This window comes from Pseudomonas sp. TWI628, from assembly GCF_039673865.1.
Lineage (GTDB): Bacteria > Pseudomonadota > Gammaproteobacteria > Pseudomonadales > Pseudomonadaceae > Aquipseudomonas.
The window spans coordinates 57672-169171 of sequence record NZ_JBDJMM010000010.1; the positions used below are offsets into that span (position 1 = coordinate 57672).

95 protein-coding genes and 11 tRNA genes (1 of these 106 only partly in view) are annotated in these 111500 nt (G+C 64.1%); 27 read left to right on the forward strand and 79 right to left on the reverse strand.

Annotation, left to right across the window (positions count from 1 at the left end):
• The 3 genes in view from ABE528_RS09725 to ABE528_RS09735 are tightly spaced (each overlapping or abutting the next) and all read left to right on the forward strand, a layout consistent with a single transcriptional unit that may run on beyond the window.
• Positions 1 to 1145: the 3' portion of an exonuclease SbcCD subunit D C-terminal domain-containing protein gene (locus ABE528_RS09725; RefSeq protein ID WP_152955788.1), read on the forward strand. The gene continues 94 nt to the left of window position 1, outside the view; 1145 of the gene's 1239 nt are visible here — the last part of the coding sequence; its start codon lies off the left edge, out of view; its stop codon occupies positions 1143 to 1145.
• Positions 1142 to 4786, forward strand: coding sequence for an AAA family ATPase (locus tag ABE528_RS09730; protein ID WP_346652803.1), 3645 nt, complete (start codon positions 1142 to 1144; stop codon positions 4784 to 4786). Before ABE528_RS09725 ends, ABE528_RS09730 begins: the two co-directional genes overlap by 4 nt.
• On the forward strand, positions 4783 to 5376 hold the full coding sequence (locus ABE528_RS09735) for a glutathione S-transferase (RefSeq protein ID WP_346652804.1): 594 nt from the start codon (positions 4783 to 4785) through the stop codon (positions 5374 to 5376). The genes ABE528_RS09730 and ABE528_RS09735 overlap by 4 nt, the downstream gene beginning before the upstream one ends.
• Positions 5377 to 5395: 19 nt before the next feature.
• Here ABE528_RS09735 and ABE528_RS09740 read toward each other — a convergent pair whose 3' ends face one another.
• The 11 genes from ABE528_RS09740 to ABE528_RS09790 form a co-directional block, all read right to left on the reverse strand.
• Positions 5396 to 5572 carry a hypothetical protein gene (locus tag ABE528_RS09740; protein WP_178120052.1) on the reverse strand — a complete coding sequence of 59 codons (177 nt, stop codon included), beginning with the start codon at positions 5570 to 5572 and terminating at the stop codon, positions 5396 to 5398.
• 138 nt (positions 5573 to 5710) lie between these two features.
• A complete protein-coding gene (locus tag ABE528_RS09745) occupies positions 5711 to 6841 on the reverse strand; it encodes a lactonase family protein (RefSeq protein WP_346652845.1) in 1131 nt (376 codons plus the stop codon).
• Positions 6807 to 7097, reverse strand: coding sequence for a DUF5629 family protein (locus ABE528_RS09750; protein ID WP_152955785.1), 291 nt, complete (start codon positions 7095 to 7097; stop codon positions 6807 to 6809). Before ABE528_RS09750 ends, ABE528_RS09745 begins: the two co-directional genes overlap by 35 nt.
• A gap of 67 nt (positions 7098 to 7164) precedes the next feature.
• Positions 7165 to 9540, reverse strand: coding sequence for an RND family transporter (locus ABE528_RS09755; protein ID WP_152955832.1), 2376 nt, complete (start codon positions 9538 to 9540; stop codon positions 7165 to 7167).
• Positions 9541 to 9560: 20 nt separating this feature from the next.
• Positions 9561 to 10601: a YCF48-related protein gene (locus ABE528_RS09760; RefSeq protein WP_346652805.1), complete on the reverse strand. Its 1041-nt coding sequence runs from the start codon at positions 10599 to 10601 to the stop codon at positions 9561 to 9563.
• A gap of 204 nt (positions 10602 to 10805) precedes the next feature.
• Positions 10806 to 13463, reverse strand: coding sequence for an aminopeptidase N (gene pepN / locus ABE528_RS09765; RefSeq protein ID WP_346652806.1), 2658 nt, complete (start codon positions 13461 to 13463; stop codon positions 10806 to 10808).
• A 13-nt stretch (positions 13464 to 13476) separates the two neighbouring features.
• The gene (locus ABE528_RS09770; protein ID WP_346652807.1) at positions 13477 to 14307 is read right to left on the reverse strand and encodes a DUF2797 domain-containing protein; all 831 of its coding nucleotides are present in this window, start codon (positions 14305 to 14307) and stop codon (positions 13477 to 13479) included.
• Positions 14304 to 14564, reverse strand: a complete 261-nt coding sequence (locus tag ABE528_RS09775) for a DUF1315 family protein (protein ID WP_054885767.1) — start codon at positions 14562 to 14564, stop codon at positions 14304 to 14306. The genes ABE528_RS09770 and ABE528_RS09775 overlap by 4 nt, the downstream gene beginning before the upstream one ends.
• 13 nt (positions 14565 to 14577) lie before the next feature.
• Positions 14578 to 15444, reverse strand: coding sequence for a rhomboid family intramembrane serine protease (locus ABE528_RS09780; RefSeq protein WP_346652808.1), 867 nt, complete (start codon positions 15442 to 15444; stop codon positions 14578 to 14580).
• Positions 15441 to 16412, reverse strand: coding sequence for a metallophosphoesterase (locus ABE528_RS09785; RefSeq protein WP_152955780.1), 972 nt, complete (start codon positions 16410 to 16412; stop codon positions 15441 to 15443). Before ABE528_RS09785 ends, ABE528_RS09780 begins: the two co-directional genes overlap by 4 nt.
• On the reverse strand, positions 16412 to 17302 hold the full coding sequence (locus ABE528_RS09790) for an NAD(+) kinase (RefSeq protein WP_027919132.1): 891 nt from the start codon (positions 17300 to 17302) through the stop codon (positions 16412 to 16414). Before ABE528_RS09790 ends, ABE528_RS09785 begins: the two co-directional genes overlap by 1 nt.
• A gap of 89 nt (positions 17303 to 17391) precedes the next feature.
• Between ABE528_RS09790 and ABE528_RS09795 the strand changes: the two genes are divergently transcribed.
• Both ABE528_RS09795 and cybB read left to right on the forward strand, forming a co-directional pair.
• Positions 17392 to 18372, forward strand: a complete 981-nt coding sequence (locus ABE528_RS09795) for a DUF1853 family protein (RefSeq protein ID WP_346652809.1) — start codon at positions 17392 to 17394, stop codon at positions 18370 to 18372.
• A 56-nt stretch (positions 18373 to 18428) separates the two neighbouring features.
• Positions 18429 to 18974, forward strand: a complete 546-nt coding sequence (gene cybB, locus ABE528_RS09800; RefSeq protein ID WP_152955778.1) for a cytochrome b561 — start codon at positions 18429 to 18431, stop codon at positions 18972 to 18974.
• Here the strand turns inward: cybB and ABE528_RS09805 are convergent.
• The 3 genes from ABE528_RS09805 to ABE528_RS09815 all read right to left on the reverse strand — a co-directional run bounded on the left by ABE528_RS09805 (position 18965) and on the right by ABE528_RS09815 (position 22500).
• Positions 18965 to 19864, reverse strand: coding sequence for a pyridoxal-phosphate dependent enzyme (locus tag ABE528_RS09805; protein ID WP_346652810.1), 900 nt, complete (start codon positions 19862 to 19864; stop codon positions 18965 to 18967). The two genes, cybB and ABE528_RS09805, sit on opposite strands and share 10 nt — an antisense overlap.
• Before the next feature lie 71 nt (positions 19865 to 19935).
• The gene (locus ABE528_RS09810) at positions 19936 to 21972 is read right to left on the reverse strand and encodes an NADPH-dependent 2,4-dienoyl-CoA reductase (RefSeq protein WP_346652811.1); all 2037 of its coding nucleotides are present in this window, start codon (positions 21970 to 21972) and stop codon (positions 19936 to 19938) included.
• 183 nt (positions 21973 to 22155) lie between these two features.
• Positions 22156 to 22500, reverse strand: a complete 345-nt coding sequence (locus tag ABE528_RS09815; protein ID WP_346652812.1) for a hypothetical protein — start codon at positions 22498 to 22500, stop codon at positions 22156 to 22158.
• Between the two features lie 197 nt (positions 22501 to 22697).
• Between ABE528_RS09815 and ABE528_RS09820 the strand changes: the two genes are divergently transcribed.
• The 11 genes from ABE528_RS09820 to ABE528_RS09870 all read left to right on the forward strand — a co-directional run bounded on the left by ABE528_RS09820 (position 22698) and on the right by ABE528_RS09870 (position 38992).
• On the forward strand, positions 22698 to 23402 hold the full coding sequence (locus ABE528_RS09820) for a molecular chaperone (protein WP_346652813.1): 705 nt from the start codon (positions 22698 to 22700) through the stop codon (positions 23400 to 23402).
• Between the two features lie 26 nt (positions 23403 to 23428).
• Positions 23429 to 24418 (forward strand): fimbrial protein, encoded by a 990-nt coding sequence (locus ABE528_RS09825; RefSeq protein ID WP_152955773.1) that lies wholly within the window; start codon positions 23429 to 23431, stop codon positions 24416 to 24418.
• A gap of 69 nt (positions 24419 to 24487) precedes the next feature.
• On the forward strand, positions 24488 to 27307 hold the full coding sequence (locus ABE528_RS09830; protein ID WP_346652846.1) for an ATP-binding protein: 2820 nt from the start codon (positions 24488 to 24490) through the stop codon (positions 27305 to 27307).
• Positions 27294 to 28487, forward strand: coding sequence for an EAL domain-containing protein (locus ABE528_RS09835; protein ID WP_152955772.1), 1194 nt, complete (start codon positions 27294 to 27296; stop codon positions 28485 to 28487). The genes ABE528_RS09830 and ABE528_RS09835 overlap by 14 nt, the downstream gene beginning before the upstream one ends.
• An 85-nt stretch (positions 28488 to 28572) precedes the next feature.
• The gene (locus ABE528_RS09840; protein WP_346652814.1) at positions 28573 to 31785 is read left to right on the forward strand and encodes a response regulator; all 3213 of its coding nucleotides are present in this window, start codon (positions 28573 to 28575) and stop codon (positions 31783 to 31785) included.
• Positions 31786 to 31855: 70 nt separating this feature from the next.
• On the forward strand, positions 31856 to 32503 hold the full coding sequence (locus ABE528_RS09845; protein ID WP_152955830.1) for a response regulator: 648 nt from the start codon (positions 31856 to 31858) through the stop codon (positions 32501 to 32503).
• Positions 32504 to 32617: 114 nt separating this feature from the next.
• Positions 32618 to 33217: a fimbrial protein gene (locus ABE528_RS09850; RefSeq protein ID WP_152955770.1), complete on the forward strand. Its 600-nt coding sequence runs from the start codon at positions 32618 to 32620 to the stop codon at positions 33215 to 33217.
• A 72-nt stretch (positions 33218 to 33289) separates the two neighbouring features.
• Positions 33290 to 34036: a molecular chaperone gene (locus tag ABE528_RS09855; RefSeq protein ID WP_346652815.1), complete on the forward strand. Its 747-nt coding sequence runs from the start codon at positions 33290 to 33292 to the stop codon at positions 34034 to 34036.
• Positions 34037 to 34121: 85 nt separating this feature from the next.
• Positions 34122 to 36677, forward strand: coding sequence for a fimbria/pilus outer membrane usher protein (locus ABE528_RS09860; RefSeq protein WP_346652816.1), 2556 nt, complete (start codon positions 34122 to 34124; stop codon positions 36675 to 36677).
• Positions 36678 to 36828: 151 nt separating this feature from the next.
• Positions 36829 to 37947, forward strand: a complete 1119-nt coding sequence (locus ABE528_RS09865) for a nitrilase-related carbon-nitrogen hydrolase (protein WP_152955767.1) — start codon at positions 36829 to 36831, stop codon at positions 37945 to 37947.
• Positions 37948 to 37951: 4 nt separating this feature from the next.
• Entirely contained in the window at positions 37952 to 38992 is a 1041-nt protein-coding gene (locus ABE528_RS09870; RefSeq protein ID WP_152955766.1) for an AraC family transcriptional regulator, read from the forward strand.
• A gap of 224 nt (positions 38993 to 39216) precedes the next feature.
• Here the strand turns inward: ABE528_RS09870 and ABE528_RS09875 are convergent, their stop codons facing one another.
• The 21 genes from ABE528_RS09875 to leuC form a co-directional block, all read right to left on the reverse strand.
• Complete coding sequence (locus ABE528_RS09875; RefSeq protein ID WP_152955765.1) at positions 39217 to 40035, reverse strand: DUF2242 domain-containing protein; 819 nt, start codon at positions 40033 to 40035, stop codon at positions 39217 to 39219.
• Between the two features lie 189 nt (positions 40036 to 40224).
• Positions 40225 to 40301: transfer RNA gene (locus ABE528_RS09880), tRNA-Asp, on the reverse strand.
• A 140-nt stretch (positions 40302 to 40441) separates the two neighbouring features.
• Positions 40442 to 40518: transfer RNA gene (locus ABE528_RS09885), tRNA-Asp, on the reverse strand.
• A gap of 99 nt (positions 40519 to 40617) precedes the next feature.
• A tRNA-Asp gene (locus tag ABE528_RS09890) sits at positions 40618 to 40694 on the reverse strand.
• 67 nt (positions 40695 to 40761) lie between these two features.
• Positions 40762 to 40837 (reverse strand) — tRNA-Val (locus ABE528_RS09895).
• A 223-nt stretch (positions 40838 to 41060) separates the two neighbouring features.
• A complete protein-coding gene (locus ABE528_RS09900; protein ID WP_346652817.1) occupies positions 41061 to 41831 on the reverse strand; it encodes an SDR family oxidoreductase in 771 nt (256 codons plus the stop codon).
• The gene (locus tag ABE528_RS09905; protein ID WP_152958744.1) at positions 41831 to 43042 is read right to left on the reverse strand and encodes an O-succinylhomoserine sulfhydrylase; all 1212 of its coding nucleotides are present in this window, start codon (positions 43040 to 43042) and stop codon (positions 41831 to 41833) included. The genes ABE528_RS09900 and ABE528_RS09905 overlap by 1 nt, the downstream gene beginning before the upstream one ends.
• Before the next feature lie 15 nt (positions 43043 to 43057).
• On the reverse strand, positions 43058 to 44563 hold the full coding sequence (gene purF, locus ABE528_RS09910) for an amidophosphoribosyltransferase (protein WP_152958743.1): 1506 nt from the start codon (positions 44561 to 44563) through the stop codon (positions 43058 to 43060).
• A gap of 42 nt (positions 44564 to 44605) precedes the next feature.
• The gene (locus ABE528_RS09915; RefSeq protein ID WP_346652818.1) at positions 44606 to 45163 is read right to left on the reverse strand and encodes a CvpA family protein; all 558 of its coding nucleotides are present in this window, start codon (positions 45161 to 45163) and stop codon (positions 44606 to 44608) included.
• Positions 45164 to 45293: 130 nt separating this feature from the next.
• Positions 45294 to 45965 (reverse strand): SPOR domain-containing protein, encoded by a 672-nt coding sequence (locus tag ABE528_RS09920; RefSeq protein ID WP_346652819.1) that lies wholly within the window; start codon positions 45963 to 45965, stop codon positions 45294 to 45296.
• A 4-nt stretch (positions 45966 to 45969) separates the two neighbouring features.
• Complete coding sequence (folC, locus tag ABE528_RS09925; RefSeq protein WP_346652820.1) at positions 45970 to 47256, reverse strand: bifunctional tetrahydrofolate synthase/dihydrofolate synthase; 1287 nt, start codon at positions 47254 to 47256, stop codon at positions 45970 to 45972.
• On the reverse strand, positions 47256 to 48149 hold the full coding sequence (gene accD / locus ABE528_RS09930) for an acetyl-CoA carboxylase, carboxyltransferase subunit beta (RefSeq protein WP_054885750.1): 894 nt from the start codon (positions 48147 to 48149) through the stop codon (positions 47256 to 47258). Before accD ends, folC begins: the two co-directional genes overlap by 1 nt.
• Before the next feature lie 221 nt (positions 48150 to 48370).
• The gene (locus ABE528_RS09935) at positions 48371 to 48991 is read right to left on the reverse strand and encodes a phosphoribosylanthranilate isomerase (RefSeq protein WP_110638360.1); all 621 of its coding nucleotides are present in this window, start codon (positions 48989 to 48991) and stop codon (positions 48371 to 48373) included.
• Between the two features lie 60 nt (positions 48992 to 49051).
• On the reverse strand, positions 49052 to 49906 hold the full coding sequence (gene truA / locus ABE528_RS09940; RefSeq protein WP_346652821.1) for a tRNA pseudouridine(38-40) synthase TruA: 855 nt from the start codon (positions 49904 to 49906) through the stop codon (positions 49052 to 49054).
• 98 nt (positions 49907 to 50004) lie between these two features.
• On the reverse strand, positions 50005 to 52740 hold the full coding sequence (locus ABE528_RS09945; RefSeq protein ID WP_346652822.1) for a FimV/HubP family polar landmark protein: 2736 nt from the start codon (positions 52738 to 52740) through the stop codon (positions 50005 to 50007).
• Positions 52741 to 52813: 73 nt separating this feature from the next.
• Positions 52814 to 53818 (reverse strand): aspartate-semialdehyde dehydrogenase, encoded by a 1005-nt coding sequence (locus tag ABE528_RS09950; RefSeq protein WP_346652823.1) that lies wholly within the window; start codon positions 53816 to 53818, stop codon positions 52814 to 52816.
• Positions 53819 to 54043: 225 nt separating this feature from the next.
• Positions 54044 to 55156, reverse strand: a complete 1113-nt coding sequence (gene asd, locus ABE528_RS09955) for an aspartate-semialdehyde dehydrogenase (RefSeq protein ID WP_079227077.1) — start codon at positions 55154 to 55156, stop codon at positions 54044 to 54046.
• 63 nt (positions 55157 to 55219) lie between these two features.
• Complete coding sequence (gene leuB, locus ABE528_RS09960) at positions 55220 to 56302, reverse strand: 3-isopropylmalate dehydrogenase (protein ID WP_346652824.1); 1083 nt, start codon at positions 56300 to 56302, stop codon at positions 55220 to 55222.
• 54 nt (positions 56303 to 56356) lie between these two features.
• Positions 56357 to 57121 (reverse strand): class I SAM-dependent methyltransferase, encoded by a 765-nt coding sequence (locus ABE528_RS09965; RefSeq protein ID WP_152958736.1) that lies wholly within the window; start codon positions 57119 to 57121, stop codon positions 56357 to 56359.
• A gap of 91 nt (positions 57122 to 57212) precedes the next feature.
• Complete coding sequence (gene leuD, locus ABE528_RS09970; RefSeq protein WP_152958735.1) at positions 57213 to 57857, reverse strand: 3-isopropylmalate dehydratase small subunit; 645 nt, start codon at positions 57855 to 57857, stop codon at positions 57213 to 57215.
• Positions 57854 to 59287: a 3-isopropylmalate dehydratase large subunit gene (leuC, locus tag ABE528_RS09975; protein WP_103449728.1), complete on the reverse strand. Its 1434-nt coding sequence runs from the start codon at positions 59285 to 59287 to the stop codon at positions 57854 to 57856. The genes leuD and leuC overlap by 4 nt, the downstream gene beginning before the upstream one ends.
• A 131-nt stretch (positions 59288 to 59418) precedes the next feature.
• Here leuC and ABE528_RS09980 point away from each other — a divergent pair, with 131 nt between their 5' ends.
• A complete protein-coding gene (locus ABE528_RS09980) occupies positions 59419 to 60297 on the forward strand; it encodes a LysR family transcriptional regulator (RefSeq protein ID WP_346652825.1) in 879 nt (292 codons plus the stop codon).
• Between the two features lie 61 nt (positions 60298 to 60358).
• Complete coding sequence (locus tag ABE528_RS09985; RefSeq protein ID WP_152958733.1) at positions 60359 to 63655, forward strand: PAS domain S-box protein; 3297 nt, start codon at positions 60359 to 60361, stop codon at positions 63653 to 63655.
• A gap of 49 nt (positions 63656 to 63704) precedes the next feature.
• Here the strand turns inward: ABE528_RS09985 and ABE528_RS09990 are convergent, their stop codons facing one another.
• The 12 genes from ABE528_RS09990 to gltX all read right to left on the reverse strand — a co-directional run bounded on the left by ABE528_RS09990 (position 63705) and on the right by gltX (position 69825).
• Positions 63705 to 64148, reverse strand: coding sequence for an Hsp20 family protein (locus tag ABE528_RS09990; RefSeq protein WP_152958732.1), 444 nt, complete (start codon positions 64146 to 64148; stop codon positions 63705 to 63707).
• Between the two features lie 172 nt (positions 64149 to 64320).
• Positions 64321 to 65292 (reverse strand): tRNA-dihydrouridine synthase, encoded by a 972-nt coding sequence (locus ABE528_RS09995; RefSeq protein ID WP_346652826.1) that lies wholly within the window; start codon positions 65290 to 65292, stop codon positions 64321 to 64323.
• Between the two features lie 50 nt (positions 65293 to 65342).
• Positions 65343 to 65777 carry a thioesterase family protein gene (locus ABE528_RS10000; RefSeq protein ID WP_085675562.1) on the reverse strand — a complete coding sequence of 145 codons (435 nt, stop codon included), beginning with the start codon at positions 65775 to 65777 and terminating at the stop codon, positions 65343 to 65345.
• Between the two features lie 43 nt (positions 65778 to 65820).
• On the reverse strand, positions 65821 to 66648 hold the full coding sequence (locus ABE528_RS10005; RefSeq protein ID WP_152958729.1) for an alpha/beta fold hydrolase: 828 nt from the start codon (positions 66646 to 66648) through the stop codon (positions 65821 to 65823).
• 24 nt (positions 66649 to 66672) lie between these two features.
• Positions 66673 to 67212 (reverse strand): TetR/AcrR family transcriptional regulator, encoded by a 540-nt coding sequence (locus ABE528_RS10010; RefSeq protein ID WP_152958728.1) that lies wholly within the window; start codon positions 67210 to 67212, stop codon positions 66673 to 66675.
• A 172-nt stretch (positions 67213 to 67384) separates the two neighbouring features.
• Positions 67385 to 67460: transfer RNA gene (locus tag ABE528_RS10015), tRNA-Glu, on the reverse strand.
• 42 nt (positions 67461 to 67502) lie between these two features.
• Positions 67503 to 67578 (reverse strand) — tRNA-Ala (locus ABE528_RS10020).
• Positions 67579 to 67640: 62 nt separating this feature from the next.
• Positions 67641 to 67716: transfer RNA gene (locus ABE528_RS10025), tRNA-Glu, on the reverse strand.
• Between the two features lie 41 nt (positions 67717 to 67757).
• Positions 67758 to 67833, reverse strand: a tRNA-Ala gene (locus ABE528_RS10030).
• Positions 67834 to 67886: 53 nt separating this feature from the next.
• A tRNA-Glu gene (locus tag ABE528_RS10035) sits at positions 67887 to 67962 on the reverse strand.
• A 72-nt stretch (positions 67963 to 68034) separates the two neighbouring features.
• A tRNA-Ala gene (locus ABE528_RS10040) sits at positions 68035 to 68110 on the reverse strand.
• Positions 68111 to 68343: 233 nt separating this feature from the next.
• Positions 68344 to 69825 (reverse strand): glutamate--tRNA ligase, encoded by a 1482-nt coding sequence (gene gltX / locus ABE528_RS10045; protein WP_152959157.1) that lies wholly within the window; start codon positions 69823 to 69825, stop codon positions 68344 to 68346.
• A 142-nt stretch (positions 69826 to 69967) separates the two neighbouring features.
• Here gltX and ABE528_RS10050 point away from each other — a divergent pair, with 142 nt between their 5' ends.
• Positions 69968 to 71023 carry an HlyD family secretion protein gene (locus ABE528_RS10050; RefSeq protein WP_346652827.1) on the forward strand — a complete coding sequence of 352 codons (1056 nt, stop codon included), beginning with the start codon at positions 69968 to 69970 and terminating at the stop codon, positions 71021 to 71023.
• The gene (locus tag ABE528_RS10055; protein WP_152959155.1) at positions 71013 to 72563 is read left to right on the forward strand and encodes an MDR family MFS transporter; all 1551 of its coding nucleotides are present in this window, start codon (positions 71013 to 71015) and stop codon (positions 72561 to 72563) included. Before ABE528_RS10050 ends, ABE528_RS10055 begins: the two co-directional genes overlap by 11 nt.
• Before the next feature lie 57 nt (positions 72564 to 72620).
• Here ABE528_RS10055 and uvrB read toward each other — a convergent pair whose 3' ends face one another.
• Positions 72621 to 74636 carry an excinuclease ABC subunit UvrB gene (gene uvrB, locus ABE528_RS10060; RefSeq protein WP_152959154.1) on the reverse strand — a complete coding sequence of 672 codons (2016 nt, stop codon included), beginning with the start codon at positions 74634 to 74636 and terminating at the stop codon, positions 72621 to 72623.
• A 287-nt stretch (positions 74637 to 74923) separates the two neighbouring features.
• On the opposite strand from uvrB, the gene ABE528_RS10065 reads away from it, so the two are divergent.
• Positions 74924 to 76120 (forward strand): amino acid aminotransferase, encoded by a 1197-nt coding sequence (locus ABE528_RS10065; RefSeq protein ID WP_152959153.1) that lies wholly within the window; start codon positions 74924 to 74926, stop codon positions 76118 to 76120.
• A 62-nt stretch (positions 76121 to 76182) separates the two neighbouring features.
• Positions 76183 to 76258: transfer RNA gene (locus ABE528_RS10070), tRNA-Asn, on the forward strand.
• Positions 76259 to 76340: 82 nt separating this feature from the next.
• Here ABE528_RS10070 and ABE528_RS10075 read toward each other — a convergent pair.
• From ABE528_RS10075 to ABE528_RS10095, 5 genes are all read right to left on the reverse strand, one after another.
• A complete protein-coding gene (locus ABE528_RS10075) occupies positions 76341 to 76757 on the reverse strand; it encodes a cupin domain-containing protein (protein ID WP_346652828.1) in 417 nt (138 codons plus the stop codon).
• Between the two features lie 101 nt (positions 76758 to 76858).
• On the reverse strand, positions 76859 to 77419 hold the full coding sequence (locus tag ABE528_RS10080) for a DUF1285 domain-containing protein (protein ID WP_346652829.1): 561 nt from the start codon (positions 77417 to 77419) through the stop codon (positions 76859 to 76861).
• Positions 77420 to 77429: 10 nt separating this feature from the next.
• The gene (locus tag ABE528_RS10085; protein ID WP_152959151.1) at positions 77430 to 78035 is read right to left on the reverse strand and encodes a DUF4823 domain-containing protein; all 606 of its coding nucleotides are present in this window, start codon (positions 78033 to 78035) and stop codon (positions 77430 to 77432) included.
• 66 nt (positions 78036 to 78101) lie between these two features.
• Complete coding sequence (locus ABE528_RS10090; RefSeq protein WP_152959150.1) at positions 78102 to 79070, reverse strand: radical SAM protein; 969 nt, start codon at positions 79068 to 79070, stop codon at positions 78102 to 78104.
• A gap of 108 nt (positions 79071 to 79178) precedes the next feature.
• Positions 79179 to 79814 carry a TetR/AcrR family transcriptional regulator gene (locus tag ABE528_RS10095; protein WP_152959149.1) on the reverse strand — a complete coding sequence of 212 codons (636 nt, stop codon included), beginning with the start codon at positions 79812 to 79814 and terminating at the stop codon, positions 79179 to 79181.
• A gap of 71 nt (positions 79815 to 79885) precedes the next feature.
• Between ABE528_RS10095 and ABE528_RS10100 the strand changes: the two genes are divergently transcribed.
• Complete coding sequence (locus ABE528_RS10100; RefSeq protein ID WP_346652830.1) at positions 79886 to 81019, forward strand: aminotransferase class V-fold PLP-dependent enzyme; 1134 nt, start codon at positions 79886 to 79888, stop codon at positions 81017 to 81019.
• Between the two features lie 281 nt (positions 81020 to 81300).
• Here the strand turns inward: ABE528_RS10100 and ABE528_RS10105 are convergent, their stop codons facing one another.
• From ABE528_RS10105 to ABE528_RS10160, 12 genes are all read right to left on the reverse strand, one after another.
• Entirely contained in the window at positions 81301 to 82083 is a 783-nt protein-coding gene (locus ABE528_RS10105) for a TatD family hydrolase (protein ID WP_152959147.1), read from the reverse strand.
• Positions 82084 to 82113: 30 nt separating this feature from the next.
• Positions 82114 to 83100, reverse strand: a complete 987-nt coding sequence (locus ABE528_RS10110) for a DNA polymerase III subunit delta' (RefSeq protein WP_346652847.1) — start codon at positions 83098 to 83100, stop codon at positions 82114 to 82116.
• A complete protein-coding gene (gene tmk / locus ABE528_RS10115; protein ID WP_346652831.1) occupies positions 83093 to 83725 on the reverse strand; it encodes a dTMP kinase in 633 nt (210 codons plus the stop codon). Before tmk ends, ABE528_RS10110 begins: the two co-directional genes overlap by 8 nt.
• A gap of 9 nt (positions 83726 to 83734) precedes the next feature.
• A complete protein-coding gene (mltG, locus tag ABE528_RS10120) occupies positions 83735 to 84862 on the reverse strand; it encodes an endolytic transglycosylase MltG (RefSeq protein ID WP_346652832.1) in 1128 nt (375 codons plus the stop codon).
• A gap of 4 nt (positions 84863 to 84866) precedes the next feature.
• Positions 84867 to 85682 carry an aminodeoxychorismate lyase gene (pabC, locus tag ABE528_RS10125; RefSeq protein ID WP_346652833.1) on the reverse strand — a complete coding sequence of 272 codons (816 nt, stop codon included), beginning with the start codon at positions 85680 to 85682 and terminating at the stop codon, positions 84867 to 84869.
• Positions 85682 to 86926, reverse strand: a complete 1245-nt coding sequence (gene fabF, locus ABE528_RS10130; RefSeq protein WP_346652834.1) for a beta-ketoacyl-ACP synthase II — start codon at positions 86924 to 86926, stop codon at positions 85682 to 85684. Before fabF ends, pabC begins: the two co-directional genes overlap by 1 nt.
• A gap of 173 nt (positions 86927 to 87099) precedes the next feature.
• On the reverse strand, positions 87100 to 87336 hold the full coding sequence (gene acpP, locus ABE528_RS10135; RefSeq protein WP_060513099.1) for an acyl carrier protein: 237 nt from the start codon (positions 87334 to 87336) through the stop codon (positions 87100 to 87102).
• 203 nt (positions 87337 to 87539) lie between these two features.
• The gene (fabG, locus tag ABE528_RS10140; RefSeq protein WP_054883751.1) at positions 87540 to 88280 is read right to left on the reverse strand and encodes a 3-oxoacyl-ACP reductase FabG; all 741 of its coding nucleotides are present in this window, start codon (positions 88278 to 88280) and stop codon (positions 87540 to 87542) included.
• A gap of 15 nt (positions 88281 to 88295) precedes the next feature.
• The gene (fabD, locus tag ABE528_RS10145; protein ID WP_152959143.1) at positions 88296 to 89234 is read right to left on the reverse strand and encodes an ACP S-malonyltransferase; all 939 of its coding nucleotides are present in this window, start codon (positions 89232 to 89234) and stop codon (positions 88296 to 88298) included.
• 127 nt (positions 89235 to 89361) lie between these two features.
• Complete coding sequence (gene plsX / locus ABE528_RS10150; protein ID WP_152959142.1) at positions 89362 to 90372, reverse strand: phosphate acyltransferase PlsX; 1011 nt, start codon at positions 90370 to 90372, stop codon at positions 89362 to 89364.
• A 3-nt stretch (positions 90373 to 90375) separates the two neighbouring features.
• Positions 90376 to 90558, reverse strand: a complete 183-nt coding sequence (gene rpmF, locus ABE528_RS10155; protein WP_010223221.1) for a 50S ribosomal protein L32 — start codon at positions 90556 to 90558, stop codon at positions 90376 to 90378.
• 13 nt (positions 90559 to 90571) lie between these two features.
• Positions 90572 to 91099, reverse strand: coding sequence for a YceD family protein (locus tag ABE528_RS10160; protein ID WP_152959141.1), 528 nt, complete (start codon positions 91097 to 91099; stop codon positions 90572 to 90574).
• 96 nt (positions 91100 to 91195) lie between these two features.
• On the opposite strand from ABE528_RS10160, the gene ABE528_RS10165 reads away from it, so the two are divergent.
• Positions 91196 to 91774 carry a nucleoside triphosphate pyrophosphatase gene (locus tag ABE528_RS10165; RefSeq protein WP_346652835.1) on the forward strand — a complete coding sequence of 193 codons (579 nt, stop codon included), beginning with the start codon at positions 91196 to 91198 and terminating at the stop codon, positions 91772 to 91774.
• A gap of 308 nt (positions 91775 to 92082) precedes the next feature.
• On the opposite strand, the gene ABE528_RS10170 is transcribed toward ABE528_RS10165, so the two are convergent.
• From ABE528_RS10170 to rluC, 3 genes are read right to left on the reverse strand one after another with little or no spacing between them, the layout of a single operon-like run.
• On the reverse strand, positions 92083 to 93117 hold the full coding sequence (locus ABE528_RS10170; RefSeq protein WP_152959139.1) for a S49 family peptidase: 1035 nt from the start codon (positions 93115 to 93117) through the stop codon (positions 92083 to 92085).
• A gap of 2 nt (positions 93118 to 93119) precedes the next feature.
• Positions 93120 to 93800: an HAD family hydrolase gene (locus ABE528_RS10175; protein WP_346652836.1), complete on the reverse strand. Its 681-nt coding sequence runs from the start codon at positions 93798 to 93800 to the stop codon at positions 93120 to 93122.
• A complete protein-coding gene (gene rluC, locus ABE528_RS10180) occupies positions 93790 to 94746 on the reverse strand; it encodes a 23S rRNA pseudouridine(955/2504/2580) synthase RluC (protein WP_152959138.1) in 957 nt (318 codons plus the stop codon). The genes ABE528_RS10175 and rluC overlap by 11 nt, the downstream gene beginning before the upstream one ends.
• 803 nt (positions 94747 to 95549) lie before the next feature.
• On the opposite strand from rluC, the gene rne reads away from it, so the two are divergent.
• Complete coding sequence (gene rne / locus ABE528_RS10185; protein ID WP_346652837.1) at positions 95550 to 98747, forward strand: ribonuclease E; 3198 nt, start codon at positions 95550 to 95552, stop codon at positions 98745 to 98747.
• Between the two features lie 98 nt (positions 98748 to 98845).
• Here rne and murB read toward each other — a convergent pair whose 3' ends face one another.
• The 8 genes from murB to ABE528_RS10225 all read right to left on the reverse strand — a co-directional run bounded on the left by murB (position 98846) and on the right by ABE528_RS10225 (position 105677).
• Entirely contained in the window at positions 98846 to 99865 is a 1020-nt protein-coding gene (gene murB, locus ABE528_RS10190; RefSeq protein WP_346652838.1) for a UDP-N-acetylmuramate dehydrogenase, read from the reverse strand.
• Entirely contained in the window at positions 99862 to 100326 is a 465-nt protein-coding gene (locus ABE528_RS10195) for a low molecular weight protein-tyrosine-phosphatase (protein WP_346652839.1), read from the reverse strand. The genes murB and ABE528_RS10195 overlap by 4 nt, the downstream gene beginning before the upstream one ends.
• Positions 100326 to 101090: a 3-deoxy-manno-octulosonate cytidylyltransferase gene (gene kdsB, locus ABE528_RS10200; protein WP_152959134.1), complete on the reverse strand. Its 765-nt coding sequence runs from the start codon at positions 101088 to 101090 to the stop codon at positions 100326 to 100328. The genes ABE528_RS10195 and kdsB overlap by 1 nt, the downstream gene beginning before the upstream one ends.
• Positions 101087 to 101272, reverse strand: coding sequence for a Trm112 family protein (locus ABE528_RS10205; protein WP_003247142.1), 186 nt, complete (start codon positions 101270 to 101272; stop codon positions 101087 to 101089). Before ABE528_RS10205 ends, kdsB begins: the two co-directional genes overlap by 4 nt.
• 43 nt (positions 101273 to 101315) lie before the next feature.
• Positions 101316 to 102317, reverse strand: a complete 1002-nt coding sequence (lpxK, locus tag ABE528_RS10210) for a tetraacyldisaccharide 4'-kinase (protein ID WP_346652840.1) — start codon at positions 102315 to 102317, stop codon at positions 101316 to 101318.
• Entirely contained in the window at positions 102317 to 102751 is a 435-nt protein-coding gene (locus tag ABE528_RS10215; RefSeq protein WP_085675533.1) for a biopolymer transporter ExbD, read from the reverse strand. The genes lpxK and ABE528_RS10215 overlap by 1 nt, the downstream gene beginning before the upstream one ends.
• A complete protein-coding gene (locus tag ABE528_RS10220; RefSeq protein ID WP_346652841.1) occupies positions 102748 to 103383 on the reverse strand; it encodes a MotA/TolQ/ExbB proton channel family protein in 636 nt (211 codons plus the stop codon). The genes ABE528_RS10215 and ABE528_RS10220 overlap by 4 nt, the downstream gene beginning before the upstream one ends.
• A 77-nt stretch (positions 103384 to 103460) precedes the next feature.
• On the reverse strand, positions 103461 to 105677 hold the full coding sequence (locus tag ABE528_RS10225) for a DNA internalization-related competence protein ComEC/Rec2 (RefSeq protein ID WP_346652842.1): 2217 nt from the start codon (positions 105675 to 105677) through the stop codon (positions 103461 to 103463).
• A gap of 142 nt (positions 105678 to 105819) precedes the next feature.
• Here ABE528_RS10225 and ABE528_RS10230 point away from each other — a divergent pair, with 142 nt between their 5' ends.
• Positions 105820 to 106446, forward strand: a complete 627-nt coding sequence (locus tag ABE528_RS10230; protein WP_346652843.1) for a DUF2062 domain-containing protein — start codon at positions 105820 to 105822, stop codon at positions 106444 to 106446.
• Here ABE528_RS10230 and ABE528_RS10235 read toward each other — a convergent pair.
• The 3 genes from ABE528_RS10235 to ABE528_RS10245 all read right to left on the reverse strand — a co-directional run bounded on the left by ABE528_RS10235 (position 106330) and on the right by ABE528_RS10245 (position 108806).
• Positions 106330 to 107109, reverse strand: a complete 780-nt coding sequence (locus tag ABE528_RS10235; protein ID WP_110638318.1) for an ABC transporter permease — start codon at positions 107107 to 107109, stop codon at positions 106330 to 106332. The genes ABE528_RS10230 and ABE528_RS10235 overlap by 117 nt on opposite strands.
• Positions 107106 to 108038 carry an ABC transporter ATP-binding protein gene (locus ABE528_RS10240; protein ID WP_152959129.1) on the reverse strand — a complete coding sequence of 311 codons (933 nt, stop codon included), beginning with the start codon at positions 108036 to 108038 and terminating at the stop codon, positions 107106 to 107108. Before ABE528_RS10240 ends, ABE528_RS10235 begins: the two co-directional genes overlap by 4 nt.
• A gap of 144 nt (positions 108039 to 108182) precedes the next feature.
• Positions 108183 to 108806, reverse strand: a complete 624-nt coding sequence (locus ABE528_RS10245) for a glutathione S-transferase (RefSeq protein WP_152959128.1) — start codon at positions 108804 to 108806, stop codon at positions 108183 to 108185.
• A 169-nt stretch (positions 108807 to 108975) separates the two neighbouring features.
• On the opposite strand from ABE528_RS10245, the gene ABE528_RS10250 reads away from it, so the two are divergent.
• A complete protein-coding gene (locus ABE528_RS10250; RefSeq protein ID WP_346652844.1) occupies positions 108976 to 111423 on the forward strand; it encodes an acyl-CoA dehydrogenase in 2448 nt (815 codons plus the stop codon).
• The last annotated feature ends 77 nt before the right edge of the window (positions 111424 to 111500 follow it).

A 111500-nucleotide genomic window follows, 5' to 3' on the forward strand; every position in this document is an offset into this window, starting at 1 on the left:
TCGGCCAGCTGCGCCTGCGCCAGCCGGACGCGCTGCTGATCGCCGGTGACATCTTCGACACGGTCAACCCGCCGGTCAAAGCCCAGGAACGGCTCTACGACTTCATCGTCCAGGCCCACGAGCAACAGCCGAAGCTGGACATCGTGATGATCGCCGGCAACCACGACTCCGGCTCGCGCATCGAGCTGCCCGCCGCGCTGATGCGCCGCCTGCGCACCCACGCGCTGGGCCGGGTGCACTGGCTCGACGAGGGCCAGCTGGATGCCGAGCGCCTGCTGATCCCGCTGACCAACGGCCGTGGCAAGGTTGCCGCCTGGTGCCTGGCCCTGCCCTTCCTGCGCCCGGCCGAAGTGACCGGCCCGCAGCTGGGCGACGACTACCTGCAAGGCATCACCCAGGTGCACCAGCAACTGATTGGCGCGGCGCAGAAGAAGCGCAAGAAGGACCAGGCACTGATCGCCATCAGCCATGCACACATGGCCGGTGGCGCGGTGTCCGAAGACTCCGAGCGCAGCCTGATCATCGGCAACGCCGAGGCCCTGCCGGCCAAGCTGTTCGACACGTCGATCAGCTACGTGGCGCTCGGCCACCTGCACAAGCCGCAGAAGGTCAACCGCGAAAGCCGCATCCGCTACAGCGGCTCGCCGATTCCGCTGTCGTTCGCCGAAATCAACTACCCGCACCAAGTGCTGGAGGTCGAGCTGGAAGGCAGCCAACTGGTCAGCGTCGAGCCGCGCCCGGTACCGCGTGCGGTGGCCTTGCAACGGGTCGGCCCGGCGCCATTGGGCGAACTGCTTGCGCAACTGGCCGAGCTGCCGGTAATCGACCTGCTCGAAGACCCCAATCGCCAGCCCTGGCTGGAGGTGCGGGTAGTGCTGGATGAGCCGCAACCCGACCTGCGCCAGCAGATCGAAACCGCGCTTGAAGGCAAGGCCGTGCGGTTGATCCGTATCAGCGCCGAATACGCCGGCCGCAACAACAGCGAAGACGATGACCTGCAATTCGTCGAGCTGGCGCAAATGACCCCACAGGACCTGTTCAGCCGCGCCTGGGAGCAAGCCTACGGCAACCCCGTCGACGAGCAGGCCCTGGCCGATTTCGCCCTGCTGCTGCAGGACGTCCAGCTGGAAGAGGAACAGCCATGAAGATTCTTGCTATCCGCCTGAAGAACCTGGCATCCCTGGCCGGCCCGGTCGACATCGACTTCACTGCCGAGCCCCTGGCCAGCGCCGGCCTGTTCGCCATCACCGGGCCGACCGGCGCCGGCAAGAGCACCTTGCTCGATGCCCTGTGCCTGGCCCTGTTCGGCACCGTGCCGCGGCTGAACGACATCGGCCGCGAAGCCAAGGTGCCGGACGCCGACGGCGAAATCCCCACGTCGGACCCGCGCAACCTGCTGCGCCGTGGCACCGGCAGCGGCTTTGCCGAAGTCGACTTCGTCGGCATCGACGGCCACCGTTACCGCGCCCGCTGGGAAGCCAACCGCGCCCGCGACAAGGCCAATGGCAAGCTGCAGCTCAGCCGCCAGAGCCTGTACGACCTGGACAGCGAACAGGTGCTGGGCAGTGGCAAGAACGAATACAAGCAACTGATCGAAGCCCGCCTGGGCCTGAATTTCGAACAGTTCACCCGCGCGGTGATGCTGGCGCAAAGTGAATTCGGTGCCTTCCTCAAGGCCGACGACAAAGAGCGCAGCGAGCTGCTGGAAAAGCTCACCAACACCGCCATCTACACCCGCCTCGGCCAGCGCGCCTTCAGCAAGGCTCGGGAAACCGCCGAAATCCACAATGCCCTGAAGGAGCGCGCCAGCCACTTGCTGCCGATGGCCGCCGAAGCCCGCGTCGAACTCGACCAGCGCCTGGAGCAGGCGTTGCAGCAGTTCAAGGCCGACCAGGCCGGCGAGCGCGAGCTGGAGCAGCAACGCAACTGGCTCAATGAACAACGCCAGCTGCAGGCCCAGCACGCCGAAGCCGGCGCCACCCTGCAAGCCGCCGAACAGCACTGGCAGCAGCTGGCCGAGCAGCGCCTCGACCTGCAACGCCTGGAGCGCCTGGCGCCGCAGCGCCACCAGTTCCACCGCCAGCGGATGCTCGGCGCGCAACTGGCACCGCTGGCGGCGCAGATCGCCGAGCAGCAGCGCCAGCAAACCGAGCTGCAGACGCGTACCGCAGCGCTGGAACAGGCACTGCTGGCGTCTCGTGAGGCCCTGGCGCAGAGCCAGACCCTGCACAGCGAAAATGCCCCGCGCCTGCGCCAGGCCTTCGCTGGCCAGGACAACCTGGTGCGTCTGGATCAGGAACTGGCGGGGCAACGCAGCGCCTGCGAGCAAGCCACACAGCAGGTTGCCGAAGCCCAGCAGCAACTGCAGCAAACAGAAGAAAACCAGCAACGCAGCCAACAGCAACTGGCACAGATCGACACGGCCCTGGCCGACAGCCAGCACCTGGCTGGCCTGGCCAATGCCTGGCAGGCCTACCTGCCGCAACTCAAGCAGGTGATGCTGATCGGTGGCCGCCTGGCCAAGGGCCGCGAGGAACTGCCGGGCCTGCAGGCCCAGGCCAGCCAGGCCAATGTTCAGTTGCAGACCCAGCGCGACCACTTCGAGCTGCTATTCCGCGAAGCCAAGGCCGAACCCCAGGCCCTGGCCGAACAGATCGACCTGCTCGGCAACATGCTGCAGGACAACCGCAAACAGCAACGCGCCGTCGAGGAACTGTCGCGCCTGCATGGCCGTGAACTGGAACTGCGCCAGCAGCTCGATGCCCTGCGCGAGCGTCAGCAGCAGGCCATGCAGCAACGCCAGCAACTGATCGGCGAAGGGACTGCGGCCAAGGCCGAGCTGGAAGCCGCCGAGCAGGCACTCAGCCTTACCCGTCAGTTGCTGGAACGCCAGCGTCTGGCACGCAATACCAGCGTCGAAGAACTGCGCGGTCAGTTGCGCGATGGCGAGCCCTGCCCGGTCTGCGGCAGCGCCGAACACCCGTTCCATCAACCCGAAGCCTTGCTGCAGAGCCTCGGTCGCCATGACCAGGCTGAAGAACAGGCCGCACAGAAACAGGTCGAAACCCTCAACGGCAAGCTGGTCGAACTGCGCACCCAGCTCGGCGTGGTCAACGCCCAGCTCAAGGACTATCAGCAGCAACAGCAGCAGCTTGGCGAACAGCTGCAGCCGCTGGTGGCGCAGGTGCAGGCGCACAGCCTCTGGCCTGCCCTCGCCCCACAGGACGACAAGGCCCGCAGCGCCTGGCTCGACAGCCAGCTGCGGCGCCTGGACGAAGAAATCGGCAAGGACGAGAAGCGCCAGAGTGCACTGCTCGCCCTGCAGAAGGATGCCGCTCGCCTCACCCAGCAGCTGCAGGCGGCAGAGCAAGCCCAGCAGCAGGCCCAGCGCCATCTCGAGCAGCAGCACCAGGCCCTGGCCAGCGATGAACAACAGCTGGAACAAAGCCTCAAGGACCTGGCCGATGTGCTCCCGGGCGAGGTACTCGATGCCTTGAGCGATGATCCGGCCAATGCCTTCCTGGCGCTTGACCAGCAAATTGCCCAGCGCCTGCAACAGTTGGAGCAGCGCAAGGATGAGCTGCAAGAACAGCAAACACGCCAAGTGCAACTGGACAAGCTGCGCGACCAGCAGCAAGCCCGCGTGCACGCTTTGGCGCAGGCGCAGCAGCAGTTGGCGGCACTCCAGACGCAGCGGCAGCAGGCTCAGGCCGCCCTGGCCGAGCTGCTTGGCGAGCAGGCCAGTGCTGAAGCCTGGCAACTGCACATGGACAGCCAGCTGGAACAGGCCCGCGCCGTCGACGCGGACACCGCCCAGCGCCTGCAGGATCTGCGTACCCAAGGTGTGCAACTGGCCAGCGAACTGAAGGCCAATATCCAGCAGCAGCAGGCGCTGGAAAGCGAGTGCCAGCAGCTGCAGGGTGACATCGCCCAGTGGCGCGCCGAGCATCCGGAGCTGGACGACGCCGGGCTGGATCGCCTGCTGGCCATCGACGACGCCCAGCTGGCCGAGCTGCGCCAGTGCCTGCAAGGTGCCGAGAAAGCCATCGAGCAGAGCCGTGTGCTGCTCCAGGAACGCGAACAGCGCCTGCAGCAACACGCCGCGCAGATGAGCGTCGAGGCCTCGGTCGAAGACCTTGAGCAAGCGCTGGGCGCGCTGCGCGAGCGGCTGGCCGGCCATGAACAGCAATGCGCCGAACTGCGCGCACAGCAGGCTGACGACCAGCGCCGCCAGCAGGCGAGCCAGGCCCTGGCCGGGGAAATCGAGCAGGCCCACCAGCAATGGCAGCGCTGGGCGCGTCTGAACGCGCTGATCGGCTCTGCCTCGGGCGACGTGTTCCGCAAGATCGCCCAGGGCTACAACCTCGACCTGCTGCTGCACCACGCCAACGCCCAGCTGCGCCAGCTGGCGCGCCGCTACCGCCTCAAGCGCGGCGGCAGTGCCCTGGGCCTGCTGGTGCTGGACACCGAAATGGGCGACGAACTGCGTTCGGTGCACTCGCTGTCCGGTGGTGAAACCTTCCTGGTCTCGCTGGCACTGGCCCTGGGCCTGGCATCGATGGCCTCAAGCACCCTGCGCATCGAGTCGCTGTTCATTGATGAAGGTTTCGGCAGCCTTGACCCTGAGTCGCTGCAACTGGCCATGGACGCCCTCGACGGCCTGCAGGCACAAGGCCGCAAGGTCGCGGTGATCTCCCACGTGCAGGAAATGCACGAGCGCATTCCGGTGCAGATCCAGGTGCGCCGCCAGGGCAATGGCCTGAGCGACGTGGAGGTGTGCGGGTGATCCTCTACTCGTTCCGCCGTTGCCCGTGGGCGATGCGTGCGCGCCTGGCGCTGCGCTATGCCGGCTGTGCGGTGGAGATCGTCCAGGTGGCGATGAAGAACAAGCCGGCAGAGCTGCTGGCCTTGTCGCCCAAAGGCACGGTGCCGGTGCTGGATACCGGTACCGGTGTACTGGAAGAGAGCCTGGACATCATGCGTTGGGCGCTCGAACAGCACGACCCACAGGACTGGCGCCTGCAAGCCGACCCGGCCGCCGCGCAGCACGCCGAGGCGCTGATTGCCCGCAACGACAGCACGTTCAAGGCGCAGGTGAACCTGTACAAGTACGCCGAGCGCTACCCGGAGTACTCACGCGAGCACTATCGCCAGCAGGCCGAAGCCTGGTTGGCGGCGCTTGAACAGTTGCTCGAAGGCAGGCCGTACTTGCTGGCCGATCACCCGAGCCTTGCCGATGCCGCGCTGCTGCCCCTGATGCGCCAGTTTGCCGGGGTCGAACCGCTGTGGTTCGCCGAGGCGGCTTATCCGCGAGTGCGGAGCTGGCTGGAGGGGTGGTTGGCGTCGCAGCTGTTCAAGTCAGTGATGGCCAAGTGAACCCTGTAAGCGGGTTGGGTCAGTGGCTGTGCTTGCCACTCAAGGCCGCATGGAAATGGGCGCTCTGACGCAGGTACTGCTCGGTGTAGCTGTGGGTGGCCGTGGTCTTGCTGCTGTCGGCATGGGCATGGGCCGGCAGCACGACAGACGCGGAGATGGCGGATGCGGCAATCACGGGGAAGAGATTGAAGTTCATGATGGCTGACCTCGACTGGAGTGGTTTGACGTTCAGCCGCTTGGGCCTTGGGTCAAACTTACGCCGCTGAGGTCGCCCGCAGAAATTCTTTGCGCTGGTAAGGATTATTACCCGTATCGATAGTCCTTGTAGCAAGCCTCACTCGATGAACTTGAGATCCGAAGGCGCATCCTGGCTGAAGGCCTGCACCGTCTCACCCAGCTTGCCGCTGCGCGGGTCGCGGCGCATGACCACGATCTGGTTGCTCTTCTGGTTGGCCACCAGCAGGAAGTTGTCGCTCGGGTCCAGGGCGAACTCCCGCGGGTGGTCGCCTTCCACCGAGCGGCGCTGCAGGAAGGTCAGCTGGCCATCGGCCTTGCCCACGCTGAACACCACGATCTGGTTAGCCGTGCCGCGGTTGCTGACATACAGGAAGCGCCCGTCCGCCGACAGGTGCAGGCCACCCGAGGCCTTGGCGGCGGCGTCCTGCTGGTCGCTCAGCGGCAGGCGCTGACGTTCCAGCAAAGCATCGTCCTTGACGTCGAACATCACCACTTCGCCGCTCATTTCCAGCGTCAGGTAGGCATGCTGGCCCTTGGCATCGAACAGCAGATGACGCGGCCCGCTTCCGGGCGGCAGGTCCACCGACGCCGGGATCGCCGGGCTCAACGGGTGATCGACACTGGCGCCGTCGTAACGATAGATGAATACCTTGTCGGCACCCAGGTCGCAGGCATACAGGTGCAGGCCATTCGGTGACAGCACCAGCGAATGCACGTGGGCCCCGGCCTGGCGCTCGGGGTTGACGCCACTGGGCTTGTGCCGCAGCTGCTGCACCACGTCCTTGAGCTTGCCGTCCTTGGCCACCGGGATCACCACCAGGCTGCCGCCCGGGTCGGGCGCGACGGCGTAGTTGGCGACGAACAGGTAGCGCTGGTCGCGGCTCAGGCTGGCGTGGGTCGGCTCGTCGCCACGGCTGGCCACCTGGTTAAGCGGCTTGATCTCGCCCTTGGCGCTGACGCTGAAGCTGCTGACATGGCCGTTGCGGGTTTCATTGACTGCGAACAACTGGCGCTGGTCGGCCGACAGCACCAGCCACGACGGGCTGACGCTCTTGACCACCTGCTGCGGCGTTGGGGCGATCTGCCCCGTCTTGCTGTCGAACGTGTAGCGGTAGATGCCCTGGCTCTGGCCGTCGGTGTAGCTGCCCACCAGCAACGTGGCGGCGTGGGCGGTGATTGTCAGGCTCATCAGGCTAGCGGTCAGCAGGCTCGTCCAGATCCGGTTCATCATCGTCTTCATCCGGGGCGCGAAAGGCACTCATACAGACTAGACGATGCTCGCCCTGAACATCGTTGAGTTGCCATTGATCATTGGCACCGACGGCGGCAGCGATCTGCTCAGGGGTGAAGGACCAGCGGCGACGCTGGCGGCCATCCATACACTCGATGGTCAGGCCGGACTCGTCGCAGGTGAAGTCGAAGGCGTGCAGGCCGTCGATCAGGAGCATGTCGCAGGATGCGAGGGCGGTGGCGAGGGGGGACATGGGGATACCGATCAAAAATGAGCGGGCAGTATAACCCGAGGGCCGCGTTGCGGCCCCCGGGGATACATCAATGGGCGAAGATCGACCCCCCCGCCTTGCCCACCATCTTCTCCGGCTTGATCAGGAACCGCGCCAGCGCCGGCAGCAGCCACAGCGCACCGAACATGTTCCACAGCAGCATGAAGGTCAGCATCAGCCCCATGTCGGCCTGGAACTTGATCGCCGAGAAGATCCAGGTGCACACGCCGATCGCCAGGCACAGGCCGGTGAACAACACCGCCTTGCCGGTCGAACGCAGGGTCTGGTAGTAAGCCTCCTGCAACGGCAGGCCGGCCCGCAGGAAGCTTTCCAGGCGGCTGTAGATGTAGATGCCGTAGTCCACGCCAATGCCCACGCCCAAGGCCACCACCGGCAAGGTGGCCACCTTGACACCGATGCCCATGAACGCCATCAGCGCATTGCCCAGCACCGAGGTCAGCACCAACGGCAGGACAATGCACAGGGTCGCGGCGAACGAGCGGAAGGTGATCATGCACATCACCGCCACGCACAGGTAGACCAGGATCAGGATGGTCAGCTCGGCCGACTTGATCACCTCGTTGGTGGCCGCCTCGATCCCGGCGTTGCCCGCCGCCAGCAGGAACTGCAGGCCCTCCTTGTCGTGGCTGTCGGCAAACGCCTTGGCCACAGCGGTGACACGTTCCAGGGTCTCGGCCTTGTGGTCGTTGAGGAACACCAGCACGGGCGCCAGCGAGCAGTCGGCGTTGTACAGGCCGTCAGCGCGGGCGATGGAGTTGTTGAGGATGTCCGGGTTGCGCGACAGGGTCTCCCACTTCAGGCTGCCCTCGTTCATGCCCTTGATCACCTGCTTGGACACGGTCACCAGGGAGATCGCCGACTGCACACCAGGGGTGTTCTGCATGGTCCACATCAGCTCGTCGATCGGCGCCATGGTCGAATGGATCGAGCAGCTTTCCGCCGGCGTCTTGACCATGATTACCAGCACATCGGAACTGGTCGAGTAGTTGCTGATGATGAAGTTGTTGTCCTGGTTGTAGCGCGAGTCGGGGCGTAGCTCCGGCGCGCCCTGGTCAAGGTCGCCGATCTTGAGGTTCTGGCTGTACCACAGGCCGCCGGCGAAGGCGATCAGCGCCAGGGTGATGGATACCGGGGCCACCTTGGCGCTGGCGAAGTTCGACAGCAGGCGCCAGAACGGGTGCTCACGGGTCGCGTCCTTCTTGCTGCGCTCGATGGCTTTTTTGCTGATGCCGACGTAGGAAATCGCCACCGGCAGCAGGATCAGGTTGGTGAACACGATCACCGCCACGCCGATGGACGCGCCGATGGCCAGCTCGCGGATCACGCCGATGTCGATGATCAACAGGGTGATGAAGCCCACGGCGTCGGCAAGGATGGCGATCATCCCCGGCAGGAACAGCTGGCGGAAGGTGCGCCGGGCGGCGGTCAAGGCATTGTCGGCGTCACTGGACTGCAAGGCGATGCCGTTGATCTTCTGCACGCCGTGGGAAATGCCGATGGCGAAGATCAGGAAGGGTACCAGCATCGAATACGGGTCCAGGCCGAAGCCCACCGCATGCATCAGGCCCAGCTGCCAGACCACCGCCACCAGGGTGGTGATGAGCACGGCGATGGTGCTGCGGATGCACCAGGTGAACCAGTACAGCAGGATCCAGGTGATCACCAGGGCCACGCCGAAGAACATCGCCACCATCACCAGGCCGTCGATCAGGTCGCCGACCTTCTTGGCGAAGCCGATGATGTGGATCTTCACGTTGGGGTTCTGTGCCTGGAACTTGTCGCGAATCTTCTCTTCCAGCTGGTGCGAGAACTGCTGGTAATCCAGCTTGACCTGCTTGCCGGGGTCTTGCGGGTCAGGGAAGCTTTCCAGCAGCGGCACGTCGACGATGCTGGACTTGAAGTTGTTGCCCACCAGGCGCCCGACCTGGCCAGACTTGAGCACGTTGTCGCGCAGGGTGTCGAGGCTGTCCTGGGAGCCGTTGTAGGTATTGGGGATCACCTCGCCACCAGAGAAGCCCTCCTCGGTGACCTCGCTCCAGCGCACGCTGGGGCTCCACAGCGACTTGAGGCCGGCGCGATCGACCCCGGGGATGTAGAACACCTCGTCGTGGATCTGCCGCAGCGTTTCCATGTAGTCCTTGTCGAAGATATCGCCGTTGACCGCCTCGACCGAGATGCGCACGGTGTTGCCGAGGTTGGCCAGGTCGTTGCGGTGCTCCATCATCTGTTCGATGAACGGGTGCTGCAGCGGGATCATCTTCTCGAAGCTGGTCGAGGGGCGGATCTGCGTGGCCTGCCAGAACAGGAAGATGCTGACCAGCAGGCACAGGGCGATGACCACCGGACGGTTGTTGAAGATCAGGCGTTCGAGCAGCGTGGCCTTGTCCTGATGGTGTGGGTGCATGGTGATGCTCTCCCTGCTGGTCATGGACGCACCTCCTTGGCCGCCGGCTCTGCACCTTCGGCGTTGGCCAGGTGCACACCACCCTGCCCTACCAGTAGCAAACCGCCATTGGCCAGGCCACTGACACCGGCCAGGGCGATGCGGTCGCTGCGGTTGTAGACACTGAAGGTCTGGCCATCATCGGTGCTGCGCAGCACGCTGCCGCCATTGCCGACCAGCACCAGGCTGCCATCCTCGACAAGCGTAGCGCCTGCCAGGCCGAATTCGAGCTCGCCACGGGCAGCCTTGAGCGCGATCGGTTGCCAGCTGTCACCGAAGTCGGTCGAGCGGAACAGGTTGCCGCGCAGGCCGTACGCCAACAGCGTATTCGGCTTGGCGGTAGCGATCACACCGAACAACGACCCCTCGTATGGGCCCTGAACCTTGCTCCAGGTCTGGCCGTCGTCGCTGGAGCGGTACATGCCGCCCTGCTCGCCGACGATGAACAGCCCGGCATCGCGCACCCGGGTAATGCCGTTGAGGTGCAGCTGGTCGGGGTTGTCCAGGCGTTCGGCAATGTCCTGCCAGTGCTGGCCGCCATCGCGGGTTTCCAGCAGCGCGCCGTAGGCACCCACGGCAAAGCCGTGCTGGGCGTCGAGGAAGGTGACATCCAGCAGCGGCGCTTCACGGGAAAGGTCTTCGAACTGCTTGCTCCAGGTGGCGCCACCGTCGCTGCTGGCGAGGATCTGCGCATCGTGACCGACTGCCCAGCCACGCTTGTCGTCGAGGAAGAACACGGCGGTGAGCAGTTGCCGGGTGGGCACCCGGGCCTGGGTCCAGGTGCTGCCCTGGTCGTCGGAGAACAGAATGTGGCCGCGATCACCGACCACCACCAGGCGCTTGCCGGCATGGGCGGCGCCGATCAGCAGGCTCTGGCTGGCCTTGGCTGATTCGGTCGAGTATTCATCGGCTGCAGCGGCCTGCGCGCTGTCGGCCCACATCCCCAGTGCCAGCGCCAGCATCGCGCCGGCCGCCAATGGCCAGGCACCACGCCTGGCCTGCGTCATCACCCGCTGCTTCATGACCATCCCCTGTTGTGTTCTTCTTGGTGGGTCTGTGCTGTGAAAAGCCTGTGTTAGAGGCTTGAGGGATCGTATCGGGGAAGGTTGCGCGATTACAACGAACGGGACGTTATGTTTTGTTAACCGCCAAGCAAGCTGCAAGCTGCAAGCAAAAGCAAAAGCAGATCTGCTATTACTTGCGGCTTGTAGCTTACAGCTTGAAGCTTAAGCCAGGCTCTTGCTCACCACTTCATACACATCGCTGGACAGCTCACCAGAAGCGAGAATCCGCTCCAGCTCGCCCTTCATCAGCACCTGGCGCGCATCGTCATACTTGCGCCAGCGGGTCAGCGGCGCCAGTTGACGCGAAGCGATCTGCGGGTTCAGCGCATTCAGCTCGATCACCAGGTCCGCCAGGAAGCGATAGCCCGAACCATCGGCAGCATGGAAGTTGACCAGGTTCTGCCCGGCAAAGGCACCGACCAACGCCCGCACCTTGTTCGGGTTCTTCAGGGTGAACGCCGGGTGCTGCATCAGCGCCTTGACCCGCGCCAGCCCGCCGGGCAGCGTGCTGGCGGCCTGCACGCTGAACCACTGGTCCATGACCAGCGGGTTGTCCTTGAAGTGCTCGGCAAAGCTCTCCAGCACCTTGGCGCGCTCAGCCTCGAACGGCGAGTTGACCAGCACGGCCAGCGCGGTCAGGCGCTCGGTCATGTTGTCACAGTGCTCGAACTGCTCCAGGGTCGCCTCCAGCACCTGCGGCTTGCCGCTCTGCATCAGGTACGACAGGGCAATGTTCTGCAGGCTGCGGCGGGCGAAGTGTTCGGCAGCGGCCACATAGGCGGTGCTGCGCGACACTTCGCGGTTGGCCTGGTAGCGCGCCCACAGGGCGTCGAACAGCTGCGCGGCGATCTGCTGGCGGGCGAACTCGCGGGCGGCGTGGATGGCATCGACGTCGGCCACCTGGCTGATTTCGGTCAGGTAGGCCTCGCCTGGCAGCGAGAGCATCTCGGCGACCATGGCGGGGTCCAGTGCCTCGTTGCCCAGCACGGTACCGAGCGCACTGATGAGACGCTGGTCGAGCTTCAGCGCTTCGCCACGCTGATGCTGGCCAATCAGCTCCTGCAGCACCTGCACCGACAGCTGCTGGCCCGCTTCCCAGCGGTTGAAGCCGTCGCTGTCGTGCTGCATGAGGAACATCAGCTGGTCGCGGTCGTACGGGAAGCTCAGCTTGACCGGCGCGCTGAAACCGCGCAGCAGCGACGGCAGCGGCCTGGCCGCGATGCCCTGGAAGGTGAAGGTCTGCTCGGCTTCGGTCACCGACAGCACGCGGGTGGTCCCGGCAGCCGAGCCTTCGCCAGCCAGTTGCAGCGGCAGGTCGTTGCCCTCGGCATCGAGCAGGCCCAGTTCGACCGGGATCACGAACGGCAGCTTCTGGGCCTTGTCCGGGGTCTGCGGGCAGCTCTGGCGGAAGGTCAGGCTGTAGGTCTGCGCGGCCGCGTCATAGGCTTCGCTGACGTCCAGCCGCGGAGTACCGGCCTGGCTGTACCAGCGCTTGAACTGGGTGAGGTCGACGCCGTTGGCGTCTTCCATGGCCTTGATGAAGTCATCGGTGGTCACGGCCTGGCCATCGTGGCGCTCGAAGTACAGGTCGCTGCCCTTGCGGAAGCCCTCGGCGCCCAGCAGGGTGCGCACCATGCGCACCACTTCGGCGCCCTTCTCGTACACGGTCAGGGTGTAGAAGTTGGAGATTTCGATGAAGCTGTCCGGGCGCACCGGGTGGGCCATGGGGCCGGCATCTTCGGCAAACTGGTGGGTGCGCAGGTAGGCGACGTCCTCGATACGCTTGACCGTGCGCGAGTTCATGTCGGCGCTGAACTCGGCATCGCGGAACACCGTAAAACCTTCTTTCAGCGACAGCTGGAACCAGTCGCGGCAGGTCACCCGGTTGCCCGACCAGTTATGGAAGTACTCGTGGGCGACCACACCCTCGACGCGCTGGTGGGCGGCATCGGTGGCGGTCTCGGCGCGGGCCAGCACGCAGCTCGAATTGAAGATGTTCAGGCCCTTGTTTTCCATGGCGCCCATGTTGAAGTCGTTGACCGCGACGATCATGAAGATGTCCAGGTCGTACTCGCGACCATAGACTTCCTCATCCCAGCGCATCGACTTCTTCAGGCTGACCATGGCGTGGTCGCACTTGTCGATGTTCTCGGGCTCGACATAGATGCGCAGGGTCACGTCGCGGCCGGACTGGCGGGTAAAACTGTCTTCGACGCACCACAGGTCACCGGCCACCAGCGCGAACAGGTAGGCCGGCTTCATGAACGGGTCTTCCCAGGTCGCCCAGTGCCGGCCATCTTCTGCCGGCCCGCTGCCGATCGGGTTGCCGTTGCTGAGCAGCACCGGGTAGCGATGCTGTTCGGCAATCACCGTGGTGGTGAACGTGCTCATCACGTCCGGGCGGTCGAGGTAGTAGGTGATCTTGCGGAAACCCTCGGCCTCGCACTGGGTGCAGAACATCTTGCCGGACTTGTACAGGCCTTCCAGCGCGGTGTTGCTCTCCGGGTGGATCTTCACACTGGTGTCGAGGGTGAAGCGTTCAGCCTTGGGTTGCACGATCAGGCTGTCGGCATCGAGCTGGTAGTCGCCTGGCTGCAGCTCCTGGTCGTCCAGCGAAGCGCGCAGCAGCTCCAGCTGCTGGCCGTCCAGCTCCAGCGGCGGCAAGCCGGCACCGCGTGCCGGGTTGCGGCGCATGACCAGTTGCGCGTGGACCAGGGTGTGGTCCTCGAACAGCTCGAAGGTCAGGTGCGTCTCGTCGATCAGGTACTCGGGCGCCTGGTAATCCTTGAGGTAGATCACTTGCGGTTGTTCGGTACGCATGTGCAGGTCCTTTTTACTGGAGCACGGCCAACTGGTAGGCCGTGTACTTGCGAATATTGATCACGCCGGTGTCGAAGATCAGGTACTGGCCCTTGATGCCCAGCAGCGTGCCTTCGGCCACGGGGTCCTTGTCCAGGTTGAAGCTGACGATTTTCTTCGGGTAGGCCTCGACCGGATAGCGGATTTCCACCACTTCAGCGTCGGACAGAGGCTGGATCGCCTGTAGGCCAAAGCGCCCCTGCAGCTCGCGCAGGCCGTCGGCGCAGGCGTCGAAGATCTGCTCACGGATAGCCGGCAGGTCGAGCACCTCGGCGTCGCCCTTGAGCAGCGTGCGCCAGTTGGTGCGGTCCGGCACCTGGCTGCGCAGGATGTCTTCGACCAGGCCCGATTGCTGGCGGGTGGCCACGCGCATGATCGGCAGGGCCTGGCTGGCCCCTTGGTCGAGCCAGCGGGTGGGCAGCTGGGTGGCACGGGTGATGCCGACCTTGATCCCCGACGAGTTGGCCAGGTACACCACGTGGTCGGTCATGCAGAACTGTTCGCCCCACGACGGTTCGCGGCAGGTGCCAGCGTCGTAGTGGCATTTTTCCGGGGCCATGATGCACACGTCGCACTGGGCCAGCTTGGTCATGCACGGGTAGCAGTAACCCTGGCTGAAGCTGGTCTTGGTGCGCTTGCCGCAATGGCTGCAGTGAATGGCGCCGAGGTACTCCAGGCGCAGGCGCTGGCCGATCAGCGGGTTGACCGGCACCTGGGTGTCATCCAGGCGGAAGCTGTATTGCACCACCGGTGCCTGCAGGCTGACTGCCATCTTGCTCAAAGAGCCACGAGCGAGTTCGATCAATGTACCGAGTCCGACTTGAACAGAATGTTGGCGATGGGTGCGGACTTCGACGCGCATTCCTGCGGGCCCATGTAACCGGTGCGCTGTTCTTCGGGCAGGTTCTTCATCTCCCAGGCGATCACCGCCTGCAGCGACAGCTCCTTCTGCTCGGCGGTGAGCTTGCGCCCGTCCGACCATTTGCCGATTTCCACGGCCAGCTTCAGGCTCTGGTAGATTTCCGGGGTAATGTTTTCGATCATTTGCGCGAAAGTGGACATAGTGTCTCCTGATTCAAGCCGACAGTTTACGCCGGGCCAGCGCCCCGCCCAAGAGCCCGGTCAGGCATCCGATGAGCAGCCCGCCGACATGGGCGGCATTGGCGATCTGGCCGAAGCCGAGCTGGCCGACCACGCCGGTCAGGCAGATCACCAGCCAGATCAGCATCATCACCAGCACGCCCTTGGGCAGGTTGAAGTGAGGGTTGGGCGCCAGCCACTGGTACAGCCAGACGTGGCCGAGCAAACCGTACAGCACGCCGGACAGGCCGCCGAACAGGCTCGGGCCACTGGTGTAGTGCTGGGCCAGGTTGGACACCAGGCTGAACAGCAGGGTCAGGCCCAGCAGGAGCCAGGGGCCCTGGCGCAGTTCGATGCGCTTGCCCAGCTCCCAGTACCACAGGCCGTTCATGGCCAGGTGCAGCACGCCGAAGTGCAGCAGCATGGGCGAGACCAGGCGCCACCACTGGCCTTCGGCGAGGCCCTGGGCCAGGGGGGTGAAATGCAGGTACTCACCCTGGACGCGGAAGTCGAGGAAAGTGAACCAGCTGATGGCGTTGAGGTTGTCGCCCAGGCGGGTGAGGCCGGCGACGATCAGGCAGAGGACGAGGACAGTGGCGGTGACCTTGCAGGCTTTGGCCTGGTCGGCCAGGGAGGGCTGTGTGGGGGCCATCGCGGATGAATCCGCGGCTACATCGGCATTGCCGTCGGGGAAGCGCTGGTACAGTTCGCGCACGTCGGCAACCAGGCTGTCGGGGGCCCAGAGCACTTGCTCCTCGCCCTCCTCGCTGACCCGGTGCGGTACCTGCAGGCGCTGCAGCAGGTGGACGAAGCCGCTGAGGTCGACCGACAGCGGCAGGCGCATCACTTCGATGATTTTCATTGGTTGGCCTGCGGGCGTTCGACGTCGACCCAGACGAACTTGTGCGGGTCGATGCGGGTTTCATCATCCAGCCGGTAGGCCGCCAGCTTGCCGTACAGCACCGCGCTGTAGTCCAGGCAAGCGAGGTTGGCGCGGATCGGCGCCGGGCGGCCGCTGCGCCAGTAGTGGCCGACGAACAGCATGGGTTCGTCCTCGGCGTAACGCAGCAGGGCATTTTTTTCGGTGTGGCTCAGTGGCGTGCGGGCAACGTCGTCGGGCAGCGCATCAGGCTGGAAGACGATGTCGCCGTAGGTCTGCGGGTCTTCTTCCCAGAACTTGGTGCGGAAGAAGGCACGGGTCAGGCCGTCGCCGCCGGTCAGGGTCAGGCCGTCCGGCAGGCGCATGTCGGTACCGCGCAGCAGGCGGTTGCACACGGTGGCGGCAAAGCTGCCGGGTACCGCCGACGCCTGGATGAAGTGCTCGTCGATACGCCCGCCCGGGTACTGCTGGCGCAGCGGTTCGATCAGCCGTGGGTCCCAGCAGGCATGCACCAGGCGGAAGCGCCCGGCGTCGATGAACAGTGGCAGCTCGTAGAACCACTGCACGAAGTCGTGCCAGTCGCCGGGGTGGTGGGCGAACTGGGTCAGGGTTTCGTCGATCAGCCGGGCGTGGCGCGGGGTGTGTTCGCGCACGAACGCCTTGCCGCTACCGGGCAGTGCCGGGGTGACCCAGCCCAGGGCGTTGTACTCGTGGTTGCCCATGATGCAGAACGCCTGGCCGGCCTCGACCATGTCGTGCACGATGTGCAGCGCCTCGCGGATGCGCGGGCCACGGTCGACAATGTCGCCAAGGAACAGGGCCTGACGCCGCGGGTGACGCCAGACGCCGCCGACACGTTTGTAGCCGAGGGCGTCGAGCAGGCGTTCGAGGGTCAGTGCACAGCCGTGCACGTCGCCGATGATGTCGAAACTGCGCGCCGGATCGAGCATCAGTCGTCCCTGCCTCCCAGGCGGCTGCCCCAGCCGAGTTTGGTGCGACACACCTCATAGTAGTTGTGGTCGAGCGGGTGGATCAGGCGCAGCTTCTGCGGCTTCTTGCTCACCGTGATGGTGTCGCCTGGGGCGCAGGTGAAGTGGTTCTGGCCGTCGCAGGACACCTGCGGGTAAATCTGCAGGTCCTTGGACACCACGATCTTCAGCTCGCTGTTGCCGTCGACCACGATCGGCCGCCCCGACAGGGTGTGCGGGTACATCGGCACGATGACGATGGCGTCGAGCTTGGGGTGCATGATCGGGCCGCCGGCCGACAGCGCATAGGCGGTGGAGCCGGTCGGGGTGGCGACGATCAGGCCGTCGGCCTTCTGGCTGCAGACGAACTGGCCGTCGATGTAGATCTCGAACTCGATCATCCGCGTCGACTTGCCCGGGTGCAGGACCACGTCGTTGAGCGCGTCGCCCTGGCCGATGGCCTCGTGATGGCGGCGCACTTCGGCCTGCAGCAGGAAACGGTTTTCCACCAGGTAGTGGCCGTCGAGCACTTCGGCGACTTTCTGCTCCAGCTCGTCCGGGCGGATGTCGGTGAGGAAGCCCAGGTTGCCACGGTTGATACCCAGCACCGGCACATTGTGCCGGGCCAGGGCGCGGGCGGCGCCGAGCAGGCTGCCGTCACCACCGACCACGATGACCAGGTCGCAGACCTCGCCGAGCAGCTTGCGCGTGGAGGTTTGCAGGCCGTGGCCGGGCAGCACTTCGGCGATGGTGTCCTCGAGGATCACGTGCAGGTGGCGCTCGAGGAGGAATTTTTTCAGTCGGCGAATGGTGTCGAGCACCTGCGAGCTGCCAAGGCGGCCGATGATACCGATATTGCGAAATTGCTCCATGGGGCTCCTGCGAGGCTCTGCGGCGGGGTGACGATGTCGCGATTATGGGCGAAACGACCGGGTAGCGGCAAACCGGCTATGCTCGCAGCATGACGCCTTTCGCCGAGCTCCATGAGCTGCCCCGCCGCTTGCGCCGCCCTGCCGTGCGCGACCTGGCCTGGACCCTGCTGTCGCCCGCGCTGCTGAGCGCCCCGCCCTGCCCCCAGCGCCATCCGCTGGCAGGCAGTGCCTGGGCGGGCGATCCGCAACGCCTGCACGACTGGTTACGCGCACTGGATGCCGATGACCTGCCCTTGCGCGACTGGTTGGCGAAGATCACCAGCCGGCGCCTGGGGTTGTACTACGAAGGTCTGTGGCAGTTCGCCCTGCAGCAAGCACCCGGGGTCGAACTGCTGGCATCCAACCTGGCGATTCGAGCGGGTGGGCGGACCTTGGGCGAACTGGACATTCTGCTGCGTGATGGCGAAGGCACCCACCATCTGGAGCTGGCCATCAAACTGTACCTGGGGCCGACCGAGGGCGAAGGACGCGACCCGGCGCACTGGCTCGGGCCTGGCTGCCACGATCGGCTTGGCAGCAAGCTGGCACACCTGGCCGGGCACCAGCTGCCCATGTCGGCGGATGCGCAGAGTCGCGAAGCACTGGCCGCTGTAGGGGTCGACCAGGTGCAAGCGCACCTGTGGCTGGGCGGCTATCTGTTCTATCCGTGGCCGGGGCACACCGAACCGCCTGCCGGTGCCAACCCGCGGCATTTGCGCGGGCGCTGGATACGCCGGCAGAACTGGGCCGTGGCAGCAGACGAACGCTGGCAGCCGCTGCCGCGCCATGCGTGGCTGGCACCGGCGCGGGCAGAGCCCGAGGCTTGCTGGAGCGTGGTGCAGTTCGAGGCCTGGCTGGCGGGCCTGGACGCGCACGCCCCGGCGCAGTTGCTGGTCAGGCTGGAACCGGATGGCCAGGGTGCCTGGCAGGAGGTCGAGCGTGTGTTTCTGGTGGCAGACAGTTGGCCCTTTTTGCCAGACAACAGAATTTTCACAGATCCAGCGCAAAGATTTGTTTCAAATAGCCAGTAAAGTGCTATACGAGCGCCAGCTAGAGCGCCATTCCGACCTGATGACGAGGACCGATCATGGTTTCATCCACCCCCGCGCCCCATTACGCACGCCTGTCCATCGCCCTGCATTGGCTGATGCTGGTGCTGCTGGCCGCCGTGTACGCCTGTATCGAATTTCGCGGCCTGTTCCCCAAGGACAGCGCCGAACGCAACCTGATGAAAGACCTGCACTTCATGCTCGGGCTGAGTGTGTTCGTGCTGGTCTGGCTGCGCCTGGCCGTGCGCCTGGTTCGCCCGACCCCGCCGATCGTGCCCAAGCCACCGGCCTGGCAGACCGGCCTTGCGCACCTGATGCACCTGGCGTTGTACCTGCTGATGATCGGCCTGCCCGTCGCCGGTTGGCTGATCCTCAGTGCCGCCGACAAACCCGTGCCCTTCTTCGGCCTGGAACTGCCGCACCTGATCGGCCCGGACCCGGACCAGGCCAAGTTCATCAAGGGCTGGCATGAGCGGGTGGCAAGCTGGGGTTACTGGCTGATCGGCCTGCATGCACTGGCCGGGCTGTACCACCACTACGTGCAGCGCGATAACACGCTGCTGCGCATGCTGCCCTACAAGTAACCGCGCCGGCCCTGCAGGCCACCGGTGTGCACGAAAATCAGGCGGGTACCGGGCGCGAACAGCCCGGCCTCGACCTGATCGCGCAGGGCCAGCAAGGCCTTGCCGGTATACAGGGCTTCCAGCGGCACACCACTGTGCCGCTCGCACTCGGCGATGAAGGCCAGCAACTCATCGTCAAATTTCCCAAAGCCACCTCGGCAAGCGCGGTGCAGCTGGTAACCCTGTGAGCCAGCCAGTGCAGCGACTGTCTCTGGCACGCCGTGATCCATGGGCACCGCCAGGGCACCATGCACCGCGTGTTGCCCCGCCTCGGCAACTACCAGGCCGGCCAATGTCGTGCCGGTACCTGCAGCCAGCCACCAGGCGTCGTAGCCCGACCATCCCAGCGCTGCCAGTTGCCAACTGGCCTGCTCGACGATCAGCGCACAACCTTCGGCACCCGCCACCCCGCCACCGCCCTCGGGAATGCAGTGCCAGCCCGGATAACGGGCCTGCCAGGGCGCCCAGAAGCCCGGCTCGTGGCGTGCCCGATAGCCGCCGTAACCCAGCCAGTGCACTTCCATGCCCAACGCTTGCAGGTCGCGCACCGTGGGGGTGGCCTGCGGGTGGCCGCGCAGCAGGCCGGCGGTGGCGAAGCCGAAACGTTTGCCAGCGGCAGCCAGGGCGTGGAGGTGGTTGGAATGGTTGCCGCCCAGGCTGATCAGGCCGGGGGCGCCTGTGGCATGGGCATGCTGCAAGTGGTGACGGAGCTTGAACCACTTGTTGCCGCTGATCAGTGGGTCGATCAGGTCCAGGCGCAGGATGGCGGCCCTGACTTGGGCCATTTCCAGCCAGGGCAGGTTGAAGGGTTGCAGTGGGGCGTCGGGGAGGTTCAGGAATGAGTTGGGCATCGCCCGAGTTTACCGAGAAATCCCCGGGGCCGCCTTGCCGGCGAAAGGGGTGCAAAGCACCCCCGGCGATCTCAGAGTTCAGCGGCCAAGCGCGACCCTTGGTTGATCGCCCGCTTGGCATCCAGCTCGGCCGCCACATCGGCACCGCCGATCAGGTGCACCGACTGCCCCGCCGCCACCAGCCCTTCATGCAGCTCGCGCAGTGGCTCCTGCCCGGCGCAGATCACCACGTTGTCTACTGCCAGCACCTGCGGCTCGCCCTCACCCACGCGAATGTGCAGGCCAGCATCGTCGATCTGCAGGTACTCGACGTTGTTGAGCATCTGCACCTGCTTGTTCTTCAGCCCGGTACGGTGAATCCAGCCGGTGGTCTTGCCCAGCCCGTCGCCGACCTTGGATTTCTTGCGCTGCAACAGGTACACCTGGCGCGCCGGCGCATGTGGCTCGGCCTTGATCCCGGCAACCCCGCCGCGCGCCTCCAGCCGGGTATCGATCCCCCACTCTTTCCAGAACGCCTCGCGGTCCTGGCTGCTGGCCACTCCCTGATGCACCAGGTACTCGGAAACGTCGAAACCGATGCCGCCCGCACCAATGACCGCGACCGACTTGCCCACCGGTTTGCGTTCGAGCAGTACGTCAAGGTAGCTGAGCACCTTGGCATGCTCGACACCCGGGATGGCTGGGGTACGCGGCGCGATACCGGTGGCCAGGATGATTTCGTCGTAGCCACTGCCCACCAGCGCTTGCACATCGACCCGGGTATTCAGGCGCAGATCGACGCCGGTGCTTTTCACCTTGTTGCGGAAGTAGCGCAAGGTCTCGTGGAATTCCTCCTTGCCCGGCACCCGCTTGGCGACGTTGAACTGCCCGCCAATCTCGCTGGCGGCATCGAACAACGTCACTTCATGGCCACGCTCGGCCGCCACGGTGGCCGCTGCCAGGCCTGCTGGACCGGCACCGACCACGGCAATGCGCTTGACGGCACGCACCGGCAAGTAGTTGAGCTCGGTTTCGTGGCAGGCGCGCGGGTTGACCAGGCAACTGGTCAGCTTGCCACCGAAGGTGTGGTCCAGGCAGGCCTGATTGCAGCCGATGCAGGTGTTGATCTCGTCGGCGCGCCCTGCGGCCGCCTTGTTGACGAAGTCGGCGTCGGCGAGGAACGGCCGGGCCATGGAAACCATGTCGGCATCGCCCTCGGCCAGCACGGCTTCGGCCACTTCCGGGGTATTGATGCGGTTGGTGGTGATCAGCGGAATGCTCACAGCGCCGCGCAGCTTGGCGGTGACCTTGCTGAACGCTGCCCGCGGCACCTTGGTGGCGATGGTCGGGATGCGCGCCTCGTGCCAGCCGATACCGGTGTTGATCAGCGTCGCGCCGGCCCGCTCGATGGCCTTGGCCAGCAGCTCGATTTCGTCCCAGGTGCTGCCGCCCTCGACCAGGTCGAGCATCGACAGGCGGAAGATGATGATGAAGTTCGGCCCTACCGCATCGCGCACGCGGGTGACGATCTGCACCGCCAGGCGCATGCGGTTTTCGTAGCTGCCACCCCAGCGGTCGCTGCGGTGGTTGGTGTGGGCGGCGAGGAACTGGTTGATGAAGTAGCCTTCGGAACCCATGATCTCGACGCCATCGTAGCCCGCACGCTGGGCCAGCACGGCGCAATTGACGAAGTCGGCGATCTGCTTCTCGATGCCCGCTTCATCCAGTTCCTTGGGCTTGAACGGGTTGATCGGTGCCTGGATCGCGCTGGGCGCTACCTGGCGCGGGCTGTAGGCGTAGCGCCCGGCATGCAGGATCTGCAGGCAGATCTTGCCCCCGGCTTCATGCACGGCTTGGGTAACGATGCGGTGCTTGTCAGCCTCTTGCTCGGTACTGAGCTTGGCGGCGCCGGAATACACGCCGCCTTCATCGTTCGGCGCAATACCGCCCGTGACCATCAGGCCGACGCCACCACGGGCGCGCTCGGCAAAATACGCCGCCATGCGCTCAAAACCGCCCGGGCGCTCCTCCAGGCCGGTGTGCATCGAGCCCATCAGGGTGCGGTTGCGCAAGGTGGTGAAGCCCAGATCGAGCGGGGCCAGCAAATGCGGGTAGCGGTCGGCGGCCATGGAAAGGTCCCCAGGTGGCGTGATCACGGATGCGGGTACCTCACCGGCTGGCGGGTCCCGTCGTTTGTCTGCCTGCGACATTAAACAGCCGTTTGAACGGGCTCAATGATCGAAACTGACAAGATGATGATCCTGGTGCACAGCATCTCACCGTCCACGCCTGAAACTGCCTGCCCGGCTTGCTCAAGGTGAAGTCACGACCACCACGTATTGGCCGCGGGTCAGCGGCTTGCCGTGCTCATCGACCAGCCTGTAGGTCTGGTCCCCGCTGTGCGCCCGGTCAATGTGTACCGCCTGCGCAGGAAGCGCCTGCTCGCCCACCCCTTGGATGCCAATGACACTGTCACGCGCCAGCGCAGGACAGTCATCCATGCGCCAACCGGCACTGGCCACGGTGGTCGTGCAGGACGGTTCGACGATGCTGCCGTTGAACCGCAGCACACCCGAGGCGACGACGCCGCCTGCCTGGGCCTGGCCAACCAGTGCCAGGCAAATTGCAACACTCACTGCCAATCGCTTGCCGCTCATGATGTCTACTCCCCGATAACTACCGTTGAGCCTATCGGATGAGTGGTGGCCGGCCTGGCGACGCGCGTGAGGCAGTTCACAAAGCAGGAAAATTAAACCATGCGGCACTTTAAGAAACGTCTCAAAGCCGGCCCCGGGCCAGTTGCCTAGGATGGCCGGATTGTCCCAGCCAGCCGCACCGGAGCCCGTCCCCGACCATGTCGCGCCTGCTTCATACCCTGTTGCGCCCCGCCATTGCGGCATTCGTCTTGCTGAGCCTGGCCTCCACCGCCTGGGCCCAGCTCAAGATCGAAGGCACACGCCTGATCTACCAGGGCTCGGCCAAGGAGGCGAGCATCACCGTGGTCAATCGCAGCGACCTCGACACGGTCATGCAAAGCTGGGTCAGCAGCCCCGAAGAAGGCCGCGATACACCCTTCGCGGTTGTCCAGCCGTTAGCCTTGATACCCCCCAACGGCCAGCAGATGTTGCGTGTGCTGTATGCCGGCCAAGGCCTGCCCGAGGACAGGGAATCACTGTTCTGGCTGAACATTCTCGAGATCCCGCGCAAACCCGAGCAGGCCGAGACCCTGCAGTTCGCCATCCGCCAGCGCCTGAAGCTGTTCTACCGCCCAGCCGGCCTGCCAGGCTCGGCCAGTGCAGCAGCCGAGGGCCTGCAATGGCGCACGTCTCGGCCCGGCAGCATCGAAGTGCGTAACCCGAGTGCCTTCCATGTCTCGCTGGTGGACCTGCGGCTCGTCACCCCTGGGCAGTCGCTACTGCTAACGGACTATCTCCTCCTGCGCCCGGGGCAATCGCTCACCCTCGAAGCACCTTCACCCTTGCCCGTGCAGAGCCACCTGACGTTCAGCGAACTCACTGATATCGGCCTGCAGAGGCCCCACCGCATCGCCCTGCCGTGAACACACCGCTACAGGATAGCTAACCCATGACCTTGATCCGCAAACACCTGCTGGGCCTTTTATTCATCGTCGCCAGCTGCCCCGCCACCAGTTACGCCCTGTCCTGCAAGCTGGACCCCTCCAAGGCGGCGGTATTCAAGGAGGCACTGGGCACCGCACTGGCGGTACCGGCCGACGCGCCCGACGGCACGATCATCTGGGAGTCGGCGCCACACTCGCTTCCGGTCATCTGCGCCGACGACTACGAAACCGGTATCAGGGAAGACGTCTATTTCTATGTAAACCCGGCCAAGGCCACTATCGGCAAGGGCATACGGGTCGGGATTCGCTACGGCTCGCAGACCATTACCCAGAGTTCTGGCGCCGTCACCACGGGCTACAACTCGCTGCATGGTTGCAGCTGGGCGAACTGTGCGGGCTGGGACAAGGCCCGCTTCACCCTGAACTTCACCGTGTTCATCGAAAAGTACGGTGCAACGCCAACCGATGGACAAGCCAGCACGCTCGGCGAATATCGGGTGTTCCAGCTGGACGGCAAGGGCGGCCTCAACCCCAAGCCCAACAGCAACCTCAACTATGTGGTCACCGGCATGAACAACATACGTTTCGTGCCTTGCTCTCCTGAATTGACCATCTTGCCTTCGGTGGTCAATTTCCGCCGCGCCCTGGCCAGCTCGGCACAGGTCGGCCAGGTCGCCAGCTCGGCCGATTTCAGCCTTGACCTGGTCCGGTCCTGCGACACGCCCTACACCGTCAATGCTCGATTCACTCCGGTCGCCGGCAGTGCCAGTGTCATCGACAAGCTGCTGGTGCCCAACAACAACAGCTCAGTCGGCATTGCCCTGACCCATCAGGACAGCAACCAACCGGTGCCCTTCGACAGCTGGTTCAAGCTGGCCGATCTGACCGTACCGGGGGTGGTCCGCAACACGTTCCGCGCTGACCTGATCTGGCGCTCGGCGCCTATCCCCGGTTCGTTCGAAGCCATGGCGCTGGTGGACCTGTATTACAAGTAAGCCGACGGTCAGACGGCCTTTAAGGATCGTCTGATGTCCAGTTGCCAGCGGTCTGTCTACATTCGCGGCATGCGACTCAAAGCCTACCTGCAACAGATTAACCCCCTCCTCTCCAACCCCGAGGCAGCACGCCGCCTGCTTCGGCTGTTGGCGATCGTACTGTCGGCCGGCATTCTCGGCGCGGCCTACAATTTCCTGTCCTTCACCTTCAATACCGACATCGCCCGGCGCCACGGCGCCATGAGCAGCGCGATTGCCGAGGCCCATACCTTCTTCACCAATCGCGAGGCTCTGCTGGAGAGCCTGAGCCTCGCGACCGTGCGCCACACGGCTGCGGGCGCCAACTGGCTGCCGCTGGCACCGGGCGAGGAAGTGCACCTGCAACTGGGCAGCCAGCCGCACAAACGCTGGAGCCTGTGGCTGACCCAGCGCATGTGTGCCTACCTCAAGGCTCGGCAGGTCAATCTGCTGTATGTCGACACCGCGGCTCAGGCCCCGATGCGCTGGCTGTACAACGCTGATGCCCAGGCCGCATTGCCTTCACCTGCCCTGCTGGAGCAGCTGCGTGCCGCTCGGCAACGCTCCACGGCTCCCCAGGAGTTGTGGCTGGCCGACCACGACCTGCACCGCTCACGCCTGTTCATCTTCCAGCGGCTGGACGAGCGCGACCCGGATTCCGGCTGGCTGGGCCTGGAAATCGACAGCCAGGCAGTGGCGCCGGTGCTCAAGGATGCCAGCGCCGGGGAGTTCATGATGTTCAACGCCGACGGCATGCTGGTGTTCACCAACAGCCCCGGGCCGACGCTGAACCGCTCGCTGCGCCACCCCGTTGGCAAGGACTTCTTCGGCTTCGCTGGGCAGGGGTTGCTGCCTGAGTACCTGGTCATCAGCAAGCCGTTGATGTCCTCGGACTGGCAACTGGTCTATGCGATCGACCTGTTCGCCATCCTGGCCGGTCTGTGGCAGCAACTGCTGGGGGGCGTGCTGTTCTGCGTGCTCAGCATCACCCTGATACGGGTGTTGATCCAGCGTTTCGACCGGCGCTTCTTCACCCCCACCATCGAACGCATCCGCGCACTGGTGGAAAGCGAGATGTTCAGCCGTGACGTCATTGAAACCGCGCCCGTCGCCCTGTGTGTGCTGCGCCGCAGCGATGGCCAGGTGATGCTGGAGAACCACCTGGCCCAGCAGTGGCTGGGCCAGGACCCGACACGCGGGGTGCGCAGCGCACAATGGATCGAGCAAGCCTTCGGGCAGCCCGAAGGTCAGTGCAGCGACTATTTCGAGAGCGCCGATGGACGCCACCTGTACCTGAGCAGCTCGCCAAGCCGCTACAAGGGCGAACAGGTGCTGCTTTGTGCGTTCAGCGACATCAGCGCACGCAAGCAGATCGAGGCCGCGCTGGAGGACGCCCGGCGCGCGGCCGACACAGCCAACGAAGCGAAGACGCAGTTCCTGGCGACCATGAGTCACGAAATCCGCACGCCGTTGTATGGCGTGCTGGGCACCCTGGAGCTGCTCTCGCGTACCACCCTCGACGCCCAGCAACGCGATTACCTGAGGGCCATCGAAGGTTCATCGTCGACCTTGCTGCAGTTGATCTGCGACGTGCTTGACGTGTCGAAGATCGAGGCCGGCCAACTGGCCCTCGAGCTCAGCGAGTTCAGTGCCCCGGACCTGGTCCGCGAAGTGATCCAGAGCTACAGTGCGGCTGCCACGAGCAAGGGCCTGCAGCTCTACAGCTGCCTGGACCCAGGTCTGCCGGAACACCTGATCGGCGACGTCAACCGGATCCGCCAGATCCTCAACAATCTTTTGAGCAATGCGGTCAAGTTCACCGACTGCGGCCGTGTGGTGCTGCGAGCCAGGCTGCTCAACCGCGACGGCGAAAGGTCCTGCCTGTTGTGGCAGGTCTCGGACACTGGCAAGGGTATCGCCGAACAGGACCAGGCGTTCATCTTCGACGCCTTCTACCAGACCGAAGGTTATACCCAGACCATCCCCGGCACCGGGCTCGGGCTGCCGATCTGCCAGCGCCTGACGCAACTGATGAACGGCCATCTGCGCCTGGTCAGCGAGCTGGGCCTGGGCAGCAGCTTCAGCTTGAGCCTGCCGCTGGAAGAGGCGTCAGGCCGCGCCAGCGCCCCGTTCAACCTGCTGGCCGAGCGCATTCACGTGGTATCACCGGTACTCGAACTGGCCGAAGCCATCAGTGGCTGGCTGTGCCGCTGGGGCGCACGCGCCCAGGTCGGCGTGCCACCACCGGGCAGCGCCCTGGCTGGCGAACTGCTGGTCGAACTGCATCCCGGCAATGTCGAGCGCTGGCTGGTCGCCGAATGGCCCGGCCCGCGCATCCTGGCCTGCGCCCAGGACTGCTGGGAGGCGCGGCACGAGGCCGGCCACTGGCAGGTCAACTTCAACGACCTGGCTGCCTTGCACCAGGCCGTCGGCCAGGCCCAGGGCCTGCGTCGCCCCAGGGACCAGGCCGTGCCGGCGCCCTTGAGCGAACCACTGGGGCTGCAGGTGCTGGTGGCCGAGGACAACGTCATCAACCAGTTGATCCTGCGTGACCAGCTCGAAAAGCTCGGCTGCAGCGTGACCTTGACCAACGACGGCGAGCAGGCCCTGCAAGCCTGGCAGCACGGGCATTTCGACCTGCTGCTGACCGACGTCAACATGCCCGGCATGAACGGTTACGAGCTGACCCGGGCCCTGCGCCGTCTGGGCTGTACCCGCCCCATCGTCGGCGCCACCGCCAACGCCCTGCGCGGCGAGGAAGAGCTGTGCCTGGCCGCTGGCATGGATCGCTGCCTGATCAAACCCTTCAACCTGCAAGCCCTGTTCAACTGCCTGGCCCCGTATCGAGGTAGCCGTCTTGAAGCCCTTTAACATCCTGATCGTCGAAGACCACCCGTTCCAGCATATGTACCTGCAACACCTGTTCAGCGAACTCGGCAGCTTCAACCTGGAAGCGGCCCGGGATGGCCAGGAGGCCTTGGAGCGCCTGCGCCAGCGTGACTTCGACCTGGTTCTGACCGACCTGCTGATGCCCGGCATGGACGGTGTGCAGTTCATCCAGCACCTCGCCGGGCTGCGCCACAAGCCAGGCCTGGCGATCATGAGCGCGGCCTCGCGGCGCATGCTGATGGCGGCCAGCCTGGTAGCCAAGAACCTTGGCGTGGACGTGCTCGGGCTGATCTCCAAGCCTGTCGAGCCCAGTGCGCTGCGCAGCCTGATCGACCAACTGCAGTTGCACCATCAGGCGCCAGCACAGGCAGCGGCAGCCACGCCCGAGTTCGATCGCCAGACCTTGGTCGATGCCTTGAACAACCGGGCCTTCCAGGCTTGGTTCCAACCCAAGAAGTCCCTGCACAATGGCCGCATCGTCGCGGCCGAGGCGCTGGTGCGCTGGATGCATCCGGAGCAAGGCGTGCTGCTGCCAGGCACCTTCCTGCCCGCGCTCAATGCCTTTGGCCTGGAGGAACGGCTGCTGTGGGTGATGCTCAAGCAAGCCATGGATGCCCAGGCGCGCTGGCGTGAGCGGGGCTATGACATCCCGGTCTCGATCAACCTGCCGACCCACCTGCTGAACAGCCATGACCTGGCCGACCGTTTGCTGGAATTCGTCCTGCACCACCAGGGGGTGCCCGGCAAACTCTGCTTCGAGTTGATGGAATGCTCCATTCCCGAACAGCTGAGCAACTTTTACGCGGGCGCCTGCCGCCTGCGCATGAAAGGTTTCGGCCTGTCCCAGGACGACTTCGGCAAAGGCTACAGCTCCTACATGAGCCTGGTCTCGACGCCCTTCACCGAACTCAAGATCGACCGGGCGCTGGTGCAGCGTTGCGATGAAAGCGAGAGCCTGGCCTCGGCCCTGGCCAGCATCGTCGCGCTGGGCCGCAAGCTCGGCCTCACCGTGGTGGCTGAGGGGGTCGAGACGCCACAGGAGCTCGAACTGCTGCGCAAGGTCGATTGCAACCAGGTGCAGGGCTTTCTGATTTCCCATGCCGTGTCGGCGGAACAGTTCCAGCGCCTGCTGCACAGCGACGGCCCGCCGTCGGCCTACTGACTCGCTGTAACTCACGGCGCCGGCAGGGCATCCAAGGTAATCTACATTTGGGTATCGATGCCCCCACGGCCTTGCGGATCCTTGCATGAAACAGTACAACGCCCTGCTGGAAAACCTGGCCCGCAGCTCTTTGCGCCTGAACAAAGGCATGACCGTGTTGCTGGGCCTGGCACTGCTGCTGGCCGGCTTCAGCTTGTGGTCGATCGAGCGCCTGGTCGATGAACACAGCGATACGGTCAGCATCCACTTCGCCCGCCTGATGGAAAATGTCCAGGAGCAGGAAACCTTCCTCCAGGCCCTCGTACAACGCAGTGCCCAGGGACAGCTGCTCGACTTCCCCCGCACGCTCGAACCTGTGCTGACACCGCTGCCCGAAGAAGGGCCGGACATTTACAAAGGCGAGGTTTTCCCGTTCTCCATGCCGTTCAGCCTCAAGCTCGACCGGCGCAATTTCGCTGAACGCGAGGTGTCGGAGGTCTACACCCAGGGAGCGAACCTGGCCAGTTTCTACAGCATGTTCTGGTCAGCCTCGCCCTACCGCTCGCCGCAGGTGTTCCTGTTCTCGCCGGATGCCCGTTACGACATCACGGTGCCCGCTGCAGGACGCGGGCGCGGCAAGCCCGAGGAAGAACCGTTCATCGATGTCATCCGCCAGGTCATGGCGCGCCAGCCGCGCGCCGAGGACTGGCGCCCGGGAGGCCAGATCATCTGGCGCAGCTATGTCGAACAGCCGGACCAGGCCTCCCCGCCGCGTGTGCTGGCCTACGCCAATGTCATCCTGCACCCGGCCAAGGCCGACAGCCAGCGCACGCAAGTGGCGTCGCTGGTGGACCTGGCGCAGATCGACGATTTTGAACGCATCATGGACTGGACGGTGTATGACCATTTCAACCTCATCGCCCCGTCCGGCGAGGTGCTTATCGGCACGCCTGCCTCTCTGGAGGGCGTGCACGAGGGCCTCAACATCACACCCGAGGGCCTGGTGTTCCGCCTCCACGAACAGGCCAACGGCGGCTGGAGCGCGGTCTACACCGTGACCTACCGGCACTTCTTTCGCTACGCGTTCTGGTCGCTGACCAGCATTGCCGTCACCTTCCTGGTGCTCATCGGGCTGGGCCGCGTGGCCATCCGCTGGTATCAGCGCCAGGTCATCCTGCCGGCACGCGCCGCCCACGAAACCATCGCCGAAAGCGAAGCTTTCAGCCGGGTGGTCATCGACACCGCCCCAACCGGGCTGTGCGTGGTGCGTAGCGGCGACCACGAAGTGCTGCTGGAGAACCAGCGGGCGCAGCAATGGCAGGGTACGCGCGAACTGGTCGACACCCTCGCCTCGGCTGTGGGCGACGCCAACAGCGGCGAACATTCCCTGCAGGTCGCCGGCCGCCACCTGCAGGTTGGTTTCGTGTCGACCCGCTACCACGGCGAAGACGTGCGCCTTTATGCATTCAACGACGTTACCCGCCACGTTGAGGACGCCCAGGCGCTAGACGAGGCCCGCCGCGCCGCCGATGCCGCCAACACCGCCAAGACCCTGTTCCTGGCGACCATGAGCCACGAGATCCGCACCCCGCTGTACGGCGTGCTTGGCACCCTCGAGCTGCTCGGCCTGACGCAGCTGGATGCCCGCCAGCAAGGCTACCTGCACACCATCCAGCGCTCCTCGGCCACCCTCTTCCAGCTGATCAGCGATGTGCTCGACGTGACCAAGATCGAGTCCGGGCAGATGGCGCTCGAGCCGGTAACGTTCTGCCCGCTGGACCTGCTCGAGGACACCGTGCGCACCTATCGCGCCTTCGCCGAGGGCAAGGGCCTGTTGCTGTATGCCTGCCACGATGCCCGCCTGCCGGCCCAGGTGGTGGGCGACCCGATACGCATCCGCCAGATCCTCAACAACCTGCTGAGCAACGCCATCAAGTTCACTGATACCGGCCGGGTAGTGCTGCGCACCCGGGTGCTGACGATCGACGCCAACCAGGTCAGCCTGCAGTTCCAGGTGGCCGATACCGGCATCGGCATCTCCCAGGCGCAGCAGGCCAGGCTGTTCGAATTGTTCTATCAGGTCGCCGACGCCTCCAGCGAGAGCGGCGCAGGCCTGGGCCTGCCGATCTGCGGCTGGCTGGCCGAAATGATGGGCGGCCGGATAAAGGTGGTCAGCGAGCCGGGCCTTGGCAGCAGCTTCTCGCTGACCGTCAGCCTGCCGCTGGCCGAGGGGGGACTGAGCGACAGCCCGAGTGTAGAGCGCGACCCGACGCCGGTGTACGTGCGTGCGCCGATACCGGAACTTGCCCAGCATGGTGTCGACTGGCTGCAGCGCCTGGGCATCGCCGCAACCCTGACGGTTCCACCCCTGGAGCAGGACAACCCCCAGGCCCTGCTGGTAGACCTGCTCGATTTCCCGGACGCTGCCACCTGGCACGGCCAGCGGATCTGCGCCTGCAGCGATGGCCCGGCGCCCGGCGCATTCATCGACGGCTGCTGGCGGGTAGACCTGCATGACGTGCGCGCCATCGCCCAGGTCATCGCCCGGGTGCGCCACGGCGGCGTGCCCGATAGTCACCATTGCGCGCAGCAGCAACGTGCCGCCCTGCGCCTGCATGTGCTGGTGGCCGAGGACAATCCGATCAACCAGGCGATCCTGCAGGAACAACTCGAGGCACTGGGCTGCACCACGGTCGTCGCGGCCAACGGCGAACAGGCCATGCAACGCTGGCAGCCAGGCCTGTTCGACCTGGTCCTGACCGACGTGAACATGCCGTTGATGAATGGCTACGAACTGGCCCGAACCCTGCGCCAGCACGACGCCCGGCTGCCGATCATCGGGGTCACCGCCAATGCACTGCGCGAAGAGGGCCAGCGCTGCCTCGAGGTGGGTATGAACGCCTGGATGGTCAAACCGTTGAGCCTGCAGGCCTTGCGCAGCCATCTGCTCCGTCTGTGCCGGCCGGCACTGGCCGAGGGGCCTGGCCAGGCGCCAGCGGACACCCACGGCACCTCGCCACTGCCTGCCACCCGAGACAACGTGCAAGTGCCCGCCAGCATGCGTGCGCTGTTCATCAGCACGATGCACGAGGACATGCAGCAGTTGCGCCTGACCCTCGAACAACGCGACCATCGGCGCCTTGGCGAGCGCTTGCACAGCGTCGCCGGCGCGCTGGGCGCGGTGCAGGCCAGAGCCTTGTCCGAGCAGTGCTGCGCACTTGAGCACGCGCTGGCCAACTCACCGCTCGACGCCACCTTGGTGGATAAGATACGGGAGGTGCTGGACAGGCTGTCGGCCATGCTCGACACCCTTGCATAACAGCAACTTCAGCGCTGATAACCGCATGGAAACATCCCTCCCATCCGCACCGGCTAACGGGTCGTCATTTATGGAAAAACTCAAGGTCATCATCGCCGACGATCACCCCATCGTACTGCTCGGCGTCCGCGAACTGGTCGAACGCGACCCGCGCTTTTGCGTGGTCGGCGAAGCCGTCTGCTCGCAAGGGCTGATCGAGCTGCTCGAACGCCAACCCGTGGACATGGTCATCTCCGACTACAACATGCCGGCAGACTCCCCCTACGGTGACGGCCTGAAACTGATCGAGTATCTCAAGCGCCACTATCCCGCTGTTCGCATTCTCGTGCTGACCATGATTTCCAACCCGCTGATCTTCACGCGGCTGCAGGAGCTGGGCGTGGACGGCGTCATCCAGAAGAGCCAGCTGCACGGTGAAATCGAAAAGGCCCTGAACGCCGTGGCTCGCAACAGCACCTACCGGGCGCCGGAACCGGCAAGGCATTCGGTGGTGGCCTGCAATACCGCCATCGACCAACGGGTAGAAAACCTGTCACCCAAGGAATTCGAAATACTGCGCCTGTTCGTGGCCGGCCAAAGTGTCAGTGAAATTGCCCGCAGCCAACACCGAAGTACTAAAACCATCAGCGCACAGAAAGTTTCCGCAATGCGCAAACTTGAAGTAAACAGCGATCAGGAATTATTGGCCTATTGCCTGGCGAGTCATATCTTCAATTAACTAAACGTGTTGGACCAAGCATTAAGATTCGTCTGATGGGCCAGGGAAACCACCTGACTTATTGTGAGCGTGCATTTAGTTGCAGCACTTACTCACTCTCATGTGGACATCAATATGAATAAATTCTCCCTGGCCGCACTCACCCTCTCGCTGATTACCGCATCAGCCGGCGTACTGGCTGCCGATCCTTCCGGGCCAGTCAAAGGTGGCAGCGGCAAGATCTCCTTCACCGGCGTGATCAACAATGACGCCTGTTCGGTCGACGGCGCCAACGCCGACCGGGTAATCGCCGTGGACATGGGCACCGTCTCGATCAAGGACATGGGTACCGCCGAAAACCCGGGCGCAGGCCGCGTGACCGGCAAGGACTTCAACCTCAACGTCAACTGCAACGTCGGCACCAAGGTGGCGATGGTCTTCGACGCCAACAGCGGCGGTTCGGGCCTGGTCACCGGCAAGAAGGTCCTGGCGCTGACCAAAGGCACCGGCACCGCTGCCAACGTCGGCATCGCCCTGCTCGACCCCAATGGCAACCTGATCGACCTGAGCTCGGCCGCCACCGCCAAGATCCAGAGCGACGTACACGGCACCGGCGCCGCAGGCGGCGACGCCACCCTGAGCTTCTCCGCAGCCTACGTGACCACCGGCGCCGCCGGCACCGCCACCGCCGGTCGTGGTGACGCCACCCTGCCGTTCATCCTGCAGTACGAGTAATCGATTCGCCGCTGCTCCCTGCGCGAGGCTGAACAGCCTCGCCACTTCTTCGTCCCACAAGGTAACCCCACCATGTTGCGTCGTTCTCTGTATCCCGTTTTCGGGTTGCTGGGCATGCTCGTCGCTGCCCAGGCAACCGCCAGCATCTCCCTGAGCGCTACGCGCGTCGTGTTCGACGGTGCTCACAAGGAAGCCAATGTCACCGTGCGCAATGGCAACCAGGAAGTTCTGGTGCAGTCCTGGGTGGATGCCGGCGACAGCGCGCAGGCGCCGTTTGCCATTACCCCCCCCTTGGCCAGGGTAATGCCCAAGCAGGAACAACTGCTGCGCATCCTCTATGAAGGCCAGGGCTTGCCATCCGACCGCGAATCGGTGGTTTGGCTGAATGTCCAGGAAATCCCGCAAGCCAGTACCCAGGCCAATACTTTGCAGTTGGCGGTGCGTCAACGCATCAAGATTTTCTTCCGCCCGGCCAACTTGCCCGGCAATGCCTTGCTGGCACCGGAGCAATTGGTCTGGCAAGTGACCCAGCACGCCGGCAAGGCAACGCTGACCGTGAACAACCCCAGCCTGTATCACGTGTCGATGGCCGACATCGAAGTCAAACGCGGCAAACAGGCCGTGTTCAGCGCCGACTCGAGCATGATCGCCCCCGGCGAACAAAAGACGTTCAGCGCGGCACTTTCCCAGGTGGACGGGCCGCTGACGCTCACCTTCAAGAGCATCAACGACTATGGCGCCCAGCATGGCTATTCCGTGCTGTTGCACCCTGCCCAACCCGGTAGCGCCAAGCCTGCCGAACCCGCCATCAGTTTGTGAACGCCTAGCCCCCACCTCGCGCGCCCCGCTCGCGTGCGGCCTCCCCGCGCCCAGCCCGTGCCGGGACATGAAATAGGTTCCTCGTATGTCTCTGTCCATCGCTCCCCGCTCCGTAGACGGTGCCGATGCAGGCGCGCGCGCGCTCAATGGCGGCACGCCTCGTCCGGCCTGGAAGCTCAACGCCCTGTCACTGGTGCTGTGCAGCGTGCTGCCCAGCCTCGCGACGGCGCAGGACGATCCCCATCTGCTGGGTTTCAACACCACCTTCCTGCAAGGTGCGCAATCGGCGGTCGACCTGCAGTTACTGCTGTCGGCCAGCAGTGTGCTGCCGGGCAACTATCGGGTAGACCTGTACAGCAACGAGGTACTGGTGGGCCGGCGCGACATCGATTTCAACCGCAATCCCCACACCGGGCGCGTGGAGCCATGCCTGACCCTGGAACTGCTCGAGCAGTTGGGCATCGACATGGACAAGCTCAAGGCACAGGGGCGCCTGGAGACCGAACAGGCCTGCCACGACCTGCCCACGCTGATCGACCAGGCCAGCCTGAGCTATGACTCGGGACATCTGCGCCTGTCCGCGAGCATCCCGCAAGTTGCCATGAAGCGTGGCCTGCGCGGCTACGTCGACCCGCAGCTGTGGGACGCGGGGGTACCTGCGGCGTTCGTCAACTATCAATACAACACCAGCCGCAGCGCCAGTGATGCCGATACCCGCGTCAACAACAACCTGAGCCTGCGCAACGGCCTCAACCTGGGCAGCTGGCGCTTGCGCAACGAGTCGAACTTCAGCAGCGGCACCGGGCGCCCGGACAGCTTCAAGAGCAACCGCAGCTACCTGCAGCACGACGTGACCGCGCTCAAGGGCCAGTTCAGCGCCGGCGACATCTTCAGCGACAGCGATCTGTTCGACAGCGTGCGCTACCGGGGCCTGAAGCTGGCTTCGGACGAAGGCATGCGCGCCGACAGCGAGCGCGGCTACGCACCGGTGGTGCGGGGCGTGGCCCAGACCAGCGCCAGGGTCGAGATCCGCCAGAACAGCTACCTGCTGTACACCGCCAACGTACCGCCCGGCCCGTTCGAGATCAGCGACATCTACCCCAGCGGCTCCAACGGCGACCTGGAAATCACCATCATCGAGGCCGACGGTCGTCGGCGGGTCAGCGTGCAGGCGTTCTCCAGCCTGCCGCTGATGGTCCGTGGCGGCCAAGTCAAGTACAGCCTGTCCGCAGGGCGCTACAACAGCAACAGCGAAGGCCTGGCCACCCCGCAGATGCTCAGCTCGACGCTGGCCTACGGCCTGACCAACACCGTGACCGGCGTCGTTGGCCTGCAAGCCACCGACGACTACAAGGCGCTGGCTGTCGGCAGCGGCCTGAACACGCTGGTGGGCGCCTTTTCGCTCGACGTTACCCATTCCTCGAGCAAGGCCCAGGGCCAGACCACCCAGGGCAACAGCTTGCGGGCGCTATACGCCAAGACCTTCACCGGCACCGACACCAACTTCACCCTGGCCGCCTACCGCTACTCCACCGAGGGCTTCCGCACCCTCACTCAGCATATCGAGGACATGAGCAGCGACGCGATCAAACGCAGCGGCAACTCCAAGACCCGCACCGACCTGACCATCAACCAGAGCCTGGGCCGCGACCGCGCACTCGGTAGCCTGTATCTGACAGCCAGCGACCAGCGCTACTGGAACCGCGGCGGTTCGCAGAGCCTGTCGGCCGGCTACAGCAACAACTGGGGCGACATCTCCTACAACCTTGACGTCAGCCGCACCAAGGAACTGGCAACCTCAGGCCCTTCGGGGCAGGACACCCAGTTCAACTTGTCGCTATCGTTCCCGCTCGGCAGCCGCGCCCGCGCACCGCGGGCGTTCGTCACCAGCAGTACGCAAAAGGGCAACGACACTACCCAGGCCGGCATCAACGGCTACCTGTCGCAGACCAGCGATACCTTCTACTCGATCCAGGGCGGTCACAGCCGAACCAGCGGCAGCTCGGCCTCGGCCAACCTGAACACCCGCACCTCGGTCGCCGACATCAGCCTGGGGTATAGCCAGGGGCGCGGCTACGATTCGCAGAACCTCAACGTGGCAGGCGCAGTGGTGGCCCACCCGGGCGGTATCAACCTTGGCCAGACGCTCGGCGAAACCTTCGCCCTGGCCGAAGTACCAGGTGTAAAAGGGGCGAAGATCAGCAACTACAGCGGCGTAGAAACCGGGCGCAACGGCTATGCGGTGATCCCCAGTGCCCAGCCCTATCGGGTCAACTGGATCAGCCTGGACACGCGCGACCTGGGCGGCGACATCGAGATCGACAACGCCACCCAGCAGCTGGTGCCTCGCCGTGGCGCCGTGGTGCTTGCCCGCTACACCGCCAAGAGCGGGCGTCGGGTACAGTTCGAGCTGTTCGACGAGCGCGGCCAGTTGATACCGTTCGGAGCATCGGTGGAGAACGCCGAAGGCCGCCAGCTGGCGATTTCCGACCCGAGCGGTAAAGCCTTGGTGCTGCTGGAGCAGGACCAGGGCAGCCTGAGCATCAAGTGGGGCGAGCACCAGTGCGCAGCCACCTACGACTTGCCGGAACGGGACAAGGCGGTCAACTACGAGCGCCAGCGCCTGATGTGCCGACCGTGACACCTGCCCGCTTGAGCAGCAGAGAATGCGCCTAAGTGTCCAGTAGCTTTGCTATGATCCGCAACAACGACGCCAAAGCTGATGAATCAGGGCGCACTACCTCCTTGATTTCTGCACGGCGGGCTCATTTTTAGGTGAAAGCTGAAGTTTGATGCGAAAACTCCTGGCAAGCACCCTGGCGCTGGTGATGGCCGCCGCACTCTGTGGCTACGGTTTCTGGACCCAGCAGCGCCCGGAAGGCCATTACCTGTCCGACCTGCGCATCGAGCTGGCGCTCAATCATGGCGTGCCTGGCGAACATGGCAACCTGCTTGGTATCGAGCCGCTGCTATTCCCCAGTGACTACCAGAACCTGCAACGCCTGCACCGCAAGCTTTCAGCCTATCTGGAACAGGCACGTGCCCAAGGCCTGATCGGCCCGCGCACGGTCGTGGTCCTGCCGGAACACATCGGCACCTGGCTATGGGCACGTGGCGAGAAGAACGAACTGTACCAGGCGACCCGCAACCGCGACGCCGAGCAGTGGCTGGAGCTGAGCAACCCACTGCGCTATGGCCTGGCTGTGTTGAGCGCCAATGGCGATGATCGGCGCGCCGATGCCCACCTGCGCATGAAAGCCCGGCAGATGGCCAGCGATTACCAGCAACTGTTCGGCGGCCTGGCCAAGGAGTTCGGCGTGACCCTGGTGGCAGGCTCGATCGTGCTGCCCGCCCCTTATGTTGAACAAGGTGTACTGCGCATTGGGCACGGGCCGCTGTTCAACAGCAGCCTGGTATTCGCCGCAGACGGCTCACCGCTTGGCCAACCGCAACACCAGCAATACCCCGACAGCGAAACACGGCGCTACATCCACCACGGCCGGCATTTCCCGCTGCAAGTGTTGCAGACCCCCGCCGGGCGCCTTGGCGTGCTGATCGGCAGCGACAGCTGGTACCCCGAGAACCAGCGTCAGTTGCAGCAGCAACAGGTGCAATTGATTGCCAACCCGGTATTTCTCAGCGGCAAAGACAGTTGGGATACCCCCTGGCGCGGCAATCGCCACCAGGACGCCGCTGCCGAACTGCCCCTGCAACGCGGCGAGGTCAGCGAACAGGACGCCTGGCAACGCCTCACCCAGGCCGCAAGTGGCAGCGTCAGCAGCATGAGCGTGTTCATGCGCGGGCAATTCTGGGAACAAGGCAGCGATGGCCAGGGCTTTGCCCATCAGGCAGGTGAGTTGCTGTCAGGCCCACCGAGCCATGGCGCGCGCCTGCTGAACCTGTGGCTGTAGGCACATGAGCCGCCCCCGCGTGCGCCTGGGCGACCTTTCGGTCGGTTTCGTCCAGCCCCTGGCAGAGGCCCTGCGCGAACAAGGTCATGATCCGGCTTCGCTGTTGCAGCAATACGGGCTCGATGCCGCACGCCTGGCCGAAGCTGGCGCACGCCTGTCGATCCCGCGCTACATGCACCTTGGGCATGCGGCCATCGCACTGTGTGGCGAGCCAGCGCTGGGCCTGCGCATGGGCCGCCTCAGCCGCCTGGCCCAGGCCGGGCTGGCCGGCGTCACGGCAGCCCAGGCCCCTACCCTGGGCGAGGCGGCACGTACGCTGTTGCGCTTCGAGCCACTGTACGCCGCCAATTACCGCGGCCATTCCAGCTTTCACGAAGACGCCCAGGGCGCGTGGCTGACGTTCTACTCGATCAGCCCCTACAACGACTACAACCGCTTTGTGGTCGATTCGCTGCTGGCCGGTTGGCTGGCGCAGCTGGCCGCCCTGGCTGGCACCCCTGTGCAGGCCGAGCGCCTGGAAGTCGAATTCGATGCACCCGGCTACGCCGCCAGGTACCAGCCCCTTTGCAGCGCAGCGGTGCAGTTCGGCGCCAGCGCCAACCGCGTGCGGCTGAGCCGCAGCACGCTCGAGCACACCAACCCACAGCACTGCCCGAGCACCTTCAGCCACCTTCTGCAGTTGTGTGAAGCACAAATGCTCCAACGCACCCGGGTGCGCAGCCTGGGCGAGCGCATCACCCACCTGCTCGGCCCGCTGCTCAATGGCGGCCGTGAGCCTGACCTGGAAGAAGTGGCATTGCACCTGCAACTGCCCACCTGGACGCTGCGGCGCAAACTGGCCGAAGAAGGCACACGCTTTCGCGACTTGCTCAACGACACACGACGCGACCTCGCCGAAGCCTATATCCGCGATACGGAGCTGGCTTTTGGCGAGATCGCCTATCTGTTGGGGTTTGCATCGGCAGAGGCCTTCCAGCGCGCATTCAAGCGCTGGACGGGCGTTACGCCGGGGGAGTTTCGCCGCAGCCAGCGGCGGGCAGGTTAAAGCTCTGTGGCGTCGTCTGCCGGTTCTGGCGGATCCAGTTCGTAAGCCTGAAACTCGAGCAGCTCTTCCTGATAGTCATCCATCGCCCTACATCCTCTTCTCATCTGTCTTCTTTGGTCATGCCTTCAACCTAAACGGGCCGGGTGAAGGAATGATGACAAGCTCATGAGAAGTAAACGTAGCAGGTGTTCAGGAACTTATCGCCGCTCGTCTGTAACAGCGAATTAAAGCGACGCCGGTGCAGGCTGCGCGTCCTGCTGCACCTGAATCGGTGCGGCTTCCGCTGGCGGTGCTACCGGTTGCGAGCCCTGGCTGTCATCGACCACCGGTTTGGCCACAGCCTCGCTGGCGGGCGCAGCCGCCGCAGGTGCGGGAGTGGCATCAACCAAGGGTGCAGCCGCTGGCGCTGCGACGGCCGGCGCTGCTACCGAGGCCTGCTCCGGCAAGCCCAGGTCAGGCGCTGGCTTTTCGGGCTTGGCCACAGGCGCTTCGACCTTGGCCTTGGCGACCTTCTTCGGCTTGGGCAGGAAACTCTCCACCAGGGCGAAGTAGCGATCGTAGAACTGCGCCGCCGTCACCGTCTCGCTGGCGACCTTGACCATCGAGTCGTCGCTGGAGCCGATCGGCATGGATACCGAGCCGAGCACGCCAACCCCCAGGCTGGCCGAGCTGTTGGACTTCTTCAGGCTGTAACGGTCCTGCAGGGCGTTGGCGAACATGGTCGAACGCTTGTCGTCGTTGACGTCCGGCGCACAGGTCACATTGAAGCTGATCTGCAGGTGGTTTTCGCTGTTCTGCTGGAAGCTCTTGTTGCCCATCACCTGGTTGGCGCCACTACTGGTGATGATGTAGCCCTGGCTGAGCAACGCACGGCGCGCCGCTTCGCAGGAACCGGCATCGGTCACCGGGAAGCTGCGCGAGTAAGTCCCCGAGTCGTCGAAGTTCTCGTGCTCGTAGATGGCGGCTTTCTTCGAAGAGCAACCGGTCACGCCCGCCAGCACCAGGGCCAGCCCGAGCGCACCAAAGACGGATGATCTGGTCATTGCGAATTCCGGGTAAGTCAAAAGAGGCCTATTGTGCATCACTGCAGGCAAGCACTGAAACCGTTGATCGGTGAAGAGTCTGTCAGGATCGTGTAAATGTGGTCGCCGGCATGGCCCAGAAACGAAAAAAGCGACCCGAAGGTCGCTTTCTCGTTGCTTCAAGGCGTTCAAGGGGCCTTGAGGCGAAGATGGCGCAGCGGACGGGACTCGAACCCGCGACCCCCGGCGTGACAGGCCGGTATTCTAACCGACTGAACTACCGCTGCGTATCTTTCAGGCTTGCGCCCGATTGAAACCTGGGTCTACCCTTCCGGCGCAATGGCCTCAGGGCAGGCACAAAAAAAGCGACATGTGATCGCTTCATTTGTGTTTGCTTCAAGGTGTTCTAGGGACCTCGAAACGAAGATGGCGCAGCGGACGGGACTCGAACCCGCGACCCCCGGCGTGACAGGCCGGTATTCTAACCGACTGAACTACCGCTGCGTATCGTTCAGGCTTGCGCCTGATTGAAACTGGGATCAGCCTCAGGCATTTCGCCTTCGACTTCAGACCGGTGCCAGGCACCCATCTGTTACTGAAAAATGGCGCAGCGGACGGGACTCGAACCCGCGACCCCCGGCGTGACAGGCCGGTATTCTAACCGACTGAACTACCGCTGCGCAGTGCGTTTCTCTCCGGCTATCGGCTTCATCAGAAGCGTCCAGCACTAGAAACAATCTCAGGAAGTGGTGGGTGATGACGGGATCGAACCGCCGACCCTCTGCTTGTAAGGCAGATGCTCTCCCGGCTGAGCTAATCACCCTCGCGATGTTGCTTGTTGCGTTTGCTTCGCTGAGGCCGCGAAATTTACGCAGGTAGCGATGCTAAGTCAATAGCCCCGTTGAATTTTTTTTCAAAGCAGCTGCAAGCTACAAGCTTCAAGCTGCAAGAAAAAGCCAGGTGTCTCCTGCTCGATTTCCGATCCGTGCAAATGACGAAGGGACCGTGAGGTCCCTTCTTGTAGCTCGCAGCTTAAAGCTTGCCGCTCAGGTGTAGATCATCTTGCGGGTCATGCCGCCGTCGACCACGAACTCCTGCCCGGTGACGAACGCAGCCTGGCGTGACAGTAGCCAGGCGACCATCGCCGCCACATCCTCAACCGTCCCTACCCTGCCCGTCGGGTGCTGGGCATGGTCGGCATCGGTCAAGGGTTCGGCACGGCGCTGGGACGGGTCACGGGCATCGATCCAGCCCGGGCTCACCGCATTGACGCGGATCTCCGGGCCCAGGCTCATGGCCAAGGCATGGGTCAAGGCCACCAGGCCACCCTTGCTCGCCGCGTAGGCTTCGGTGTCCGGCTCGGACTGGCGGGCACGGGTCGAGGTCAGGTTGACGATCGCACCATTGTGCGCACGCAGGTACGGCGCACAATGCTTGGCCAGCAACATCGGGCCACTGAGGTTGACCGCCAGTACCCGGTTCCACTGCGCCAGGCTCAGGCTTTCGAGGGTCTGGTTGTGCGGGTTGGCGATCGCCGCGTTGCACACCAGCGCATCCAGCCGCCCGAACTGGCCGAGCACTTCGGAAACCCCGGCACTGACCTGGGCCTCATCGGCCACGTCCATGGTGATGAACCAGGCGTTTTCGCCCAAGGCCTTGGCCACCTTGGCACCGCGCTGGCGGTCAAGGTCGCTGAGCACCACTTGCCAACCTTCGCAGATCAGCCAGGCGGCAATGCCCAGGCCGATGCCGCGGGCAGCACCGGTGACCAGGGCAACCCGACCATTATGGCCTGGTACACCGCCGCGGATTTCCATTACAGGGCCGCCAGCCCACGGGCGAGGTCAGCCTGCAGGTCAGCCACGTCTTCCAGGCCCACGGCAACCCGGATCAGGCTGTCGCGGATGCCCGCCGCTTCGCGCTCCTGCGGCGTCAGGCGGCCGTGGGAGGTGGTGGCCGGGTGGGCAATGGTGGTCTTGCTGTCGCCGAGGTTGGTGGTGATCGAAATCACCCGGGTCGCATCGATGAAGCGCCAGGCGCCCTCTTTGCCACCCTTGACCTCGAAGCTGACCACTGCACCGAAGCCGCTCATCTGGCGCTTGGCCAGTTCGTGCTGCGGGTGGCTCGGCAGGCCGGCGTAATGCACCTTCTCCACGCCGTCCTGCTGCTCCAGCCATTCGGCGAGGATCTGGGCGCTCTCGCAGTGCGCACGCATGCGCAGCTTGAGGGTCTCCAGGCCCTTGGTGAAGATCCAGGCATTGAACGGGCTGAGGGTCGGCCCGGCGGTACGCAGGAAGCCCACCACTTCTTTCATCTGCTCGGCACGGCCAGCGACCACGCCACCCATGCAACGGCCCTGGCCGTCGATGAACTTGGTGGCCGAGTGGAACACGATGTCGGCACCCAGCTTGAGCGGCTGCTGCAAGGCCGGGGTGCTGAAGCAGTTGTCCACCACCAGCATGGCGCCACGGGCGTGGGCGATTTCGGCCAGCGCGCTGATGTCGACCAGTTCGGCCAGCGGGTTGGACGGGGATTCGACGATCAGCAACCTGGTGTTGGCCTTGATGGCCTTTTCCCAGCCAGCGAGGTCGACCAGCGGCACGTAGTCCACTTGCACACCGAAGCGCTTGAAGTACTTCTCGAACAGGCTGATGGTCGAGCCGAACACACTCTGCGACACCAGCACGTGGTCGCCGGCACTGCACAGCGACATGACCACGGCGAGGATCGCCGCCATGCCGGTGGAGGTCCCCACGGCCTGCTCGGCGCCTTCCATGGCCGCCAGGCGCTCTTCGAACGCACGCACGGACGGGTTGGTGTAGCGCGAGTAGACGTTGCCCGGTGTTTCGCCAGCAAAGCGCGCAGCGGCATCGGCCGCCGTGCGGAACACATAGCTGGAGGTCAGGAACAGCGCTTCGCTGTGCTCGCCCTCCGGTGTACGGTGTTGACCGGCGCGCACCGCCAGGGTGTCGAAACCGACACCCTCGAGGTCACTGTCCAGTCGTCCGGCATCCCATTGATCCGTCATGCCGTCGCTCCCAAATCAGTTGTTGTAGAGGTCGATGATCGCGCTGACTGCCTGGTTCTTGACCTTGGCCAGGTCGTTGCGGGCCTGCTCGATGCGGTCAAGGTAGGCTTCGTCGATGTCGCCGGTGACGTATTCACCGTTGAACACCGCGCAATCGAAGTGATCGATCTTGATCTTGCCGCCACCGACCGAGTCGATCAGGTCTGGCAGGTCCTGGTAGACCAGCCAGTCGGCGCCGATCAACTCGGCCACCTGTTCGGTGGTACGGTTGTGGGCGATCAGTTCGTGAACACTCGGCATGTCGATGCCGTAGACGTTGGGGTAGCGCACCGCAGGGGCTGCGGAGCAGAAGTAGACGTTCTTGGCGCCGGCTTCGCGGGCCATCTGGATGATCTGCTTGCAGGTGGTGCCGCGCACGATCGAGTCGTCCACCAGCATCACGTTCTTGCCGCGGAATTCCAGCTCGATGGCGTTGAGCTTCTGGCGCACCGACTTCTTGCGTGCGGCCTGGCCAGGCATGATGAAGGTACGGCCGATGTAGCGGTTCTTGACGAAGCCTTCGCGGAACTTCACGCCCAGACGGTTGGCCAGCTCCAGCGCGGCAGTACGGCTGGTGTCCGGAATCGGGATGACCACGTCGATATCGTGCTCCGGGCGCTCGCGCATGATCTTGTCGGCGAGCTTTTCACCCATGCGCAGACGGGCCTTGTACACCGAGATACCGTCGATGATCGAGTCCGGGCGAGCCAGGTAGACGTGCTCGAAGATGCACGGCTGCAGCTTCGGCGCATCGGCGCACTGCTTGGTGAACAGCTGGCCTTCCTCGGTGATGTACACCGCTTCGCCCGGCGCCAGGTCGCGGATCAAGGTGAAGCCGAGCACGTCGAGGGCGACGCTTTCCGAGGCGATCATGTATTCCACGCCTTCGTCGGTGTGACGCTGGCCGAACACCACCGGGCGGATGCCGTTCGGGTCACGGAAGCCGACGATGCCGTAGCCGGTGATCATCGCAACCACGGCGTAACCGCCGACGCAACGGCTGTGCACGTGGGAAACGGCAGCGAACACGTCTTCTTCGGTCGGCTGCAGCTTGCCACGCACGGCCAGCTCATGGGCGAACACGTTCAGCAGCACTTCCGAGTCGGAGTTGGTGTTGACGTGGCGCAGGTCGGACTCGTAGATCTCCTTGGCCAGCTGCTCGACGTTGGTCAGGTTGCCGTTGTGCGCCAGGGTGATGCCGTACGGCGAGTTGACGTAGAACGGCTGGGCTTCGGCCGAGGTCGAGCTGCCCGCGGTCGGGTAGCGCACGTGGCCGATGCCAATGTTGCCGACCAGGCGCTGCATGTGGCGCTGCTGGAAGACGTCGCGCACCAGGCCATTATCCTTGCGCAGGAACAACCGGCCGTCGTGGCTGGTCACGATACCGGCAGCGTCCTGGCCGCGGTGCTGGAGGACCGTAAGCGCGTCATACAGCGCCTGATTGACGTTCGACTTACCGACGATACCGACGATGCCACACATGCGACGCAACCCCTACTTTGATGAAACTTGAACGAACAGCACTCAGGGCTTTGCCGGCCCGAGCAACTGCTCCTTGAATGGAAGATCAGCCGGAGCGCTGATCACCCCACTTGAAGACCACTGATGGGTGAAACCCAGGATCAGGTTTTTCGACCAGTCAGCGACCATTAAAAACTGTGGTATCAGGCGTGATTCCTGCCACCAGGTGTCTTGCTGCACCGGCCCCAGGCTGAGCAGGCCGACCGCCACCACCACCAGCAAGCCCCCACGCGCGGCACCAAAGGCCATGCCGAGGAAGCGATCGGTGCCGGACAGCCCGGTCACGCGGATCAGCTCGCCGATCAGGAAGTTGAGCATGGCCCCCACCAGCAGGGTGGCGACGAAAAGAATGGCGCAGCCGGCGATGGTGCGCATCGACGGCGTCTGGATATAGCTTTCAAGGTACACCGAAAGCGAACCACCGAACATCCAGGCGACCGCCCCTGCAACGATCCAGATGAGCAGGGACAAGGCTTCCTTGACGAAGCCGCGCTTGAGACTGATCAGTGTGGAGACGGCGATGATCGCAATGATCGCCCAATCAACCAGGGTAAAGGCCACGGTGCTGCCTGCAGACGTTTGAGGCGGCGCATTTTATCAGAGCAAAAGGCTGGGAGTAAGCGGAAAGTCAGGTGGATCGGCGGGTCAGGTTTTCAGGCCTGCGCCGACCCTCTGCGGGAGCGTCGCTGCTTCAGCCTTTTTCAGGCTGGAATCGCGTCACGAAGCCATTGAGGTTCTGCTGGCGGTTGATCACGTCTTTCAGCTTGTCAGCCTCGGCACGCTCGATCAACGGCCCGACATACACCCGGTTCATGCCACCGGCCGAGCGGATGTAAGCGTTGTAGCCCTGACTGCGCAGGGTCTTCTGCAGGTTCTCGGCGCCGGCCCGGCTAGACAGGCTGGCCAGCTGAATCGACCAGCTCACCGGCAGGCCATTGACGTCGATCTTCGACGGTGCAGGCGCTGGCGCAGTCGCCACTGGCGCGGCGGGCTTGGCAGCGGGTGCTGGCGTTGGCACCGGCGTCTGCGGTTTGGGCTGGGCTTGCACCTGGGGCTGGGCCTGTGGCGACGGCGTGATCGGCTGGCTCGGCGTTTTCACCGGCGCCGTCGACTCGTTGACCACCACCGGCGCTTGCTCGGGCTGCTCGGGTTGCTCAGGCAGCGGTTGTGGCTCAGGTACCGCCACCTGCTCCACCTTGACCTCCGGCAGGGTCGGCATGGCCGGCGCCTGCGGGGCGTCGACGCGCACCTGGCGCATTTCGTCCTGGCGGGTGAACAGCATCGGCAGGAAAATCACCGCCAGCGCCACCAGCACCAACGCACCCACCATGCGCTGCTTCATCCCTTTATCCAGCACTGCCATCTAGTCACCCCTCCAGGGCCTGCCGCTCCAGCCATTCCAGGGCCTCGGCGACACAGAAAAACGAACCGAACAGCAGAATCTGATCATCCGCCGTCGCCTGCGCGCATTGCCCTTCAAGGGCGGCATCGACGCTGGCGTAAGACTTCACCGCTGCGCCGTGGTTCGTCAAGGCAGCGGCCAATTCGGCAGCCGGACGGCTGCGTGGGGTGTGCAGCGGCGCAACCGCCCAGTCGTCGACCAGCCCGTGCAGCGGCGCGATGACGCCTTGCAGGTCCTTGTCGGCGAGCAGGCCGAACACCGCCAGGCGCCGCCCCTTCAACGGGCGTGCCGCCAGGCGTCGGGCCAGATACTCTGCGGCGTGCGGGTTGTGCCCGACATCCAGCAGCAGCTCCACAGCCCGGCCCTGCCAGGTCAACTGGCGACGGTCGAGACGGCCGGTGATGCGGGTGTCGAGCAAGGCCTGACGGATCTGCCCGGCATCCCACGGCAAGCCCATCAGCAAATAGGCCTGCAGGGCCAGGGTGGCGTTCTCCATGGGCAGGTCGAGCAGCGGCAGACCGTGCAATGCTACCGGCTTGCCGTCTGCCGTGACGCCGCGCCAGTCCCAGCCACCTTCGCGGTTTGCCAGATCGAAATCACGGCCGCGCAGGAACAGCGGTGCCGCCAGTTCGGCGGCCTTGTCCAGCAACGGCTGCGGCGGATCGAGGTCGCCGCACAGCGCCGGCTTGCCCTGGCGGAAGATGCCAGCCTTCTCGAAGGCCACCCGCTCGCGGGTATCGCCCAGGTAGTCGACATGATCGACGCCGATGCTGGTCACCAGCGCCAGGTCGGCATCCACCACGTTCACGGTGTCCAGGCGGCCACCGAGGCCCACTTCGAGCACCACGGCATCCAGCTGCGACTGGTTGAACAACCAGAACGCCGCCAGCGTGCCCATCTCGAAGTAAGTCAGGGAAATCTCGCCGCGCGCCGCCTCGACGGCGGCGAAGGCCTCGCACAGGCGCTCATCGCTGGCTTCCTGGCCATCGATCAACACCCGTTCGTTGTAGCGCAGCAGGTGGGGCGAGCTGTACACGCCCACCTTCAACCCCTGGGCCCGGAGCAACGAGGCCACGAAGGCACAGGTCGAGCCCTTGCCGTTGGTGCCGGTCACCGTGACCACCTGCGGCGCCAGCTTGCCCAGCGCCAGCCGGGCAAGCACCTTCTGCGACCGCTCCAGGCCCATGTCGATGGCCGAAGGGTGCAACTGCTCGAGGTAGGCGAGCCACTCGCCCAGGGATCGTTGTTTCATCACGCGACCGCAGCGACCTCACGGGCCTGTTCCGGGGTCTGCTGGCCGGTCATCTGCGCCAGCAGGCGAGCCAGGCGCGGGCGCAGTTCGCCACGGGAGATGATCAGGTCGATCGCGCCGTGCTCCAGCAGGAATTCGCTGCGCTGGAAGCCTTCCGGCAGTTTTTCGCGCACGGTCTGCTCGATCACGCGCGGGCCGGCGAAGCCGATCAGGGCCTTCGGCTCACCGACGATGACGTCGCCGAGCATTGCCAGGCTGGCGGAAACGCCACCGTAGACCGGGTCGGTCAGCACCGAGATGAACGGGATGCCTTCTTCACGCAGGCGTGCCAGCACGGCCGAAGTCTTGGCCATCTGCATCAGCGAGATCAGCGCTTCCTGCATGCGCGCACCGCCGGAGGCAGAGAAACAGACCATCGGGCAGCGGTTTTCCAGGGCGTAGTTGGCGGCACGCACGAAACGCTCACCGACGATGGCACCCATGGACCCCCCCATGAACGAGAACTCGAAGGCGCTGACCACGATCGGCATGCCCATCAGGGTACCGCTCATGGAGATCAGGGCGTCTTTTTCGCCGGTCTGCTTCTGCGCACCGGCCAGGCGGTCCTTGTACTTCTTGCCGTCACGGAACTTCAGGCGGTCGACCGGCTCCAGCTCGGCGCCCAGTTCGGCGCGGCCTTCCGGGTCGAGGAAGATGTCGATGCGGGCACGTGCGCCGATGCGCATGTGGTGGTTGCACTTGGGGCAGACATCCAGCGTCTTTTCCAGCTCCGGACGATACAGCACGGCCTCGCAGGCCGGGCACTTGTGCCACAGGCCTTCCGGCACCGAGCTCTTCTTCACCTCGGAACGCATGATCGAAGGGATCAGTTTGTCGACTAACCAGTTGCTCATGCTTTCTTTCTCCAGTATTGGCGGACGGGGACCGGACTGGCCGGCCATGCCCTGCCCTTGAGCTCAAATTCTTCTATGAAACGATGACGGCCCGGCCGCAGGGGCTGCCTGCGTACCGCGCCGTCTTCAATCTGTCGTTGGCCACACGGCATGCCGCTGGCCGCCCCGCAGGGCTGCGAAACCTATGGACGATGGCGCGCCGCCAGCCGTCACATCTGCCGTCACGCCTGTTTCACCGCACGCATGAAGGCTTCGATCTTCGCCGCATCCTTGATGCCCTTGGCCTGCTCCACACCGCCACTGACATCCACCGCATACGGCCGCACCTGGGCGATCGCCTGGCCGACGTTGTCGGCCGACAGCCCACCCGCGAGGATGATCGGCTTGCTCAGCCGCGCGGGCACCAGCGACCAGTCGAAAGCCTCGCCGGTACCACCAGGCACACCGGCCACGTAGGTGTCGAGGAGAATGCCGCGGGCGCCCGCATAGTGCTGGCAGGCGGCTTCCAGGTCATCACCCGGGCGCACGCGCAGGGCCTTGATCCAGGGGCGATGATAACCCTCGCAATCGGCCGGGGTTTCGTCGCCGTGGAACTGTAGCAGGTCCAGCGGCACCACCTCGAGAATCTCGTTCAGCTCGCAACGCGAGGCATTGACGAACAGCCCGACCGTGGTCACGAACGGTGGCAGTTCGGCAATGATCGCCCGCGCCTGGCGCACGTCCACGGCACGCGGGCTCTTGGCATAGAAGACGAAACCGATGGCATCGGCCCCCGCCTCGGCGGCGGCCAGCGCGTCTTCGATGCGGGTGATCCCGCAGATCTTGCTGCGAACGTTGCTCATGGACAGCAAACCTTGAGTGAGTGGTGAAAGGCCCGATGGTAGCAAATGACTTCTGGCGCGTCAGTCAGCCAGCGCTTCGTAGCCGGTCAAAAAGTGTGGGCCAATGTAACGCTGCGGCAGCTGGAATTCTTCCGGGTACTCCACCTGCACCAGGTACAGGCCATAAGGGTGTGCAGTCACCCCGCCTTCACGGCGGTTGCGCCCCTCCAGCACTTCACGGGCCCACTCGACCGGACGCTCGCCGGCACCGATGGTCATCAGCACCCCGGCGATATTGCGCACCATGTGGTGCAGGAAGGCGGTGGCACGCACGTCCAGCACAATCATCTGGCCATGGCGGGTCACGCGCAGGTGATGGATGTGCTTGATCGGCGACTTGGCCTGGCACTGGCTGGCACGGAAAGCACTGAAATCATGGGTACCGAGCAGGTACTGAGCGGCCTGGGCCATGCGCTCGACGTCCAGCGGGCGGTGGTTCCAGGTCACTTCCTCGGCCAGGTGCGCGGGGCGGATCGGGTCGTTGTAGATCACGTAGCGGTAGCGCCGGGCACAGGCCTTGAAGCGCGCGTGGAAGTCCGCCGGCATCGGCCGCGACCAGACCACACTGATGTCGTGGGGCAGGTTGAAATTGGTGCCCAGGGTCCAGGCGCGCTCGTCACGCACGGCGCGGGTGTCGAAATGCACGACCTGCCCGCAGCCGTGCACGCCGGCATCGGTGCGCCCGGCGCAGATGACGCTGATCGGCTCGTCGGCCACCTTCGACAGCGCCTGCTCGAGGGCTTGCTGGACGCTCGGCACACCGCTGGCCTGGCGCTGCCAGCCGCGGTAGCGCGAGCCTTTGTATTCCACACCCAAGGCAATGCGGGTGAAGCCTTCGGCGGCCGATTCGGTGGCGGCGGTGTCGATGATGTCCAAGAGCGTGAAACCTGTGGGTGATACGGAATGGCGGGGATTATAACGACAACGGCAGCCGTGTAGGGCTGCCGTTGTGGTTGTTGCTGCCTGACGCGGAATCAGACCAGACGCGAGAGCATCTCTTCGGCTTCCTGACGCTGGCCGTCATCACCATCCTTGACCACTTCGTCGAGGATGTCGCGGGCGCCCTGGTGGTCACCCATGTCGATGTAGGCACGCGCCAGATCAAGCTTGGTCGCTACTTCGTCGGCACCGGAGAAGAAGTCGAAGTCCAGGTCATCCAGCGGCGCGGGTTCGGCTGCGGCGTCTTCGGCAGTGAAGTGCGGCTCCAGCGATGGCGATTCCAGGCTCTGCGACAGCTTGTCGAGCTCGGCGTTGACGTCGCTCAGCTCGGAGGCAAAGCTCTTGGCTGCCGGCGAGTCGTCATCCAGCGACAACGACAGGTCGAAGTCGTCCGGCAGTTCCAGCTCGGAAATCGGGTCGAATTCCGGGATAGCATCGAAGGCTGCCAGTTCCGCGGCGACGTCCACCGGCTCCTCTTCCTCCGCAACCGGGGCAGCCGGTGCAGCCGTTTCGCCACTGTCCAGATCGAAATCGGCCAGGTCGAAATCAGCCAGGTCGTCGACGCTCTGCGGCTCGGCCTGGGCCTGGGCCAGCAAAGCTTCGAAATCGTCATCGGCATCGGTTTGCGGCTCAACGCTTGCCGGTTCAGCTTCCACCTGCGCTTCGGCCAGTGGCGCCTCATCCAGCATCGGCGGCTCGAGTTGATCATCCACCGGCAGATCATCACCCAGGCTCAGGTCGAAGGCGCTGTCCAGGTCGTTATCATCGAGCACCGAGGTCTCGGTGAAAGCCTCGGCGGCTGCGTCGAGCTCAGCGTCAGCTGCTGGCTCTGGCTCAGGTGCCGGCGCTGGCTCGACGACCGCCTGCGGCTCAGCTTCTGCTTTAGGCTCTGCTTCTGCTGGCGCTTGCGGCTCTTCCTGAAGCAACTCCTGCACATACTGCTCGTCCATTTCCGCGGCCAGTGCCGCAGCACCCACGCCAACGGCGGCGGCAGCGAGACCCAGCATGGCCGGGTAGCGCTCCTTGAGGCTGTTGACCTGCGCCGTGGTCGCTTCGCTGCCAGGCAGCTTGCGCTCTTGCTCGACGAAGGCGCTGTGGTCGCCCTGGCGGGCATAGACGTCCATCAGCTTGAGGCGCAGGGTGTCATTTGCCGGCTGCGCCGCCACGGCGGCTTCCAGCAGGTCGGCCGCGTGATTCAGGCGGCCACGCGACAGGCTCAGATCGACTTCAGCCAGCAGTTCGGCATTCGGGTCCTGTACCGGCTCGGGCTCGGCAACCGAGGCCACAGGTGCGGGGGCAGCCGGTTTTTCTGCAGCCACGGCAGCGGCAGCAGAAGCTGCTACCACGGCAGGCGACAGGGTAACGCTCGGCGCGGACACTTCCAGCTCATCGAAGCTGCTCGGTGGCAGGTCGAGGTCCGGGCTGCGCTCGCCCTCCTCGGCCAGTGCGCGGGCCATGCGCAGGTGTTTTTCCGCTTCTTGCTGGGCCTTGCGCTTGCGCGCCAGCAGCAACAGCAGAAGCAACAGCACGAGGAACGCGGAACCGGCGATCAGGCCCAGCACCATAGGGTTGGCCAGCATCTCGTCGATTGCCCCTGGCTGCGCAGGCGCGGCCTCGTCGGCCGAGGCTGCAGCCGGGGCCGTGTCGACAGCTGCCGGCGCCGGCGCGATCACAGACTCGGCCGGGGCCGCAGCTGCTGCAGGGGGCTGCGCAGGGGTCGGCTCACCCGGCAAGGCGCCCGCAGGCGGCGCTTCAGGTGCCGCGCCTTGGGCTTCCAGGCGCGCCAACTGGTCATTCTTCAGCTGAATCAGCTTCTGCAGCTTGTCCATCTGACTCTGCAGGTCGCTTACCCGGCTCTTCAGTTCGTCGTTGTCACGACGGCTGGTATCCAGGCTTTCCTGGGCCACCGCCAGCTTGTCGTTGATGGCCTTGACACTGTTACCGCCAGCCTGCTTGCCGGGGCTGACCAGGCGCAGGTTATCGCCCTGGGCGATACGCTCGGGCGCAGCATCGGCGGCACCGCGGCGGGTGGCATCCAGCTGTCGCGCACGCGGCCCCAGGCGCCGGCCTTCACGCCAGGCGGCATACTGCTCGGCCACTTCGCGGTTGGCTTCGCCCTGAGGAATGCTCTGGGCCTGCTGCTGGTCGGGCAGGCGCAGGACCTGGCCAACTTTCAGCTGGTTGATGTTGTTGCCGATGAAGGCATCCGGGTTGAGCGCCTGGATGGCGATCATGGTCTGCTGCACCGAGCCACCGCCCTGGGTATTGCGGGCGGCGATCTGCCACAGGGTGTCGCGGCGCTTGGTGGTGTAGCTGCCTGCGCTGCTGGTGGCCGGGTTGACATTAGCCGCTGCGGGCTGCTGGCCCTGGGCCTTGGCCTGGTCGAGCAGCACGCTGTAGTCACGCAGCAGCCGGCCCTGGGGCCACATCACCTGCACCAGGAACTTGACCACCGTGCCAGGCAACGGCTGGCTGGAGGTAACCCGCAGCACGCTCTTGCCGTTGGGGTTGATCACCGGGGTGAAGGTCAGGTCTTCGAGGTAGCCTGGCAACTCCACCCCGGCCTTGCTGAACTCTTCCGGTGGCGCCAGGCTCGGCGCCACTTCGGCTGCGGTGAGGTCGCGCACATCGAGCAGCTCGATCTCGGCGTCCAGAGGCTGGTTCTGTGCCGACTTCAATGTCAGCTCACCCAACCCCAGGGCATTCGCCATGCCAGACGTCAGCGCCGACGCTGCCGCCATGGCCAGAACCAGTTTGCGAATTCGAAGCATGACCTCTTCCCTTGTATGAATCGTCCCAAAAAACCTGCGTATGGCGCGGGACAAAAGTGCTCGCCAGTATCTTTTACGCCATGTGTTTAATCAACAATTGCGCCACCTGCACGGCGTTCAACGCAGCGCCCTTACGCACATTGTCGCTGGTCAACCAGAGGTTGAGCTGCTGGTTTTCGTCAATTCCATGGCGTACACGACCAACATAGACCACGTCTTGGCCAACTGCGTCACCGACCGGGGTCGGATAATCATCGTTTTCCACCAGCTCGACGCTTTCGGCCTGCTCCAGCGCCTGGTTGACCTGGCCCAGATCGACCGGACGGCGGCTCTGCACCGCCACACTGAAGCTATCGCCGAAAAACACCGGGACTTGAATGCAGCTCACGGAAATCTTCAGTTCCGGCAAGCCCAACAGCACGCGCAGTTCGCCAACCAGGCGGCGCTCCACGGCAGTATGGCCCTGCTCGTCGACGGCACCGACCTGGGCCAATACGTTGAAGGCCATCTGCCGATCGAAGAAACGTGGCTCCAGCGGGCGGGCATTGAGCAGCTCGGCAGTTTGCCGGGCCAGTTCGCTGACCGCTTCGCGGCCCTGCGCGGACACCGCCAGGGCTGCCATGACCTGCACCCGTTCGATGTCCAGCTGGCCCTTGAGCGGCGCCAGGGCAACCGCCACGGCAACGGCGGCGCAGCTGGGGCTGGTGATGCGCGCTGGCAGCTTCAGCGTGGCGAGGCTGTCGCCATTGGCTTCCGGCACCACCGCCAGGGCATCATCCAGGCCACCGGAAAGGTCGATGACCGTGCAGCCAGCCTGTTCGGCCTTGCTGGCAAAGCTGCGGCTGACGGCCGGGCTGGCGGCGAAGAAGGCCAGCTTGACCTGGGCGAAGTCGAAACTGTCGACCTCACGCACCTTGAGCTTCTTGCCGGCGAACATCACGCTGCTGCCCGCCGATTCCATGCTGGCCAGCAGGTGCAGGGTAGCAACCGGGAAGGCCAGCTCTTCGAGGATCTGCACGAGGGTTTCACCGACGCTGCCGGTGGCGCCGACGACGGCGATGTCCAGGGGAGTGGTCATGGTAGAGATCCTTTTGCTGAAACGGCGGGGGCGGCACTTTACTTGGATTGTAGAGTTTTGTCTGTGCTAGCTGTTTCGTCTTTTTGATTGAGTGATGGCAGTCAGCGTTCGTCGGGAGATTTCGCCGCTTGTGAGATCGGGCGCCGCCCGTACGGCGCCCTCGACGGACAGCCATAAAAAAACCCGCACTGTCGCCAGCGCGGGTTTTCGGTGTAACAGCAGCGATCAACGCTCCAGCAGGATCCGCAGCATGCGGCGCAGCGGTTCGGCGGCACCCCACAACAACTGGTCACCCACGGTGAACGCGCCCAGGTACTGGGACCCCATGTTCAGCTTGCGCAGGCGGCCAACCGGGATGTTCAAAGTACCGGTCACCTTGGTCGGGGTCAGCTCTTGCATGCTGATCTCGCGCTGGTTCGGCACCAGTTTCACCCACGGGTTGTGCTGGCTGATCATGCCTTCGATGTCGGCCAGTGGCACATCCTTGTTCAGCTTGATGGTCAGCGCCTGGCTGTGGCAACGCATGGCGCCGATGCGCACGCAGATACCGTCGACCGGGATCGGGCTCTTGAAGCGGCCGAGGATCTTGTTGGTCTCTGCCTGGGCCTTCCACTCTTCACGGCTCTGGCCGTTCGGCAGCTCCTTGTCGATCCACGGGATCAGGCTGCCAGCCAGCGGCACGCCGAAGTTCTCGGTCGGGAACGCTTCGCCACGCATGGTTTCGGCCACCTTGCGGTCGATGTCGAGGATGGCGCTGGCCGGGTTGGCCAGGTCATCGGCAACGGCCGCATGGGTTGCACCCATCTGCTTGATCAGCTCGCGCATGTTCTGTGCGCCAGCACCGGAGGCCGCCTGGTAGGTCATGGCGCTCATCCACTCGACCAGGCCGGCTTCGAACAGCCCGCCCAGGCCCATCAGCATCAGGCTGACGGTGCAGTTGCCGCCGATGTAGTTCTTGGTACCGGCGTCGAGTTGCTGGTCGATGACCTTGCGGTTGACCGGGTCGAGCACGATGACCGCGTCGTCCTGCATGCGCAGCGACGAAGCGGCATCGATCCAGTAACCCTGCCAGCCGGCTTCACGCAGCTTGGGGAATACCTCGTTGGTGTAGTCGCCACCCTGACAGGTCAGGATCACGTCGAGGGTCTTGAGTTCTTCAATCGAATAAGCGTCCTTGAGCGGAGCAATATCCTTGCCCACGTTCGGGCCCTGGCCACCCACGTTGGACGTGGTGAAGAACACTGGCTCGATAAGGTCGAAATCCTGCTCCTCCAGCATCCGCTGCATGAGCACGGAACCGACCATACCGCGCCAACCGATCAGACCTACACGTTTCATCGCAACTACACCTTTGCTAAAAGTGGGCCGCCACCTTGAGTTTTTGGTGGCGGGCCAGAGAGATTACAGATTCCGCAGCGCTGCGACTACTGCGTCGCCCATTTCCTGCGTGCCTACTTTGTCGCAGCCGGCCGACCAGATGTCGCCGGTACGCAGGCCCTGGTCCAGGACGATGCTGACTGCCTTCTCGATCGCCTCGGCTGCCGCCTGCTGGTTGAAGCTGTAACGCAGCATCATCGACACCGAGAGGATGGTCGCCAGCGGGTTGGCGATGCCCTGCCCGGCGATGTCCGGAGCCGAACCGTGGCAAGGCTCGTACATGCCCTTGTTGTTGGCGTCCAGGGATGCCGAGGGCAGCATGCCGATGGAACCGGTCAGCATGGAAGCCTCATCCGACAGGATGTCACCGAACATGTTGTCGGTCACTACCACGTCGAACTGTTTCGGTGCGCGGACCAGCTGCATGGCTGCGTTGTCGACGTACATGTGGCTCAGTTCGACGTCCGGGTAGTCCTTGGCCACGTCTTCGACCACTTCGCGCCACAACTGGCTGGAAGCGAGGACGTTGGCCTTGTCCACCGAGCACAGCTTCTTGCCGCGCACACGGGCCATGTCGAAGCCGACCCGGGCGATACGGCGCACTTCGCTTTCGCTGTACGGCAGGGTGTCGTAGGCCTGGCGCTCGCCGCCTTGCAGCTCGCGCTGGCCACGCGGGGCACCAAAGTAGATGCCACCGGTCAGCTCACGGACGATGAGGATATCCAGGCCCGCAACGATTTCCGGCTTCAGCGAGGAAGCGTCGGCCAGTTGCGGGTAGAGAATGGCCGGGCGCAGGTTGGCGAACAGGCCCAGTTGCGAACGGATTTTCAGCAGGCCGCGTTCCGGGCGGATGTCACGCTCGATCTTGTCCCATTTCGGGCCGCCGACGGCGCCCAGCAGCACGGCGTCGGCCTTGCGGGCACGCTCCAGGGTTTCATCGGCCAGCGGTACGCCGTGCTTGTCGATGGCGGCGCCGCCGATCACGTCGTGCTCGAGGCTGAAGCCGAGCTGGAACTTGTCATTGGCCAGCTCCAGCACCTTGACCGCCTCGGCCATGATTTCCGGACCAATGCCATCACCTGGGAGAATCAGAATCTGCTTGCTCATGCTTTCCTCTATCCATTCACGCGGTGCGGCCAAGCGGGCCCCACCGAAAAGTGCTTATCGCTCGGCCCACAGCACCAGCACATCGGTGCTGAACGAGCCATCGGCCTCGATCTGGTAATACTGCCGTACTTCTTCGCCCATGGCTTGCTGCAATTGGAGGATGGCAACACGCATCGGCTCCGGGGTGCGCATGCGCTCGACCCAGCTGCTGAACTCCAGGCGCAGCGGCTGGCGCGTGTGGCTGCGCACGTGCAGGCCGGCTTCACTGACCTGGCGCTGCCATTCGGCGGCGGAGTAGTCGCGCACGTGACTGGTGTCGCGCAGCACTTCCACGGTCTGCAGGTAGGTGTCGAGCAACGGGCTGCCCGGCGACATCACGTCGATGAACGCGGCCACGCCGCCCGGCTTGAGCACCCGGCGCACTTCGCGCAGGGCCACGCCGAGGTCGCTCCAGTGGTGCGCCGAATAGCGGCTGAAGACGAAATCGAACGAAGCGTCGGCGAACGGCAGGCGTTCGGCGGCACCGCATTCGGTAGTGATATTGCCCAGGCCGCGCTCGCTGGCGGCGCTGGCGACCACGTCGAGCATCGATTGCGAGAGGTCGTAGGCGACCACTTCGGCAACCAGGGGCGCAACGTGAAAACTGACATGACCGGCACCGCAACCCAGGTCCAGCACGCGGGCATTGCCCTGCCCCGCCAGTGCAGCCTGCAGCAGCGCGAATTCGCTGCCCTGGGCGTGCACGGCGCTGCTGAGGTAGGCGCTGGCCTGTTCGCCGAACTGGCGCTGGACCACATCGGTGTGGGTGGTGCTGGTCATGGGGTCAATCCTTTAGGTTGTTGCTGCCGGGGCCGGCCCCTTGGCGGGTCAAGCCCGCTGCCACAGGGGCCGGTATTGCTAACGACGAACGTCAGGCATCACGGAACAGCCAAGGCTGGCTGGCGCGGTGCTTGCCTTCGAACACCTTGATCGCGTCGCTGTCCTGCAGGGTCAGGCCGATGTCATCCAGGCCATTGAGCAGGCAGTGCTTGCGGAATGCGTCGATCTCGAAGTGCAGCACCTTGCCATCCGGGCGGGTCACCGCCTGCGCCTGCAGGTCGATGGTCAGCTGGTAGCCCGGGTTGGCTTCGACCTGCTTGAACAACTCATCGACTTCCTCGTCGCTGAGGATGATCGGCAGCAAGCCGTTCTTGAAGCTGTTGTTGAAGAATATGTCGGCGAAGCTCGGTGCGATCACGCTGCGGAAGCCGTATTCGTCCAGTGCCCACGGCGCGTGTTCACGGCTCGAACCACACCCGAAGTTCTCCCGCGCCAGCAGCACGCTGGCACCCTGGTAACGTGCGTGGTTGAGCACGAATTCCTGGTTCAGCGGGCGCTTGCTGTTGTCCTGGTATGGCTGGCCGACATCAAGGTAACGCCACTCGTCGAACAGGTTGGGGCCGAAGCCGGTGCGCTTGATCGACTTGAGAAACTGCTTGGGGATGATCTGGTCGGTGTCGACGTTGGCACGATCCAACGGCGCGACGAGACCGGTGTGCTGGGTAAAGGCTTTCATGCTGCGCTCCCTTGGATCAACTCGCGGACGTCGATGAAGTGGCCGGTCACCGCGGCGGCGGCGGCCATGGCCGGGCTGACCAGGTGGGTACGGCCACCGGCGCCCTGACGGCCTTCGAAGTTGCGGTTGGAGGTGGACGCGCAGTGCTCGCCGCTTTCCAGGCGGTCCGGGTTCATCGCCAGACACATCGAGCAGCCGGGCTCACGCCATTCGAAGCCAGCTTCGAGGAAGATCTTGTCCAGGCCTTCACGCTCGGCCTGGGCCTTGACCAGGCCCGAGCCCGGCACGACCAGCGCCTGCTTGACCGTCGCGGCGACCTTGCGGCCCTTGGCGATCTCGGCAGCGGCGCGCAGGTCTTCGATGCGCGAGTTGGTGCACGAACCGATGAATACGCGGTCGAGCTTGATGTCGGTGATCGCCTGGTTGGCGGCGAGGCCCATGTACTTGAGGGCACGCTCGATCGAACCACGCTTGATCAGGTCTGGCTCGGCAGCCGGGTCCGGCACGCGCTGATCCACAGCTAACACCATCTCCGGCGAAGTGCCCCAGCTGACTTGCGGCTTGATTTGCGCAGCGTCGAGCTCGACCACGGTGTCGAACACGGCATCGTCGTCGGAAACCAGGTCTTTCCAGGCCTCGACGGCACGCTTCCAGTCCTCGCCCTTCGGCGCATACGGGCGGCCTTCGACGTAGGCAACGGTGGTGGCGTCGGTCGCAACCAGGCCAACACGGGCACCGGCTTCGATGGACATGTTGCAGATGGTCATGCGGCCTTCCATCGACAATTCGCGGATGGCGCTGCCGGCGAATTCCATGGCGTGGCCGTTACCACCGGCGGTGCCGATCTTGCCGATCACGGCAAGGACGATGTCCTTGGCGGTGACGCCGGCCGGCAACTGGCCTTCGACCCGCACCAGCATGTTCTTCATCTTCTTGGCGACCAGGCACTGGGTGGCGAGCACGTGCTCGACCTCGGACGTGCCGATGCCATGGGCCAAGGCACCGAAAGCGCCGTGGGTGGAGGTGTGCGAGTCGCCGCAGACCACGGTCATGCCAGGCAAGGTGGCACCCTGCTCCGGGCTGATGACGTGGACGATGCCCTGGCGTTCGTCGTTCATCTTGAATTCGACGATGCCATATTCGTCACAGTTCTCATCGAGGGTCTGCACCTGCAGGCGCGACACCTGGTCGACGATGGCTTCGATGCCGCCCTTGCGCTCTGGCGTGGTCGGCACGTTGTGGTCCGGGGTGGCGATGTTGGCATCGATGCGCCACGGCTTGCGGTTGGCCAGGCGCAGGCCTTCGAAGGCCTGGGGCGACGTCACTTCGTGAATGATATGGCGGTCGATGTAGATCAAGGACGAGCCGTCATCACGGCGCTTGACCTCATGGGCTTCCCAGAGTTTGTCGTAGAGCGTTTTGCCAGCCATCAGACTGTTCCTCATCAGCGTCTTTCTATGCCAAAGACCCCTTGGCTTGTACGGACGATGCTATGGGGTTAGATTGAATAACTCAAATTCATATTTTTTATGCTTTGGATAACCAAAAGGAATCCGAAATCGTGGACCTGGCCAACCTGAGCGCATTCATTGCCATTGCCGAGACCGGCAGCTTCTCCGGTGCTGGCGAACGCCTGTTCCTCACTCAGCCGGCGATCAGCAAACGCATCGCCGGCCTGGAACAGCAACTGGACGTACGCCTGTTCGACCGCCTGGGTCGCGAAGTGACCCTGACCGAAGCTGGCCGCGCCCTGTTGCCCCGCGCCTACCAGATCCTCAACGTTCTCGATGATACCCGACGGGCGCTGACCAATTTGACGGGGGAAGTGAGCGGTCGACTCACCCTGGCCACCAGCCACCACATCGGCTTGCATCGCCTGCCCCCGCTGCTACGGGCTTTTACCCGGCAGTACCCGGCTGTGGCGTTGGATATTCAGTTCATGGATTCGGAACAAGCCTACGATGAGATCCTCCATGGCCGCGCTGAAATTGCCGTCATTACCCTCGCCCCCGAGCCTCACCACCTGGTCAAGGCCGTTGCAGTCTGGGACGACGCCCTGGATTTCGTGGCGGCACCCGAGCACCCACTGGCCAGCAACCAGGCGGTCAGCCTGGCCGATGTCGCCCGCCACCCGGCGGTATTCCCCGGTGGCAACACGTTCACCCACCACATCGTCCAGCGCCTGTTCGAAAGCCAGGGCCTGACGCCGAACATCGCCATGAGCACCAACTACCTGGAGACCATCAAGATGATGGTGTCGATCGGCCTGGCGTGGAGCGTGCTGCCCCGGACTATGCTGGATGATCAGGTTGCACCCATCGCCTTGCCCGGCATACAGCTGTCGCGCCAGCTAGGCTACATTCTGCACACGGAGCGCACGCTATCGAACGCTGCAAGGGCCTTCATGGCCCTGCTCGACAGCCACGCAGGGTCCGCCTGACCGGTCGTCAGCTCGGCATTTCCAACTCAAGGACGCGTCACACGCCAAAGGTCTGGTACCAATGCCCAAATCAGCAAATCGCTTTCCGCGCCTGCCGCGCATCCCAGCGGCCGACCCGCAGGAATCGGAACAGGCCTGGCAGAACGCCCCGCAGCTGCTGGCCGCGCTCAATGGCGCACGCCTGGGCGCCTGGCTATGGGATATCGACACTGGCCGGATCAGCTGGTCACGGGGCACCCAGGCGCTGTTCGGCTTCGACCCGCAACGCCCGCTGCCCAATGACATCGATTACCTTGACCTGTTGCCGGAAGAAGACCGTGCCCGTACCCGCCAGCTGTTCCACGCGGTGGTCAATGGCGAGCCGGTGGAGCAAGCCATGCGCCATCGCATTCGTTGGCCGGATGGCACCTTGCACTGGCTGGAAATCAACGGCAGCCTGACCCATGACCGCCATGGCCGGAGGCAGATGATCGGGGTGATCCGCGAAATCACCCGCCAGCGTGAACGGGAAACCGCGCTGATCAACTCGGAAAAGCGCTTCGCCACGCTGTTCCACCTGAGCCCCAACGCCATTCTGCTGAGCCGCCGCCAGGACGGCATGATCATCGAGGTCAACCAGCACTTCGAGGACATGTTCGGCTGGCCCGGCGGCCAGGTGATCGGCAAGACCAGCATCGAGCTGGGCCTGTGGGTCAACCCCGAACAACGCCACCAGGTCATCGAGGCCACCCGCGCCAACCACGGCCCGGCGATCATGGAAGTGCAGTTCCGCGCCAGCACCGGCAAGCTCCACGACGGCATCCTGTGCACCCAGAGCATCGAGATGGAGGGCGTGACCTACCTGATCAGCACCTTCGTCGACACCACCGAGCGCAAACGTGCCGAACAGGCCCTCAAGGACAGCCAGGAACGCCTCGACCTGGCGCTGGACTCGGCGCAACTGGGCACCTGGGACTGGCACATCCCCAGCGGCATGCTCTACGGCTCGGCCCGCGCCGCACAACTGCACGGGCTTGACCCGGTGCCGTTCCATGAATCGTTCGATTCGTTCTTCGAAGGCGTGCCGGAACACGAACGCTCCAGCATGCGCCAGGCCTACCGCAGCCTGCGCGAAGGCCCGGCCGGCAACTACCAGATCACCTACCGCGTGCAGCTGGAAAACGGCACCTCGCGCTACATCGAAAGCCGTGCCCGCCTGTACCGCGACGATCAGGGCAACCCGTTGCGCATGGCTGGCACCTTGCTCGACATCACCGAGCAGGTGGAACGCGAACAGCGCCTGAGCGCCTCGGAAGAAAAATTCGCCAGCCTGTTCCAGGTCAGCCCCGACCCGATCTGCGTGACCCGCCAGGACACCGGCCAGTTCATCGAGATCAACCCGGCCTTCACCCAGACCTTCGGCTGGAGCGCCGAACAGGTGATCGGCCGCACCGCCGAAGAGATTGGCCTGTGGGCCGAATCGATCGAACGCGCCCGACGCATCGAACGGGTGATCCGCGAGCAGGCACTGAGCAACGTGGCGGTAGTGGTCAACCACCGCAATGGCTCGCCGCTGACCTGCGTCATCGCCAGCCGCCTGATCAGCGTCGATGACCAGCCGTGCAGCGTCACCACTCTGCGCGACATCACCCAGCAGCAACGTGCCGAGGCGGCACTCAAGGCCAGCGAAGAGAAGTTCGCCAAGGCCTTCCACTCCAGCCCCGACGCCATCACCATCACCGAACGCCGCAGTGGCCGCTACCTGGAGGTCAACGACGGCTTCTGCCGCCTGACCGGTTACAGCGCCGACGAAGTGATCGGCCGCAGCGTCTACGAAATCGGCATCTGGGCCGACGACAAGCAGCGCAGCGCCTTGCTCAGCGAGCTCAAGGAACGTGGCCGGGTGCACCACCGGGAAATGCTCGGGCGCAACAAGCGCGGCGACATCCTCACCGTGGAGGTGTCGGTGGAGCCGATCAGCCTCAATGAGGCCGACTGCTTGCTGCTGACCGCCCGTGATGTCAGCCAGCTGAAGAACGCCCAGGCGCAGATCCGTCACCTGGCCTACCACGACCCGCTGACCAACCTGCCCAACCGCGCCTTGCTGATGGACCGCCTGAGCCAGCAGATTGCCCTGTTGCGCCGCCACAACCTGCGTGGCGCGCTGCTGTTCCTCGACCTCGACCACTTCAAGCACATCAACGACTCGCTTGGGCACCCGGTGGGCGACACCGTGCTGAAGATCATCACTGCACGCCTGGAGGCCAGTGTGCGCCTGGAAGACACCGTGGCACGTCTGGGCGGCGATGAGTTCGTGGTGCTGCTCAGTGGCCTGGAAGGCAGCCGCGAAGCGGTGGAAGGCAAGGTCCGCGAGCTGGCCGACACCCTGCGCGAACTGCTCGCCGAACCGATGTCGCTGGACGGCCAGCGCCTGCAGGTGACACCCAGCATCGGCGTGGCGCTGATCCCCGACCATGGTGCGACGCCGGCCGACCTGCTCAAGCGCGCCGATATCGCCCTGTACCGGGCCAAGGATTCAGGGCGCAACACCACCCAACTGTTCCATACCACCATGCAGAAGGCCGCCAGCGAACGCCTGCGCATGGAAAGCGACCTGCGCCTGGCGCTGGCCCGCGGCGAACTGGCCTTGCATTTCCAGCCCCAGGTCGATGCCCGCGACAATCGCATCGTCGGTGCCGAAGTGCTGCTGCGCTGGCACCATCCGCAACTGGGCCAGCAACCCCCGGCGCAGTTTATCCAGGTGCTGGAAGAAAGCGGCCTGATACTGGAAGTTGGCAGCTGGATCCTCGACGAAGCCTGTGACGCCTGCGCGCGCATGCTGGAAGACCGCCTGATCAATGCCGATGACTTCAGCCTGTGCGTGAACATCAGCCCGCGGCAGTTCCGCCAGAACGACTTCGTCCAGCGGGTACTGCGCAGCCTGGACGACTACCGCCTGCCGCGAAAAATGCTGAAGCTGGAGATCACCGAGGGCATCGTCATCCAGAACCTGGAAGACACCATCAGCAAGATGCGTGAACTCAAGCGCTATGGCGTGAGCTTTGCCATGGATGACTTCGGCACCGGCTATTCCTCGCTGACTTATCTCAAGCGCCTGCCGGTGGACGCGCTGAAAATCGACCAGACGTTCGTCCGCGACGCCCCGGACGACCCCAATGATGCCGAGATTGTCCGCGCCATCGTGGCCATGGCCCGCAGCCTTGACCTGGCAGTGATTGCCGAGGGGGTGGAGCTGACCGAGCAACTGGCGTTTCTCGAACGCCTGGGCTGCCACCTGTATCAGGGTTACCTGCACAGCCGACCACTACCACTGCCGGAGTTCAGGCAGATGTTGCTGGAAGCACCGGCGGATTACTGAAAACGCAAAAAGGGCACCCGAAGGTGCCCTTTCTGTCTTCTTACCGAACTCAGTTCAGTGCCGGCTTGTCGCCATTGATCGGGATACGCTTGGCCTTGGCCTCTTCAGGCACGATGCGCAGCAGGTCGATGCTGAGCAGGCCGTTGGCCAGGCCCGCCGATTTCACCTCGATGTGGTCAGCCAGGCGGAACGACAGCTTGAAGGCACGCTGGGCAATGCCCTGGTGCAGGTAGGTCACTTCAGCAGCGTCGTTTTCGCGCTTGCCGCCGATCACCGTCAGGACACCCTTTTCGACTTGCAGGTCGAGGTCCTGTTCCTGGAAACCGGCTGCGGCAACCACGATGCGATAGTGGTCATCGCCATGTTTTTCCACGTTGTAGGGTGGGTAGCTGCTACCCGCCTCATTGCGTGCCGCAGACTCGAACAGGTCGTTGAAACGGTCGAAGCCAACGGAATGGCGGAACAGTGGAGCGAGAGAGAAAGCGCTAGTCATGGTCATAAACTCCTGAAATTCAGCAAGTAAGTCATTGCGCGACCCGACTTCGGCATCGCGTACTGAAGAAATATGGCCAGCAAAAAAGCTTTCAAGGGGACAGTAAAAAAAATTTGAATTCAGCGTTTGAGCCGATGGCCCCTTTGCGGCGGTTCGACGCGAAGAGGCCAGTTCAGGCTACACAGGCCTCAAAGGTGGTTGCATCAACCCCAAGCAACCGGCTGATCCGCGCGCAATCGTCCTCGCGCCGCAACTCGGCAAACAGCACCACCGCCTCGGGATAACCACGGGTCAGCATCGCCAGCCACTGCTTCATCCGCCCCGGCGCATAGCGCGGCGACAGCTTGGCCTGGGCCTGGCGCCAGAACTCGCGCAGCAACGGCAGCAGCTCAGCCCAGCTCATCGGCTGGTATTCATGCCCGTCACGCGCTGCGGCGATCTGCAGGGCCAGGTCCGGGCGCGACACCAGCCCTCGCCCCAGCATGATGTCTTGCGCACCGCTGACCTCGCGGCAACGCCGCCAGTCGTCGACGGTCCAGATTTCACCGTTGGCAAACACCGGCACCCGGACCACATCCTGTACCCGCGCCACCCACTCCCAGTGGGCGGGCGGCTTGTAGCCTTCGACCTTGGTCCGCGCATGCACCACCAGGTGCGCCGAGCCGCCCTCGACCAAGGCCGTGGCGCAATCCAGCGCCCCATCCGGGCTGTCGAAGCCCAGGCGCATCTTGGAAGTGACCGGGATATGCGCGGGCACCGCGCGGCGCACTTCACGGACGATGGCATGCAACAGCTCCGGCTCCTTGAGCAGCACCGCGCCGCCACGCGACTTGTTCACGGTCTTGGCCGGGCAGCCGAAGTTCAGGTCGATGACCGGCGCGCCCAACTCGCATGCCAGCGCGGCGTTTTCCGCCAGGCATACAGGGTCCGAACCCAGCAACTGCACGCGCATCGGCACACCAGCGGCGGTGCGCGCGCCCTGGCGCAGCTCTGGGGCGAGCTTGTCGAATGAAGACGCCGGCAGCAGGCGGTCGCACACGCGGATGAACTCGGTGACGCACCAATCGATGCCACCCACTCGGGTCAGGACGTCGCGCAGGATGTTGTCGACCAGCCCCTCCATGGGGGCCAGGGCAATTTGCATGTCTGGGTCTCGGCGAAAAAGGCGGCAGTCTAGCAAAAAATGCCGTTACTTCAGCTGCCGATCAGCGCCGGCCCGTAACCGTCGAGAAACTCGGCCGGCATGCGCTTGGGCTTGCCGCTGGACAGCTCAATGCAGGCGAAGGTGGTCTGCGCACGCAGCAAGGTCACGCCGTCGCGCGGGCGCTTGAGCTGGAAGCGCCGGGTCATGCGCAGGCGCTGGTCCCAGTCGATGATCCAGGTGGCCAGTTGCAGCTCATCGTCCTCGTAGCCCGCGGCCAGGTAGTCGATCTCGTGGCGTACCACCGCCATGGCCCGGTCCAGGCGCCGATATTCGGCCAGGTCCAGGCCCAGGCGCTGGGAGTGGCGCCAGGCGCAGCGCTCCAGCCAGGTGACGTAGACCGCGTTGTTGGCGTGACCGAGGCCGTCGATGTCCTCGCTACCGACGCGCAGGTCGATGATGAATGGCGTTGCCAGGTCCCAGCTCATGCCCGCTCCCAATATCAGTGAACGGGCCGAGTGTAACGGATGTTCAGGCACTCTGCCGCGAAGGTTCACGGGCCAGCAGCTCCAACACCGCATCGCTCAGACGCGGGTCAGCCAGCACACGTTGGTGCCCGCCCTCCTCCAGCAGCATGAGCCGGCTATCGAACCAGGCCTTGTGAATGACCTGCGCTTCACCGGCAGGCACCAGTGCGTCATCCACCGCATGCACCACCAGCCCCGGCAGCTCCAGCTGGTAGCCATTGACGTCGAGACGGGCGATCTGCATGCCGACATCCTGCTCGACCTGGCGAATGAACGCCGCCCTGGCCCGCGCCGGCAAACCCAGGCGATGGGCAAAACCACGCAGCACACCGAGCAGCTGCGCTGGCGCCGCAATGCTCACTGCAGCCTCGGCACGCAGCCCCATCTGCAGGGCCAGCAACACACTGGCACCGCCCATGGAGTGACCAATCACGGCACGCAGCGGCGGCAATTCGGCAGCCGCTTCCAGCAGCGCCCGGGCAAACAGCACCACGTGCGCCTGCTGGCCGGGCGAACGGCCATGGGCCGGCCCTTCCAGCGACACCACGGTGTGCCCGGCCTGCACCAGGGTTTCGATCAATGCCGCAAACTGGGTTGGGCGCCCTTCCCAGCCATGCATCAGCAACACCGTCGGCCCCTTGCCCCAGCGCAAGGCCGACAGGCCGAAGCGCAAGGTGATGCGCTCGGCGCTGGCCAGCAGCGGCAGCTCCCATTGCCGGGGCGGCAGGTTGCGCGGGGTCATGAAGGCACGGCGCATCTTGCTGGCGACGTGCTCAGGGGCCAGTCGACCCAGGGTGCCATTTACGCCACGAATCCAGCTCAGGGTAGTCATCGCCTTGCTCCAGGATCAGGGGTATCAGAGAACTGCCGACTTGGCGGCACGTAGAATGCGGTCGGACAGCTCAACCGGGCCCAAGGCCCGCGCCAGGGCCAAGCCACCGATCATCAGGGCCAGGTCAGCCAAGGCCTTGTCGGCGTCTTCCGGGCGGTCGACCATGGCCGCGGTCATCAGCTCGATATGCTCGGCCAGCACCTCGCGGAACGCTTCTGGCAGGCGTTGCATCTCACCGAGCGAGTTAGGTAGCGGACAGGCATGCACTTCGGCGTCACGGTGCTTGCGCGACAGATAGAAGGCACTCACCAGGGCGCGGCGCCCTTCCCCATCCAGGTTCGGGTCGACCTGGGCGAGCAAGGCACGGCGCTCGTTCAGCAACTGGCGGAAGGCCTCGAGCATGAGCTCGTCCTTGCTCTCGAAGTGCGCGTAGAACCCGCCAACGGTCAGCCCTGCCGCGCCCATCACCTGGCTGACACTCGGCTCGGCCGGGCCATGCTGGATCAACGCGCTGCGCGCAGCTTCCAGAATACGTTCGCGGGTCTTGCTCTTCTTGTCGCTCATTGGCCGGCTCGCCGCTCAAAATATGATGATCGAAATATTATTCTCATCATATTTTTTGGCAAGCAAAATCTGCCGCCATTTGTCGGCGCCGGAATATTTTGGGGAGGAAAAAACAAAAGGCCCATTCAATAAGCGAATGAGCCTTTAAAGTCCCGCAAAACGCGGGTAAAAATGGCGTCCCCTAGGGGACTCGAACCCCTGTTACCGCCGTGAAAGGGCGGTGTCCTAGGCCACTAGACGAAGGGGACGTAACCTTCGCGAAGATTCGATGAATCGAACCCTGGCAGAATTGGTGGAGCTAAGCGGGATCGAACCGCTGACCTCCTGCATGCCATGCAGGCGCTCTCCCAGCTGAGCTATAGCCCCGAAACAAAGGCTCATTCAATATGCGAACGAGCCTTTTAAGCCCCGCAAAACGCGGGTAAAAGTGGCGTCCCCTAGGGGACTCGAACCCCTGTTACCGCCGTGAAAGGGCGGTGTCCTAGGCCACTAGACGAAGGGGACGTAACCTTCGTGCCGATCCGCTTTCGCGAACCGCGGCAAATTGGTGGAGCTAAGCGGGATCGAACCGCTGACCTCCTGCATGCCATGCAGGCGCTCTCCCAGCTGAGCTATAGCCCCGGATTTCTAGCCTCTCGGCCCAGCGACATCCTGAAACATCGCTTGTGCAAAACTGGCGTCCCCTAGGGGACTCGAACCCCTGTTACCGCCGTGAAAGGGCGGTGTCCTAGGCCACTAGACGAAGGGGACGAACCTTCTTACCTTCAAGACCCGGTTGCTGGACCCGGTCTTGCTTGACAGCCTTGGCTATCAAACGGAATTTGGTGGAGCTAAGCGGGATCGAACCGCTGACCTCCTGCATGCCATGCAGGCGCTCTCCCAGCTGAGCTATAGCCCCACAATGTCGCTCTGAACAGAAGCGCTGGCTGGGTGCCTGGCGTTTCGTTTTCGTTCATCGCTGTGGACGGGGCGCATATTAAGATCGGATTGCAGGGCTGTCAAACTAATTTTTGAAAATATTCAAAATTTTTTTCACAGATAACAATCACTTACCGCCCTGCCCCGCTGCCTGGGGGTATTCGCTCCCGCAGGAGCAGGCGAGCCTGCTCCTGCAAGTGCCATGGGCAAGCCTCAGGCGATGGTCGCCAGCAGCTTTTCCCATTCCTTGTTTTCTTTCTTCGACACACCACCGAGCAGGTCCAGGGCCTGGCGCAGACGGTAGCGAGTCAGGTCAGGGCCAAGGATTTCCATGGCATCGAGCACCGACACCGAGCTAGCCTGGCCGGTAATGGCGGCGAACATCAGCGGCATGGCGTCACGCAGCTTCAGTTCCAGCGCTTCGACCACGGCCTGGATGCAGCCGGTGATGCGCTCTTTCTCCCACTGGCGCAGGCTTTCCAGTTTCCACAGGATCAGCTGCATCACCTGGCGCACCTGGTCGGCGGACAGCTTCTTGCTTTCGAACAGCTTGGCATCGAGCTTGAGCGCGCCTTCGAAGAAGAAACCACCCAGCGGGGCGACCTGGCTGAAAGTCTCGACCCGGCCCTGCACATGCGGGGCGATCTTCATCATGTAGTCGCTGTTGAACGCCCACTTCTGTACGCGCGCCGCGAATTCTTCCACCGGCAACTCACGCAGCCACTGGCCGTTGAGCCAGGACAGCTTCTCGATGTCGAAGATCGGGCCACCCAGGGAAATGCGCGACAGGTCGAAGTGCTCGACCATCTCGGCCAGGGAGAACTTCTCGCGCTCGTCCGGCATCGACCAACCCATGCGGCCCAGGTAGTTGAGCATGGCCTCGGGCATGAAGCCCATGCGCTCGTAGAAGGTCACCGACGTCGGGTTCTTGCGCTTGGACAGCTTGGACTTGTCCGGGTTACGCAGCAGCGGCATGTAGCACAGCTTCGGCTGCTCCCAACCGAAGTACTCGTACAGCTTGATCAGCTTCGGCGCCGACGGCAGCCACTCTTCGCCACGCAGGACGTGAGTGATGCCCATCAGGTGGTCATCGACCACGTTGGCCAGGAAGTAGGTCGGCAGGCCGTCGTTCTTCATCAGCACCTGCATGTCCATGCGGTCCCATGGAATTTCGACATCGCCACGGAGCATGTCCGGCACCACGCAGATGCCTTCGCTCGGCACCTTCATGCGGATCACGTGCGGCTCGCCAGCGGCCAGGCGGCGCTGCACTTCTTCGGCGCTCAACAGCAGGGCACGGCCGTCGTAGCGCGGGGTTTCACCACGGGCCATCTGCTCGGCGCGCATCTGCTCCAGCTCTTCGGCGGTGCAGAAGCAGTAGAAGGCATGGCCGGCATCGACCAGCTCCTTGGCGTACTTGGCGTAAATCTCGCCACGCTCGCTCTGCCGGTACGGGCCGTGCGGGCCGCCGACATCCGGGCCTTCGTTCCATTCGATGCCGAGCCAGCGCAAGGCGTCGAAGATCTGCTGTTCCGACTCGCGCGTGGAGCGCAACTGGTCGGTGTCTTCGATACGCAGGATGAACTCACCGCCGTGCTGCTTGGCAAAGCAGTAGTTGAACAGGGCGATGTAGGCGGTGCCGACATGGGGGTCGCCAGTGGGCGATGGCGCGATACGCGTGCGAACGGTGGTCATGAGAGTCTCGAACGAAAGATGAAACAAAGGCGGGATGTTAGCAGGGAGCAGGCACCGGGCTCCAGCAATGGCGCGAACGACACTTGTCGGCTGGCCATCTGCCGCTGTTAAATTTAATTACATTTCTGGAACGATAGTCCTCATGCCTGCCCAACTCAAACGCCGCCTGGCGATCTTCTTCACCCTGGTGGCCCTCATCGCCCTCGCCTTCCTGGCCGAGTGGTATTTCAAAGGCCGTTTCTACGAGAGCACCGACAACGCCTACGTGCAGGGCGAAATCACCCGTATCTCCAGCCAGCTCGGCGCACGCATCGACGAGGTCCGGGTCGACGACAACCAGCACGTCAACAAAGGCGACCTGCTGGTGCGCCTGGAGGCCGCCGACTTCGAGCTGGCCATTGAGCGCGCCCGCGCCGCCCTGGCCACCCGCGAAGCCGAATATGCCCAGGCGCAAAGCCGGCTGACCCAACAAGGCAGCCTGATCGCCGCCGGTCAGGCACAGGTGGCCGCCAACCAGGCCACCTTCGACCGCTCGCGCCTGGACCTGAACCGCGCCGAAAAACTGCGCAAGCCCGGCTTCATCTCTGAAGAAAGGGTGACCACCCTGTCGGCAGACAGCCACGTGGCCGGCTCCCAGGTCGACAAGGCCCGCGCCGACCTGCAAAGCCAACGCCAGCAGATCAACGCCTTGACCGCTGACCTCAAGCGCCTCGACGCGCAGATTGCCAATGCCCGCGCCGACCTGGCCCAGGCCGAACTGAACCTGAGCCGCTGCGAGATCCGCGCGCCGCTCAGCGGCACCATCGGCCAGCGCAATGCCCGCAATGGCCAAGTGGTACAGGCCGGCGCCTACCTGTTGTCGATCGTGCCCGATGAACACATCTGGGTGCAGGCCAACTTCAAGGAAACCCAGATCGGCAAGATGCAGCCCGGCCAGCGCGCCGAACTGCTGTTCGACAGCTACCCCGACACCCCGATCGAAGGCCGCGTCGACAGCCTGTTCGCTGCGTCCGGCGCGCAGTTCAGCCTGTTGCCGCCAGACAACGCCACCGGCAACTTCACCAAGGTGGTGCAGCGCATTCCGGTGAAGCTGACGTTCGCCGCCGACAACCCGCTGCATGGGCGTATTCGCCCCGGCATGTCGGTCACCGCCACCGTCGACCTGCGCCGCGAAGACGAAGGCCACGATGGCCGGTGATCAACTGCTCCGCCCGACTGCGGAGCCGACCCGGCGCGACTGGATCGCGGTCATGAGCGTGATGCTGGGTGCCTTCATGGCGGTGCTGGACATCCAGATCACCAACTCCTCGCTCAAGGATATCCAGGGCGCGCTGTCAGCGACCCTGGAGGAAGGCTCGTGGATTTCCACCTCGTACCTGGTGGCGGAGATCATCATGATTCCGCTGACCGCTTGGCTGGTGCAGTTGCTGTCGGCGCGGCGCCTGGCGGTGTGGGTGTCTGCCGGCTTCCTGCTGTCCTCGCTGCTGTGCTCGATGGCCTGGAACCTCGAGAGCATGATCCTGTTCCGGGCCCTGCAGGGCTTCACTGGCGGCGCGCTGATCCCGCTGGCGTTCACCCTGACCCTGATCAAGTTGCCCGAGCACCACCGTGCCAAAGGCATGGCCATGTTCGCCATGACCGCCACCTTCGCCCCGTCGATCGGGCCGACCCTTGGCGGCTGGCTGACCGAGAACTGGGGCTGGGAGTACATCTTCTACATCAACATCCCGCCCGGGCTGGTGATGATCGCCGGCCTGCTCTACGGGCTGGAGAAGAAGGAAGCGCACTGGGAACTGCTGAAAAGCACCGATTATGCCGGCATCGTCACCCTCGGCGTGGGGCTGGGCTGCCTGCAGGTTTTCCTTGAAGAGGGCCACCGCAAGGACTGGCTGGAGTCCAACCTGATCGTCAGCCTGGCAGCTGTTGCCCTGATCAGCTTGATCACCTTCGTCATCCTGCAGCTTTCCAAGCCACACCCCTTGATCAACCTGCGCATCCTCGGCAACCGCAACTTCGGCCTGTCGAGCATTGCCAGCCTGGGCATGGGCGTGGGGCTTTATGGGTCGATCTACCTGCTGCCGCTGTACCTGGCACAGATCCAGGGCTACAACGCCCTGCAGATCGGCGAAGTGATCATGTGGATGGGCATCCCGCAGCTGTTTCTGATTCCGCTGGTGCCGCAGCTGATGAAGGTGGTGTCGCCCAAGTTGCTGTGCGCCCTCGGCTTCTGCCTGTTCGGTGTCGCCAGCTTTGGTTCGGGGGTGCTGAACCCGGACTTTGCCGGGCCGCAGTTCAACCACATCCAGATCATCCGCGCCCTCGGCCAGCCAATGATCATGGTGACCATTTCGCTGATCGCCACAGCGTACATCCAGCCTCAGGATGCCGGGTCGGCTTCAAGCCTGTTCAACATCCTGCGCAACCTCGGCGGTGCGATCGGCATTGCCTTGCTGGCGACCTTGCTGGATGCGCGGACCAAGGTGTACTTCGATTACCTGAGGGAGTCGGTGGTGCCGAGCAACCCGCAGGTGGCCGAACGGCTGGCACAGTTGGCGGAACGGCTGGGCAACGACAATGCGGCGCTGGGCAAACTGAGCGAGATTGCCCACCAGCAGGCGCTGATCATGGCCTACAACGATGCCTTCCACTTTGTCGGGATCGGGCTGGCGGTAAGCATGGTTGCGGTGTTGTTGACCCGCAAGCTGCCGGAAGGGTTGAAGGCTGGGGAAGCTCATTAGTCTGTACCGGCCTCTTCGCGGCGGTGCGGCAAAGAGGCCGGTACAGCCAACGGGTAATCAGCTGGTGATCAGGCGCTCGCGCAGCTGGGTAATCTCGTCACGCAGTTGCGCGGCGGCTTCGAATTCCAGGTCGCGGGCAAACTGCATCATCTTCTCTTCCAGCTGCTTGATGCGCTTGGTGATCTCGCCCGGCGTGCGCAGCTCGGCCTCGTAACGGGCGCTCTCCTCGGCTGCCTTGGCCATGCCCTTGCGCTTCTTGCTGCGCGCGCCGGGCACGGTGGCGCCTTCCATGATATCGGTGATGTCCTTGACCACGCCCTTGGGCACGATGCCATTGGCCTGGTTGAAAGCGATCTGCTTCTCGCGGCGCCGCTCCGTCTCGTCGATGGCACGCTGCATGGAGCCGGTGATGTTGTCGGCATACAGGATCGCCCGGCCATTGAGGTTCCGCGCGGCGCGGCCGATGGTCTGGATCAGCGAGCGCTCGGAACGCAGGAAGCCCTCTTTGTCGGCATCGAGAATCGCCACCAGCGATACCTCGGGCATGTCCAGGCCTTCGCGCAGCAGGTTGATGCCCACCAGCACATCAAAGGTGCCCAGGCGCAGGTCGCGGATGATCTCCACGCGCTCCACGGTGTCGATGTCCGAATGCAGGTAACGGACTCGCACATCGTGGTCGGCCAGGTAGTCACTGAGGTCCTCGGCCATGCGCTTGGTCAGCGTGGTGGCGAGCACCCGTTCGCCTGCCGCGACACGTTTGCGAATCTCCGACAACAAGTCATCCACCTGAGTCAACGCCGGGCGAATCTCGACCTGAGGGTCGACCAGGCCGGTCGGGCGTACCACCTGCTCCACCACCCGGCCAGCATGCTCGGCTTCGTAGGGGCCTGGGGTGGCGGAGACGAAAATGGTCTGCGGGCTGACATCCTCCCACTCGTCGAAGCGCATCGGCCGGTTGTCCAGCGCCGACGGCAGGCGGAAGCCGTATTCGACCAGGGTTTCCTTGCGCGAGCGGTCGCCCTTGTACATGGCGCCGACCTGCGGAACGCTGACGTGGGACTCGTCGATCACCAGCAGGGCATCAGGCGGCAGGTAGTCGTAGAGTGTGGGCGGCGGCGCACCGGCCGGGCGCCCGGACAGGTAGCGCGAGTAGTTCTCGATGCCGTTGCAGTAACCCAGCTCGAGGATCATCTCCAGGTCGAAACGGGTGCGCTGCTCCAGGCGCTGGGCTTCGACCAGCTTGTTGGCCTTGTGCAGGTACTCGAGCCGGTCCTTCAGTTCTACCTTGATGCCCTCCACCGCCTCCAGCAGGGTTTCCCGCGGGGTCACGTAGTGGCTCTTGGGGTAGAAGGTAAAGCGTGGCAGCTTGCGGAAGACCTCGCCGGTCAGCGGGTCGAAGGCGGCGATATTCTCGACCTCGTCGTCGAACAGCTCGATGCGGATGGCCTCAAGGTCGGATTCGGCCGGGAAGATGTCGATCACGTCCCCACGCACACGGAACGTGGCACGGGCGAAATCCATCTCGTTGCGGGTGTATTGCAGGTCGGCCAGCCGGCGCAACAAGGCGCGCTGGTCGAGTTTGTCGCCGCGGTCTACGTGCAGGACCATCTTCAGGTAGGTCTCGGGGCTGCCCAGGCCGTAGATGCACGACACCGTGGTGACGATGATCGCATCGCGCCGTTCCAGCAGCGCCTTGGTCGCCGACAGGCGCATCTGTTCGATGTGGTCGTTGATCGAGGCATCCTTCTCGATGAAGGTGTCCGACGACGGCACGTAGGCCTCTGGCTGGTAGTAGTCGTAGTAGGAGACGAAGTACTCGACTGCGTTGTTCGGGAAGAATGCCTTGAACTCGCCATACAGTTGCGCCGCCAGGGTCTTGTTCGGCGCCAGCACCAGGGTTGGCCGCTGCACCTGCTGGATGACGTTGGCGATGCTGAAGGTCTTGCCCGAACCGGTCACCCCGAGCAGGGTCTGGTGCGACAGGCCCGCGTCGATACCCTCGACCATCTGGCGGATGGCCTCGGGCTGGTCGCCGGCCGGCTGGAAACGGGTGACGAGCTGGAACTCGGACATGACGGACCTCGCGGTAACGCAGCAACTGTAAATTTAGCCAGTAGTCTATACCCAAATGCGCCCGCCGGGGGCCGGAATCAAGGCCAGGCTGTGAGCGCGCATTACGGTGGACCGGGCATTTCGACCAATGGTCAAAAAATATTTGCGCAAATCGCCGGAAAACCTGTGCCAAGCTGTCGCAGTGACCGGTCGGTATCACTATACTGACTCCCCGTTTGTGCACCGCTTCAGTGCATTCGGCTGGAGCGTGTACGCCCTATCACTCTCCAATCAGAGCCGAAGTAACAATGAGCCTGTTTTCCGCTGTCGAGCTGGCACCCCGCGACCCTATCCTGGGCCTCAACGAAGCATTCAACGCCGACCCACGTACCGACAAGGTCAACCTGGGCGTAGGCGTCTACTGCAATGAGGAAGGCCGCATTCCGCTGCTGCGCGCCGTGATCGAAGCCGAGACCCAGCGTGCTGCCCAGCACGCCTCGCGCGGCTACCTGCCGATCGATGGTATCGCCACCTACGACCAGGCCGTGCAGAAACTGCTGTTCGGGGCCGAATCGCCACTGCTGGCCGCTGGCCGCGTGGTCACCGTGCAGGCCGTGGGCGGCACTGGCGCTCTGAAAATCGGCGCCGACTTCCTCAAGCGCATTTCGCCGAATGCCGTGGTGGCCATCAGCGACCCGAGCTGGGAAAACCATCGTGCGCTGTTCGAAAGCGCGGGTTTCCCGGTACAGAACTACCGTTACTACGACGCCCCGAGCAACGACGTCAACCGCGCCGGCATGCTCGAGGACCTCAACGCCCTGCCGTCCGGCTCGATCGTCGTGCTGCACGCCTGCTGCCACAACCCGACCGGCGTCGACCTGACCCTGGACGACTGGAAAAACGTTCTGGAAGTGGTCAAGGCCAAGGGCCACGTGCCATTCCTCGACATGGCCTACCAGGGCTTCGGTGACGGCATCGCCGAAGACGCCTTCGCCGTGCGCCTGTTCGCCGAGTCGGGCCTGGAGTTCTTCGTCTCCAGCTCGTTCTCCAAGTCGTTCTCGCTGTACGGCGAGCGCGTTGGCGCACTGTCGATCGTCACCGCCTCGAAAGACGAAAGCACCCGCGTGCTGTCGCAGGTCAAGCGCGTGATCCGCACCACCTACTCCAACCCGCCGACCCACGGCGCAACCATCGTCGCCACCGTGCTGAACAGTGCCGAACTGCGCCAGATGTGGGAAGCCGAGCTGGGCGAGATGCGCGAGCGCATCCATGGCATGCGCAAGCAGATGGTATCGCTGCTGGCCGAATACGGCGCCAACCGCGATTTCAGCTTCGTCGGCCGCCAGGTGGGCATGTTCTCCTACTCGGGCCTGACCGTTGAGCAGGTTGCTCGCCTGAAGAACGACTTTGGCATCTACGCCCTGGACACCGGTCGTATCGCTGTCGCCGCGCTGAACCAGAGCAACATTCACGTGGTTACCAAAGCCATCGTTGAAGTGCTGTAACTGATTGATTTGCCAGGAGGTCGCTTGACTTCCTCCTGGCAATCGGTAAGATACGCGCAGATTCCGCGATAGCTCAGTCGGTAGAGCAAATGACTGTTAATCATTGGGTCCCTGGTTCGAGTCCAGGTCGCGGAGCCAAACACTGAGAAAGCCCCCGAATGCGCAAGCATCGGGGGCTTTTTCGTTGTCTGGCGACGAAAAGCCCTCGCCAGCCCCGACATCAGTTTCCAACCGGCTCGGTCACTGGCTTGCCATCATCCACCAAACTCCATACCAGCAACTTGGCAGGCCGGGTCTTGCTGGCGTTGCGCGACACCCTGTGTACGGTGCCAGGCGCTTCGTACCAGTATTCGCCGGCCTTGTAGGTCTTCTCCGGCTCATCATTGAGCTTTGACACCACTGCGCCTTCCAGCACATAAGCCATGACCGCCCCCGGATGCTGGTGGGCAGGCGAGGCCTGCCCGGGGGCATAGCTGACCGTGAGCATGACAGCGCTCTTGCCCGGGGCATTCGAGGGTTGTTGTTGCTGCAGGACTGTTACCTGGTCAGCAGCGTCGCCGTGGGCCCAGGCTGCGGACTGACCACCGAACAGGCCAGCGGCAATGAGCAAGGCAAAAGAAAATTTGGCAGATTTCACGGCGGTTCTCCTGATTGGCAAGTGCCTGCAGGTTAGGCCCAGTGGCACAGGGCGCAAACGGCCAATCAGGAGAAAAAGCAGGGGGCCAGTCGGGAGCGCGCTCAGCAATTGCGCCCGATCGGGTAAAACACACCATGGCTCCATACCCCGAGCCATTCCGCGCCATCAATCACCCGCACCACTGCCAGGTCGACCAATTGGTAGAACACATTGCGATGGATCAACGCCTCGAGATTGCTGCGCATCAGCACATAAGGCGACGGCTCCTGAGTATCGGGATCGATCTCGACCCGCAAAGGGTTCTGCGGCCCCGCTTCGGCCTGATCCTCGACATTGCTGGTAAAGCGCAGCACCTGCGCCTCACCACTGCCCAGCACCTCCAGCGTCACGGCCACGAATGGCGCATCATCGACGCGGATGCCGACCTTCTCCACCGGGGTGATCAGAAAATAGTCATCACCATCGCGGCGAATGATCGTGGAGAACAGGCGAACCATCGGTTTACGCCCGATGGGTGTACCCATGTAGTACCAGGTACCATCGCGGGCAATACGCATGTCGATATCGCCGCAGAAATCCGGGTTCCACAGATGCACCGGCGGCAGCCCCTTGTGCGTGGGGATCTGCGCCAATAGATCGTTGGCCTTGCCGGCATCCGTCATCACCCTGCCCTCACTCGCTCATGCCCAGAAGGCTACGAGCGTACTCGCGCATCGGTGCGCCAAGCAAATCCTGCGGCGACTGGTCGTGGAACGTCAACAAACCGCCACGGCTCTTGATCCGTGCGGTGTCGATCAGGTAACGCGTGTTGGTCTCGATCAGCATCATCTGCACGACACCGGTGTCCCAACCCACGCGGTCGACGGCCTGCTCGTCATACCATTCGTCGCCATTACCGATACGGTCATCCGTGCGGGCGAAGCGGGTATACAGGACATAGTCGGCGCCCACCGAGCGGGCCTGGGCGATCGCTTCTTCAAGCCCCAGCGGCCCTTGGGCGCGACGCACCAGCGGGAAATACTCGACGAAGCTCTTGAACGCCTCTTCGGCCACCGCGTTCTGCTTCGGCACCGGGCCCTTGCCTGGCGGCATGAATGCGCCTTGGCCGATGAAGATGAACGAATCAGGCTGCAGGCGAATCGACAGGGTACGACGGGTATCGCTGTGGTCCAGCAAGCCGGCATCGCTCATGTGGTAACGGACGCCCTCGCCCATATCGCTGACATTCATGCAACCGCCCAACGCCATCAGCGTCAGCAGCAAAACCAGGCTACGCATCTTTCCTCCAGTGGCCGGTGACGAAAAACCGGCGAATAGCCGGCGGATGCAGCTTTTGCGCCAGCTTCAGCCGCCAATCACCTTCATCACTGTTACCCCCCCGGAAAACGCCAGCTCCTGCTTGTCTGCCAAAGCTTTTACCAGCAGCCGCTGCAAGCCTGGCAGGGCCTGATGGCGGGGTTTTTCCAGCAGATCGCCGACAAAGTGACGATTGCCGGAAGACAGGCAGCCGTGCAGCCAGCCAGTAGAGGACAGACGCAGGCGCGAGCAAGTGCGGCAGAACGGCACGCTTTCATTGGCGATGACGCCGAAATGGCCACGCCCGGGAATCTGGTAGCGCAGCGCCGTGGCATCCAGCGGCGCGTCGACCTGCTGGTAGCCATACCGGCCGCCGATCACATCGAGCAATGCATCGAGCCCGACAAACTGCTGCAGGAACGCATTGTTGTCCCGGGCCAGGTGGCCCATGCGCATCAGCTCGATGAAACGCAGCTCGAAACCACGCGCCATGCAGTAGTCGAGCATCGGCAGCACCTGATCGAGGTTCTGCCCACGCATCGGCACCATGTTGACCTTGATCCGCATGCCCATGGCACTGGCCTGGTCCATGCCTGCCAACACGCTGGCCAGATCACCGCCACGGGCGATGCGGCGAAATGCCTGGGGGTCGAGGGTATCGAGGGACACGTTCAAACGGCGAATGCCGGCCGCTTGCAGTTGCGGCAGCTTGCGCGCGAGCAGCTGCCCGTTGGTGGTCAGCGTGATGTCGTCAAGGTCGAGCTTCGACACCGCCGCCAGAAAGGCATCCAGCCGAGGGCTGACCAGCGGCTCGCCACCGGTAATGCGCAAACGCTCGATACCGGCAGCTTCGATGAGATAGGCCACACCTCGCGCCAAGCTTTCCGCCGACAGTTCATCCTGGGCCGCGACCAGGCGCTTGCCATCCGGCACGCAGTAGCTGCAGGCGTAGTTACAGGCAGCCGTCAGGCTGACGCGCAGGTTGCGAAAACGCCTGCCTTGACGATCGACGATCATGGATGACTCCGGTATTGGATGAATCGGGGCCGGCAAAACTTGACTCATGGTTCAAGTTTTTGCAAGTCCCCATTTCACGCCAGGCTCACCCGGTGACGACGAGTGCCTTCAGTGGCTGGCTTCCGGATCACGCTTGCGCTTGTTGCCCATGCGCACGCCGATATCCATGAGGAACTGGAAGAAACCTTCCTGATCTTCCAGCACATTGCTCCAGAACGGCGAGTGGTACAGCGCTACGGCGCCGTGCACCAACGCCCAGGCGGCGCAGTAGTGGAAGTACGGCGGCACGTCTTCGAGCTTGCCTTCGCTGATGCGGCCCTCGATCAACTCGGTCAGGCGCTTGAAGTTGGACGCGCGGATGCTGTGCAGCTGCTCGACCATTTCCGGTACCTGGTTGCCCTTGACCACCTTCTCTTCCAGGCGGTCGAACAGCCGGTAGCGCTGCGGGTCGCGCATGCGGAACTCGAAGTAGGCGCGCGACAGCGCCTCCTTGTCGCGATCGACATCGGCCGAGTGCAACAGCGCGTTCAGGTCACGCTCATAGTCGAGCATCAGGCGCAGGTAGATCTCCGCCTTGGACTTGAAGTGCTTGTAGATCGTGCCTTTGCCGATACCCACGGCGTCGGCGATCATCTCGACTGTGACGCTGTCTTCACCCTGTTCGAGGAACAGCTTCAGCGCTGTGTCGAGGATTTCCTGTTCGCGACGGTGAAACTCACGGACCTTACGAGATTCTTTCTGCATAGGAAGGACTGGATGACATTGAAGCGGTTTATTATGCCTAACTTGCGGCAAATTGCACGGATCATCCAACCATGTCTATGTTTCACGATGAGTTCGAACAGGCGCCGGGGCTGCGTTACCTGAACCACGCGGCCATCGCTCCCTGGCCGCGCCGGGCCAGCGAGGCGGTGGCACGCTTTGCCCGAGACAACGTGTACCTGGGTGCGAGCGACTACCCGGCATGGCTGGCCACCGAACGCAGGCTGCGGGAAAGGCTGGCGCGCCTGGTCAATGCGCCTTCCTGGGCAGACATCGCGCTGGTAAAGAACACCTCCGAGGCACTGTCACTGGTCGCTTTCGGCCTCGACTGGCAAGCCGGCGATCAGGTTGTGATCAGCGACGAGGAGTTTCCCTCCAACCGGGTCGTCTGGGAAGCATTAGGCGCGTGTGGTGTCGAAGTAACCGAGGCAAGCCTTGCCGGGCCTGACCCGGAAGCCACACTGCTCGCGGCCTGCGGCCCGCGTACGCGCCTGCTGGCAGTGAGCGCCGTGCAGTTCGCCAGCGGCCTGCGCCTGGACCTGCCCCGCCTCGGCGAGGGCTGCCGGGCGCGCAATGTCCTGTTCTGCGTCGATGCCATCCAGCAGGTTGGCGCCCTGCCCTTCGACGTGCAGCGTTATCAGTGCGACTTCGCCATGGCCGACGGCCACAAGTGGATGCTGGGGCCAGAGGGCCTGGGTGTGTTCTATTGCCGCGCTGCACTGCGCCCGCAGCTCAGGTTACACGCTTATGGCTGGCATATGCTGGAGCGTCTGGGCGACTTCGACCGCCGCGAGTGGCAGCCGGCACGTAGCGCCAGGCGCTTTGAATGCGGCAGCCCGAACATGCTGGGTGCATGCGCCCTGGAGGCCAGCCTGTCATTGCTGGAGGAAATTGGCATGGATGAGGTTGGCCGGCAATTGCAGCTGCGGGTCGAGCAACTGCTTCAAGGCTTGGGCGGTATTCCCGGGGTACATGTGCATAGCCCGGCATCCCCGGAAAAACGGGCGGGCATCGTTACTTTCAGCCTTCAGGGGCAGGACAGCACGGCTGTCTATCAAAGCCTGTTGGCGGAGCAGACGATCTGCGCAGTAAGAGGGCCAGGTATACGATTTTCGCCACATTTCTATTCCAGTGAGCAGCTGATCGACGAAGCTGTGCAGCAAGTGCGGCGCCTGGCCATGCACTGAGGGAGGAAGGGACGGCGGGCGTATTCCAAATCTGTTTAAAAAACGAACAGAGAAGCACTGGCACTGTGCCAAACCTGACCAATACTTGAAGTGTTGGCGCGGCGCATCCCCCCCAAGTGGCGCGCCGATAAAGGTGCTCAGGGACCGCGTACCTTTGTTTTACTCCTAATGGTCTTAACCCGGATTCCCCCCCCAGAACCCGGGTTTTTTTTGCCCATGCCCAGGCGTCTGGGCTACCGCGCACTTAGAAGCATAAGCAGAGCAAAAGCGATTGGCTTGGTTCAGGCCACTCGTGCCAGCGGGAACAGGCGCTTGAAGTTGCCCGTGGTCTGCTCGGCCAGTTGCGCATAGCTGACCCCACGCAACGATGCCACATACTCCGCCACCTCCCGCACATACTGCGGCAGGTTCGGCTTGCCACGATACGGGATCGGTGCCAGGTACGGCGAATCGGTCTCCACCAGCAGGCGGTCGACCGGCACTTGCCGCGCTACCTCGCGCAGGGCATCGGCATTGCGGAAGGTGACGATGCCAGACAACGAGATGTAATAGCCCAGGTCCAGCGCCGCCTTGGCCATGTCCCAATCTTCAGTGAAGCAGTGCAGCACGCCCGCCTGCGGCAGGTTCGCTTCACGCAGCAACGCCAAGGTATCGGCCCGCGCCGCACGGGTATGCACGATCACCGGCTTGCCTGTCTGGCGCGAAGCCTCCAAATGCAGGCGGAATGATGCCTGCTGCAACTCCGCGGCTTCCGGTTCGTAGTGGTAGTCCAGGCCGGTTTCGCCAATCGCCACCACATGTGGGTGCGCCAGCTCGCGCAGCAGCCATTCCAGCGCCGGCGTCTCACCCGGCGCCAAGTCCAACGGGTGCACACCCACCGAGCAGTCGACATCGGCGTACTGCTCACTCAACGCCTTCACCGCTCCGGCATTTTCGGCGCTGACGCCAATGCACAGGAAATGCCCGACCCCACGCTCGCGCGCTGCCTGCAGCGCGGCATCGAGGGAGCCCTGATGGGCACTCAGGTCAAGACGGTCGAGGTGGCAATGGGAATCTACGAGCATGGCAGGCGGCACACATGAAAAGATGGAAAATCAGCGGGAACCCGGCAGCTGTACCCAATGGGCCAGCAGCGCTTCCAGCAGCAATACGCGATTGAGGTTGGCCTTGCCGAGCACCTTCTGGCGCTGTTCGAGGATCCACGACTGAACCTCCAGCACCTTGCCCTGACGGGCCTTCTGCGCCAGGTACTGCACCACCTTGCGCATGTCGGCCAAGCCCAACCCCTCTTCATCCTGGGTCAACTGGTAGCGCAGGATCAGGTGCGACCAGTCACAGAACCAGTCGAACAGCAACAACAACGGCACACTGCTCCAGGCCTCGGCCAGCTGGCTGGGCGATTGCTGCTGCTTGAGCAGCTTCTTCACCCCGTCGGTCACCAAGGCCCGTTGCTCACGCACACCTTGCGCTTGCAGACTGACAGCCATCAGCGGCGAGCCGGCAGCCAAGGTCAGCAGCTCCTCGCGCTCGGCCTCGTCGCTGTCGGGCAATGCCGTGGCCAGCCAGGCCTGGCTCTGCGCCAGGCTCGGCTGCGGGCAGACCACTTGCTGGCAGCGGCTCTTGATCGTCGGCAACAGGCGGCTGGGCTGGTGACTGACCAACAGCAGCACGGTATCGCCCGAAGGCTCCTCCAGGCTCTTGAGCAAAGCGTTGGAGGCATTGACGTTCATTGCCTCGACCGGCTCGATCAACACCACTTTACGCCCGCCCAGCTGCGCCGTCTGCACCACGAACGACACCAGTTCACGCACCTGGTCGACCTTGATCGGCTTGTCGGCCTCCTCCGGCTCCAGCACGAAGTTGTCCGGGTGGCTGCCGGCCTTGAGCAGCAGGCACGACTTGCACTGCCCGCAAGCATCCAGCCCCTGCGGCTGCTGGCACAGCAAACGCGCCATCAGCCGCTCGGCCAGGGCGCGTTTGCCGATGCCCTGGGGCCCGTGCAGCAGGTAGGCATGGGCGTGCCGGGCACGGCCGGCCAGCTGCTGCCAGAGCGCCTGCTGCCAGGGGTAGGCCTCAGCCACGGCAACGCCCCACAATGCCGGGCAGCAGTGCATCGATGGCACGCTGCACAGCCTCCAGTGGCTGGGCGGCGTCGAGCAGGCTGTAGCGTTGCGGCGCGCCGTGGGCGCGTTGCAGATAGGCTTGGCGCACGGCTTCGAAGAAGGCCTGGCCTTCCTGCTCGAAACGATCCAGGCGACCGCGCGCGGCGGCACGGGCCAGGCCGACTTCCACCGGCAGGTCGAAGACCAGGGTCAAGTCCGGGCGCAGGTCACCCTGGACGAATTGCTCCAGCGCAGCGATACGCTCCACCGACAGGCCGCGGCCACCGCCCTGGTAGGCGTATGTGGCATCGGTGAAGCGATCACAAAGCACCACCGCACCACGGGCAAGCGCCGGGCGAATCACGCCGGCAAGGTGCTGGGCACGGGCAGCGAACACCAGCAGCAGCTCGGTATCAGCGGCCATCACTTCATCACTCGGCGCCAGCAACAACTCGCGGACTTTTTCAGCCAGCGGCGTACCGCCAGGCTCGCGGGTCAGCACCACGTCCAGGCCCTGCTCGCGCAGGCGCGCGGCCAGGTAATCGCGGTTGGTGCTCTTGCCCGCGCCTTCGGGGCCCTCAAGGGTAATAAACAAGCCGCTCACAGGCAGTCCTTAATGTTGTTCGTCAGGCGTTGGCGCGTCGGCCGGCTCGGCCTCGCTGGCAGGATCCTGCTCAGCTGGCTCGTCCGCGTCCGCAGGTGCGCTTTGCGGCGCCGGGCTGGAGCGGTAATCCGCACGACGCTTGAGCTGAAACTCGCGCACCGCCGAGTTGTGATCGTCCAGGTCATCGGAGAACACATGGCTGCCATCGCCACGGGCGACGAAGTACAGGCTGGTGCCATCCGCCGGGTTGAGCGCAGCATGGATCGCCTCGCGCCCGACCATGGCGATCGGTGTCGGTGGCAGGCCGGTCATGGTGTAGGTGTTGTAAGGCGTCGGCTCACGCAGGTCGGCGCGGGAAATCTTGCCGTTGTAGCGCTCACCCATGCCGTAGATCACCGTCGGGTCGGTCTGCAGCATCATGCCCATGCGCAGGCGGCGGACGAAGACGCCGGCAATCTGCCCGCGCTCCTGGGGGATACCGGTTTCTTTCTCCACCAGCGAGGCCATGATCAAGGCCTGGTAGGGGTCACGGTAAGGCAGGTCGGTGGTGCGCTCTGCCCACTCTTTGGCCAGCACTTCGTCCAGGCGCATGTACGCCTGCTGCAGCAGCTCGACGTCGCTCATGCCGCGCACGAAGCGGTAGGTGTCGGGGAAAAAGCGGCCTTCAGGGAACACACCGGTGTGGCCGAGCTTGTCCATCACTTCGGCGTCGGAAAGGCCATCCAGGGTGTGCTTGAGCTTTTCATGCTTGGCCACCGCCGAACGCACCTGGCGGAAGGTCCAGCCTTCGACCAGGGTCAGGTTGTACTGCACCACATCGCCACGGCGCCAGACGTCGAATAGCTCCTCCACCGTCATGCCGGGGGTGAGGCGATACTCGCCGGTATGCAACTGTGTGCCGGCCATGTTGAAGCGCCAGTACAGGCGCAGCCAGAGGGCGTCATCGAGCAAGCCGTCAGCCTGCATGCGATAGAACATGCGGTTGGGGTTGGTGCCACTGGGCACGTCGAGCAGGCGCTCTTCGGCCACATGCAGGGGCTGCTCCAGCACCGAGTTGATCTTCCAGGCCGACCAACCCAAGGCCAGGCCGGCGAGGATCAAGCCCATTTCCAGCAGCAGCAGGAATTTGCGTCTCACGAATTCAGGTATCCAGTAACGTACGGGCAACGGCCTGCAGTTTACGGGTGAGCGGGCCCGGCGACCAGTTCAGCGCGGCAATTGCACGCACAGGCCAGACACCGTAGACACTGTTGCAGACGAACACTTCATCCGCCTGTTGCAGTTCGTCGAATGCAATATCACGCACCTGTACCGCCATGCCCAGCCGTTGCGCCTGCTCCAGCAGGGCAGCGCGCATCACGCCGGCAACGCCGCAACGGCTGAGGTCAGCCGTGAGCAGCACGCCATTGCACACCAGGAACAGATTGCTGTATACGCCTTCGACCACCCTGCCCTGCCCGTCACGCATCAGGCCTTCGGCATGTTCGCTGTCCTGCCATTCGGCACGGGCCAGCACCTGCTCCAGGCGATTGAGGTGTTTGAGACCGGCCAGCAACGGTTGCTCCCCAAGCCGGGTCAGGCAAGGGAACAGCCGCACGCCGTGCTCGGCATGTTCGACAGGATAGCTGGGCAGCGGGCTGCCCTGGAGAATCCGCCGCGGCGCAACGCCGGCAACCGGCGCGTAGCCACGCTGGCTGTCGCCACGGGTGAGGACCAGCTTGGCGACACCGTCACCCAGCTGGCTGGCAAAGCGCAAAATTTCATCACGCACCAGCGCCAGGTCGGCGTCGATCATCAGCCGCTGGCAACCCAGTGCCAGGCGGGCCAGATGGCCGTCCAGCAGGCTGGGCCGGCCAGCGCGCACGGCGATGGTCTCGAACAGGCCATCACCGTAGGCCAGGCCGCGGTTCTGCAAATTGATCGCAGTCGCGGGCTGGCCGTCGATCCAGCTGTGCATCAACCGGCGAACCGGCGGAACACCAGCGAACCGTTGGTGCCGCCAAAGCCGAACGAGTTGGACAGCACCACGTCGATCGGCATGCTGCGAGCTTCATGCGGCACGAAGTCGAGGTCGCAGCCTTCGTCCGGCTCGTCGAGGTTGATGGTCGGCGGCGCCATCTGGCTGTTGATCGCCAGCACGCTGAAGATCGCCTCGACTGCACCGGCCGCACCGAGCAGGTGACCGGTCATCGACTTGGTCGAGCTGACCGCCAGCTTGTAGGCATGCTCGCCGAACACGCGCTTGATCGCCGCAACTTCGGCAATGTCGCCGGCCGGGGTCGAGGTACCGTGGGCGTTGATGTAGCTGACGGCTTCAGGCTGGATGCCAGCGTCGCGCAGGGCGTTGGCCATGCAACGGGCAGCACCTTCACCGCTGTCGGGCGGCGAAGTCATGTGGTAAGCGTCGCCGCTCATGCCGAAACCGACCAGCTCGGCATAGATGGTCGCACCACGGGCCTTGGCGTGCTCCAGCTCTTCGAGCACCAGGGCGCCAGCACCGTCGGAGAGCACGAAGCCATCACGGCCCTTGTCCCACGGGCGGCTGGCACGGGCTGGCTCATCGTTGCGGGTCGACAGCGCACGGGACGCACCAAAGCCGCCCATGCCCAGGCCACACGCGGCCATTTCGGCGCCACCGGCGATCATCACGTCGGCTTCACCGTAGGCGATGTTGCGCGCAGCCATGCCGATGCAGTGGGTGCCCGTGGTGCAGGCGGTGGCGATGGCGTAGTTCGGCCCCTGCAGCCCCAGGTGGATCGACAGGAAACCGGAGATCATGTTGATGATCGAACCCGGCACAAAGAACGGCGAAATACGGCGCGGGCCTTGCTCGTGCAAGGTACGGCTGGTTTCTTCGATGTTGGTCAGGCCGCCGATACCCGAACCCATGGCCACGCCAATGCGCTCGCGGTTGGCGTCGGTGACTTCCAGGCCGGCATTACGCACCGCCTGGAAACCGGCCGCCAGGCCGTACTGAATGAACAGGTCGAGCTTGCGGGCCTCTTTGGCCGACAGGTACTGCTCAACCTCGAAGCCTTTCACCGAGCCGCCAAAACGGGTGGAGTAGGCAGACAGGTCCGTATGCTCGATCGGACCAATGCCACTGCGGCCAGCCAGAATGCCCTGCCAAGTGCTCGGTACATCGGTACCCAGTGGCGACAGCATGCCCATACCGGTGACCACGACGCGTCTACGCGACACAGTACTCTCCTTTTCTAATCACAGAGTTTCTTGCCATTGCATTCAAGCAATGGAATGAAATGGCAACAAGCTCTCGTAGCAAGCGATACGACGGCGCTGGCTCGCAAAGAAAAAACCGCACGCCGGCAAAGGCAGTGCGGTTCTTCTCGACAAGAAGCGTCGACTACAACGTCTTAAGCCTGGTGGTTTTTGACGTAGTCGATTGCAGCTTGAACGGTAGTGATCTTCTCGGCTTCTTCGTCAGGGATTTCGGTCTCGAATTCCTCTTCCAGAGCCATCACCAGCTCAACGGTGTCAAGCGAATCGGCACCCAGGTCATCGACGAAGGACTTCTCGACAGTCACTTCCTCTTCCTTGACGCCCAGTTGCTCGGCGACGATTTTCTTGACGCGTTCTTCGATGGTGCTCATACCTAGTTTTCACTCCTAATGGACATATGTCAGGCAGCTGGCCGGTGACCAAGTTTATAGAAAGACGTTCGCTTTTCAAGCGGAACGCACCTTCACTTGAGCCACCCTACCCGCTGCCTGGAATCTGGTTGCAGCTTTATAACGGATTTTAGGCTCGCAGTATGACTCTTTTTTGAAGCAATCCGTCACATTGCGTTGCAGTTTTACATGTACATCCCGCCGTTGACCGGCACGGTGGCGCCGGTAACGTAGCCAGCGCCGTCCGACGCCAGGAACGAAACCACCTTGGCGATTTCGTCAGCCTGGCCCAGGCGGCCCAGCGGAATCTGGGTCTGCAGGGCTTCGCGCTGCGCTTCTGGCAGCTCGCGGGTCATGTCGGTGTCGATGAAACCCGGAGTCACCGAGTTGACGGTGATACCGCGCGAACCCACTTCACGCGCCAGGGCGCGGCTGAAGCCTTCGAGGCCGGCCTTGGCCGCCGCGTAGTTGGCCTGGCCGGCGTTGCCCATGGCACCGACAACCGAACCGATGCTGATGATACGACCCCAGCGCGCCTTGGTCATGCCACGCAGCACGCCCTTGGACAGACGGTAGAGGCTGTTCAGGTTGGTGTCGATCACGTCGAACCACTCGTCGTCCTTCATGCGCAGCATGAGGTTGTCGCGGGTGATACCGGCGTTGTTGACCAGAATGGCGGGGGCGCCGAACTGCTCACCGATGGCAGCCAGCACGGCTTCCACGGACTCGGCGCTGGTGACGTTCAGCTCCATGCCGGTGCCGGCGATGCCGTGCTCTTTCAAGGTGGCGGCGATACGCTCGGCACCGGAAGCCGAAGTGGCGGTACCGATCACGGTAGCGCCCTGGCGGCCCAGTTCGAGGGCGATGGCCTGGCCAATACCACGGCTGGCGCCGGTGACCAGTGCAACTTTACCTTGCAGGCTCATGCAAGCTTCTCCAAATCAGGCCAGCGCCGCACGGGTGGCGGCGACAGCATCAGGGGTATTGAGGTTGTAGGTGGTCACGCCGTCGGCGCAACGCTTGTTCAGGCCAGCCAGGACCTTGCCCGGGCCGCACTCGACCAGGTTGACCGCACCGTTGGCGGCCAGGGTCTGCACGCATTCAACCCAGCGTACCGGCTGGTACAGCTGCGCCAGCAGGTCCTGCTTCAGGGCATCGAGGTCGGCGGCGACGGCGGCGGTGACGTTCTGCACCACCGGGATCTGCGGGGCCTTCCAATCGATGGCGTTGACGAATTCGGCAAAGCGCTCGGCAGCCGGCTTCATCAGGGCGCAGTGCGACGGCACACTGACCGCCAGCGGCAGGGCGCGCTTGGCGCCCTTGGCCTTGCACAGCTCCATGGCGCGGTCGACCGCTGCCTTGTTACCGGCGATGACCACCTGGCCTGGCGAGTTGAAGTTCACGGCACTGACCACTTCGTCTTCGGCCGCTTCGGCGCAGATTTCCACCACCACGGCGTCATCCAGGCCCAGGATCGCAGCCATGGCACCGTGTCCGGCAGGCACAGCTTCCTGCATCAACTGGCCACGACGCTCGACCAGGCGCACGGCGTCTTTCAGCGACAGGGCGCCGGCAGCGACCAGGGCGCTGTATTCACCCAGGCTATGGCCGGAAACGAAGGCCGGCTGCGCGCCGCCCTCTTCCAGCCACAGGCGCCACAAGGCGATGGAGGCGGTGAGGATCGCCGGCTGGGTCTTGTCGGTTTGGTTGAGTTGTTCTTCCGGACCTTCCTGGACCAGCTTCCACAGGTCATAGCCCAGAGCCTCGGAAGCCTCCTTGAAGGTCTCGATGACCACCGGCTTTTCAGCGCCGAGCTCGGCGAGCATGCCCAGCGACTGGGAACCTTGACCGGGGAAGACGAATGCGAGGGATGCAGACATTGAACAAGCCCTTATGATCTTGTCGTCGGATAGGGTGCGCCGGGCCTTGGGCCGGGCGCGGAATCTGAAAACTTGGATGGAAACACAGACCAAGCGGTCACATTTAAGCACTTCATCGGCGAAATGCCTAAGGCAACAAATCTTCGAGACGGCCATGCAGCCGCTGCGGGAGGTTTTCCTGGATCTCGATCAGCGCCCGCTGGATCGCGCTCTGGAAGCCCTGCACGCCTGCCGAGCCATGGCTCTTGATGACGATGCCCTGCAGGCCGAGGAAGCTCGCGCCATTGTGCCGCGCCGGCGCCAGGTCGGCCTGCAGGCGCTTGAGCAACGGCATCGCCATTGCCCCAGCCACCCGCGACAACGCGCCGCCCTTGAACAGCTTTTCGATGCGCTCGCCGATCATGGTCGCCAGGCCTTCGCTGGACTTGAGCAGGATGTTGCCGACGAAGCCGTCGCACACCACCACGTCCGCTTCGCCGCGGTACAGGCCATCACCTTCGACGAAGCCGACATAATTGAGGCCGCGGGCATTCTGCAGCAACGTGGCCGCCAGCTTGACCTGCTGGTTGCCCTTGATGTCCTCGGTACCGATGTTCAACAGCGCCACGCGCGGCCGGTGAATACCCAAGGCCTGGGCAGCCACGGAGCCCATGACGGCGAACTGGTAGAGGTTTTCGGCACTGCAGTCGACGTTGGCGCCCAGGTCGAGCAGTTGGCAGTAACCCGCCTGGGTCGGGATCGCCGCGACCATGGCGGGCCGATCGATACCCGGCAGGGTCTTGAGCACGAAACGCGACAACGCCATCAGCGCCCCGGTATTGCCGGCACTCACGCAGGCCTGGGCCTTGCCGTCACGCACCAGTTCGAGGGCGATGCGCATCGACGAGTCCGGCTTGCCGCGCAACGCCTGGGATGGCCGCTCGTCCATACCGATCACCTCACTGGCGGCGACAATTTGCAGGCGCGCGCGATCCGCAGCCGCAAGGCCGCTGACAAGATCTTCAAGGAGGGAGGGTTGACCGACGAGGGTCAGGTGCAGCGAGGGTGTAGCCGAAAGACAGGCAATGCTAGCCTGGACAATGCTGCGGGGACCGAAGTCCCCGCCCATTGCGTCGATCGCGATGATCTGAGCGGACAAGGATTACTCGTCAGCGCCCTTGTCGATCACTTTACGACCACGGTAAACGCCTTCTGGCGAAACGTGGTGACGCAGGTGTACTTCACCAGTGGTTTTTTCTACCGACAGCGCGTTTTCCGACAGGGCGTCGTGCGAACGGCGCATGTCACGGGCAGAGCGGGATTTTTTGTTCTGCTGAACAGCCATAATTGATTAACTCCTAAACGTTTGGGTCACGCTTTAACTGCGCCAAAACACTGAACGGGTTGGACCGCGATACCTCGTCCTTGCTCGATTCGGGCTCGTCTGCGCCCGCCGGCTGCTGGCATTCTTCCGGATGGTGAGCAGGCACGATAGGCAAGGCGAGCAGCAGCTCCTCCTCGACCAAGGCCTGCAGATCCAATGGATCTTCGCCCAGTTCCAGCACGTCATAGCCTTTCGGCAACGACTGGGTATTCGCACCCTCCTTCACCACGGCGTAAGTACATTCGCTGCGGATCGGTAGGGTGACCAGCTCAAGACAACGCTGGCAAACCATTTTGACTTCGACGTCCAGCTCGCTGTGGATAACCACCACGTGCTGTTCATCTCGTTCAAAATCGAACTTCGCCTGCACCGTACCGACATTGTCGGAAAGCGGGTCGCAGAGTCTTTCCAAATCAGCGAGTTGCAGCGTACCAGTGATGGATACGCCTCGGTCGGCTAATTTGCGCGGGTCAACGTGAGGTGGAATCGGGTCATTCAACATAGGCGCAGCATTCTAGGGATGCCCCCCGCCCCTGTCAAAGGAAATTAGGCGACATCTCGCATGTTAGAATCAGGTTCAACTGACCAGGAGTCTATCATGCTGCCTCTGTTGCTGGCTTCCAGCTCTGCCTACCGGCGCGAACTGCTCGCGCGCCTGCGCCTGCCCTTCACCTGGGCAAGCCCCGACCTAGACGAGCAGCGCCTGCCTGACGAGCCCGCCGTGGAGCTGGTAAGGCGCCTGGCCAGGCAAAAAGCCGAAGCACTTGCCGCCAACCATCCGCAGCACCTGATCATCGGCTCCGACCAGGTGGCGGTACTGGGCGAGCAGATACTCGGCAAGCCGCACACCTTTGATCGTGCCTGCGAGCAGCTGCTCGAAGCCAGCGGCCAGCAGGTGACCTTCCTGACCGGGCTGGCGCTGCTCAATAGCGCGACCGGCCATTGCCAGGTCGATTGCGTGCCGTTCACGGTGACAATGCGCGAGCTGGATCGGGAGCGGGTGGAGCGTTATGTGACAGCGGAGCAGCCGCTGGATTGCGCGGGGAGCTTCAAGGCGGAGGGGTTGGGTGTGAGTTTGTTTCAGAGCACCCATGGGTGCGATGCAACCAGCCTGATCGGGCTGCCACTGATTCGGCTGGTGGACATGTTGACGCTGGAGGGGGTGGTGGTTCCTTGAGCCTGGCTTGAGAGTTGTGGCGCCTGCGAGATCGAGCGCCGCCCGCGCAGCGCATCGCGAGCAAGCTCGCTCCTACATCTGTTTCGGGCCAGTCATTCCTGTGCCGCCAACAGGGCCCGCCTTGTTGGCATGGCGATGCATCCCGGTGGACGCTGATGCCGCTCCACCTGTCTTCAGCCATGCACCAAGGCGAGCAACCATGGCCTGTCAGGTTCGGCACGTTGCAACAAATGTAGGAGCGAGCTTGCTCGCGATGCGCCGCGCGGGCGGCGCTCGATTTCAAAACCACCACAAGCAGCGCGTCGAACTCAGCGCAACTGCGGCCCCTGGAACCCCATCCACATGGCCAGATGCTCGGCCACGCTGGCACCGATGCGCTTGGAGAAGCGATCGAACGGCGATTCCTGCACGGTGTAATCGACCAGATCCTTCTCACCCACGATCTCGCGCGCCACATAGCTGGCACTGCCCAGCCCATCCACCAACCCCAGCGCCTTGGCCTGCTCACCCGACCAGACCAGGCCGCTGAACAGCTCCGGATGCTCCTTGTCCTTCAGGCGATCTCCTCGCCCCTGCTTGACCATGGCAATGAACTGCTGATGCGTGGTGTCCAGCACACCCTGCCAGAACGCTCGCTCATCAGGCTTTTCAGGCGAGAACGGATCAAGGAAAGCCTTATGCTCGCCAGCGGTGTAAGTGCGCCGCTCGACACCCAGTTTTTCCATTGACCCCACGAAGCCATAGCCGGCCGCCGTCACTCCAATGGAACCCACCAGGCTGGCCTTGTCGGCATAGATCTCATCCGCCGCACTGGCGATGTAGTAGGCACCGGAAGCGCCCAGATCGGTGATCACCGCATACAGCTTGGTATCCGGGTGCTCGCCACGCAGGCGACGGATTTCGTCATACACATAGCCCGCCTGCACCGGGCTACCGCCCGGGCTGTTGATGCGCAGGACCACCGCCTTGGTCTTGGGGTCCTTGAACGCATCGCGCAGGCTCTTGACGATATTGTCGGCGCTGGCCGCTTCCTGATCGGCAATCACCCCGCGCACCTCAACCAGGGCCGTGTGATTACCACTGCGCGACGCAGCCTTGTCCACATCCATGAACGGCAGGAACAGGGCGAGAATGCCGAACAGGTAGACGAAGGTCAGCAGCTTGAAGAAGATCCCCCAACGCCGCGACCGACGCTGCTCCTGAACCCCGGCCAGCAGGGTCTTTTCCAGCAGCTTCCAGCTCTTCTGCTCGACACGCGCCTCTTCGTTCTGCGCTTCACGCGCTTCACGAGCGAGGCGCTCCTCTTCGGTTTCGTTAACCGGCGCTTTCCACTCGTCAGCCATGCTCACCTACCTTGGAATTGGACTTGCCTGGAACCAGCCAGCCACTCGCGCAGCTGGGAAAAATGATCGATGCATACCTGCGGGCCAAACTCGGCCAGTGCCTGCAGCGACATGGCACCGTAGCCCACCGCCACCGAATGCATGCCGGCATTGCTGGCCATCTGCAGGTCGAATGCCGAATCTCCGACCATCAGTGCCCGCCCGGGTTCGACGCCGCAATGTGCGAGGATTTCCTCAAGCATCAGTGGGTGAGGCTTACCACGGGTTTCGTCGGCGGCACGGGTAATGTCGAAGAACTGCTCCCAACCATTGGCCTTGAGCACGCGATCCAGCCCTCGGCGCGCCTTGCCGGTCGCTACCGCCAGGCGATAGCCCTCGGCACGGAAGGCATCCAGCGACTCGACCACACCCTCGAACAGCGGCGAAGGCTGCTGATCCAGGGCCATATAGATGTCGGCGTAATGCTGGCGGAAGGTTTCGACCTGCAGCGGGTCGAGGTGTGGGTACAGCGTCGAGATGGCTTCCCCCAGCGCCAGGCCGATGATGCCCTTGACGGCGTCTTCAGGGCTTGGCGCCTCTGCGGCACGCTCGGCAGCGGCATTCATCGCCTCGACGATACGGCCGATGGAATCGGCCAGGGTGCCGTCCCAGTCGAAGATCAGCAACTCATAGTCACGACGCACTCAAACGCTCCACGGTCTTCGCCCAGACTTCGTCCACAGGCGCTTCGAGTTTCAGCTCGCCGCCATCTGGCAACGGCACGGTCAATGCGTAGGCATGCAGGAACAGGCGCTTGCCACCCAGCTCGCGGATCTCGCGGCTGAAGTCTTCGTCGCCATACTTGCTGTCACCGGCGATCATGTGCCCGGCATGCAGGGTATGCACGCGAATCTGGTGGGTACGGCCAGTGATCGGGCGCGCCTCGACGATGGTGGCGAACTCGCCGAAGCGGCGCAGCACGCGGAACAGGGTCAGCGCTTCCTTGCCTTCGTCATTGACTTCGACCATGCGCTCGCCGGAGCGCAGGTTGCTCTTGAGCAGCGGCGCGTTGACCTGTTTCTTCGATGTTGGCCAGTGGCCACGCACCAGCGCCATGTAGCGCTTGTCCACGCCATCACCGCGCAAGGCAGCATGCAGGTGGCGCAGCATGCTGCGCTTCTTGGCGATCATCAGCAGGCCAGAGGTGTCGCGATCCAGGCGGTGCACCAGCTCCAGCTCCTTGGCGTCCGGGCGCAGCTGGCGCAGCGCCTCGATCACGCCGAAGCTCAGGCCGCTGCCGCCGTGCACGGCAATGCCGGACGGCTTGTTCATCACGATCAGCGCCTTGTCTTCGTAGACGATGGCAGCTTCCAGGCGCTGCAGCAGCCCCTGGGCCACCGGCGCCGGCTCGTCACGCTCAGGCAACCGGACAGGCGGCACGCGCACGATATCGCCGGCCTGGATCTTGTACTCGGGCTTGACCCGACCCTTGTTGACGCGTACCTCACCCTTGCGCAGGATGCGGTAGACCAGGGTCTTGGGCACGCCCTTGAGCGCCGTGATCAGGAAATTGTCGATGCGTTGGCCGGCAAGTTCCGGCGCGACTTCGATCAGCTGAACGCCGGAAGTCGGAGGGGTATTGGTCGTCATGGCGGGGATCATAACAATTATTTATGGAATTGAAGCACTTAATCATTACTGCTATAGTCGCGAACGCCGCCAAAAGCGGCAGGCCAGTGAAACCAGGCCCTGGGCCGGTTCCTGACCTACGCAGTTCTCCAGGACGCGAGGCCGTCCTACGGGGTTTTCGCCAGTTTACCGAATTGCCTGGAATCGCCACCAGCGCTGTGTAGAGAAGACCGAAAAAAAACGACAAGTGTGGTTTTTCACCTGCTTCCCGATTCTTTTCGCTGCACCTCTGCCCGCCCCCGTCGCTTCCACGCAACGCAAGGCGAATGCTTCGGAAATACCTGCCTTGGATATGTAATGGCGTCAGCTTCCCGTTTGAAGCTGGCGAAAAATGCAACCCGTTGCGGATTCAGCGCGCGGCAGCACCCGAATTATCAGGGATACGTGCAGGGTGGAGATGCACAGCCCTCGGACCGTGTAGCACCGCGTCCGGCCACCGGCCCACTGATATGGCCGGCGAGCGGATAAGGTCCTGAACAGATGCCCCCCGGGCGTCCACGGCTGACGGTTGATTCCTCCTCCTGACTGAGTGCACGAGGCCCGCTTGGTTGATTCGGATACCCATTCGAAGCCACCGGGGCCTGGTAGGCACCGCAGCAAACAGGACGCGTCGTCGCGACAACGGCAGGCTGGGCAACCGGCTGGTGCCGAACGTTGCTCGACACGGGGGTGGCCCGGCCACCCTTTGCGCACCTTGGCACCGACCATGAGAAGTCGTGTGTGCCGCACGCCGTTTCCGGCAGCCCGGAAACCGACGGTACAACATGAAAAGAATGCTGATTAACGCAACTCAACCCGAAGAGTTGCGTGTAGCCCTGGTGGACGGCCAACGTCTCTACGACCTGGACATCGAGTCCGGCGCGCGCGAGCAGAAAAAGGCCAACATCTACAAAGGCAAGATCACCCGGATCGAGCCCAGCCTCGAAGCCGCCTTCGTCGACTTCGGCTCCGAACGTCACGGCTTCCTGCCGCTGAAGGAAATCTCCCGCGAATACTTCAAGAAGTCCCCTGAAGGCCGGGTCAACATCAAGGAAGTCCTGAGCGAAGGCCAGGAAGTCATCGTCCAGGTCGAGAAGGAAGAGCGCGGCAACAAAGGCGCCGCCCTGACCACCTTCATCAGCCTGGCTGGCCGTTACCTGGTGCTGATGCCCAACAACCCGCGTGCCGGTGGCATTTCCCGCCGCATCGAAGGCGAAGAGCGCAACGAACTGCGTGAAGCCCTGAACGGCCTGACCGTGCCGGGCGACATGGGCCTGATCGTGCGCACTGCCGGCCTTGGCCGTAGCAGCGAAGAAATGCAGTGGGACCTCGACTACCTGCTGCAACTGTGGACCGCCATCAAGGAAGCGTCCCTGGACCGCGCCGCGCCATTCCTGATCTACCAAGAAAGCAACGTCATCATCCGCGCCATCCGCGACTACCTGCGCCAGGACATCGGCGAAGTGCTGATCGACAGCATCGATGCCCAGGAAGAAGCCCTGACCTTCATCCGCCAGGTGATGCCGCAGTACGCCAGCAAGGTCAAGCTGTACGAAGACAGCGTGCCGCTGTTCAACCGTTTCCAGATTGAAAGCCAGATCGAGACCGCCTTCCAGCGTGTGGTCGACCTGCCGTCCGGCGGCTCGATCGTGATCGACCCGACCGAAGCCCTGGTATCCATCGACATCAACTCGGCGCGCGCCACCAAGGGCAGCGACATCGAGGAAACCGCACTGCAGACCAACCTGGAAGCGGCCGAGGAAATCGCCCGCCAGCTGCGCCTGCGTGACATTGGCGGCCTGATCGTCATCGACTTCATCGACATGACCCCGGCGAAGAACCAGCGCGCGGTAGAAGAGCGCGTGCGTGAATGCCTGGAAGCCGACCGCGCCCGCGTCCAGGTCGGCCGCATCTCGCGCTTCGGCCTGCTGGAAATGTCCCGTCAGCGCCTGCGCCCATCGCTCGGCGAGAGCAGCGGCATTGTCTGCCCACGCTGCTCCGGCACCGGCATCATCCGTGACGTCGAATCGCTGTCGCTGGCCATCCTGCGCCTGATCGAAGAAGAAGCCCTGAAAGACCGTACTGCCGAAGTACGCGCCCAGGTGCCGATCCCGGTCGCAGCCTTCCTGCTCAACGAGAAGCGCAACTCGATCACCAAGATCGAACTGCGTACTCGCGCACGCATCATCATCCTGCCGAACGACCACCTGGAAACCCCGCACTTCGAAGTCCAGCGCCTGCGCGACGACAACCCGGAAGTGCTGAACAACCAGTCCAGCTACGAAATCGCCGCCTCCGAAACCGAAGAAGCGCCGCAGCCGACCGCCACCCGCACCCTGGTTCGCCAGGAAGCCGCGGTGAAGACCGCCCCGGCCCGCGCCAACGCCCCGGTACCGAGCGCCGCCGAAGAGCAGCCCCAGCCGGCCGCCCCGGTAGCCCCTGCACCGAGCGCACCTGAGCCAAGCCTGTTCAAGGGCCTGGTGAAGTCGCTGGTCAGCCTGTTCGCCGGCAAGGAAGAACCTGCCGCCGCACCGGTCGTTGCTGCCGCCGAGAAGCCGGCCGCCGAGCGCAGCCAGCGCAACGAAGAGCGCCGTAACGGCCGCCAGCAGAGCCGCAACCGCAACGGCCGTCGCGATGAAGAACGCAAGCCGCGTGAAGAGCGTGCCGAGCGCGCCCCGCGTGAAGAGCGCCAACCACGCGAAGAACGCGCACCTCGTGAGGAACGTGCTCCACGTGAAGAGCGAGCCCCTCGCGAAGAGCGTGCTCCACGTGAAGAGCGTGCACCACGCCAGCCACGTGAAGACCGCCGCGGCAACCGCGGTGAAGAACGCGTACGTGAACTGCGCGAGCCGCTGGACGTTACACCGGCAGAACGCGAAGAGCGTCAGCCGCGTGAAGAACGTGTAGCCCGCGAAGAGCGTGCACCTCGCGAAGAACGTGCCCCGCGTGAAGAACGTGCCCCTCGCGAAGAGCGAGTAGCTCGTGAAGAACGCGCCCCACGCGAAGAGCGCGCTCCTCGCGAAGAACGCGCCCCGCGTGAAGAGCGTGCGCCTCGCGAAGAACGCCAGCCTCGCCCAGCGCGCGAAGAGCGCCAGCCACGCCCGGCCGAACAAGCCGCCGAGCAGGCTGCCGAACTCGCCGAGGAGCAACTGCCGAACGAAGAGCTGCTGCAGGACGAGCAGGAAGGCACCGATGACGAGCGTCCGCGTCGTCGCTCCCGTGGCCAGCGTCGCCGCAGCAACCGCCGTGAGCGTCAGCGCAATGCCAATGGCGAGCTGATCGAAGGTAGCGACGAAGAAGGCAGCGAAGAACAGCCACAACAGCACCAGGCTACCGAGCTTGGCGCCGAACTGGCTGCCGGCCTGGCCGTCACTGCCGCTGTCGCCAGCAGCCACATCAGCGCCAATGCCGAAGCTGAAGCCAACCAGCAGGCCGAACGCGCCAGCGCCGAAGCCGTAACCACCGAAAACAGCGAAGTCGCCCAGCCGACCGAGCAGGTTGAAGTGGTTGCTCAAGCCGAGGAAGCTGTGATCGCTCCAGTGGTCGAAGTCGCACCGCAGCCGGTGGTTGAAGAAGCCGCTGCCGCTGCTGAGCCAGTGGTCGTTGCTGAAGCACCGGTCGAAGCGCCTGCAGCTGAAGCAGCGCCAGTTGTCGAAGCAGCGATCGTCGAGGCGGGTGAGGCCGAGAAGCCCCAGGTAGTCGTCGAGCAAGCACCGGTTGCCGAGCAGCCAGCGCCTGTCGCCGAAGCCCAGCCTGAAGAGGCTGCAGAACCTGCACCTGTGGTCGTCGAAGCCGCACCGGTAGCTGTCGAGCCGGCCCCGGTGGAAGCCGCCACCGTGATGCTGCCAAACGGCCGCGCGCCGAACGACCCACGTGAAGTGCGTCGCCGCAAGCGTGAAGCCGAGGCCGCAGCCAAAGCCGCTCAGCAAGCTGCCGAGCCAGTGCTGGAAACCGCCGATGAGCACAAGCCTCATCACGGTTGATAGCCAAGGCTGAATGAAAAAGCCCCGCCAGTGCGAACTGGCGGGGCTTTTTCTTGGCTATCTGCTTACCTGCGGGGAGGCCAACACAGGCAGAACAATCAGTAGAGGTTGGGCTCCATCTCCAGCACCACCCCGAACCGCTCCAGGATATCCGCCTGAATCCGCTGCGCCAGCGCATGCACCTGCGCCCCGCTCGCCTGGCCATAATTGACCAGTACCAACGACTGCATCCGATGCACACCGGCATCGCCCTCGCGGTAGCCTTTCCAGCCCGCCTGTTCGATCAGCCAGCCTGCGGCCAGCTTCACCTGGCCGTCAGCCTGGGGATAGGCGACCACACCTGGATACTGGGCACGGATGCACTCCACCCGCTCTGCCGACACCACCGGGTTCTTGAAGAAGCTCCCGGCATTGCCCAGCTCGGCCGGGTCCGGCAATTTCTCGCGACGAATGCTGCAAATGGCGTCACTGATCGCCTGCGCAGTCGGTTGCTCGACGCCCTGCTCCACCAGACGCTGGCGCACAGGCCCGTAATCCAGGTGGGCCTGCAAACTATGGCTCAAGGCAAAGCGCACGCGCAGGATCAACCAGCGCCCCGGGTTGCGCTTGAACACGCTGTCGCGGTAGCCAAAAGCGCACGCAGGGAGGTCGAAGTCACGCAGCTCACCGGTATCACGATCCAGCGCGGTCAACCCGGCGAACACATCCTTGATCTCCACGCCATAGGCGCCGACGTTCTGCATCGGCGCAGCACCCACGGTGCCTGGGATCAGGCTGAGGTTCTCCAGGCCACAATAGCCTTGCGTCAACGACCATTGCACGAACGGGTGCCAGGGTTCGCCGGCTTCCGCTTCGACCACCACCCGCTCGCCGTCGTCGCTCAGCACGCGTCGACCACGGCTGGCCATGTGCAATACCACGGCATCGATATCGCGGGTCAGCAGCAGGTTGCTACCACCACCGATCACCTGCACCGCCAACTCACGCTGACGCGCCTGGGCCAGCGTCTCGCGCACTTCGTCATCGCAGTGCGCCTGGGTGAAATAGCGGGCTTTTACATCAATGCCGAAGGTGTTGTAGGCCTTCAGCGAAACCTGTTCCTGCCAAACCGCTGTCATAGCCGCCCCTTGATTTCCACGACCAGCTCGCGGCACGCAGCCTCGATCAGGTCGAGCACCTGCTCGAAGCCTTCGGCGCCGCCATAGTAAGGGTCCGGCACTTCGTCCAGGGCCGCACCGTAGCGGCGCAGGAACAGGTCGAGCTCGCCAGCGGCGTTGTGCGGGCGCATGGCTCGCAGGTGACCGAGGTTGCTCTCATCCATGGCCAGGATCAGGTCGTACTCAGCGAAATGCGCCGCCTTGACCTGCTGGGCACGTTGCTGCGACAAGTCATAACCTCGCGCCAGCGCAGCCTTGCAGGTGCGGCTGTCAGGGGCCTTGCCGACATGCCAGTCACCGGTACCGGCAGACGCCACATGCACCTGCTCAGCCAAGCCAGCCACCTGCAACTGATGGCGCAGCACGCCTTCGGCGGTGGGCGAGCGGCAGATATTGCCGAGGCAGACGAACAGGACGCGCATCAGGCCTCCAGCAAGCGCCGTACGCGCTCCAGGTCTTCAGGGGTATCGACGCCCACGGCTGGCGCCTCGATGGCGTCTTCGACGTGGATACGCACGCCATGCCACAGCGCACGCAGCTGCTCCAGGGCCTCGGTCTGCTCGAGCCAGCACGGGCCCCAGCTGACGAAGTCCTGCAGGAAACCGACGCGGTAGGCGTACATACCGATGTGGCGGCGATACGGCACGCCTTCCGGCAGCACGCTGCGGTCCTTGGCAAAGACATCGCGGGCCCATGGCAGCGGCGCGCGGCTGAACGTCAGGGCCAGGCCGTTCTTGTCGCTGACCACCTTGACGGCATTGGGGTTGAACACCGTTTCCGGCTCATGGATCGGCTCGGCCAGGGTGGCGATGCCGGCTTCCGGGTGAGCGGCCAGGTTGGCAGCCACCTGGTCGATGATCACGGGCGGGATCAGCGGCTCGTCACCCTGCACGTTGACCACGATGGCATCGGCTGGCAGGCCGAGGTGCGCGGCCACTTCGGCCAGGCGGTCGGTGCCCGACTCATGGTCGGCGCGGGTCATCAGCACTTCAGCGCCGAAGGCCTGGCAGGCTTCGAGGATGCTGGCGTCATCGGTGGCGATGACCACGCGGCAGGCGCCGCTCTTGCGCGCCTGCTCCCAGACGTGCTGGACCATCGGCTTGCCGGCGATTGGCAGCAATGGCTTGCCCGGCAAGCGCGTGGAGCGCAGCCGGGCAGGAATGACCACGGTGAAATTCACGCTCATTTGTCCAGACGCTCATCGTCGGTCAGGGTACGCGCCTCGCTTTCCAGCATCACCGGGATGCCGTCGCGGATCGGGTAGGCAAGGCCCGCGCCCTTGCTGATCAGCTCGGTCTTGTCGGCGCTGAGCTTGAGCGGGCCCTTGGTGATCGGGCAGGCCAGGATATCGAGCAGTTTGGTGTCCATGGAAGCGTCCTTGAGGCCGGATGGCCGGAAGTTGAAGAAGGGCTCAGGGCTTGCGCAGCAAGCGCTGCAGCTGGCTGTCGAACCAGGCGCCGAAGGCCGGCGTGGGCTGTGCCTCGACAGCCAGGTACCACCAGTCATCGGCAGCGAAGGCACGGCATTTCACCGCATCCTTCTCGGTCATGACCAGCGGCAACGGCGGGCTGAACGCCAGGCTTTGGGCGCTGAACTGCGCATGGTCGGCAAAGGGATGCGGCACCGGCTGCCAGTTTAGCCCCAGCAGAGTATTGAAGAAACGTTGCGGGTTGCCGATGCCGGCCACCGCGTGCAGGCGCTGGCCTGCCGGAAAATGATCGAGCTCGCGGCGCTTACCGCTGCGCAGGTTGACCAGGGCGGATGGCTGCAGGCGGAACGCAAAACCCTCGGCGCAGTCTTCACTGGCGCCGTTGAACAGCACGGCGTCAGCTTCCTGCAGGCGCTCGGCAGGCTCGCGCAGCGGCCCGGCCGGCAGGCAACGGCCATTGCCCAGCCCACGGGCAGCATCGATCAGCACCAGTTCAAGGTCACGGGCCAGGCGGTAGTGCTGCATGCCATCGTCACACAGGATCAGGTCCAGTGGCTCGCTGGCCAGCAGCGCCTGTACTGCGGCGCAGCGGTCAGGGTCGATCATCAGCGGCACGCCGGTGCGCTGGACGATCAGCAAGGGTTCGTCACCGGCCTGTTCGGCTGGCTGGCTCGCCTCTACCCGCCAGGGGTATTGCGGCGGCTTGGCACCGTAGCCACGGCTGACCACACCGACCTTGAGGCCCTGGCGGCGGCAATGTTCGATCAGCCAGAGGATCATCGGCGTCTTGCCGGTGCCGCCCACCGTGATGTTACCCACCACGATGACAGGCACCGGCGCCCGATAGCTGGCACTTTCACCACTGAGAAAACGCGCACGCTTGCGGGTCACCACGCGCCGGTACAGCGCTTCGAGCGGACGCAGCAGCGCCAAGGCCGGATGCCCGGCGTACCAGGCGGCAAGCAAGCGGTCGGCGAGCGCCATCAAGGGGTCCCCTGGGCGGCCTCGACGGTGGTCATGCGCAGGTGGCTGAAACCGAGCTTGCCGGCAGCATCCATTGCGGTGATCACGGCCTGGTGCGGGGTCTTGCCGTCGGCGCTGATGGCCAGCGGTAGCTTGTTGTCGCCGCCGGACTCACGCTCGATGGCCTCGGTCAGGGTCGCCAGGTCGCTCTTGGGCAGCAGGTGGTTGTTCACCGAATACACGCCATCGGCGCTGATGGTCACTTCCACCAGCTTGCCCTGGTCCGCTGGCGCTTGCTCGGCGCTGGCCGCTTCGGGCAGCTCGACACGCAACTGGGTCTCGCGGGTGAAGGTGGTGGTGACCACGAAGAACAGCAGCAGGACGAACACCACATCGATCAGCGATGCGAGGTTGATGTCGACGTTCTCCCGCTGGCGATTACGCCGGAACTTCACGCCTTGCCTCCGGCCACTTCCACTTCGCGGTCGCCCTGGATCACTTCCACCAGCTTGATCGCCTCCTGCTCCATGCCCACCACCAGCTCATCGATGCGGCGCAGCAGGAAGCGGTGGAAGAACACTGCCGGGATACCGACCATCAGGCCGGCCGCAGTGGTGACCAGGGCCTTGGAGATACCACCGGCCAGCACAGCGGCGTTGGCGGTCATCTGCGAGCCCATGAAGGCGCTGAAGATATCGATCATGCCCAGCACGGTGCCCAGCAGGCCGAGCAGCGGCGCCATGGCCGCGATGGTGCCGAGGGCGCTGATGTAGCGCTCGAGTTCGTGGATGACGCGCGAGGCGGCTTCTTCGATGCACTCTTTCATGATCTCGCGGCCATGGCGCGAGTTGGCCAGGCCCGCCGCGAGGATTTCGCCCAGCGGTGAGTCGGCGCGCAGGGCCTTGAGCTTGTCACTGGTGAGTTGCTTGTCCTTGATCCACATCCACACCTGGCCCAGCAGGTGCGGCGGGGTGACGCGGCTGGCGCGCAGGGTCCACAGGCGCTCGACGACGATAGCCATGGCGGCGATGGAGCTCAGAATGATCGGCAGCATCATCCAACCACCGGACTTGACCAATTCCCACACAGTAAACGCCCCTCTGGAAAAAGGCCGCCACTCTAACACAGGAGCGCAAGGGGCTCATCTGCCGGAGGTCAGGGAAATCAACCGCAGCCTGCATCACGCCAGAAACGTCGCTGCCGGCGCACACCTTCAACTTCACCTTGCCCGCCCAAAACCAAGCGCAAAGCCCCATCCACCGCCGTGTCATGCACCACTACCCCATGCCGCCCATACCGCTCGACCACTTGAGCATGCGGATGCCCGAAGCTGTTGTTGCGCCCCCGCGAAATCAGCACCCCACGCGGTGCCGTGGCGCGGATGAAGGCCTCGGTGGACGATGTACGGCTGCCATGGTGCGGCGCCTGCAGCCAATCGATAGCGGGCGTTTCGGTATCCGCCAGCCAAGCCCGCTCAGCGCCGGCCTCCATATCCCCCGCCAGCAACATCCGCTCGCCTTGTGCCTCGACCATCAGCACGCAGGAACGGTCGTTACTGCTTTGCCCGTCCACCCAGCGCCATAGCGAAAAATGCACGCCATCCCAGGTCCATTGCTCGCCACTGGCACAAGGTTGCAACTGCACGTCATCCAGCGCTTCACCGCCAATCGCCCGCTTGACCGGCAAGCCTGCCTGGATGGCCGCAGCGCCCCCCGCATGGTCGGCATGGGCGTGGCTGATCAGCATCAGGTCCAGGCGGTCCACCCCCAGCTTGCGCAGGGTCGGCAGCACCACCCGTTCCCCCAGGTCGTTTTCGCCCTTGGCCGGCCCGGCGTCGTACAGCAGGGTGTGGTGCCGCGTGCGCAACAGCATCGCCAAGCCTTGGCCAACGTCCAGCTGCCACACCTCGACCTGCCCATGCGGTACCGAATCTCGCGGCAGCCAAAGGGCCAGCAGCATGACCCCACCAAGGCCACGCAACGGCACACCACGAGGCAACAGCAGCAGCAGAGCCCCAATACAAACCAGTAACCAGGCCAACACTGGCAGAGCTGGCGGAGTCCATACCGGCTGCCATTGCGCCATCAGGGTAAGCAGTCGAAACAGTATTTCCAGCAAGCCACCCGCAACCCACAGCAACCCCTCGCCAATGCCCGCCAGCGGCAACAACAGCGTACCGAGCAATGCCAGTGGCAACACCGCCAGGCTGACCCAGGGCACCGCCAGCACATTTGCCACAGGCGCACTCAGGCTGACCGGCAACCCCGTCGCCAACAGCACCGGCAGCAGGCCAACAGCGATCACCCACTGGGCCCGCGTCCATGCCTGCCAGGGGCGCCAGCCGCCAAGCCGTGCAGCAAAGCTGTAGATGAGGATCGCCACCGCCGCGAACGACAGCCAGAAGCCGGGGAGCAGCGCGGCCAGGGGTTCGACCAGCAACACCAGGATCAACGCCAACAGCAGCGGAAATACCGCCCCCAGTTGGCGAAAGCGCAGGCGCCACAGCAGCACCACCGCCAGCATCAGGCAGGCACGCTGCACCGGCACGCCCGCACCGGCCAGCCAGCCGTAGCCCAGCGCCGCAGCCAGCGCCAGGCCGCACGCCCAGGGCAACCACGGCCACCCACGTGGCCAGCCCCCCCAACGCGCCAGGCTCGCGACCAAGGCATACAGCAAGCCCGCGACCAGGCCGATGTGCTGACCGGAAATCACCAGCAAATGCACCGTGCCGGTCGCCTGCAACGCCTGCCATTGTTCGCGGGCCAAGCCCGCTCCGTCGCCGAGCACCAAGGCGACCAATGCCGCTTCCTGCCCCTGGGCATCGACCTTCAGCAGGCGCTCGCGCAGTGCATCCCGCCACCCCGGTGCCACTGCGTGCACCCGCTGCCCCGCCTTGACCGTGCCCGTGGCGCCGATGCGCCGGGCCAGCAGCTGCGCCTCGCGATCCGGGCCATGCGGGTTCAGCAGCCCAGCCGGGCGCTGCAAGGTCACCGCCACGCGCCAATGCTCGCCGGCCCGTATGGCCGGGCCTTCGAACCAGCTCAGTAGCAGGCGCCGAGGCAGCTCGGCGCGGCGCGAATGCGGCTGTGCCAGCTCGAAGCGTACGCCCTGTGCGGTACGTGTCGGCAACCCGACAACCTGGCCTTCCAACCATAGCGTGCGGCCATCCACGCCCGCTGCCAGGCGGTCGTCCAGCGCCTGCTGGGCCGACCAACACGCCCAGCACAGCCCCAACAGAAAACAGCCCAGCGGCCGCAGCCTGGTGAACAGGCAGGCCAGACCACCCAGCAACAGCAGTAAAAGCCACCCGACCGACGGCAACGCGGGGAGAAAGCCCAGGCACAACAGCCCGAGCGCGAGCGCAAACATCCCTGTGCGCATGAGGTAGAGCTCCAGAAGCACAATCGCTTACTGAGGCTTAGACGAAAAGCCGGCATTGCCCGCTCAACAATTGTCACAAACTCTAAACGAGGCTGAACGCGAATCGAGGCATACTGCCCCGATCAACGCTCCGGGAGCCTACATGCCGCGCCGACTTTTCAAACGCTACATGCCGGATCCGACCAGCATTCGGGAACACAAGTCCTTACGCTTTTTCGGCAAGCTGCTGCATGACCCGAACCTCTGGCACCTCAACCGCCACTCGGTGGCGCGGGCCATGGGTGTGGGCCTGTTCGCGGCGTTGATCCCCATTCCCATGCAGATGCTGCTGGCTGCGGCGCTGGCGATTCCGGTGCGCGGCAACCTGCCGATCGCCGTCAGCCTGGTGTGGCTGACCAACCCGCTGACCATGCCACCGGTGTTCTTCGTCACCTACATGACCGGCGCCTGGCTGATGCAGATCCCGCCGCGCTCCCTGCCCGACGAACTGACCTTCGAATGGATCACCGACCAGCTGGCCACGCTGTGGCAGCCGTTTCTGCTGGGCTCGGTGGTGTGCGGGGTGGTGCTCGGCGTGGTCGCCTACTTCGCCACCCTGCTGTACTGGCGCTGGTGGATTGGCCGGCAGTGGCGCCGGCGCAAGCAACGGGTGTCAGGCGCGCATGCCGCGGCCGCTGACCAGCAGGCGCACGCACAGCACGTAGAGCACCGCAGTGGCCACCAGCATGAAGGTGATCGCCGTACCAATACTGATGTCCGACACCCCTAGGATGCCGTAGCGGAACGAGTTGACCATGTGCAGCACCGGGTTGGCCAGCGACACGGTCTGCCAGAACGGCGGCAGCAGGTTGATCGAGTAGAACACCCCGCCCAGGTAGGTCAGCGGCGTCAGCACGAAGGTCGGGATGATCGAGATATCGTCGAAGTTGCGCGCGAACACCGCGTTGACGAAGCCCAGCAACGAGAAGATGGTCGCGGTCAGCAGCACCACGATGACCGTCACGCCCAGGTGATGCACCTGCAGGTCGGTGAAGAACATCGACAGGATGGTCACGATCACGCCCACCGCCAGACCACGCAGCACGCCGCCCAGCACATAGCCGACCAGAATGGTGTGCGGCGACACCGGCGACACCATCAGCTCTTCGATCGAGCGCTGGAACTTGCTGCCGAAGAAGCTCGACACCACGTTGCCATAGGAGTTGGTGATCACCGACATCATGATCAGCCCCGGCACGATGTACTGCATGTAGGTGAAGCCGCCCATGTCGCCGATCTGCCGACCGATCAGGTTACCGAAGATCACGAAGTACAGGACCATGGTGATCGCCGGCGGCAGCAGGGTCTGCGGCCAGATGCGCAGGAAGCGCCGCACTTCGCGGTAGACAATGGTCTGCAGGGCGACCCAGTTGGTGCGCAGTTCCACACTCATACGGCCACCTTCGACAGGTTTTTTTCCACCAGGGACACGAACAGCTCCTCGAGTCGGTTGGTCTTGTTGCGCAGGCTCTGCACCTCGATGTTCTGCAGCGCCAGCTGGCCGAACAGTGCGGTGATGCCGATGTCTTTCTCAACCTGCACTTCCAGCGTATGCGGGGTCAGCAGCCGGCACGGGTAGCCCTGCAACAACGGCGCCGCAGCCAGGTCCTGCTTGAGGTCGAGGACGAAGGTCTCGACATGCAGCTTGCCCAGCAACTGGCGCATGCTGGTGTTCTCGACGATGGTGCCGTGGTCGATGATGCCGATGTTACGGCACAGCTGCTCAGCCTCCTCCAGGTAGTGGGTGGTGAGGATGATGGTGATGCCCTTCTGGTTGAGCTCGGTGAGGAAGCTCCACATCGAACGGCGCAGCTCGATGTCCACGCCCGCGGTGGGCTCGTCGAGGATCAGCAAGCGCGGCTCGTGGATCAACGCGCGGGCAATCATCAGGCGGCGCTTCATGCCACCGGACAGCGAACGCGAAGGCACGTCGCGCTTGTCCCACAAGCCCAGCTGGGTCAGGTACTGCTCGGCGCGCTCCTTGGCGACCTTGGCCGGAATGCCGTAGTAGCCTGCCTGGGTCACGACGATGTCGAAGCACTTCTCGAACTGGTTGAAGTTGAACTCCTGCGGCACCACACCCAGGCAGCGCTTGAGCGCCGAGGGCTCACGGTCCAGGTCGTGGCCGAACACGTTGACCGTGCCGCTGGTCTTGTTGACCAGGGTCGAGAGGATGCCGATGGTGGTGGACTTGCCGGCGCCATTGGGGCCGAGCAAGGCGAAAAAGTCGCCTTCGGCGACATCAAGGTCGATGCCCTTGAGGGCCTGGAAGCCGTTGCCGTAGGTCTTGGTCAGCTGTCGGATGGACAGGGCGGAACTCATAGCGGGTCACTTACCGAAAAATTAGGTTCAGGACACGCCAGGGCAGATCACTGGCGCAGTGAGTGCGGCCATGGTGCAAGGCCAGGCCGCACAAGTACAGTCATGTGTATTGATAGTGACTATCGAAACAGCCGTGGTGTTCGATCAGGTCAGCGCGGTCATCACCGCAGCCTGATAAGCCGGGCGGGCCTTGAGGCGCTCATACCAGGCTTCCAGGTGGCGCATGGCCGGGCGCTCGATGGGCAGTTCGAACCAGGCGTAGACGAAGCTACCCAGTGGGATGTCGCCCATGCCGATCTGGTCACCGGACAGGTACGGTTGTTTGGCCAAGGTTTCATCGGCGATGGCCAGCAACTGGGCACATTGCTTGTGTGCGGCGTTGATTGCCACCCAGTCGCGCTGGTCTTCCGGGGTGCGCAGCAGGCCCCAGAACAGGGGGCGGAACGGGCCGGCGAAGGACGAAGTGGCCCAGTCCATCCACTTGTCGGCCAGGGCGCGCTGGCGTGGGTCTTCCAGGTACCAGCCCTGCTCCGCGCCGTATTCGGCGCACAGGTAGCGGACGATGGTGTTGGACTCCCAGAGCGTCAGGTCACCGTCTTCGAGCATCGGTACCAGGCCGTTGGGGTTGCGGGCGCGGTAGTGCGGCTCATTGACCACGCCGAAGGCGCCGCCGGCGTCGATCGACTCGAAATCCAGGCCCAGTTCATGGGCGACCCACAGCGCCTTGCGCACATTGCTCGAATTCTTGCGGCCCCAGATCTTCAGCATGGCAACGTCCTTATGAATGCGGAGGTGGGACAGTCTACTCCCGGCACAAGCAAACAATGAACTGAAACTCCCGCCGCCACACCCTGTCACTGTTCTGATCCTGCCGTTCACAGCGTTGCGTCTAAGCTGTCTGGGACGGCTCAAGCCCTGGTTCCAAGGAGGACCGATTATGTTGCTGTTGTGGTTGGTAGTGCTGGTCATCGGCGCGGCGTACCTCACGCACCGACGTCTGGCGCCCTTGCAGATTCTCGGCATCATGGCGGCCTATGTGCTGCTGATGGGCATTTTCAGCCACGCCCCCGGCTGGCTGCTGACCCTGATCTGGATCATGCTGGCGCTTAAAATCGCCCTGGTGGCGCTACCGGAGTGGCGGCGCAAGGTGTTCACCGCCCCGGTGTTCAACTGGTTCCAGCGCACCCTGCCGCCGATGTCACAGACCGAGCGTGAAGCTATCGACGCCGGCACCGTGTGGTGGGATGGCGAGCTGTTCAGCGGCCGCCCCGACTGGCGCACCCTGCTCAGCTATCCGGCACCGAAGCTGACCGAGGAGGAACAGGCTTTCATCGATGGGCCGACAGAAGCGCTGTGCGCCATGGTCAGCGACTGGCAGATCGGCCAGGACCTCGACCTGCCGCCCGAAGCCTGGGCGCATATCAAGCAGAACGGCTTCTTCGCCCTGATCATCCCCAAGGAATACGGCGGCAAAGGCTTCTCCGCCTACGCCCACTCCCAGGTAGCGATGAAACTCGCCACCCGCAGCGGCGACCTGGCCTCCACCGTGATGGTGCCCAACTCCCTGGGCCCGGCCGAGCTGTTGCTGCACTACGGCACCGACGAACAACGCAACCACTACCTGCCGCGCCTGGCGCGTGGCGAGGAAATCCCCTGCTTCGCCCTCACCGGTCCGCTGGCCGGCTCCGATGCCGGCGCCATGCCCGACACCGGGGTGGTCTGCAAGGGCCAATGGCAAGGCGAAGAAGTCATCGGCCTGCGCCTGAATTGGGAAAAGCGCTACATCACCCTCGGCCCGGTCGCCACCCTGCTGGGCCTGGCATTCAAGGCCTACGACCCGGACCACCTGCTGGGCGAAGAGGAAGAGCTGGGCATCAGCCTGGCCCTGATCCCCACCGATACCCCCGGCGTGGAGATCGGCAAGCGTCACCTCCCCCTGGGCGCCGCGTTCATGAACGGCCCCAACAGCGGCAAGGACGTGTTCGTGCCGTTGAGTTTCCTGATCGGCGGCCAGGCCATGCTCGGCAAAGGCTGGATGATGCTGATGAACTGCCTGTCGGTCGGCCGCTCGATCTCCCTGCCCGCCGTGGGCACTGGCGCCGCCAAGTACACCAGCCTGGTCACCGGCCAATACGCCAATATCCGCGAACAGTTCAACGTGCCGCTGGCAGCCTTCGAAGGCATTCAGGAATCGCTGGCACGCATCGGCGGCAACGCCTGGCTGATGGACAGCGCGCGCCTGCTGACTGCCAAGGCCGTGGACCTGGGCGAAAAACCCTCGGTACTGTCGGCGATCCTCAAGTACCACCTCACCGAACGCGGCCGCGAGTGCATCCAGCACGCCATGGACGTGCACGGCGGCAAGGGCATCATCATGGGCCCGAACAATTACCTGGGGCGCAACTGGCAAGGCGCGCCGATCTTCATCACTGTGGAAGGTGCCAACATCCTGTCGCGCAACCTGATGATCTTCGGCCAGGGCGCCATCCGCTGCCACCCGTTCGTACTCAAGGAAATGGCCCTGGCCGGGCGGGAAGACCATGACCAGGCGCTGCGCGAATTCGACGACTTGCTGATGAAGCACATCATGTTCGCTGCCGGCAACGCAGCCAGCACGCTGGTATTCAACCTGGGGCTGGGGCGCCTGGAAAGCGTGCCGGGCGATGCCTTGAGCCAAGGCTACTTCCGCGCCCTCAACCGCCAGGCATCCGCTTTTGCGCTGCTGGCCGACCTGTCGATGATGCTGCTGGGTGGCGCGCTCAAACGCCGCGAACGCCTGAGCGCACGCCTGGGTGACGTGCTGAGCTACCTGTACCTGGCCAGCGCCGCGCTCAAGCGCTATCACGACCTCGGCTCACCGGAACACATGCAGCCCTTGCTGCGCTGGGCCATGGAAGAAAGCCTGGGTCAGGCGGAAAAGGCCCTGGACCGGCTGCTGGACAACTTCCCCAACCGCTTTGTCGGCTGCGCCCTGCGCGTATTGGTATTCCCCTTTGGCCGCCGCCATACCGGGCCGAGTGATGAACTGGATGCCGAGGTGGCGGCATTGATCGGCCGCAGCAAAGGCGATCCTGCACTGGAAGAGCTACTCGCCGGCTGCTTCAGGCCACAGGCTGACGGTGACCCGGTGGCGGCGCTGCAACGGGCCTGCGACTTGCTGGATGAAGCGGCGCCGCTACACAAGGCGCTGCATCAGGCAATCAAGGAAGGCAAGGTGCGGCCGGCACCTGGGCAGCCGGTGATCGATGCAGCTGTTGACGCCGGTGCATTGCAACCTGGCGAAGGGCAGCGGCTGCAGGCAGCGGAACAGGCTCGACGCAAAGTGATCGATGTGGATGCCTTCGACAAGGCGCAGTTACTGCCGGAACAAGGCAAGGTCCGCTGAGGCGTGGGGGGGGGGGGGGGGGGGGGGGACCAACCCCCCAAAAAAACCCCCCCCCAAAAACCACACCCAAACACCCC

Excerpts from the sequence above, each read along its gene's own strand:
- ABE528_RS09730 (WP_346652803.1), top strand. The coding sequence starts at position 1,142 with ATGAAGATTCTTGCTATCCGCCTGAAGAACCTGGCATCCCTGGCCGGC.
- ABE528_RS09740 (WP_178120052.1), bottom strand. The coding sequence starts at position 5,572 with ATGAACTTCAATCTCTTCCCCGTGATTGCCGCATCCGCCATCTCCGCG.
- ABE528_RS09745 (WP_346652845.1), bottom strand. The coding sequence starts at position 6,841 with ATGAACCGGATCTGGACGAGCCTGCTGACCGCTAGCCTGATGAGCCTG.
- ABE528_RS09750 (WP_152955785.1), bottom strand. The coding sequence starts at position 7,097 with ATGTCCCCCCTCGCCACCGCCCTCGCATCCTGCGACATGCTCCTGATC.
- ABE528_RS09755 (WP_152955832.1), bottom strand. The coding sequence starts at position 9,540 with ATGCACCCACACCATCAGGACAAGGCCACGCTGCTCGAACGCCTGATC.
- ABE528_RS09760 (WP_346652805.1), bottom strand. The coding sequence starts at position 10,601 with ATGAAGCAGCGGGTGATGACGCAGGCCAGGCGTGGTGCCTGGCCATTG.
- pepN (WP_346652806.1), bottom strand. The coding sequence starts at position 13,463 with ATGCGTACCGAACAACCGCAAGTGATCTACCTCAAGGATTACCAGGCG.
- ABE528_RS09775 (WP_054885767.1), bottom strand. The coding sequence starts at position 14,564 with ATGTCCACTTTCGCGCAAATGATCGAAAACATTACCCCGGAAATCTAC.
- ABE528_RS09780 (WP_346652808.1), bottom strand. The coding sequence starts at position 15,444 with ATGAAAATCATCGAAGTGATGCGCCTGCCGCTGTCGGTCGACCTCAGC.
- ABE528_RS09785 (WP_152955780.1), bottom strand. The coding sequence starts at position 16,412 with ATGCTCGATCCGGCGCGCAGTTTCGACATCATCGGCGACGTGCACGGC.
- ABE528_RS09790 (WP_027919132.1), bottom strand. The coding sequence starts at position 17,302 with ATGGAGCAATTTCGCAATATCGGTATCATCGGCCGCCTTGGCAGCTCG.
- ABE528_RS09795 (WP_346652809.1), top strand. The coding sequence starts at position 17,392 with ATGACGCCTTTCGCCGAGCTCCATGAGCTGCCCCGCCGCTTGCGCCGC.
- cybB (WP_152955778.1), top strand. The coding sequence starts at position 18,429 with ATGGTTTCATCCACCCCCGCGCCCCATTACGCACGCCTGTCCATCGCC.
- ABE528_RS09805 (WP_346652810.1), bottom strand. The coding sequence starts at position 19,864 with ATGCCCAACTCATTCCTGAACCTCCCCGACGCCCCACTGCAACCCTTC.
- ABE528_RS09810 (WP_346652811.1), bottom strand. The coding sequence starts at position 21,972 with ATGGCCGCCGACCGCTACCCGCATTTGCTGGCCCCGCTCGATCTGGGC.
- ABE528_RS09815 (WP_346652812.1), bottom strand. The coding sequence starts at position 22,500 with ATGAGCGGCAAGCGATTGGCAGTGAGTGTTGCAATTTGCCTGGCACTG.
- ABE528_RS09820 (WP_346652813.1), top strand. The coding sequence starts at position 22,698 with ATGTCGCGCCTGCTTCATACCCTGTTGCGCCCCGCCATTGCGGCATTC.
- ABE528_RS09825 (WP_152955773.1), top strand. The coding sequence starts at position 23,429 with ATGACCTTGATCCGCAAACACCTGCTGGGCCTTTTATTCATCGTCGCC.
- ABE528_RS09830 (WP_346652846.1), top strand. The coding sequence starts at position 24,488 with ATGCGACTCAAAGCCTACCTGCAACAGATTAACCCCCTCCTCTCCAAC.
- ABE528_RS09840 (WP_346652814.1), top strand. The coding sequence starts at position 28,573 with ATGAAACAGTACAACGCCCTGCTGGAAAACCTGGCCCGCAGCTCTTTG.
- ABE528_RS09845 (WP_152955830.1), top strand. The coding sequence starts at position 31,856 with ATGGAAAAACTCAAGGTCATCATCGCCGACGATCACCCCATCGTACTG.
- ABE528_RS09850 (WP_152955770.1), top strand. The coding sequence starts at position 32,618 with ATGAATAAATTCTCCCTGGCCGCACTCACCCTCTCGCTGATTACCGCA.
- ABE528_RS09855 (WP_346652815.1), top strand. The coding sequence starts at position 33,290 with ATGTTGCGTCGTTCTCTGTATCCCGTTTTCGGGTTGCTGGGCATGCTC.
- ABE528_RS09860 (WP_346652816.1), top strand. The coding sequence starts at position 34,122 with ATGTCTCTGTCCATCGCTCCCCGCTCCGTAGACGGTGCCGATGCAGGC.
- ABE528_RS09865 (WP_152955767.1), top strand. The coding sequence starts at position 36,829 with ATGCGAAAACTCCTGGCAAGCACCCTGGCGCTGGTGATGGCCGCCGCA.
- ABE528_RS09870 (WP_152955766.1), top strand. The coding sequence starts at position 37,952 with ATGAGCCGCCCCCGCGTGCGCCTGGGCGACCTTTCGGTCGGTTTCGTC.
- ABE528_RS09875 (WP_152955765.1), bottom strand. The coding sequence starts at position 40,035 with ATGACCAGATCATCCGTCTTTGGTGCGCTCGGGCTGGCCCTGGTGCTG.
- ABE528_RS09900 (WP_346652817.1), bottom strand. The coding sequence starts at position 41,831 with ATGGAAATCCGCGGCGGTGTACCAGGCCATAATGGTCGGGTTGCCCTG.
- ABE528_RS09905 (WP_152958744.1), bottom strand. The coding sequence starts at position 43,042 with ATGACGGATCAATGGGATGCCGGACGACTGGACAGTGACCTCGAGGGT.
- purF (WP_152958743.1), bottom strand. The coding sequence starts at position 44,563 with ATGTGTGGCATCGTCGGTATCGTCGGTAAGTCGAACGTCAATCAGGCG.
- ABE528_RS09920 (WP_346652819.1), bottom strand. The coding sequence starts at position 45,965 with ATGGCAGTGCTGGATAAAGGGATGAAGCAGCGCATGGTGGGTGCGTTG.
- folC (WP_346652820.1), bottom strand. The coding sequence starts at position 47,256 with ATGAAACAACGATCCCTGGGCGAGTGGCTCGCCTACCTCGAGCAGTTG.
- accD (WP_054885750.1), bottom strand. The coding sequence starts at position 48,149 with ATGAGCAACTGGTTAGTCGACAAACTGATCCCTTCGATCATGCGTTCC.
- ABE528_RS09935 (WP_110638360.1), bottom strand. The coding sequence starts at position 48,991 with ATGAGCAACGTTCGCAGCAAGATCTGCGGGATCACCCGCATCGAAGAC.
- ABE528_RS09945 (WP_346652822.1), bottom strand. The coding sequence starts at position 52,740 with ATGCTTCGAATTCGCAAACTGGTTCTGGCCATGGCGGCAGCGTCGGCG.
- ABE528_RS09950 (WP_346652823.1), bottom strand. The coding sequence starts at position 53,818 with ATGACCACTCCCCTGGACATCGCCGTCGTCGGCGCCACCGGCAGCGTC.
- asd (WP_079227077.1), bottom strand. The coding sequence starts at position 55,156 with ATGAAACGTGTAGGTCTGATCGGTTGGCGCGGTATGGTCGGTTCCGTG.
- leuB (WP_346652824.1), bottom strand. The coding sequence starts at position 56,302 with ATGAGCAAGCAGATTCTGATTCTCCCAGGTGATGGCATTGGTCCGGAA.
- ABE528_RS09965 (WP_152958736.1), bottom strand. The coding sequence starts at position 57,121 with ATGACCAGCACCACCCACACCGATGTGGTCCAGCGCCAGTTCGGCGAA.
- leuD (WP_152958735.1), bottom strand. The coding sequence starts at position 57,857 with ATGAAAGCCTTTACCCAGCACACCGGTCTCGTCGCGCCGTTGGATCGT.
- leuC (WP_103449728.1), bottom strand. The coding sequence starts at position 59,287 with ATGGCTGGCAAAACGCTCTACGACAAACTCTGGGAAGCCCATGAGGTC.
- ABE528_RS09985 (WP_152958733.1), top strand. The coding sequence starts at position 60,359 with ATGCCCAAATCAGCAAATCGCTTTCCGCGCCTGCCGCGCATCCCAGCG.
- ABE528_RS09990 (WP_152958732.1), bottom strand. The coding sequence starts at position 64,148 with ATGACTAGCGCTTTCTCTCTCGCTCCACTGTTCCGCCATTCCGTTGGC.
- ABE528_RS09995 (WP_346652826.1), bottom strand. The coding sequence starts at position 65,292 with ATGCAAATTGCCCTGGCCCCCATGGAGGGGCTGGTCGACAACATCCTG.
- ABE528_RS10000 (WP_085675562.1), bottom strand. The coding sequence starts at position 65,777 with ATGAGCTGGGACCTGGCAACGCCATTCATCATCGACCTGCGCGTCGGT.
- ABE528_RS10005 (WP_152958729.1), bottom strand. The coding sequence starts at position 66,648 with ATGACTACCCTGAGCTGGATTCGTGGCGTAAATGGCACCCTGGGTCGA.
- ABE528_RS10010 (WP_152958728.1), bottom strand. The coding sequence starts at position 67,212 with ATGAGCGACAAGAAGAGCAAGACCCGCGAACGTATTCTGGAAGCTGCG.
- gltX (WP_152959157.1), bottom strand. The coding sequence starts at position 69,825 with ATGACCACCGTTCGCACGCGTATCGCGCCATCGCCCACTGGCGACCCC.
- ABE528_RS10050 (WP_346652827.1), top strand. The coding sequence starts at position 69,968 with ATGCCTGCCCAACTCAAACGCCGCCTGGCGATCTTCTTCACCCTGGTG.
- ABE528_RS10055 (WP_152959155.1), top strand. The coding sequence starts at position 71,013 with ATGGCCGGTGATCAACTGCTCCGCCCGACTGCGGAGCCGACCCGGCGC.
- uvrB (WP_152959154.1), bottom strand. The coding sequence starts at position 74,636 with ATGTCCGAGTTCCAGCTCGTCACCCGTTTCCAGCCGGCCGGCGACCAG.
- ABE528_RS10065 (WP_152959153.1), top strand. The coding sequence starts at position 74,924 with ATGAGCCTGTTTTCCGCTGTCGAGCTGGCACCCCGCGACCCTATCCTG.
- ABE528_RS10080 (WP_346652829.1), bottom strand. The coding sequence starts at position 77,419 with ATGACGGATGCCGGCAAGGCCAACGATCTATTGGCGCAGATCCCCACG.
- ABE528_RS10085 (WP_152959151.1), bottom strand. The coding sequence starts at position 78,035 with ATGCGTAGCCTGGTTTTGCTGCTGACGCTGATGGCGTTGGGCGGTTGC.
- ABE528_RS10090 (WP_152959150.1), bottom strand. The coding sequence starts at position 79,070 with ATGATCGTCGATCGTCAAGGCAGGCGTTTTCGCAACCTGCGCGTCAGC.
- ABE528_RS10095 (WP_152959149.1), bottom strand. The coding sequence starts at position 79,814 with ATGCAGAAAGAATCTCGTAAGGTCCGTGAGTTTCACCGTCGCGAACAG.
- ABE528_RS10100 (WP_346652830.1), top strand. The coding sequence starts at position 79,886 with ATGTCTATGTTTCACGATGAGTTCGAACAGGCGCCGGGGCTGCGTTAC.
- ABE528_RS10105 (WP_152959147.1), bottom strand. The coding sequence starts at position 82,083 with ATGCTCGTAGATTCCCATTGCCACCTCGACCGTCTTGACCTGAGTGCC.
- pabC (WP_346652833.1), bottom strand. The coding sequence starts at position 85,682 with ATGCACAGCTGGATCGACGGCCAGCCCGCGACTGCGATCAATTTGCAG.
- acpP (WP_060513099.1), bottom strand. The coding sequence starts at position 87,336 with ATGAGCACCATCGAAGAACGCGTCAAGAAAATCGTCGCCGAGCAACTG.
- fabG (WP_054883751.1), bottom strand. The coding sequence starts at position 88,280 with ATGAGCCTGCAAGGTAAAGTTGCACTGGTCACCGGCGCCAGCCGTGGT.
- fabD (WP_152959143.1), bottom strand. The coding sequence starts at position 89,234 with ATGTCTGCATCCCTCGCATTCGTCTTCCCCGGTCAAGGTTCCCAGTCG.
- rpmF (WP_010223221.1), bottom strand. The coding sequence starts at position 90,558 with ATGGCTGTTCAGCAGAACAAAAAATCCCGCTCTGCCCGTGACATGCGC.
- ABE528_RS10160 (WP_152959141.1), bottom strand. The coding sequence starts at position 91,099 with ATGTTGAATGACCCGATTCCACCTCACGTTGACCCGCGCAAATTAGCC.
- ABE528_RS10165 (WP_346652835.1), top strand. The coding sequence starts at position 91,196 with ATGCTGCCTCTGTTGCTGGCTTCCAGCTCTGCCTACCGGCGCGAACTG.
- ABE528_RS10170 (WP_152959139.1), bottom strand. The coding sequence starts at position 93,117 with ATGGCTGACGAGTGGAAAGCGCCGGTTAACGAAACCGAAGAGGAGCGC.
- rluC (WP_152959138.1), bottom strand. The coding sequence starts at position 94,746 with ATGACGACCAATACCCCTCCGACTTCCGGCGTTCAGCTGATCGAAGTC.
- rne (WP_346652837.1), top strand. The coding sequence starts at position 95,550 with ATGAAAAGAATGCTGATTAACGCAACTCAACCCGAAGAGTTGCGTGTA.
- murB (WP_346652838.1), bottom strand. The coding sequence starts at position 99,865 with ATGACAGCGGTTTGGCAGGAACAGGTTTCGCTGAAGGCCTACAACACC.
- ABE528_RS10195 (WP_346652839.1), bottom strand. The coding sequence starts at position 100,326 with ATGCGCGTCCTGTTCGTCTGCCTCGGCAATATCTGCCGCTCGCCCACC.
- kdsB (WP_152959134.1), bottom strand. The coding sequence starts at position 101,090 with ATGAGCGTGAATTTCACCGTGGTCATTCCTGCCCGGCTGCGCTCCACG.
- ABE528_RS10205 (WP_003247142.1), bottom strand. The coding sequence starts at position 101,272 with ATGGACACCAAACTGCTCGATATCCTGGCCTGCCCGATCACCAAGGGC.
- lpxK (WP_346652840.1), bottom strand. The coding sequence starts at position 102,317 with ATGGCGCTCGCCGACCGCTTGCTTGCCGCCTGGTACGCCGGGCATCCG.
- ABE528_RS10225 (WP_346652842.1), bottom strand. The coding sequence starts at position 105,677 with ATGCGCACAGGGATGTTTGCGCTCGCGCTCGGGCTGTTGTGCCTGGGC.
- ABE528_RS10230 (WP_346652843.1), top strand. The coding sequence starts at position 105,820 with ATGCCGCGCCGACTTTTCAAACGCTACATGCCGGATCCGACCAGCATT.
- ABE528_RS10235 (WP_110638318.1), bottom strand. The coding sequence starts at position 107,109 with ATGAGTGTGGAACTGCGCACCAACTGGGTCGCCCTGCAGACCATTGTC.
- ABE528_RS10240 (WP_152959129.1), bottom strand. The coding sequence starts at position 108,038 with ATGAGTTCCGCCCTGTCCATCCGACAGCTGACCAAGACCTACGGCAAC.
- ABE528_RS10245 (WP_152959128.1), bottom strand. The coding sequence starts at position 108,806 with ATGCTGAAGATCTGGGGCCGCAAGAATTCGAGCAATGTGCGCAAGGCG.
- ABE528_RS10250 (WP_346652844.1), top strand. The coding sequence starts at position 108,976 with ATGTTGCTGTTGTGGTTGGTAGTGCTGGTCATCGGCGCGGCGTACCTC.